Source organism: Chitinophaga polysaccharea (assembly GCF_007829335.1).
In the GTDB taxonomy this organism is placed as follows: Bacteria; Bacteroidota; Bacteroidia; order Chitinophagales; family Chitinophagaceae; genus Chitinophaga; species Chitinophaga polysaccharea_B.
In genome coordinates this window covers 346,030-461,372 of record NZ_VIWO01000007.1, presented here as the reverse complement: position 1 = coordinate 461,372, position 115,343 = coordinate 346,030, and the positions used below count along the sequence as shown (strand labels likewise).

Here is a 115,343-nt window from a genome sequence, read left to right as displayed (position 1 = left end):
GTTGGTAGTACCACCGTTGAAGAAACCCCTGCCCGCCTTATTAATACGCGCAACGTTACTTCCGGCGCTTTGGAAAACGGCCAGATTTCCATTGGCGCCAGTGTGGTTTATCAGCATGGCATTACCGGTTCCCGCATTGGTTATCTGTACGGTGTTCTGACCGTTGCTGGTATTAAAATTGGCAAATCTGGCAGCTCTGCCGGTTCCAAAGGTCGGGGTCCAGGCATAGATCGCATTGCCGGCTCCATCACAGCTAGTTTCTACCCCGTTACCATTTCCACCGGCATTGGCTTTAACGCCCTCCCCATTTCCTTCAGATAACGCCAGTATCGCGGGGCCGTTACCAGCAGGGTTGGAGGAGTAGAATAAGCCACCATACCCCCCGGTACCAGAAGATAAGCCATATACGCCGGCGGTGCCGAAATTGGCAAACATGGAATTTACCTCTCCTTTAATAGCTGGAGAAGTACCGGTAGTCCTGTCTACCTTAAAGTTGCCGGCAGTGCCGTTACCTACTGTTTTGACAGTAATAACATCGCTGTTGTTGCTCTCATTGAAAATTTCGAACCTGCCGGCCCTGCCTGTGGCAAAGGAGGGAACCCAGGCGTACAGCGCATTACCTGCACCATCTATATTTGTTTCCACACCATTTCCGTCTTTGCTGGCATTAGCAGTGATAGCATTGCCATTCCCATCTTGAATGGCAACTAATGCGGGACCATTACCTGCTGGATTAGATGAATGGAATAACCCTGCAAAACCTCCGGTACCAGAGGAAATGCCGAATACACCAGCTGCACCAAAGTTGCCAAACATGGTATTTACCTCTGCTCGTACAGCAGCACCTACACTGTTGGTATTATCCAATTTAAAAGAGGCAGCATTACCCAACGTATTATCCGGGATATTACCCCTACCATTGGAGGCTACTTCCAATACGTTAGCGCCGGTATTGTCGGCATTGAAATTTTCAAAACGCCCAGCCCGTCCGGTACTATTGTTTACACCCACCTGCCCATATACGCCGATGCCGGTATTGCTGGTATTAGTGGCGATAAAGCCTCTCACACCATAGCCGCCACCATCGTTGCGACCCACCACTGCGCCAGCAATGTCAGAAGTGGTACGGCCTACTACAGCTTCTCCTCCTCCGTTGTTATCTCCAACAACGCCCGCCGACGTTTGAGCACTGGTAATCCCCTGCACCCCAAAGCCGGCGCCTGTAGAACTTATAACGCCCGTACCATTACCAGTAGTCGTAACGTTAATAACTGTACCGTTTCCAACTGTACTGGCATTTAATACATTGTTGTTGTTAGCATTATTAAAAATAGATACGCTGGCAGGTATGCCGTTATTGCTGGTAGCGGTTAAACCAGTACCAGTATTACTGTTGGCATATACGCCAGTGCCATTTGCGCTTGCATTTCCATAAACGCCAAGGCCATTTGGCGTAACACCATATACACCCCATCCACTTCCATTTTGAGACCCCCATACACCTATCCCTAAACCACCGGTACCATTGTTAATGCCGCGTACTGCAGCGGAAAAACCTCCGGGAGCAGTAGAATTGATAATTCCCCTTACGGCAGCGATGCTGGAAGTGGTGGTATTATTTGCTCCTTCAATGGAGGTACCATCACCATCATTGGTAATGCTGAATAGCGTAGAGGCATTATTTTCCACGGTTATGAATGGTAAGGAAAAGCCGCCCCCGGCAGCACTTGCTGCCCATTGGGCGCCGTCATATCTTAGAATTTGTCCTGCTAACGGAGCGGTAGTGCTAACAGGTTTTCCCTGTAATGCTTTTACTGTCGGATTTGGATAGGTACCACTGAGATCTCCTCCTGCCGCAACGCCATTGATATCGCCAGCTGGTCCTTGTGGCCCGACAGGCCCGACAGGTCCAACTGGTCCTGCTGGTCCAACGGGGCCGGCTACACCCGGATCTCCCTGGATACCCTGCGGCCCAATAGCTCCTGCCGGTCCTATAGGTCCCACTGGCCCCACAGGTCCGGCTATGCCTGGATCTCCTTTGGCACCTTGTGGCCCTGTGGCGCCTGCCGGTCCTATAGGTCCCACAGGTCCGGCTACGCCTGGATCTCCTTTAGCACCTTGTGGCCCTGTGGCTCCAGCCGGTCCTATAGGTCCCACAGGTCCGGCTATGCCTGGATCTCCTTTAGCACCTTGTGGCCCTGTGGCTCCAGCCGGTCCTATAGGCCCCACAGGTCCGGCTACGCCTGGATCTCCTTTAGCACCTTGTGGTCCTGCGGCTCCTGCCGGTCCTATCGGTCCTATCGGTCCAATTGGTCCGGTAGGGCCTATTGGACCCGGATCACCTTTGGCACCTTGTGGCCCTGCTGGACCAGGCGTGCTGTTAGCCGCAAAAAGAGCATAGGGTACACTCATTAACTGAGAAGTGCCTAACTCGCTAAAATTGGCGCCGTTCATAGATACTTCCACTTTTAAATATTGGTTGGCATCAGCCCAGGGAACAGTACTATAGGTGCCTGTGAGTGGCGTGCCTTTACCGATTTGTAAAGTGAACAAACCTACATTATTGGTGGTGGTAGTATGGGTTTCCTGGTATTGTACCGGTCCGGCTGCGGAGCCGCCCAGGATAGAAAAACGTACTGTCAATGATTGATTGCTAAGTACGGAGCCGTTCACATTGCGGGCTACAGCCTGGTAGTTGGTACCTGTAAGTCCACTCTGAGCCGAAACAAGCTGAAAGGATGCTATTAACAGTACAAGAGTCAGGTAACATATCTTTTTCATAATAATGATTTTGTAGTAGTGACAGTACGTTTAGTGTTTTTTTAAAGGAGTTACTCTTACGGGATTCGTGGTCTCCCTGGCGTCTCCCTGGCTGGGGATAGCTGCTTTAGCTGGTTGAACCGGATTGGTTTGTTTCACCCGGTCGGCCGATTCTTTTGAAGAGGCTTCCGAAGGCAATGCAGCCGCTTTTTTGAGAACGGTAGGAGTAGCATTGGGCCGGGCCACAACAGGTTGATAATTGGTAAATAACCGCTTTTTGGCGGGAGTGGATATTACCGTACGGTCTGGCGTAGAAGTACCAGATCTGGCATTCATATCGCTAATATCTTTTCGCAGTGTAGGAAACAGTACATCAATAGATCTTCCGGTATGGCCACCGGTGTGCTCTGGTTTCTCTTGTGCATGCACATATGGTAGTAAGCCCGCGGTAAGTAGAATAGAAAGTACGATAAGTGATTTCATATATGGATGTGTTATAAATATTGAAAAAGTGAATTACTACAGTTTATTGCTCAGCGGTCTCATGCCGGGAGCTGCCAATATTGTATACCAGCGAAAACTTCAGGGTTCTTTTTTGTACCAGGCTTTCTCCCACAGGCATCAGGTAAGCAATATCAAGTTCCAGGTTGGAAACCCGCAAACCCAGGCCTGAAGAGAAATGCTGTCGGTAGCCTTTATTAGGATGTTCGTAGAAATATCCGGCACGTACAAAAAAGGCCTGCCGGTAAGCATATTCGATACCTGACCCAATGGTGAATTCCCTTAGTTCTTCATGAAATCCGCCAGGCGCGTCACCAAATGAGGAAAACATGGCATCCACCACTCCCCGGTTAGGATCTTTACCTTTTAAAATCTGGCCGGTTTCTATACCGTTGGAATCCAGCGCATAGAGTGGGGGAGTAGGCACCAGTAACTTATTGATATCTACCGACACAGTAAATTCATGATCCTGGGTATGCACAAACGTATAGCCGCCACCGATACGCAGGTTCATCGGCAGAAAGCTCTTACGGTTGTTATCATCAGAGTACTGGAGCTTGGTACCGATATTGGTAATACTCACGCCAAAGGAGTACCGGTTGCCAAAGTCCAGTTTATCCACACTGTTCTGGTAATAATAGCTGATATCGCCAGCCACACCGGATGCGGGCTTCTGCTGTATGCTGTTGTAGGTGCCCTGGCCCAGCTGACTCCTGATATACCGTATACCCAGTGCCAGCGACATATGTTGCCCCAGCTTCCGTGCATAGGCGGCGTCAATGGCAAATTCTTTTGGGTTGTAATCCTGCAGTACAGTACCGTTATCATCCCGGAAGGTCACCGATCCATAGTTGAAGTATTTCATGGATACGCCCAATCCTTCAGTGCCATTGAAGGTCTTATAACCCGATACATAGGCCATATTAGACCGGTTATTGTTCAGCTCCCACATCCAGGGTGAATAGGAGGCGCTGACTCCCCAATCTCCTGCAAACATGATTTTGGCGGCATTGGAAAACAGCGAATTGGCGTCTGGGGTTAACCCTGTACAGGCATCGCCCACACCGCCACTTCTGGCATCCGGGTTCACCAACAGGAAACTGGCGCCTACATTGGGCGGCCTTTGGGTAGCTTTTTGTGCTGATAAACGGATACCAGTTGCCAGTATACTTGTGAAAAGCATAATTGTATAACTGTATTTCATAACAACATTGGTTAAGTAGTGATGGAGTGCAACGCAGTAACCTATTGCACAATGAGTTTTTCAAATGAAACTTGCCCGCTTACGTTTATTACCACGGTATAAATACCGGCAGCAAAGTGGTTTACAGGCAATACCACTGTATTCCTGCCTCCTCCTAGTTCCAGGTATTGATGGTAAATGGTTTGACCCGCTGGATTAATCAGTTCAAGCGTAATGTTTGCATTTGAAAGCAGGTCGAACTGGATCTTGGTATTGGTGACAGCAGGGTTGGGAAACAGGATATAACTCTTCAGCGGGTTAGTACCTGGCGGCAGCTTTGGAAAGTCTTCCGGTTGCTGGAACCCCTGTGTCAATAATAATTTCCCGTTGGTAATCGGTTGCACGGCAACCTCTCCAACCGTGTAGGAAATCATCATTTTCGGCGTAGTGCCAAACGTACCGCCGGTGGCTACCACGTGCCGGTGCAGGATAATCTGGGCTTTGGTCGACAAGCAAAGGCATGCCACTAAAAACAACGCGATAGCGCATCTGAGTGCAGGTGTTCTCATATAAGGTTGTTAAGCAATAAACAAGGGGTGGAAATTTGGCTACAATGCAGGGGTAATCATCTTATATGGATATCTTCATGCACAGTAGTAAAGTTTTTCTCATGACTAGTATGATTTAAGACAAGGTTGAATGTATTTTGTCCGATTTGATGCTATATGGTTCTTCTCAATGTAGGGGGCTCAGCTAATATAATCACCGCTAAATTGAACGAATTATGACAGTTGGAAAATGATGATTTAAATTTTGGTTGTATTTGAAAAAAAAATGGTAGATAAAGACTTAAAACTGGTTTTGGGGAAACTACTCATTTTTAATAATCTTAATGTGTTTTGACGCCTGTGATCGCCAAAAAGAAATAACAATTTGGAAAAACTCCGCGTTTTATTTATTGTTAAAAATAAATTACCTTTGCCCCCCAAATTGCATTATTTAGTCACTTTAATATTATGGCAGACTTAAAATTTCAAAGGAACTTTGGTATTGCGGCGCACATTGATGCGGGTAAAACCACTACCACAGAACGTATCCTGTATTATACAGGTAAATCCCACAAAATTGGAGAGGTGCACGAGGGTGCTGCTACAATGGACTGGATGGCACAGGAGCAGGAAAGAGGTATTACCATCACATCTGCGGCAACCACTTGTTTTTGGAATTTTCCAACCTTACAAGGTAAAGCCTTACCTGATACCAAACAATATAAATTCAATATCATCGATACTCCAGGTCACGTGGACTTTACCGTAGAGGTAGAGCGTTCTCTGCGTGTACTGGACGGTCTGGTGGCATTGTTCTGCGCTGTATCTGGTGTTGAACCTCAGTCTGAAACCGTTTGGCGCCAGGCTAACCGCTACCGCGTACCCCGTATCGGTTTCGTTAATAAAATGGACCGTTCCGGTGCTGACTTCCTGAACGTGGTAAAACAGGTGAAAGAAATGCTGGGTGCTAACCCCGTTCCTTTAACCCTGCCTATCGGTGCGGAAGATTCCTTCAAAGGTGTAGTTGACCTGATTACCATGAAAGGTATCATCTGGGACGAAGAAGGTAAAGGTGCTACCTACCAGGAAATTCCTATTCCTGAAGATATGGTGGCAGAAGCGGAAGAATGGAGAGCTAAACTCGTAGAAGCAGTGGCTGAATACGATGACACCCTGATGGAGAAATTCTTCGAAGATCCTAACTCTATCTCCGAAGCTGAAATCCACGAAGCGATCCGTAAAGCTACCATCGATATCGCTATCATTCCTATGATGTGCGGTTCCTCTTTCAAAAACAAAGGTGTACAGAAGATGCTGGATGCGGTTTGCCGCTACCTGCCTTCTCCAATGGATGTGGAAGCAGTAAAAGGTACTGATCCGGATAGCGGTGAAGAAATCGAGCGTAAACCAGATGCGAAAGAACCACTGTCTGCCCTGGCGTTCAAAATCGCAACCGATCCTTTCGTAGGTCGTCTGGCGTTCTTCCGGGTTTATTCCGGTCACCTGGATGCAGGTTCTTATGTTCTGAACACCCGTACCGGTAAAAACGAACGTATCAGCCGTATCATGCAGATGCACGCTAACAAGCAGAATCCTATCGATTTCATCGAAGCTGGTGACATTGGTGCGGCTGTTGGTTTTAAAGATATCAAAACCGGAGATACCCTGTGTGATGAAAAAGCACCAATTATCCTGGAATCTATGACCTTCCCAGAACCAGTTATCAGCATCGCAATCGAGCCTAAAACTCAGGCAGACGTTGATAAAATGGGTATGGCCCTTGCTAAACTGGTAGAAGAAGATCCTACCCTGAAAGCTAAAACTGACGAAGAAACCGGCCAAACCGTATTGAGCGGTATGGGTGAGCTCCACCTGGAAATCATCGTTGACCGTATGCGTCGCGAGTTCAAGGTAGAAGTTAACCAGGGTGCTCCTCAAGTAGCTTACAAAGAAGCCCTGACTACTAAAGTTGAACACCGTGAGGTATTCAAGAAACAAACCGGTGGTCGTGGTAAATTTGCTGATATCCAGATTGAAATCGGACCTGCTGATGCGGAATGGCTGAAAGAAAACGAAGGCAAATCCTTACAGTTCATCAATGATATCTTTGGTGGTGCGATCCCTAAAGAGTTCATCCCTGCAGTACAAAAAGGCTTCGAACAATCTCTTAACCAGGGTGTTCTCGCTAACTTCCCGCTGACAAGCTTAAGAGTTCGTCTGTTTGACGGTTCTTTCCACCAGGTGGATTCTGATGCAATGTCATTCGAATTGTGCGCTAAACAAGCTTTCCGTGAAGCTGCCCGCAAAGCTAAACCAGTATTGCTGGAGCCAATCATGAAAGTGGAAGTTCAAACTCCAGACCAATACATGGGTGATGTTACAGGTGACCTGAACCGTCGTCGTGGTATGCTGGAAGGTATGGACTCCAAAAACGGTGTTCAGGTAATCAAAGCTAAAGTGCCACTGAGCGAAATGTTCGGTTACGTAACTCAGCTGCGTTCCCTGTCTTCCGGTCGCGCAAGCTCTATCATGGAGTTCTCTCACTATGCTCCAGCTCCAAATAACGTAGCTGAAGAAGTGATCGCTAAAGTAAAAGGTAAAGTAAACGCTTAATCTTAGCTTTTTATATCTAAAAGGTTGTTCCGTACCAACGGAACAACCTTTTTTTTGCCTGGAACTGACATGAACATGCTATTGTCAGGAAAAGAATATTCGATATTTTCGGTGGTAATAATAACCTACAACTGAAATTTACTTTTTGCCAGCTGCCATGGGGTCCTGTTCTACGGGACCTTTTTTTATGTAAAGTCGATAACCTGATAGAGGGGAACCGATTTTTTTACGTCAATATTTGTAGACATAAACTAGCTAAGCCTTTATTTTACTGATAGCCAACTGATAACAGGCTTAACAACCTGAATTATTAGAAAATACCTCCTGCAACTGTTTAAAAAGAACTGGGATACCCTGGTTCGGGGCCTGGATGAGATACTGCCCCGCCGAAGTCCGATCAGGAAGTCTTGGGGCAGTATCAACGGTCAGTTCACGCTGTAGTAACTAACACAAACTAAGGGTATTAGGCAAGCTGGCTATCGAATGATGATTTACGAAATACCTGTAATTGTATTTATTGATATGTGTAATGGTATAGTTGTCAATAAAATATAATAGGATAGAGATTTAATAAGCTGAGATTTTATGAATTTTTTGTTTGCGGAGTTCAAGGGTTCTAAAAAATGGAGCATTTCACTACCTGTACTGCTGTGGTTTGCACTGGCATTTATTGCCGGCCTGGCAGAATATCTGCACCAATCATTCAATAATTATCTCATTTTTAAACAGGTTTTCTGGCATACTCTCGAACAGAAAAACCTGTATCTCGGATATCCATCCGAATATTTTGATGTCAACCACTACGGTCCGGTATTTAGCCTTATCATCGCTCCCTTTGCCCTTTTACCGGATGCCCTGGGGGTAATATGCTGGACGCTGGCCAACGCCGCGGTGTTATGGCTGGCTATTAAAAAGCTGCCACTCAGCCAGCAAAATTTCTTGATCATATTACTCATCAGTGTGGTAGATATGATGACAGCCAGTCATAATGTTCAGTTTAACACGATGACTGCCGCCTTTGTAATTTTTGCATTTGTATTGGTAGAAGAGGAAAGGGATATCTGGGCCACCTTTTTCATTGCCCTGGGGTTCCTGACAAAATTATATGGCATCGCAGCTATCGTTTTTTTCCTGTTTTCAAAGCACCAGGTAAAATTCGTTGGATATCTTATCATGTGGATGATCCTATTGTTCTGTCTGCCAATGGTAATCTCCTCGCCAGCATTTATTATTCAATCCTACGCTGACTGGTATCAAGCACTCAGCGACAAAGTGGTACAGAACACAAGCGGACTCAGTGCCAGCAACATGCAGGATATCTCCGTCATGGGAATGATCAGGCGCACTTTTCAGACCACCACCTTTAAAGATATATATGTGCTGATACCGGCTGTAGCCATTTTTGGACTGCCTTTATTACGCACATCGCAGTATAAAAGTTTATGCTATCGCATGCGCTACCTGGCGTTGGTGCTGATTGCCGTCGTAATATTCAGCAACTCAGCAGAATCAGCTACCTACGTAATTGCGATGGTGGGAGTAGGTATCTGGTATGTTTTACAGGAGAAAAAGACAGCGTGGGTAAATGCAGTCCTGGTATTAACCATCGTTCTTACCAGCCTGTCAACAACGGATCTTTTTCCCCAGTATGTGAAAGTACATTTAATACGGGCATATGCTTTGAAAGCATTGCCCTGCCTGATAGTATGGCTGTTGCTGATTAAAGAAGCAGCAGCCGGTAAATTCGACGATCATAAAATTTGTGCATAAGATGAAAAAGCTAGTTTCCATCGTTGTACCAGTTTATAACGAGCAAGAGAATGTAATACGCCTCAATGATGCACTACAGCGGGTATTTGAGCCATTGCCGTATAATTTTAATGTCATATTCGTAGACGACGGTAGCAGCGATGCTACCCTGGATAACCTGAAAAGGCTTTCCCTCGTGTATGACAACATCCGTTTTATTTCATTCTCCAGGAATTTCGGTCACCAGGCAGCCCTCAAGGCAGGACTGGATATGGCCGATGGCGACTGTGTGATCAGCATGGATGGAGATATGCAACACCCACCGGCACTCATTCCGCTTCTAATCGAAAAATGGGAAGCTGGTTACGAGGTCGTTTATACCATCAGGAAGGAAGATCCTACACAACCTTACATGAAGCGGAAAACTTCCAACCTGTTCTATTCCCTGATGAACCGGGTGTCTGATATTAAAATAGAAAAAGGAGCGGCCGATTTTCGTTTACTCGACAGGGTAGTAGTAAACGTACTGCGTAACATGCAGGAAAATGACCTTTTCTTCCGGGGATTGGTGAAATGGACCGGCTATAAGCAATTAGGCATAGAATACGTGCCCGAGCAACGCTCTTCCGGGGAATCTAAATATACCTATAAAAAAATGATTGGGCTGGCAGTGCGCGGCTTTACTTCCTTTAGTACACGCCCCCTGTATGCCGCCACCTATCTTGGATTTGCGTTTGCATTGCTTTCTTCCTTATACGTACCTTATGTCATTTTTAGCCTGGTATTCGAACATCCTATTTCCGGCTGGGCATCGATTATCGTTACCATCGCTTTCTTTGGAGGAGTGCAGTTAATGATATTGGGCATTATAGGGCTATATCTCGGTAAATTGTTTTCTCAAAGTAAACAGCGCCCGGTTTACCTCGTAAGGGAAAGTAACGTGATGAAAGATGGCAGCCTGTTGAGAGAAAATTATCTGATCGAACAAAACAGCATTGTAAAGGAAAGATATATTATAAAAGACAACAAACTGGTTAGGGAGAAAGTATTGTAAAGGAAAGGATATGAGCATGGAACGTTTTGTATTATTGAGCTTTGACGTAGAAGAATTTGATATGCCCCTGGAATACCAACAGCCTATCGAAATGGCCGATCAAATGCGTGTCGGACATGAAGGGTTGGTAGTTACCATGGACATTGTGAATAATGCCAGGGCGACCAGTACTTTTTTTACCACTGCCAATTTCGCGCAAACATTTCCTGCAGACATCAAGGAGATAGCTGCCAAACACGAAATAGCCTCCCATACTTTTTATCATTCTTCCTTTGCTGTACCCGATTTGCTTGAAAGTAAACGTTGCCTGGAGCATATCTCCCAACAACCGGTATATGGCCTGCGTATGCCCCGCATGCGCCATGTCGAAATGAGCGACGTGAAAGCGGCCGGTTATCTGTACGATTCGTCCATCAATCCCACCTGGATTCCCGGACGATATAACTATCGCTCAAAGCCCCGTACTGTTTACACGGAAAACGATATGTTGCGGGTACCTGCCGCTGTGAGTCCTAACCTGAGAATTCCTTTGTTCTGGCTGGCATTTAAGAATTACCCCTACGCACTATTTAAACGTCTTGCTATCCAAACCCTGAAGAAGGATGGCTATTTATGTCTCTATTTCCATCCCTGGGAATTTGTTGATCTGAAAGATTATAATATCCCTGCCTATACAAAAAGACACGCCGGGCCTGTATTGCAGGACAGATTAAGTAAGTTGCTGAAAGATCTCTCCGCTGAAGGATCGTTTATTACTATGCACAACTACCTGGAAAGAAAGAATTTTTACTAGCACCGCCTAATATTTGGATGGATGACAGATCAACAGAAAAAGATATTGATCAGTGTGGAGGTGGAAGAATTTGATATTCCAGAGGAATTCGGCCAGCAGGTAACCCTGCAGGAGAAACTTGAAATTTCCAGGAGTGGCTTGCAGGCGACCTTAGCCTTATTGGATAAATATGAGGTGAGCGCTACTTTTTTCATAACCGCATATTGGGCGCAGCACTACCCGGAATTGGTCCGTAAAATAGCCACCAGGCATGAAATAGCCTCACATGCTTACTATCATAATACTTTTACCGAAGCCGACCTGGAAGGCTCCCGGCTGGCCCTGCAGGAAATCAGTGGGCAACCAGTACGGGGTTTCCGCATGCCCCTGCGGCATAAAGTAGATATTTCCGCCCTGAAAAATGCAGGTTATCTCTACGATGCCTCTCTTAATCCGACCTGGCTCCCCGGAAGATTTAATAACTGGCGCCAACCCAGGGCCGTTTTCAGGGAAAACGATACCTGGATCATCCCATCATCTGTATCTCCACATATCAGGTTTCCTTTGTTCTGGCTTAGCGTTAAAAACATTCCTCTGTGGATTACCAAACATTTTAGCAGGAGAGCGCTCCAAAAAGATAACTATCTCTCTTTTTACTTCCATCCCTGGGAACTGGCTAACATAGACGCATATGCCCTGCCCGCTTATGTTAAAAGGGTATCCGGAAAGAAAATGGAGAAGAAATTGGATGGATTCCTACGTTTCTTACAAAAACAGGGTGCTTTTTGTACCCACGCCGGCTTGCTGGAAACCCATATAGTAACAGCATTACAGGCATGACGCTGCATCCGCGCCGGAAATCCCCGCTATCTTACTGCAACAAGATATAGAGACGAAATGTTATAGTAATAATGAATAAGGTAAAGTGCTCATGTTGCAGAAAATTTCAACAAGTATCATATCACTTTTTTGAGGTTTTTTTTGAAGATTGAATGTTTACTATATTCATTTTCAGTACTTTTGTCGTAGCAAGAATGCTATCCGGAAAATTATTCCCCATTATCCCCCTGCCTCTTATTGTATTAATAGCTGTCTGTAGATAGCTGTGGTTGCAAATGCAAAACGTTTGCCGGTATGTTTTATTCATTCAACGTGTAAAATTGTTAAAACTAAAAATCAGACTATGAAAAGAATTCGTCTTTTAACCCTTGCGCTTGCAGCTGTATTGTTTGGCTCCGCCGCTAATGCCCAGATTCAGAAAGGAAATATTATGGTAGGTGCTGATCTCACCAACATGAACGTGGTTTTTCAAAAAGAGAGTACCGCCTTCAGTTTTAATCTTTCTCCTAAAGTGGGTTGGTTTATCAAAGATGGGTTGGCTATTGGAGGTTATGTTGATTTTGGTGCAAATACCACCAAAAATAAAACAACAGATACCAGGGCTTCAAATACGAATTATGGCATAGGAGCTTTTGCCCGTTATTTTGTAGAGGATAAGAATGTCCGGAAACTGGAGTTTTCAAAGAGAGTAAGGTTCTTCGCGGAAGCGAATGCCGGGTTTGCTGGGCAGAACCCTGCCAGTGGGGCTTCTACAAATGGTTTTAATGTCGGTATCGGGCCTGGTATTTCTTATTTTATTACGCCCAATGTTGGCCTGGAAGGCTTGTTTAAGTATGATCTGACGATAGGAGGCGGAAATTCCACTACAGCCAACCGCCTCAGCCTTGGCATAGGTTTCCAGATTTACCTGCCATCTGCGAAAGCAAAAGCTATTTACAGAGAGGAAAGAGGTAAATAATATTATTAATATAACAGTTAATGGTTGCAGCAGTCGTCATAGGACTGTTTGCAACCATTTTTCTATTAGGTATCCTCATCTGTTAGGGGCTACTGAATAAAATGAATAAGCCCTGTGTAGAATGAATTAATTGAACGAATGCTTTTAGACAAGAACCCATTATTTTAGTAACCTGTCTGCAAAGTTGTGGGCAAGGGGATTGCCGAAAACCCTGGAAAGAGTAGGCATTAAACGAATAAACTATCCGGTATGCTGAGCTCAATACTCGCCGCAGTACTCAAATTCGTTGCTATCGTTGCTGGTGCAGCGCTGTAATTTTCATTGTTACGCAATGATTTTCCAGATGGGATTGCCGAAAACCAATAACAGAGTAGGCATAAATGAAAACGCTCAATGATGATTCTCGATGCCTTGAACACCTTCCTGAAAGGGCTCATTGCCCTACTCACATCTACGTTGGGAGGCCTCTGACTTTATTGGTGCTATGCACCGGGATGATGATATGCTGCTCAACTCACACCAGGATGCTGATACAATGGTGTGACAATACAGATAGACGCACTCTTGTCTTTCAATTTCCCCGGTTGGGTATGGTAGCATTCGTAAAATATCCCGCCTATCTTTTTAATTAAAAGCTCCGGTAGTTACCGGAGCTTTTTTAATTAATGCGTTTTTATGCTGACCTATGCAAATCATATAGTAGTATAAAGAAATGAACAATGAAAGATCAGGATGCCGAACTGAACAAAATGAATGAACAGAATTCACACAATACGTTTTAATTTCGGTCTGCACCAAAAGCAGGTGCACATTGGGATTGCCGAAAACCAAAGTAACAGAGTAGGTGTAACCCGAAGTAAAAACTATCTTATGGCTTTACTGAATCAACTGCTGGCAACTATCGTTGCACTGCTGCAATCTCTGCTGGGAGGTCTGTAAGATTTTCCCCGGTAAGGGATGATTCCGCATGAATGTGATGCTATTTCCCTTACAAACATCATCCTGGAAGCTGTTCTGAAAAGAACAGCTTTTTTTATGTCTGGAATATTCCCTCAAATTAGCTATGGTAGCGTAATGAACAGCATTGACAAAAGCGGTTGGAATGAATAAAATGAACGTATGTTTATTGCATGATTGACTTTAATTTAGTTCCTGTTAACTGAATAACAACTGGGAATAGCCGAAAACCAGGTAATAGAGTAGGCAATATCTTATAAAAACCTTTTTCCATGGATTTACTGAATCAACTGCTGGCATTAATCTTAGGATTAGTAAAATCATTGTTAGGTGGCATCGGTGGCGGTTTACCGCTGTAATCAGTGGGGGCTTGACCACTGCGCTCATTGAGCCACTTTAATTATTACAAGAGGGTATTCCGGAAAGCGGAATACCCTCTTGTAGTTTTGGACCGGCAAGTGGTAGGAGGCAGGCCTTCATTCGCTTACCTTTGGTAAGTGTTATGAATCTTTCGAAAAGCGGGCCAGGCTGTTCTGGAAACCCGGGACGGTACTTCCGGGAGCCGTTGCCCCCTTTTTTATTGGTCTACCGGAAAAAAACAGAAAGAAATTTTTCTCTTTTTTGGTTTTGAAATTTGTTTTCCTATATTTGTCAAAACGAGCATGTGAAGTTACCATAAGGCTTAACACACACACAATGAATGTTTTCTGAAGCCTTATTGCCCAAATGCCCACACTTCATCTACCTTCCAACTGCTGCCGGAGCTAGCCTTTCGCCCGGTGTCTTTCATTTTTTTCTGAGAATTATTTGCCAAATAGAAAAAACGGGTTACCTTTGCCCTCCCAAATTGTATTGGGAAAAAACTTAGAAGAAGTTCATTGCATATGTCTCAGAGAATAAGAATCAAGCTGAAGTCCTACGATCATAACCTGGTAGACAAGTCTGCTGAGAAGATCGTTAAAACCGTGCGTAACACGGGTGCCGTGGTAACAGGTCCAATTCCTTTACCTACCGAGAAGAAAATATTTACAGTATTGCGTTCTCCGCACGTTAACAAGAAAGCGCGCGAGCAGTTCCAGCTGTGTACTCACAAACGTTTACTGGATATTTACACGTCTTCTTCCAGAACTGTAGACGCGCTGAGCAAGCTCGATTTACCTTCCGGAGTAGAAGTTGAAATTAAAGCATAGGACAACAGCAAGGCGGGCAAAAGGCCGGCCTTTAATTGATTTATGGTTATACTGTTGATTTTCAACAGTATAACAATTTTAACAAACAAACATAGGTCGCGCCTTCTGGGCGACCACCCAATAAATGTATTTAAACCGCCTATCCTGGGGATAGCTAGAAATCCCCCAGGCGCTGGGTAAAATCATATAAAAATGAAAGGTATTATTGGCAAAAAGATTGGTATGACCAGTATCTTCGAAGCTAATGGTAAACAAACTGCTGTTACCATTATCGAAGCAGGTCCCAACGTTGTAACCCAGGTAAAAACCCTGGAATCAGATGGTTACAATGCAATTCAGGTTTCTTTCGGTGAAAAGAAAGAAAAGCACACCACTAAAGCAGAAAGCAATCACTTCGCGAAAGCAAGCACTTCTCCCAAACGTTACGTTAAAGAACTCCGTAATCCGGACGTACAGAAAGCCCTCGGTGAATCTATCACCTGCGAAATCTTCGCAGAAGGCGAAACAATCGACGTAGTAGGCACTTCCAAAGGTAAAGGTTTCCAGGGTGTTGTAAAACGCCACGGATTCAGCGGTGTGGGTGAAGCTACCCACGGCCAGCACGACAGAAGCAGAGCTCCCGGTTCTGTTGGTGGATCGTCTTATCCTTCCCGCGTATTTAAAGGTATGCGTATGGCCGGCCAGACAGGTAATGAAAGAGTGAAAGTGAAAGGTCTGAAGATCGTGAAAATATTCCCTGAAAAGAATTATATCCTGGTAAGTGGTTCCGTTCCCGGCCACAATGGTTCAATCGTTTTAATCCAGAAGTAACATGCAAGTAGATATTTTAAATATACAAGGAAAGAAAACCGGAAGATCCATTGAGCTTCCTGAGGAGATCTTTGGTGTTGAACCTAACAACCACGTTATCTACCTGGCTGTTAAACAATACCTCGCTGCTCAGCGTCAGGGTACCCACAAGGTAAAAACCAGAGCTGAAGTACAAGGTGCTTCCCGCAAATTACACAAACAAAAAGGTACCGGTGGCGCCCGTAAAGGTAATATCCGTAACCCACTGTATAAAGGTGGTGGTACCATCTTCGGACCAAAACCTCATGGTTGGGGCTTCAAACTGAACAGAAAAGTGAAAGATCTCGCTAAGATCTCCGCCCTGTCAGTAAAAGCTAAGGAAAACAGCATCATCATCGTTGAAGATCTGCAACTGGAAGCACCAAAAACCAAACAGTTCGTTGGTTTCCTGAAGAACCTGAACATCAACGTTGAAGGCAGAAAGACTATGTTCATCACGCCTGAATACAACGACAATGTTTACCTGTCTTTAAGAAACATCCCAACTGTAGACGGTACCGTTCTGAGTGATATCAACACTTATGACATCATGAACAGCAATTACATCGTGTTTACTGAAAGCGCTGCTAAAATCTTCACAGAAGAGCCGGCAGAAGCGTAAGGTGTCAAAAACAATTAACAAAACAAGCTAAGAGCTGAACGCTAATAGCTAAAAGCTAATAAAGAAATGAAACTTTCTGACGTTTTAATCAAACCGGTGGTATCCGAAAAGGTTAACAAAGCAACCGATAAATTCAACCGCTATTACTTCATCGTTGACAAAAAAGCCAACAAACTGGAGATCAAAAAAGCAGTGGAAGAATTTTACGGCGTAACCGTAGCAGATGTAAATACTGCTGTAATGCCAGGTAAAGCTAAATTCCGCTTTACTAAAGCCGGTTTCATCGCAGGTAAAAAACCGTCTTACAAAAAGGCGATTATTACCATTGCAGCTGGTGAAACTATAGATCTGTATGCTAACATGTAGTGCCTTTCCGGCCTGAATAGCCGGGATGTGGATGTATATACAGATCACGATTTATATTTTAATAACATTTAACTTTTTAGGAAGTAATGGCACTGAAGAAGTTCAAACCAATGACGGCCGGTACCCGCTGGAAAATAGGCAACGCTTATGCTGAGCTGACCACGGATACCCCGGAAAAAAGCCTGCTGGAACCCATTAAGAGAACCGGCGGTAGAAACGCACAGGGTAGAATGTCCATGCGTTACATCGGTGGTGGTCACAAGAAACAATACCGTGTAATTGATTTCAAACGTGATAAGGAAAATATTCCTGCTACCGTAAAAACTATCGAATACGATCCAAACCGTAGCGCATTCATCGCACTGGTGAACTATGCAGATGGTGAAAAACGTTACATCATTGCTCCTCAGGGCTTACAGGTAGGTGGTACCGTTATCAGCGGCGCCGATGTAGCTCCTGAAGTAGGTAACGCTTTACCGCTGAAGAACATGCCGCTGGGTACTGTTGTACACAACATCGAGCTGCAACCTGGTAAAGGTGGCGCTATCGCAAGAAGCGCCGGCGCTTATGCTCAGCTGTCCAACAAGGAAGAAAAATATGCTGTACTGAAAATGCCTTCCGGTGAGCTGCGCAAAGTTTTGAATACTTGTAAAGCTACTGTAGGTACTGTTTCTAACTCCGATCACGCCCTGCAATCCATCGGTAAAGCTGGTGCGAATCGCTGGAGAGGTATCCGTCCTCGCAACCGTGGTGTGGCGATGAACCCTGTAGATCACCCAATGGGTGGTGGTGAAGGTAAATCTTCCGGAGGCCATCCAAGATCCAGAACTGGTAAATATGCGAAAGGTCTGAAAACCAGAAAACCGCATAAGAGTTCTGATAAGCTGATCATTAGCAGAAAAAACGGTAAAAAATTATAATTTCTGAATCCGGGCTCCGGTAGTAATACCAGATCCCGGGTTTGAAAAATCATAAATCAGTAAGACATGGCTCGTTCCATAAAAAAAGGTCCTTACGTAGACCAGAAATTAGAAACTAAGGTTGAAAAAATGAATACCGGCACCAAACGTACTGTTATCAAGACATGGAGCCGTCGTTCTACTATCACACCTGATTTCGTTGGTCACACTTTCGCAGTTCACAATGGCAACAAATTCATTCCTGTTTATGTAACAGAATTTATGGTTGGTCATAAACTGGGCGAATTTGCACCTACACGTAACTTCAGAGGACACGTTAACAAGAAAATGTAAATTATAGTCTGAGGTTTGAGGTTTGAAGTATCGGTTTCAAACCAATAGATCAAACAGCAGACATCAGACACCTAATAATAAAAGAAATTAATAACAATGGAAGCAGTAGCTAAGCTGAATAATAATCCTACATCTCCCCGCAAAATGCGTTTGCTGGCAGACTTAATTCGTGGTCTGGATGTAGAAAAGGCTTTGAATATTTTGAAATTCCATCCTAAGCACCCAAGCGTACCTTTAGAAAAACTGCTGGTATCCGCGATCGCTAACTGGAAAGTGAAGAATGAAGGTGCAAGGGTAGAAGATGCTAACCTGATCGTTAAAACTATTTTTGTTGATGGCGGCCGCACACTGAAAAGAATGCGCCCAGCTCCACAGGGAAGAGGTTACAGAATCCGCAAGAGAAGTAACCACGTAACAATTGTAGTGGACAGCAAAGCACAATAATTAGTGCGGAAACGAGATAGAAACAAAACTATTAAACTAATAGACAAATAACCAGAACATGGGTCAGAAAACAAATCCTATTGGTAACAGGTTAGGTATCATCAGAGGATGGGACTCTAATTGGTATGGCAGCAAAAAAGATTTTGCGACCAAACTGATCGAAGATAATAAGATCAGAACTTATCTGAATGCACGTATCAACAAAGGCGGCATTTCAAGAGTTGTGATCGAAAGAACTTTAGGTAAGTTAATCATCACTGTTCATACATCTAAGCCTGGTATCATCATTGGTAAAGGCGGTAACGAAGTTGATCGCATCAAGGAAGAACTGAAAAAGCTGACAGGTAAGGAAGATGTACAGATCAACATCCTGGAGATCCGTCGTCCTGAAATGGATGCTAACATCGTTGCTGAAACAATCGCAAAACAAATTGAAAGCCGTATCAACTACAAACGTGCGATCAAAATGGCGATTGCTACCGCACTGAGAATGGGCGCAGAAGGTATCAAGGTTAAAATCAGCGGCCGTTTAGGTGGTGCTGAAATTGCCCGCTCCGAAGAAATGAAACAAGGTCGTACGCCATTACATACTTTCCGTATGGACATCGATTACGCTTCCTTGTTCGCTTTAACCGTATACGGTAAAATCGGTATCAAAGTATGGATCTGTAAAGGTGAAGTACTGGGTAAACGCGACCTGAACCCGAACGTTTTAACCGGTAAAGAAGGTGATAACCGTGGCACTGGTCATGGTGGTGAAAGAAGAGAACATCACGGCGAACGCAGAGACAACCGTGGTGGTGACAGAAGAGGCGGTGGAGATAACCGTGGCGGTGGCCGCAGATAGTATCTGGCGGTAGAACAGACATTAACAATTACTATTAACATTAACAACATAGACGATGTTACAGCCAAAAAGAACGAAACACAGGAAGATGCACAAAGGCCGCATCAAAGGGAACGCTAAAAGAGGCGCTACCCTCTCCTTTGGTACTTTCGGTCTTAAAGCATTAGAACCTAAATGGATCACCGACAGGCAGATCGAAGCCGCCCGCGTTGCGCTGACAAGGCACATGAAACGTGAAGGTAACGTATGGATCCGCATATTCCCTGACAAACCTATCACTGCTAAGCCTTTGGAAGTGAGGATGGGTAAAGGTAAAGGTGCTCCTGACCATTGGGCAGCAGTAGTAAAACCAGGTAGAATTTTATTTGAAGCCGATGGCGTTCCTTTACAGGTAGCTAAAGAAGCAATGGAACTCGCAGCACAAAAACTGCCCATTAAAGTAAAATTTGTAACCAGCCGCGACTACGTAGCTTAATTACAGGTATCAATATCTAAAAATCCGGTAACCTGCCCCGGCAGCTAACCGAATCAAATTCAATACAATGGCAAAAGAAAAGCTGGAACTGAAAGGCCTGAGCGAGCAAGATCTGAAAGAGAAAATCTCTGCAGAAAAACTCCGCTTGAAAAAAATGACCTTTGGTCACGCAATTACGCCAATCGAAAATCCAATGAGCATCCGCGCTGTAAGACGCGATATCGCTCGGATGAGTACCGAACTGCGTAAAAGACAACTGGGCTTCTAAATCTTCAGTCCCGGTAACACCCGGGGCTGCTGAATAGCATTAGTATAACAAAATAGGACCTCTTTACGGAGGGTTAAATACTTTCAACAATGACGACCGAAAGAAAATTAAGAAAAACCAGGATTGGTGTGGTTGCCAGCAACAAAATGGATAAAACCATTACCGTTAAGGTGGAGCGTAAGGTAAAGCACCCGATCTATGGTAAGTTCGTGAAAAAAACTACCAAGTTCATGGCGCACGACGATAAAAACGAGTGCAGCATCGGCGATACCGTGAAAATCGCGGAAACCCGCCCTCTGAGCAAAAACAAATGCTGGAGACTGGTAGAAGTAATCGCTAAAGTAAAATAATTATTTATTTGTTTCAAGCTGCATCCGGCTACCCCGGTTACAGCCGCTGACTAAACAATATCAAATCTCATTTCGATGATACAACAAGAATCAAGACTGAGTGTAGCCGATAACAGCGGTGCTAAAGAAGTACTTTGCATCCGCGTATTGGGTAACTCCGGTCAGGACTACGCTGGCGTAGGCGATAAGATTGTAGTAACCGTTAAGGACGCAATGCCTGGTGGTGGTGTGAAGAAAGGTATGGTTACTAAAGCTGTAATCGTAAGAACTAAAAACAAATTACGTCGTAAAGACGGTTCTTATATCCGCTTCGACGATAACGCAGTTGTACTGCTCAATAACTCAGACGAACCTCGCGGTACCCGTATTTTCGGTCCGGTTGCCCGTGAGCTGAGAGACAAGGGGTATATGAAAATTATCTCCCTCGCTCCTGAGGTATTATAATATTATTGTCGATGGAGGGATTCTGGAAATTTTCTTAAAATTTCCAGAATCCCAAAATTCATAAATATTTCTTATCTTTGCAGCCCGTTTGCAGAACGAGAAAAAACATTAATCAAGCGAAACAACTGTTTCGCTTGGCGTTTATAAATAAATCAAAGTAATGAAAACTAGATTTAAGCCTAAATTCAACATTAAGAAGGGCGACCTGGTTGCGGTAATTGCCGGTGATGACAAGGACAGAACCAAAGCTCGCAAAGTGCTGGAAGTTCAGCCCGACAAAGCCCGCATTCTTGTAGAAGGCGTTAACATTATTACCAAGCACACTAAGCCTACTGCTCAGAATACCAAAGGTGGTATTGTTAAGCAGGAAGCGCCAATTGCGATCTCTAACGTAATGCTGTGGGATGCCAAAGCTGGTAAACCTACTAAAGTAAGCCGTAAGAGAGAAAACGGTAAATTAATTCGTATCGCTAAAAAATCAGGGGAGGAAATTAAATAATGTCAAACACAAAATATACTCCGAGACTGCAGAAGAAATACCAAGAGGAAGTTAAATCTGCACTGATGAAGAAATTCAACTACAAAAGTGTAATGCAGGTTCCTCGCCTGGTAAAAATTTGCCTGAACCAGGGTATTAACGGTGCAGTAGGTGATAAGAAACTGGTAGACATCGCAGTAGACGAAATGACCCGTATCTCTGGTCAGAAAGCTATCGCTACCATGTCTAAAAAGGATATTTCCAACTTCAAACTCAGAAAGAACATGCCTATCGGTGCACGTGTAACTTTACGCAGCACTATCATGTATGACTTCCTGGATCGTTTGATCTCTGTATCTCTCCCTCGTGTACGTGACTTCAAAGGCGTTAACGAAAAAGCTTTTGACGGTCGTGGTAACTACACTATGGGTATCACAGAACAAATCATTTTCCCTGAGATCGATATCGATAAAGTAACTAAAATGTCCGGTATGGATATCACTTTCGTTACTACTGCAAACACCAACGAAGAAGCTTACGAGCTCCTGAAGGAAATGGGTATGCCGTTCAAGGGGATGAAAAAAGATAATCAGTAAATCGAAACGATAATATAATTATGGCAAAAGAATCCGTAAAAGCCAGACAAAGGAAAAGAGAAGCTATGGTAGCAAAATTCGCAGAAAAGCGTGCTGCCCTGAAAGCTGCCGGTGACTACGCTGCACTGGATCAACTTCCAAAAAATGCTTCTCCTGTTCGTCTGAAAAACAGATGCCAACTGAGCGGTCGTCCTAAAGGATACATGCGCCACTTTGGTCTCTGTAGGAACATGTTCCGTGACCTGGCACTCGCAGGTAAAATCCCTGGCGTAAGAAAAGCCAGCTGGTAATTGAATGATCTGAGTAACCGGCTCATTCCGGATCCCTCATATCACCGAATGAAAGTTATTTGATTCCCATCTTATTACGATTGGATATCGCATTGTAAACATTATCAAACTATTTCAACAATGGTTACTGATCCAATAGCAGACTTCCTGACACGTATCCGGAACGCGCAAATGGCCACCCACAGGATCGTGGAAATTCCGGCTTCCAAGCTGAAAAAACGTATTACAGAAATTCTGTACGATAAAGGTTATATCCTGAAGTACAAATTCGAAGAGGACAACAAACAAGGCGTTATCAAAATCGCTTTGAAGTATGATCCTATCTCCAAAGAGCCCGCTATCAAAGAATTACAACGCATCAGCCGTCCAGGTCTGCGTCAGTACGCTAAACCAGAAGAGTTTAAGCGCGTGAAGAACGGTTTAGGTGTGGCGATCATCTCTACTTCTAAAGGTGTAATGACCGATAAAGAAGCAAAAGCTCAAAACGTAGGTGGCGAAGTAGTTTGCTACATCTATTAATATATTGATTGACTGGTTGTTGCTCAACCAGTCAATCACTTAAGTTATCTGACAATTAAGCTCTCTATACGGCGCTGAACACGGATAACGGGTACATCAATATCAAACAACTTTAAACTAAAGTTATGTCTCGTATAGGTAGAAGTCCTATTAAATTGGCCAGCGGCGTTACAGTAACTGTTTCTCCTGCCAATGAAGTAACTGTAAAAGGCCCAAAAGGTGAACTGAAAAAGAGCATCGACCGGGAAATGAAAATCGAAGTAGCGGACGGTATCTTAACCGTTGTTCGCCCAACTGACCAGATCCGTCACAAAGCACTGCATGGTTTATACCGCGCACTGCTGGCGAACATGGTTCAGGGTGTTACTGAAGGATTTAAAAAGCAACTGGAACTGGTGGGTGTGGGTTATAAAGCCGCCAACAGTGGTCAGTTACTGGATCTGTCTTTAGGTTACTCTCACAATATCATCTTCGAAATTCCTCAGGAACTGAAGGTTGCTACCCTCACTGAAAAAGGTCAGAACCCTAAGATCATGCTGGAAGGTATCGATAAACAATTACTGGGTCAGGTAGCGGCTAAAATCCGTAGCCTGCGTAAACCAGAGCCTTACAAAGGTAAAGGTGTTCGCTACAGTGATGAAGTGGTACGTAAGAAAGCTGGTAAATCAGCTGGTAAATAAAATTTTTAATTGGCTAATCAGCTGGTTCAGCTGGTTAGCCAGTTTTAACAAAATCCCGGCAGCATCGGGATTATAAAATAAAACTCAAAATGAGCACAAAAGTTAACAGGAGACAGAAAATCCGCTACCGCATCCGTAAGAAAATCTCCGGTACTGCACAAGCACCAAGATTATCTGTATTTCGCAGCAATAGCGATATCTACGTGCAATTGATAGATGATACCAATGGCACTACCCTGGCTTCAGCTTCATCCCGTGATAAGGACATCAAAGCTCAGCAAGGCACTAAATCCGAGAAGTCTGTACTGGTTGGTAAAGCACTGGCTGCTAAAGCGGTTGCAGTGGGTATCACCACCTGCGTATTCGATAGAAGCGGTTATTTATATCATGGCCGCGTGAAAAGCGTAGCTGACGGAGCAAGAGAAGGTGGTCTTCAGTTTTAATCACGAAGTCCGAATCTTATAATTCTGAACAAGTAATTCTTATAAAATAAAATGGCAAAGAATTCATTCAATAAAGTAAAGGCTGGTGATCTGGAGCTGAAAGAAAAAGTAGTGGCGATCAACCGTGTTACTAAAACCACTAAAGGCGGTCGTACTTTTAGTTTCTCCGCACTGGTTGTTGTTGGTAACGAAAACGGCGTGGTAGGTCACGGTCTTGGTAAAGCTAAAGAAGTACAGCAGGCGATCACTAAAGGTATAGACGATGCTAAGAAAAACCTGATCAAGGTTCCTGTTATGCACGGTACTATTCCTCATGATCAGTTTGCTAAAGAAGGTGCTGCCAAAGTACTGATTAAACCAGCTGCCCATGGTACTGGTGTGATCGCCGGAGGTTCTATGCGCGCAGTGCTGGAAAGCGCTGGTGTAACAGACGTTCTGGCTAAATCTTTAGGTTCCGCTAACCCACACAACGTGGTGAAAGCTACTTTCAAAGCACTGGGTTTATTACGCGAACCAATCGGTATCGCTAAAACCAGAGGCGTTTCCCTGAAGAAAGTTTTCAACGGATAAGTAATGTTCCTCACACAGAGGACCTTATTTTTTCATTGAGAAATTTTGAAAATAATTCATTAACAATTAAATTACTCCGCCTTTAAGCGGATAGGGGTTTATGGCAAAGATTAAGATCACTCAAGTGAAAAGTGGTATAGACCGTCCTGAAAGGCAGAAACTGACCTTGAAGGCACTGGGCCTGACTAAGATGCACGCTACTGTAGAAGTAGAAGCAACTCCTCAAGTCCTCGGAATGGTCCGTAAAGTTAATCACCTTGTATCGGTAGAAACAGTGAACGCTTAATTAAAGTAACACTGCTGTGGGATTGTCTGTTGATAATCTTACCTTTACATTTGTAACTTTACCATTTTTATTTTAGAATATGCGAGCGGTTAATTTCCGCGCAAGTAAAAACAATTAATTTTATGAATCTGCATTCATTACAGCCTGCACAAGGCGCTGTACATAAAGAAAAACGTCTTGGACGTGGTGAGGCTTCCGGTAAAGGTGGTACCTCTACAAAAGGTAACAAGGGTATCCAGCAACGTGCTGGTTACGCTAGCAAGAAAGGCTTCGAAGGTGGCCAGATGCCAATCCAACGCCGTATGCCAAAACGCGGTTTCAAAAATAATAACCGTGAAGAATACACAATCTTCAACCTGGGTCAGCTGGATCATTTAGTTGAGAAATATGGCCTCCAGGAGTTTAATCTGGAAAACCTGTTCATGAACGGCCTGATTAACAGAACAGCTAAAGTTAAAATTCTCGCTAACGGAGAACTCAAAGCTAAAGTGACTGTTAAAGTAAACGCAATCAGCGAAAAAGCTAAGCAGGCCATCGAAGCAGCAGGTGGATCAGTAGAACTGGTATAAGACTTTACGACTGAGGAGACGCCTACGGAGTAGTGCGTCTTTTCATATTTAATAGCGCTATTAAACCTTTATCTTCCTGTGAAGAAATTTATCGAAACGATTAAGAATATCTGGAGTATTGAGGATTTGCGTAACCGCATCCTGACCACCCTGCTCCTGGTCCTCATCTACAGATTAGGATCCTATATCGCTTTGCCTGGCATTGATGCAAACGCACTGACCAACTTTGAGAAAAATTCTAATCAGGGTATCCTGGGACTGGTGAACATGTTTGCGGGTGGATCATTTTCAAGGGCTTCGATCTTTGCATTGGGTATTATGCCCTACATCTCTGCTTCAATTGCTATCCAGTTACTGACGATAGCAGTTCCTTACTTCCAGAAGCTGCAGAAAGAGGGGGAAAGTGGCCGCAAAAAAATTAACCAGTTTACACGTTATCTCACCGTAATCGTAACAGGCTTCCAGGCCAGCGCTTATGTAGCCTACCTGCGTAATCAATCCGGTGGCGCTATTATCGCTGAATATGGCACCTTCTTCTTCTGGCTCTCTACTACCGTTGTACTTACTGCAGGTACCCTGTTCGTAATGTGGCTCGGTGAAAAGATCACAGATAAAGGTATTGGTAATGGTACTTCCATCATCATCATGATGGGTATCCTTGCTCGTTTGCCACAGGCCCTGGTCGCTGAATTTTCCAGTAAGGTGGCAGGTGAAGCGGGTGGACCGATCCTGTTCCTCATTGAAATTGCTATCTTTATCCTGATCACCGTAGGTCTGATCCTCCTGGTACAGGGTACAAGAAAAATACCGGTAAACTATGCTAAACGTATTGTAGGTAACAAACAATATGGTGGCGTACGTCAGTTCATCCCACTGAAAGTGAATGCAGCTGGTGTAATGCCTATCATCTTCGCCCAGGCGATTATGTTTATTCCGGCTACCGCGATAGGCTTTGCCACTTCTTCTGAAAGTGCTTCCGGCTTTATCCGCATCTTTAGTGACCACACTAATGGCTGGTATAACCTGATTTATGCCGTTTTGGTGATTGTATTTACTTACTTCTATACTGCGTTGATTTTCAACCCCACTCAAATGGCGGATGAAATGAAACGTAACAACGGCTTCATTCCGGGTATTAAACCTGGTAAAGCTACTGCCGATTATATCGGTGCAGTAATGGACCGTATCACTTTGCCTGGAGCATTTTTCCTGGCACTGGTGGGTATCATGCCTGGTATCGCTGCTGCCTTCAAGGTCAACAGTAACTTTGCTACCTTCTTCGGGGGTACTTCCCTGCTGATCATGGTGGGTGTTATCCTGGACACACTGCAACAGATTGAAAGCCAGCTCCTCATGCGTCATTATGACGGGTTGATGAGCACCGGCCGTATCAAAGGCAGAACGGCCCCGGCTAATGCATAAGTAATTGAACGCTAAATCGTTACAATAACAATAAAATAGCCACAGAAGCTTTTTACGCTTTAGTGGCTATATTATTTTAGAAGCCGTTAGCTGTTAGCTTTTAGCATTTACCTAACAGCTGATAGCCAACAGCTAAAAGCTGAAAGTATGATTCATTATAAGACGAAGGAAGAAATAGAGTTGATGCGCAAAAGTGCTTTGCTCCTGAGTGCAGCCCTGGCTGAAGTAGCCCGGAACCTGAAACCAGGTATGAGCACACTGGAAGTGGATGCTATTGCCGATAAGTTTATTGTTGAAAATGGTGCTACTCCTTCTTTTAAAAATTATAAGGGATTCCCCAACGCCTGCTGTATTTCAGTGAATGAGGAGGTGGTGCACGGGATTCCCAATCAATATGTGCTGAAGGACGGTGATATTGTGACGGTAGATGTAGGTGTGTATATGAATGGTTACCACTCCGACAGCGCTTATACCTTTGCTATTGGTAATGTGGCTGAGAATGTACTCCGGCTGATGACTGCTACCAAAGCGGCCCTGTACAAAGGGATTGAAAAAGCGGTGATAGGTAACCGGATCGGAGATATCTCCTACGCTATACAGGAATATACAGAAAAAGAGCGTGGTTATGGTGTGGTAAGAGAATTGGTAGGCCATGGTCTGGGTCGTCATTTGCATGAAGATCCCCAGGTGCCTAACTACGGCAAGCGCGGTAGCGGCCCCGTAATGAAGGAAGGCCTGGTAATTGCCATTGAACCCATGATTAATCTCCGCTCCAAGGACGTAGAATACCTGGAAGATGGTTGGACTGTTGCCACCCGCGATGGCAGCCCATCTGTTCACTTTGAGCACACGGTGGCGGTAGGAAAAGGGAAAGCAGATGTATTATCTACCTATGTGGATATAGAAAGAGAAGAGAAAAATAACCCGGAATTGAATTCAAATTACTAATTCGTCATTTGGATTTTTCTAATACAAATGGGTTTTATTGATAAATAAGGTAGGGTTTAACTGGAAAATCGGCAATAATAATAATAATCGAGGTAAATTTTTCTATTTCAAAAGATAAATGCTATCTTTGCAGTCCTAAAAATTTTTATGGCAAAACAGGCACTCATTAAACAGGATGGAATTATATTGGAAGCCTTGTCGAACGCTATGTTCCGTGTAAAGTTGGAAAATGGGCATGAGATCCTGGCCACCATTTCTGGAAAAATGAGAATGCACTATATACGCATTCTACCAGGAGATAAGGTTGGCGTAGAGATGAGCCCATACGATTTGTCAAGAGGCCGTATAATTTTCAGATACAAATAAGACGGAAAGGGTAGAGGCGACTGGATTTTTAATTTAATAAATATCATAACCTTTTATAAAGTAATAATCATGAAGGTAAGAGCTGCAATCAAAAAAAGAAGTGCGGATTGTAAAATAGTTCGTAGAAAGGGTGTTTTGTTGGTGATCAACAAAAAGAATCCTCGTTTCAAACAACGCCAGGGTTAATCGGTTCCCAACGGAATTTGATTTTTTAATCAGAATCATAAAATCAAAATAGAAATATGGCACGTATAGCCGGTATAGATCTTCCTAAAAATAAAAGAGGAGAAATTGGCCTCACCTATATCTTTGGTATAGGCCGTTCTACCGCCCAATATATCCTGAACAAGGCGGAAATTGATGTAAATAAAAAGGTGCGGGAATGGAATGATGATGAACAAGCTGCCATCCGTAACATTATCAACGGAGAGTTCAAGGTAGAGGGTCAGCTGCGTTCTGAAGTACAAATGAATATCAAGCGTTTGCTGGATATCGCTTGTTACCGCGGTCTGCGTCACAGGAAAGGCTTACCGGTAAGAGGTCAGCGTACACGTACCAACAGCCGTACCCGTAAAGGTAAGCGTAAGACAGTGGCTGGTAAGAAAAAAGCAACTAAGAAATAATAAATAAAATCCCAGGTTGAAATCCCAATTCCGAATCAGAGGGGTTTCAATGGCCGTGAGTCGTGTAAATTTGGGATCTGGAATTTCATATTTGGAATTTAAATCATTATGGCAAAAGCAAATAATACAAAAACTGCTGCTAATAAGAAAAGAGTAGTAAAAGTTGATAACTACGGAGATGTTCATATCTCTGCCAGCTTTAACAACATCATCGTGAGCATTACCAACAAGCACGGTCAGGTTATTTCCTGGTCTTCTGCTGGTAAAATGGGCTTCAGAGGTTCTAAAAAGAACACTCCATATGCAGCTCAGCTGGCTGCACAGGATGCTGCTAAAGTAGCTATGGACTCAGGTCTGAAAAGAGCAGATGTTTTTGTTAAAGGACCAGGAGCTGGCCGCGAAAGCGCTATCCGTGCAATCGCCAACTCAGGTATCGAAGTGAACATGATTAAAGACGTTACGCCTTTACCTCACAACGGTTGCCGTCCTCCCAAGAAAAGAAGAGTATAGGAATATATATTCACTGCATCCAGATACCAGGTTTCATTCGAAATTTGGTATCTGGACTTTGTAGTTTAATATTTGACAATGGGTGCATGATCAGGTTTTCAGATTTTTTGAAGAGCATGCATCATTAACTAAAAAATCTAAAGTATATTTAAATCATGGCAAGGTACACAGGACCAAAGACCAAAATTTCCAGAATTTTTGGTGAACCCATTCTCGGTAATGGTAAGTATTTAAGCAAAAACAGCAACCCTCCGGGTCAGCATGGTGCTAACCGTAAACGCAAACAATTGGGCGAATACGCACTGCAGCTGAGAGAAAAACAAAAAGCTAAGTATACCTATGGTTTGCTGGAACGCCAGTTCCGTAACCTGTTCGACGAAGCTACCCGTAGAAAAGGTGTTGCCGGTGAGGTATTGATCAAACTGCTGGAAGCCCGTCTGGATAACACTGTTTTCCGTCTGGGTATCGCTCCTAGCCGCCCTGCTGCCCGTCAGCTGGTTTCTCACAAACACGTTACTGTTAATGGTATCGTAGTAAACACTCCTTCATTCCAACTGAAACCAGGAGATGTTATCAGCCTGAAAAATAAAACAGCAAACAATTCTGCTCTGACCAGCGTTATTCGTGGAAAAAATCCAAAATTCAGCTGGCTGGATTGGAATGAGAAAGAAATGAAAGGTGTATTCATTGCTTATCCTGAGAGAGAGAGCGTTCCTGAAAATATCAAGGAACAACTGATCGTAGAATTGTACTCTAAGTAATAAATAATTAGTCCATGGCCCCAGGTCATGGACTAACCTCATATTTAACAAATAAATCAATCATATCAATGGCAATTTTAAATTTCCAGAAACCTGATAAGATCGTATTGCAGAAGTCTACCGACTTTGAAGCTCAATTCGAGTTCCGTCCATTAGAACCAGGTTATGCTGTGACTGTCGGTAATGCGTTGCGTCGCGTACTGTTGTCTTCTTTGGAGGGCTATGCCATTGTGGGGATTAAAATTGAAGGAGCAGATCACGAGTTCGCTACGCTGAAAGGTGTTACGGAAGACGTTACTGAGATTATCCTGAACCTGAAACAGGTTCGCTTCAAGAGAATCTCTGAGAGTGATGTAACGAACGAAAAGATCACGCTGTCGATCAAGGGTAAAACAGAATTTCGTGCGGATATGATTGAAAAAGCCACCAGTGCTTTCCAGATCATGAACCCTGAGCTGTTAATCTGCACCCTGGATCCTTCTGCCAAGCTGGATATTGAACTGACTATCGGTAAAGGACGTGGTTATGTTCCGGCTGAGGAAAACAAACCCAAAGATGCAGTATTTGGCTACATCGCGATTGACTCAATCTTTACGCCCATCAAAAACGTAAAGTACAGCATAGAAAATACCCGTGTGGAACAAAAAACCGACTATGAGAAACTCGTTATGGAGGTGATCACCGACGGTACTATCCACCCAGAAGAAGCAGTGAAACAGGCATCCCGCATCCTCATTCAACACCTGATGATCATTACTGATGAAAATATCAGCTTTGATACCAAGGATACTGAAAAAGAAGATGTAGTAGACGAACAAACACTGCAACTGCGTAAGATACTGAAAACACCACTGGAAGATCTCGATCTGAGCGTACGTGCATTCAACTGTCTGAAAGCAGCTAAAATCAACTCCCTCAGCGAACTGGTTCAATACGAACAGGAAGAACTGATGAAGTTCAGAAACTTCGGTCAGAAATCCCTCAGCGAAATTGAACAGGTATTAGGAGAAAGAGGTCTGCACTTCGGTATGGATCTGTCTAAACTGAAGCTCGAAGAAGAATAGTAAATTTTTGTGTTAAGCCAAAGCTTTGCAACCTGCAGATGCTTTGGCTTAACCGCTTTATATCAACAATACCTTGCAATTCCTGACACGGTGTAAGGTCTAAAACAAAATGTCATGCGTCACGGAGTTAAATTAAACAAATTAAGCAGAACTGCTTCTCACCGTAAAGCCCTGATGTCTAATCTGGCTTGCGAACTGATCAGCCACAAACGTATCACCACTACACTGGCAAAGGCAAAAGCCCTCCGCGTGTATGTTGAACCACTGCTGACAAGAGGCAAAAGCGATTCTACCCACAACCGTAGAATTGTGTTCAGCTACCTGCAGGATAAAGAAGCTATCAAAGAACTGTTCGGTACGATCAGTGAAAAAATAGCTACCCGTCCTGGTGGTTACACCCGTATCATTAAATTAGGCAAACGTGTGGGCGATAACGCAGAAGTTGCACTGATTGAACTGGTAGATTTCAACGAAATCTATGGTAAAACAGAAGAAAAAGCTGCTGCTAAGAAAACCCGTCGCGCTGGTGGTGCTAAGAAGAAAGCTGCAGAAGATGCAACTGAAACTAAAGCTGCTGATACTGCAACAGAAGAAAAATCTGCTGAGTAATCTTATATCAACGATACGAGAAAAAGGACAAAGCCTGGCTTTGTCCTTTTTTATGCCTTTATAAATGTATATATTTCGTAATATTACAGTAGATAATGAAAGACCTATGAAATACCTGCGTTGCGACAGCTGTGGACACGCCAACCCGCTGAAATCCGAATACCTGACCTTTTGTGACGCCTGCGGCAAAAAGTTGCCGAACATCTATGCAGATTGGCGGAAACATCATCCCATGGCTTCCTTCCCTGAATACGTCCGGGAAGTGGGTATCTCTCCCGAAAAGGAAAAAACAAACATTTTCACCTGGGCCCGGCGGCAATGGGAACCCGCTAACCGGAGAAAGGTGCTTTTATTTATGGGCATTTTCGTGGCATTACTGGCGGTAACCGGCACGTTATTCGGAAAAAGAGCAGTATTTACGTTTATTTATCCCAAGGTACCCTCCAGTAGTTTATATAACAACTGGCAAACGGCTACAATTGGCCGGCAGGCCCTGGAAATCAGTACCCCGGTAAAGTTATGGGTGCACGACCAGCCACTGGAAGGAGAGGACGCAAAAGTGATTGAATATGCCAAAAGTTACCGGAATGAAGAAGGCGGTGGCATCCGTATCGCAGTGAATATGTACAGTTATCTCAGCAAAGTGACCAATACCCTGGAAGAAGCCATTGCCGACTCCCATAATAGCATGCAGTTAAAAGAAAACGCCTCCGATGTTCAGTGTAAGTCAGTGCCAGTACTGATTTCCGGCACTCAAGGTATCCTGGAAGAGGGAAATTATATGTATAAAGGAGGTATCCGGTTGGCATTTTGTAACCTGGTAATGATTAAAGGTAGCAACCGCTGGCAAATACAGATCAACTATCGCGACGATGATGAAATCGGGCGCCAGGTGGCACAGAGAGTATTAAAATCTGTAAAAATTAAGTAACATATTAATTTCCGGGAAAAAAAATCTGTAATTAACTGTTGCATTTCATACCTTTGCACGGTTTTTTATCCGAACCTTCAGGGCTTTTTGTACCCTTGAAGGTTTTTTTTAAAATATAAAACAAGACAGATACCAGAAATGCCTCAGACAAGAACCATCCAACCTGCCATACTGCTGTTAGACGACGGTACGGTTTTTCAGGGAAAAGCTTTTGGAAAAATTGGCACTGCAGCCGGTGAATTAGCTTTCAATACCGGTATGACGGGTTACCAGGAAGTGTTTACAGACCCTTCTTATAAAGGACAGGTACTTATAATGAACAACTGTTACATCGGAAACTATGGTACCAAGAAAGACGATGTAGAGAGCGGCAGTGTAAAGATCAATGGTTTGATCGCCAAGAATATCGCGTACAACTATTCCAGGAAAATGGCAGACGCTTCCCTGGAAACGTTCCTGACCGATAATAACCTGGTGGCTATTTACGATGTAGATACCCGTGCCCTCGTATCCCACATTCGCAGTAAAGGCGCCATGAACTGCATTATCTCTTCAGCTATCCTCGATGTAGAGCAACTGAAAGCAGAACTGGCAAAAGTACCTTCCATGGAAGGATTGGCCCTGTGTAAAGATGTAACTACTACTGAGGTGTATAATGTTGGAGATCCTAATGCCGACATCCGCATTGCAGTACTGGACAACGGGGTGAAAAGAAATATGCTGAAATGCCTCTCGGATAAAGGTGCTTACCTGCAGGTATTCCCTACAGACACTGCCTTTGAAGCTTGCGAAGAGTTTAAGCCACATGCCTATTTCATCTCTAATGGCCCTGGCGATCCCGCTCCCCTTACCTACGCAGTGGATACAGTGAAAAAGATCCTGGCAGCAGAAAGACCTATGTTTGGTATTTGCCTGGGACATCAGCTGTTGGCCCTGGCTAATGGCATCCCTACTTATAAAATGCACCATGGTCACCGCGGGCTGAATCACCCGGTTAAAAACCTGAAAACAGGCCTTTGCGAAATTACTACCCAGAACCATGGTTTCGCGGTAGATCCTAAAGCAGTGGCAGCGAGCGAAAATGTGGAAGTAACCCACATTAACCTCAACGACAATTCTGTGGAAGGTATCCGTATCAAAAACAAGCCTGCGTTCAGTGTACAATATCACCCGGAATCAACTCCAGGTCCATTTGACAGTCGTTACCTGTTTGATGATTTCTTTGAAATGATCAAAGCCCATAAAGCATAAGTCATTTTTCAGACTATCTGAAGCATTCATATTACTACCGAGCGAAGAACAATGCCTGATCGCATTTGTCTTCGCTCTTTTTTTAGGCTATGTTTTCAAAAAAACGAAACGGTCCCGAAGAATCGGGACCGTTGCATTTTAAAATTCCACGTTATGAAAACAAACGAAATTACTACAACATGAGGTGTAGGTTTTCTCGCCCGTTTTATTACATAACAATATTATAGAAAAAAGGCCAACGAAATGGGGAATATTTTTGGAATAGTGGCGTGAAATGGAAGTTTTTGACGTTTTTAAGGAGAAAATGGGAATATTGGGCAAAAAAATACGGCTCTGTGATCAGAGCCGTTTGCCTTTATAAATTCCACGTTATGAAAAACTGATACAAAAATACGATATTTTGCTAAAACGTTTTAGTTATTCTTTGAGTTTTACAGAAGATTGATAAATCTTTCTTGTAATGACTAGTCAAAGGTCGGACCAAATAAACGTTATAAGAAATAAAGCAGGTTAAATTTTTCTTAAACAAGTTTAGATTTCGTCCGATATCGTATCTGTAAATATTTTTATAATTTGATATTTTTTGTCGTTGTTGTTATTTACATATCAAATATACGAAACAAAACATGAAAATTCCAAGCGTCTGATGTTAAATAATTGCTTTTTTGTTCTAAAAAATTCATATTAATTTATTTATAATATGTTTTTAGTTTCTTTTATGAACGCTTATGCCTGGTTTTACGATAAAAATTATTTGGTAGTTCTGCCAGGATATATTTCCAGTGCTTTCTCGAGGCAGACCATTGCATGACGAATGTCTGTGGTATTAAGCACATAGGCTAACCGCACTTCATTTTTACCTAATCCCGGGGTAGCATAAAAGCCGGTAGCCGGCGCCATCATTACGGTCTGGCCTTCATGGGAGAAAGATTCCAGCATCCATTGGCAGAATTTGTCTGTATCGTCGATAGGAAGACGGGCAATGGCATAAAAAGCACCTCCCGGGTTAGGACAGTATACGCCTGGAATGTCATTAAGCATTTTTACCAATATATCCCGGCGGCTCATGTATTCCGCTTTGATACCATCAAAATAGTCGGCTGGCAGATCTACTGCTGCCTCACCTGCGATCTGTGCAAAGGAAGGGGGACTCAAACGGGCCTGGGCAAATTTCATGGCTGCATCCAACACCGTTTGATTTTTGGTAACAAAGGCACCTATTCGTCCACCGCAGGCACTGTACCTTTTGGAAATCGTATCCATCAGGATGACGTTGTCTTCCATTCCTTCCAGGTTCATCGCGGAGAAATGCGTACCGGTATAGCAAAATTCGCGGTAGGCCTCATCAGAAAAGAGGAACAGGTTATGTTTCAAACACAACTGTTTCAGTACTTCCATCTCTTCTTTGCTATAAAGATACCCGGTAGGGTTATTAGGATTACAGATGAGAATAGCTTTAGTGCGTGGCGTGATAGCTTTCTCAAAATCGGCCATAGCTGGCAACGCAAAGCCGGTTTCAATACTGGCGGTGATCGTTTTAATCTTCACTTCAGCTTCTACTGCAAAACCATTGTAGTTGGCATAAAAAGGTTCGGGCACAATGATTTCATCTCCAGGATCGAGGCAGGCCATGAATGCAAATACAATGGCTTCAGAACCACCGGTAGTAACAATGATCTGGTTGTGGTGGAGAGAGATGTTGAATCTTTCATAGTAGCTTACCAGTTTACGGCGATAGCTTTCATTGCCCGCGCTGTGACTATATTCCAGGATTTTGAAATCGGAATGGCGCACCGCATCCAGTATTGGTTTGGGTGTTTCAATGTCCGGCTGACCGATGTTCAGGTGGTATACTTTAACCCCTCTTTTCTTGGCTGCTTCAGCAAATGGGACAAGTTTTCTGATGGGAGAAGCGGGCATTTGCTCTCCTCTCTGACTAATGGTAGGCATAAAATTGTTTTGATCTTTTGCGGTACAAATATAGGGGTATAGGGGATACTATAGGCAACAAAAAAACCTTACAGCATTGTGCTGTAAGGTTTTGATATCTTATGGGAGACGTTTATTTGTTGGCGGCGCTTACTGTACCAGTCAGGTGCAGTTCTTTATCCTGGTCAACACCTCTGAATTTCACCCAGATGGTTTTGTTCTGTTGGCCTAAGCTGTTAGCGCTGTAAGTAGCAGTAACTTTACCTTTTTTACCAGGCAGAATAGGCTCCTGTGTCCATTTCGGAGTGGTGCAACCGCAGCTTGCGCGGGCAGCTTCGATCAGTACAGGTTCTTTGGAAATGTTGGTGAATTCGAAATCAGCGGTCACTGGTTTGTTGAAGTCAGTTTTGCCAAAATCGACAGTTTCTTTGGCGAACTTTACTTTGGTGTCAGTCGGATTTTGAGCTGGTGCAGATTGAGCCCAGAGTGCTGTTGTCAGCAGCATGCTCGCAAACAGGGATAAGATAAATTTTTTCATTTTCATATGATGGTTTTAATGCGACCTTTAAAAAATATTGATATCTTTCTTGGTATGAACAAATTTACGGCCAAAAAGTATTATAAACCTTACAATTTATTAAAATCTTATTAAAAAAAATCAGATTATTTTAAATGGTGGAATCGTCCCGTTTTTCTACTGTATAATTAACCTTACTTTTGTACTTTAACCATGAGGCATGATAGAAAATAACGAACTAGCTATGAATTTAGAAAGCCGGTTGTCATTCGAAGAGTTCCGCAAGGAAGTGCTAAATGATTACAGGTTGGCCTGTGATAGCAGGGAAATAAGTCTGCTGGCCCGTAAGGAAGTGCTTACAGGTAAAGCAAAGTTTGGCATTTTTGGTGACGGTAAGGAAGTGGCGCAGATAGCAATGTCCAAATACTTTCAGCCAGGCGATTTTCGTTCCGGTTATTACCGCGATCAAACCGTTGCATTTGCCACTGGTATTGCCACTCCAGAACAATTCTTTTCGCAGTTATATGCAGATCCCGACCTGAAAAATGAACCCTTTTCAGGCGGTCGCCAGATGAACTCCCATTTTGCCACGCCTAATCTTGATAAAGACGGCAACTGGCTTAACCTGGCAGATATGAAGAATTCTGCTGCTGATATGGCGCCTACAGCCGGACAAATGCCACGTGCATTGGGACTGGCTTATGCCTCTAAAGTATTCAGAGAAGTAGAAGCATTACATACCTACACAGGGCTTTCCCATAATGGTAATGAAATTTGTTTTGCTACTATTGGCGACGCCTCCACATCGGAAGGCCATTTCTGGGAAACCATGAATGCTGCCGGTGTATTACAGGTACCCCTGGCGGTATTTGTTTGGGATGATGGCTACGGCATTTCTGTTCCCCGCAAATACCAAACTACTAAAAACTCTATCAGTGCCGCACTGGAAGGCTTCCGTAAAACAGAAGATTCCAACGGATTTGATATCTATAATGTGAAAGGCTGGGATTATGCCGGTATGTGCGAAGTGTTTGAGGCGGCTATCCGCAAAATCCGGGAAACACATATACCTGCCCTGTTTCACGTAGAAGAAATAACACAGCCACAAGGCCACTCTACCAGCGGTTCGCACGAGCGTTACAAAAGCAAAGAACGTCTTTCCTGGGAACGGGAATTTGACTGTAACGCAAAAATGCGCTCCTGGATTATTGAGAATGCCATCAGCGATGAGGTAACCCTGCAGGCAATTGAAGCAGAAGCCAAGGTAAAAGCACAGGAAGCCCGCAAATCTGCCTGGGAGAAATATATAGCGCCCATCAAAGCGCATGTACAATCATTTATAGCCCTGGCTACACCAGTGGCGGCAGTTGCCGGCGCCGATGCTGATATGGTTAATGTAGCGATCCGCGATCTGCAACATAACCGTGAACCTTTACGCCGCGATATCCTTAAAGCTACAGCCACTATCTTGCTGAAACATGCGTCGCTGAAGGCTGATCCGGCCATACAGGCATTACAGCAATTTTACGACAGCTATTTACAGGAACAGAAAGACACCTATAATGCTGATTTATATGCCAGCGGCGTTAACTCGGCGTTGAATGTACCGGTGATACCAGCTGAGTATGATGCGGAAGGCATTACCATCAATGGATACGAAGTACTTAACAGGTATTTTGATCAGCTGTTCACCAACAACCCCAAAGTATTTGCCTTTGGCGAAGATGTGGGTAAGATCGGAGACGTGAACCAGGGCTTTGCCGGGTTACAGCAAAAACATGGAAAAGATCGTATAGCCGATACCGGTATACGTGAACTGACCATCATGGGACAAGGCATTGGCCTGGCACTGAGAGGTCTTCGTCCTATTGCAGAAATACAATACCTTGATTACCTGTTGTATGGTTTGCAGCCACTGAGCGATGATGTGGCATCGTTGCAATACCGTACCAAAGGAATTATGCATTGCCCACTGATAGTCCGTACCCGTGGCCATCGCCTGGAAGGTATCTGGCACAGCGGTTCTCCCATGGGAATGATTATTAATTCCCTGAGAGGTATGCATGTATGCGTGCCCCGTAACATGGTGCAGGCAGCAGGTATGTATAATACATTATTGAAAGCTAATGAACCAGCGTTGGTGATTGAATCATTGAATGGTTATCGCTTAAAGGAGAAATTACCGGCTAACCTGGAATCCTTTACCGTGCCATTGGGTATTCCGGAAGTACTGCAGGCAGGAACAGATGTAACCATTGTTACATACGGTTCTATGACCCGTATTATAGAGGAAGCGATGGTAACGTTAAGCGAGATTGGTATTTCCTGCGAACTGATAGATGTACAGACTTTGCTGCCGTTTGATATTCATCACAGCATCGTGGAATCATTAAAGAAAACCAATCGTATTCTCTTTGTTGATGAAGATGTACCCGGTGGCGGCACTGGATATATGTTCCAGCAGGTGATAGAAGTACAGGGAGGTTACCGTTGGCTGGATGTAGCGCCCCGCACCCTGAGTGCGCAGGCACACCGTCCGGCTTATGGTTCTGACGGAGATTACTTCTCCAAGCCCAATACGGAAGATGTGATCAGGATAGTTACAGAAATGATGCAGGAATAGTATTGCTCTAAATAATACCGGCGCCGGTTTCCTCTTCGGGAACCGGCGTTTTTTCTTTAGTATGTTCTCAATTGGCGGAGCCATCATATTAGCATATTATCTGCTAAAGTGATGGCTCCTTTAAAATTAAGCAGTTGAAAGGCTTAGTAATATTTTGCTATTATGGCGCAGCAAAGGTGTGTGCTTTTTGGAGATGAACAATACGCCCGTAGCGGAGTTAATGATTATTTCATATCAGCACACGAGGTGGTGGATGGCTTGAAATATATATGGATACTGCCTTTAAGCTGATGTGGGAGATATTTTCCCATTGATAACCGGGAGGATTATTGCTTTATGTTGTAATGTGCTATATCATTGTAACAGTGAATACGTTCAAATAACCTTCAAATATTAAAGGATGAAAAATATAGTAGTACTGGATGGCTATACCCTGAATCCCGGTGATCTTGACTGGGGCGCTTTGGAAGTATTGGGAAACGTAAAGATGTATGACCGTACGTCGGAGGCGGAAGTATTGACCAGGGCCCAGGATGCACATATCCTGCTGACCAACAAAGCCATTGTAAATGCAGATACTATCCGTCGGTTGCCGCAACTGGAGTATATCGGGGTTACTGCCACCGGATATAATGTAGTAGATATTGCGGCCGCGCGTGGCCGGCAAATACCAGTTAGCAATGTGCCGGCTTATAGCACTGCTTCCGTAGCACAGCTCACTTTTGCGCTCTTATTGGAGCTATGCCATCATACAGGGCTACATGCGGAAAGTGTGCGTGCAGGTGAATGGGGCAGGAGTAATGATTTCAGTTACTGGAAAACCCCGTTAACAGAATTGGCCGGCGGTACACTGGGGATTGTGGGGCTGGGGCAGATAGGGCAGGCTGTAGCGCGGATTGGGCTGGCTTTCGGGATGAAGGTGATCGCTTATCATAAGCATCCTGACCGGGATAAAATGGAAGACGTCACTTTTGTGGACCTGGCTACGTGTTTCCGGGAAGCTGATGTAGTATCGTTACATTGTCCATTGAATGCAGCCAATAAAGCATTTGTAAATGCTGGATTATTATCTACCATGAAAAAAACGGCTTTCCTGGTTAATACCAGCCGTGGGCCACTGATCCAGGAGGCAGACCTGGCGAGGGCTTTAGCAGAGGGCGTTATTGCCGGCGCGGCCCTGGACGTATTGTCGGTAGAGCCGCCTTTGGCCGACAATCCGCTGGTGACTGCGCCTCATACCATTATTACCCCGCATATTGCCTGGGCTACACAGGCTGCACGAAAACGATTGATGCATACGGCTGTAGAGAATGTGAAAGCATTTTTGGGAGGGGCACCACAAAATATTATTAATTAGTATTCCCCGTGAAGCAGGTAAATATGTTTTTATGTTGTAAGCGAGCACTAAACCGCAAATCATAACCACCGGGGGATATTTCTGAAAGGAATGGTTGAAATGAATATTCCTGTAAGAAGTGAATAGGGATGGATGGACAAGGTTATAGATATGTTATTTATTTTTGAATAAACGTATCGGATACACTCATTAAGAGCAACAACTAAAATCTAATATTTACCCGCTTAAAACCAACGTACATGCAACCAAGCATTCTTTTGGCAGAGGACGATATTTTTTTTGCTAAAATAGTTAAGAGACAACTCGAACGCGCCGGTTATAATGTTACTTTTTGTGAAAATGGACAGGAAGCCTGGGAGAAATTTCAGAAACATGTTTTTGATCTTTGCCTGCTTGATGTAGTAATGCCGAAGAAGGATGGCTTTGCATTGGCACAGGATATCCGGTCAACCGACGTAAACGTTCCCATTTTATTTACTTCATCCCGGTATATGGAGCAAGACCGCTTGCAAGGTTTTGAGTCCGGTGCAGATGACTACATTGTAAAACCTTTCAACATCCAGGAATTGCTTTGCCGGGTAGATGTATACCTGAAGCGGAGCAGGCTGTTAAAGAGCGAAAGGCGCATAGTTTACACCATCAGCAACCTCGTTTTTGATTATTCTCAATATAATATTCGGCATAAAAATGCAGATTCCCATGTTCGTATGGCCCCAAAAGAAGCGGAGTTGCTTCGCTTTCTATGCGAGAATTCAAACAAAAAGCTAAAAAAAGATGATATCCTGACTTGTATCTGGGGGCAGGATGATTTCTTCTCATCACGTGTTATGGACGTTTACCTGACCAGGCTTCGTAAGCACATTGCACAGGATCCTGCTGTAAAACTCGAAACCTACCATGGCAAGGGACTGATGTTTATCGCGGATGACCTGGATCGTTCACACACCATCTTTAAGATTTAGCTGTTTTTGGTTTGGTTAACTCCATCCAATGGAAAACGTCCGCTGTAATGGCGGACGTTTTCTTTTTATATGTTGATAAACAACTATTTCAGATTGTAGAAAACCTGCTGCACGTCTTCATCCTGTTCCAGGCGGTCTACCAGTTCCAGCACTTCTTTTGCCTGTTCGTCATTCAATTCAACGGTAGTAGTAGGAATGCGTTTCAGCTCAGAGCTGATTACTTCCAGGCCTTTATCATCGAGGGCCTTGGCCATATTGCCAAATTCGGTAAATGCCGCGCGGATAATGATATTGCCTTCGCTATCTTCCCCTATTTCTTCCAGACCAAAATCTATCAGTTCCAGTTCCAGGTCTTCCAGGTTTTGTCCGGCATTTTTTACTTTGAATTCACCTACACGGTTAAACAGGAAGCCCACTGAGCCGCTGTTACCCAGGCTGCCTCCACCTTTGGTGAAGTGCATACGGAGGTTGGCCACCGTACGGGTGGTATTGTCGGTAGCGGTATCAATCATTACTGCCACACCATGAGGAGCATAGCCTTCATATACCACCTCTTCGTAATCAGTTTTGTCTTTACCCATGGCACGCTTGATAGCAGCGTCTACACGGTCTTTAGGCATGTTAACACTCTTGGCATTGAGAATGCAGCGGCGGAGTGCAGGGTTATTATCCGGATCAGGGCCGGAAGCTTTTACAGCTATGGCTATTTCTTTTCCGATTCTTGAAAATGCTTTCGCCATCTTGTCCCAGCGGGCAAACATGGTCGACTTTCTTACTTCAAATATTCTTCCCATTGGAGTGGTATATAATTAGTACTTGTAAAAACAGAACGCAAAAATAAGGATTTTCAAATTCAGGAGTAGGCTGATTTAGGGATTTAACTTAAAAGCGGCGAACAAAACGACCCTAATGATTCGTTTTGTTCGCCGCTTTTAGCTATTTTTTGTCACCCCAGGGGCTATTTTTGATCCATCATTTTACGAGCTTTACTGTGCTTCACACTATATCCAAAGTAGATCAGGAAGCCGATACCCAGCCATACGAAGAGGCGGGCCCAGTTTTCCAGTCCAAGGCTGATAATCATAGTGAGACAGAAAATTGCTCCCAGTGCAGGGATAAACGGTACCAACGGTGTTTTGAAGGCACGCGGTGCATTAGGATTATTCTTACGCATTACAATTACTCCGATACAAACCAGCACAAAGGCGAAGAGGGTACCAATGCTGGTCATATCGCCCACTACGTTATCCGGTACAAATGCGGCAAACAGGCTTACAAAGACAAAGAACATCCATTGTGAGCGGTAAGGCGTATGATATTTAGGATGCAGGCGGGCAAAAATGGGCGGTACCAGTCCATCGTTACTCATAGAGTAGAATACCCTTGTCTGGCCCAGCAACATTACCAGGATTACGGAGGAGAAACCTGCGAGGATTGCTACAGTAATGAAGGTAGACAACCAGCCGTAACCAGTCATATAAGTGTCGATCACGTAAGCAACAGAAGCTTCACCACCTGCTTTCAGGAAGTCCTGGAACGGTGCGATACCTGTAAGTACAAACGAAAACAAGATATATAATACAGTACAGATGGCCAAAGACACCAGGATACCGATAGGCATGTTTTTCTTAGGGTTCTTGGTTTCCTGCGCAGCAGTAGATACGGCGTCGAAACCAATGAAAGCAAAGAATACTACTCCGGCACCTCTTAGTACCCCGCCCCAGCCATGGTTCCAGAAGTTGGAGTAATCAACGATCTGGCCATTGTGCATTTTAACGGTTCCGGCGGTAGCTGGAATGGTGAATGCAGCATGGTTAGCAGGGTTGATAAACTGCCATCCAAGTACGATGAACATCAGTACAATGGATACTTTGGTAATAACGATGATGTTATTAACAATAGCAGATCCCTGGGTACCTCTGATCAGCAGGAGCGTGAGCGCTAGCAAAATAAAGAGGGAAGGGACGTTCATGATACCGTGTACACCTGCGTCGGATACCTCGAAAGGGCTATGGCTCCATTCATAGGGAATGGTGACATGGAAAACGTTGCTGAGTAGTTTATTCAGGTATTGTGACCAGCCAATGGCTACAGTGGCTCCTGCCAGCGCATATTCCAGCACCAGGTCCCAGCCAATGATCCAGGCAATAAATTCTCCTAAAGTAGCATAAGAATAAGTGTAGGCGCTTCCGGCAATAGGTATCATGGAAGCAAATTCGGCGTAACAGAGGCCTGCAAGGGCGCAGCCAATAGCAGCAATAATAAAGGAGATAGTAACAGCGGGTCCGGCATGTTGCCCGGCGGCAGCAGCTGTTCTAACAAACAGACCAGCCCCGATGATAGCACCTATTCCAAGGGCTATCAATGAACCCGCGCCAAGCGTCCTTTTCAGTCCCTTGTCGGATTCTCCGGCTTCGGCCGTTAAAACAGAGAGCTGTTTTTTTACGAATAGTTTGCTCATACGCAATCTTATTGTGGTTGATGTTTTAAGGTAGTTTAGTTCTTGTTGTTTTGTTGTTGGTCGCCAAATATAATATCTAAAATCAAAAAGAGATACTTTTATTTTAGCCACTAACGCGCATCTTTAGTCGCCAAACCTTATTTTTGGGAAATTTTCCGGTTACAACTTTTAATTATTTCAAGTAAAAATTCTTGCTCCGCATGAAGAAATCGTCGAATCTGCTTACCCTGTACATTTTCATTGCCATGATCATCGGGATAGGTACCGGTTATTCGGTATTCCTGGCTTATGGCAATGCTGCCACGCCGGCAGGTACCAAAGACACACCGCAGATCTTCGCTGATAACATTTCTATACTGACAGACATCTTCCTGCGCCTGGTAAAGATGATCATTGCCCCGCTGGTATTTTCTACCCTGGTGGTAGGAGTAGCCAAGCTGGGAGATATAAAAGCGGTTGGACGTATTGGTGGAAAGACAATGCTGTGGTTTATCAGTGCAACCTTTGTATCATTGTTTCTGGGTTTGGTGCTCGTGAATATTATGAAACCGGGGATATCGCTGCAATTACCCCTGCCGGATGAACATGCCTCTTCCGGTATTGCCAAGGCAGATATGACCCTGCGGGGATTTTTTCATCACGTGGTGCCAGACAGTGTGATAGATGCGATGGGCAGGAACGAAATATTACAGATTGTAGTATTTGCTGTTTTCTTCGGGGTGGCAGCTGCTGCCATTGGTGAAAAGGCAATGCCGGTAGTAAAGTTGCTGGATAGTGTTGCCCATATTATGCTGAAAGTGACGGGTTTTGTGATGAATTTTGCTCCGTTTGCGGTATTTGGCGCTATGGCGGGCATCATTGCGGTGAAGGGGCCTATCGTGCTGGTTACCTACGGCAAGTTTATTATCCAGTTTTATATAGGCTTGCTGAGTTTGTGGGCAGTTATTGCCTTTGTGGGGTGGTTAATTTTAGGCAAGCCGGTATTCAGGCTGCTGGGTATGATTAAAGATCCCTTGTTGCTGGCATTTGGTACTGCGAGTAGTGAAGCTGCCTATCCCCGTACTATGGAGGAACTGGAAAAATTTGGTTGTGACAACCGGATTGTGAGCTTTGTGTTACCGTTGGGCTATTCCTTTAACCTGGACGGTTCCATGATGTATATGACCTTTGCCAGCCTGTTTATTGCGCAGGCATATAATATGCACCTCTCTATAGATCAACAGATTACCATGTTACTGGTGTTAATGATTACCAGTAAAGGGATTGCCGGCGTGCCACGTGCTTCCCTGGTAGTAATTGCGGGTACTTTATCGATGTTTCATATCCCGGAGGCGGGGCTTCTTTTATTGCTGGGAGTAGATCACCTGTTGGACATGGGCCGCTCTGCTACCAACGTTATTGGCAATGCCATGGCTACCGCTGTAGTTTCCAAGTGGGAGAACAAACTTAGCACCGGAGATGCGCCTAAGGCCTAACTTAACAAATGCGTAACACATTAATGGTTATTTTACCGATTCAGAACAAGAAATAGCGTATTTAGCATGGACCAGATTTTTGAGTTTTTTAAACACCTCATTAATCCCTCGTGGATTATTGAACATGGTGGCCTCTACCTGTTGCTGGCAATTATTTTTGCAGAAACGGGTCTTTTTATTGGTTTCTTCCTGCCGGGCGATTCCCTGCTTTTTGTGGCGGGTATCTACAGCAAAGATCTTTGCCACAGCTTCTTTGATCTGCCTTTTGCGGTGATCATGTTGTTGATTGCCATTGCCGGTGTGTTGGGAAACATGGTAGGCTTCTGGTTTGGTAGAAAATCCGGTCCTGTGTTATTTAAGAAAAAGGATACTTTCTTCTTTAAAAAGAAGCACCTGATCCAAGCCCACGAATTTTTCGGTAAATATGGTGGCGGCGCTATTTTCTTCGCGCGGTTCCTGCCTATCATCCGTACGTTTGCACCAATTGTAGCGGGTATTGCGGAAATGGATGCCAAAAAATTCATGTTGTTTAATATTGTAGGTTCTTTTGCCTGGGTATTTTCCATGATGCTGGCCGGCCATTACCTGGATAAGGCTTTCCCGAATTTGAAAGAGCACCTGGAGCTGATCATCCTGGTGATTATATTAATTACCACCTTGCCGGTACTGATCAAGGTGATATTTGGCAAAACAAAACACTCGCCCACTGCCCCTCACCAGGAACCCGCAGAAAAAACAGATTCTTCATTATAATTTTTTATATCTTTAAAAGGGCCTTTTTAAAAGGCCCTTTTTTATTAATTCCCGTTATAATTATTGTCAACCAAACTAACAATGAAGACCGATAATCGTTCTGTTTCTATTTTCAATATAGCCGTTATAGTTGCTTCACTAGGCTATTTCGTGGATATTTATGATCTTTTACTGTTTACCATCGTGAGGGTACCAAGTTTAAAGTCGCTGGGACTTCCGCAGAGCGAAATTGATGCGGGGGCAGGCATGCTTTTAATCAATATTCAAATGGTGGGGCTGTTGATTGGTGGAATTTTCTGGGGTATTATAGGAGATAAAAAAGGCCGGCTGAGCGTATTATTCGGTTCTATTCTCATTTATTCTATTGCCAATATTGCCAACGGTTTTGTACATGGCATCAACGGCTATATATTATGGCGTTTTGTGGCGGGCTTTGGGCTGGCCGGTGAGCTGGGAGCAGGTATTACGCTGGTATCTGAGATACTACCCAAGGAGAAGAGGGGATATGGTACTATGATTGTGGCCACTGTTGGGGTATCGGGCGCCGTGGCAGCCAACCTGATAGCTAAGCTGGTGGGCGATTGGCGTATCTGTTATTTTATAGGTGGAGGATTGGGGCTGGCGTTGCTGGTGCTGCGGGTAAGTGTAATGGAGTCGCATTTATTTAATGCGGTGAAGGAATCTACGGCGTCGAGAGGAAGTTTGGTGGCCTTATTTAACAACCGGGAACGGTTTATGAAGTACCTGAAATGTATGTTGCTGGGCACTCCTACCTGGTTTGTGGTAGGTATCCTCATTGCATTTTCGAATAAGTTTGCGACTGTCATGAACGTACAGGGGGCCATTAATCCTGGTGATGCAGTAGCTTTTTGTTATGCGGGCCTGGTGCTGGGTGATTTTACAACCGGGTTATTGAGCCAGGTATGGCAAAGCCGGAGAAAGGTGATGTTGTTGTTCCTGTTGCTGACTGGTGTGATGGTAGCCGTTTACCTGAATTTACATGGGGCTGCTACCTGGGTATTTTATACTGTTTGCTTTATACTGGGCTTCAGCGTTGGGTTCTGGGCTATTTTTGTAACCATTGCAGCAGAGAGTTTTGGCACTAATTTACGCGCTACCGTGGCTACTACGGTGCCTAACTTTGCGCGGGGTATGCTGCCGTTGATATCACTATTATTTATAAACGTGCAAAAACACTTTACTTTCCTGCAAAGCGGTGCTATCGTAGCGGTAGTATGTATAGGGATTGCTTTAATTACTGCCTGGAACGTGGAGGAAACATTTGGTAAGGACCTGAATTACCTGGAAGAAATTTAGTGATAGCTTTCCAGCATCTTATCTAGTAATTTGTTCAGCTGTATTATTTCTTTTTCATTGAGTGACTGGAGGGTATTGTCCAGTTGACCGATTTCAGTATCTATTTGTTTTAGCAGTTGCAGGCCTTTGTCGTTGATGCGAACATCGACGGCGCGCCTGTCCATTTCGCTGTTTTTGCGTTCTATCAGGTCGGCTTTGCGAAGGCGTTCCACCAGTCGGGATACATCACTCATTTTGTCGAGCATTCTGTCTTTCAGCACGTTGATGCTGGCAGCTTTGGGATGTTGTCCGCGAAGGATGCGCAGTATATTAAACTGCTGCATGGTGATGCCGTATTGTTTAAAGAATTGCTGGTGCCGGGCGGTAACCCAGTTACCTATAAAAATCAGGCTGACGAGGCCGCGCTGATTTTCGCTTTCAAAAGATTTTTGTGTTATCAGTTTTTCCAGGTTAGACATACGTTGAGAGTTAAACCAAATTTGGTGAAACGGATTTAGAAGTGTTTCATTTATACTGCTTTAGTCATCTTTTCAGGATGGGGTAAAATTACGAATAAAAAAAGAATTGCAGGTTTTGTCTTGTGGTTGATAAGGCAGAAGATCCTGATTTTATCGTGGCAGTGGGGAAATGATGAGCGGAGATAGAAGGGATGTTTTCCACATCTATCTCCGCTGTATGCGTTGGTAGGCTATTATGCAGTAGCAGACTGCATTTTATCCAATACGTCCATTACTTCTTTTACATGTTGGGCAGAGGTATTGAGTGATTCTTTTTCAGCCTCATTGAGTTGAAGCTCTATGATTTTTTCGATACCGTTTTTGCCTAAAACTACGGGAACGCCCAGGTAGATATCTTTCAGGCCATATTGGCCGGTAAGCCAGGCGCACACCGGGAAAATACGTTTTTCGTTTTTTACGATGGCTTCCACCATTTGGGCTGCGGCGGCGCCGGGAGCGTACCAGGCGGAAGTACCCAGGAGGTTTACTATCTCACCACCCCCAACTTTCGTGCGCTGGATAATAGCTTCCAGTTTGTCGGCTGTTACCAGTTCTGTTACGGGAATACCGCTTACAGTGGTATAGCGGGGAAGGGGTACCATGGTATCGCCATGTCCGCCCATGAGGATCGCTTGTATATCTTTGGGAGAGCAGCCTATTTCATCGGCCAGGAAAGCGCGGTAGCGGGCAGTATCCAGGATACCAGCCATACCGAATACTTTGCTGCTGTCTTTTTTAGCCGTGAGATAGCTGCAGTAGGTCATTACATCCAGCGGGTTGCTCACAATGATAATGATCGCGTCCGGAGAATGTTTGGTAATATTTTCAGTCACCGATTTCACAATGTTGGCATTGGTAGAAATCAGATCGTCTCTGCTCATACCTGGTTTACGGGGAAGCCCTGACGTAATCACCACCACATCACTATTGGCAGTTTTAGTGTAGTCGTTGGTCACCCCTGTAATTTTGGTGCTGTAATAATCAATGGGAGCCTGTTGCCATGTATCCAGCGCCTTACCTTCAGCCGTTCCTTCTTTGATATCCAATAAAACCACCTCCTGTAGAAAATCTCTGTGGGCCAGTACGTTAGCGCATGTGGCACCTACATTTCCGGCTCCTACTACTGTAACTTTCATCTTGTCTATAGCTTTAAAAGTGAAGAATGAATGTGATTAAACAAATGTAATGATTCGGCATTACAATAACCGGCCGGGCATGCACATTTTAACAAGGTTTATTTGTGCAGGTAATACAGCAGGGAATCTATCTTAGCTGTTCCTTCAAAACCTTTTACAAACTGTTGTTTCTTATTATATATGTATAAACCAGGGAAATAATGGAGATCATAGAAGTACATGATCTGCCGGGTAGGTTCGCTGGCCATGGTGATTGTCGGATAATTTTTGATTTTGTATTGGTCGTAATATTCCTTCATTTGTTCCACTTTGAAGGGGGTGACCATCAGGATCTGTGTTTTCTGGAATTTGTCGATATTCTTCAGGAGATCTTCTGTCAGGTGTTTACAATGGTCGCAATCAACGCTGAATATGAATAACATGGTTTTTTCCCCTTTACGCAGGTCGTTTTTGGTGATGGTATGGCCATCTACCAGGGTGAGGGGAAAAGCCGGGATGATCGGATATTGTAAATAAGCTGGTTTGGTAGGGGGAGTAGCAGTTTGAGCCTTCAAAAACACGGGTAAACAGCTTAAAATTGCGAAAAACACGTAGCGCATACGAATAAAAGTTTCTTGATTTGAGTTTAAATTTACCGGATAAATGTCATTTATTGCATAAAAAAGACGAAAATTGGGCCGAAAAGGAACGAATCTATCTAATTTTGGGAATTAGATGCTTGTTCATATGCGAAAATTTTTACTTTTGCAATCCGTATAAATTTTTAACTTAAAATCAGTAACCTAAATTTATGGCTACCACCGCAGATATCAGAACAGGATTAATTATCAAACTGGATAACAGTTTGTATTCTGTTGTAGAGTTTGGTCAGAATAAAACCGCCCGTGCAGCCGCAAAGGTTTGGGCTAAATTGAAGGGCGTTGACAATAGCCGTTCTATAGAGCATACATGGAACTCCGGAGATACTATTTTCCCTATCCGTATTGAAAAGAAAGCTTTCCAGTTTTTATATAAAGACGATACCGGCTACAATTTCATGGATAATGAAACTTTTGAACAGATTGCTATGCCGGAGAATGCGATCGATGCGCCTCAATTCCTGAAAGAAGGCCAGGAAGTGAGCGTACAAATCAACACAGAAACAGAACAGTACATGGCGGTAGAATTACCGGATAAGATTGTAGTACTGGTAACTTATTCTGAGCCAGGTGTAAAGGGTGATACGGCTACACGTACCCTGAAACCAGCTACTGTTGAAACAGGTGCGACTGTAATGGTGCCACTGTTTGTGGAAGAAGGGGAAATGATCCGTGTGAACACCAAGAATGGTGAATATATCGAAAGAGTAAAAGGGTAATAGCATTTTTTTTAATTTTTGATTGACTGACAGGAATGTTGTTTCCAGGAGGATTTCCTGTGGAACAGGGTTCCTGAACGTGTGAATCGAATTTTCATATTCTATATTTCTAAACCAAAAACTGTCTACATGGACTTTAAACAGATTCAGGAACTGGTAAAAATGATCAATAAATCAAATATCAGTGAACTGAGCATTGAACAGGACAAGTTTAAGATTACAATAAAACAAAAGGATAACGAAGTACAACAGGTAATCACTGTTCCTGCCGCCGTGGCAACTGCCGCCGTACAGCCTGTAGCCCCTGTTGCTCCTGCAACAGCTCCTGCCGCCTCTGCAGCTCCCGCTGCTGCTCCTGCAGCACCTGCAAAGGCCGACAACCTGGTAACGATCAAATCTCCTATGATCGGAACCTTTTACCGCAGTGCCGGACCAGACAAAGCTCCATTCGTAAATGTGGGTGATGAGGTATCTTCCGGTAAAGTGGTGTGCATCATCGAGGCAATGAAGTTATTCAACGAGATAGAGAGTGAAGTGAGTGGAAAAATCGTGAAAGTACTGGTAGATGATGCATCTCCTGTAGAATACGACCAACCTTTATTTTTAGTTGAACCATAATAATAGCCTTTACCGTTAGCCTTTGGCATTCAGTATTATATACAATACTGACCGCTGAAGGCTAATCGCTAAAAGCTAACTGCTATTATTAACTTATAAGGAAAACAATGTTCAAAAAAATATTGATTGCCAATCGTGGTGAAATTGCCCTTCGGATTATCCGTACCTGTAAGGAAATGGGTATCAAAACGGTGGCAGTTTATTCTACTGCAGATAAAGACAGTTTGCATGTGAAATTTGCCGATGAAGCGGTATGCATAGGTAAACCACAGAGTACAGAGTCTTATCTGAATATCCCTCACCTGATGGCAGCTGCTGAAATTACCAATGCAGATGCTATTCACCCAGGGTATGGCTTCCTGGCCGAAAATGCCCGTTTTGCCGAAATCTGCGGCGAGCATGGCATCAAATTCATAGGTCCCACACCGGAGATGATCCGTAAAATGGGGGATAAGATGACGGCGAAAGAAACCATGATTGCTGCGGGTGTACCTGTTATTCCGGGTTCTGATGGTTTGTTACAGAGCGTGGACGAAGCAAAGGCGCTGGCAAAAAGCATGGGGCTGCCGGTTATCCTGAAAGCCACTGCTGGTGGTGGTGGTAAAGGTATGCGTGTAGTATGGGAAGAAAGTGAGTTGGAAAATGCCTACAACATGGCCAAGAACGAGGCCCGCGCGGCTTTCAGTAATGACGGTATCTACATGGAGAAATTCGTGGAAGAACCCCGTCACATTGAAATTCAGGTAGCGGGTGATCAATATGGTAAGGTATGTCACCTGAGCGAAAGGGATTGCTCTATCCAGCGTCGTCACCAGAAACTGGTAGAAGAATCTCCTTCTCCGTTTATGACGCCTGAGCTGCGTGAAAAAATGGGAGAAGCGGCTATCAAGGCAGCCAGTGCAATCAACTACGAAAGTGTTGGTACCATTGAGTTCCTGGTAGACAAACACCGTAATTTCTACTTCATGGAAATGAATACACGTATCCAGGTAGAGCATGGTGTAACGGAGGAAGTGATCAATTTTGACCTGGTAAAAGAACAGATCAAGATTGCGGCAGGTATTCCTATCTCCGGAAAAAATTATACGCCACAGATGCATGCCATCGAGTGCCGTATCAATGCGGAAGATCCTTACAATGATTTCCGTCCTTCTCCGGGAAAAATTACTACCCTGCATATTCCGGGTGGTCACGGAGTGCGTGTGGATTCACATATCTATGCTGGTTATGTTATTCCTCCGTATTATGATTCTATGGTGGCAAAAATCATCACCATGGCGCAAACCCGGGAAGAGGCGATCAATACTATGGAGCGTGCCCTGAGCGAATTTGTGATCGAAGGAGTAAAAACAACGATTCCATTCCATCAGCAGTTAATGCGTGATGAAAATTTCCGTAAGGGTAACTTTACCACTAAGTTTACAGAAACGTTTAAGCTGGTATAACGGTAACGGTTATATTATTTAGAGAAAGTCCTCCTGATCAGGAGGACTTTTTTTGTACATTTTATTTCCGATATGTTATTTCCAGGTTTACAAAATTAAACAATAGGAAATTGAGTTCTCCGTTTTTGGGGTCGCTGGCCATATTGATCTGTAGAGGTAGTCCGTAATTATTATAGTTATCGGCCACAAAGGCGTTGTTTTTACTGTAATCCACATCTATAAGCTGCCATACCGGATGCAACTGATGTGGATTTACTTTATTGTCATAAACAGGAAATACATCTTGGGAGCTGGTGACATTGTTCTGTCCTACCACGGTGGTATTGATCTTATAAGCATTACCAGCTGAATTGTAAAAAAAGGTTGTGGTTACTACATCGGCATACGTAGTTCCCAGGTATCGATAGTTGATAACCTGTGTAATCCGGTCTTGATTATCATATAGATATTTTTTAACAGAAAAAGAGTAGAGAGAGCTGATGATAGTAAGTGTACTTCTGTCGTAAGTACCAAAGTTAAAGGTGCTGTCTGTCGTTACTCTTTTTTTGTTATCCAATAGATATTTATGGGCTATCTCAAAATTGGGGTTTCCATCATAGTAGGCGCCAATAATTATTCTCAGTCTGTCTTGTGGATCGTAGCCGATCAGGAATTGTGGATAACCGGTCTGTACCTTTGATCCAATTAGGCTCACGGGGTTGTTTTTTTTGTTGTAACTGATGTTGATAGAGTCTTCAAAGAGCTGTGAGGTAAGTCCTTTTAACCGGGTGATTTCAAAAAAGGGAACGTTGGGAATGATAATAGGCGGCTTCAGGCAGCTGTTGTTGAAAAGGAGCAGGGAAGCGGCGAGCGCATAAAGCACCGGATAAATTTGTTTTTTCATACAAATTTGTTTTTTAATGAAGAATTGAGGTTAATAAAGGGGCTATCCGGAAATAGGAGATGTATTAGAAACAGGTTTAGAAAGTGAATGTGAAGTTAACAATAAAAAAGCGAAGCCCCGGATGAAAATCCGGGGCTAATCATACACCAAAACAATCTTACGGTTTTATCGCAAGAAAAGCAGCTCTCTGTATTTAGGCAGTGCCCATTTTTTGTCGTCCACCAGGAACTCCAGTTTATCGGAGTGGTAGCGGATAACATCAAAGTACGGCTTAATCTTTTCACAATAGTCTATCGCTTTTTGGCGGCTGTCGGTGAGCTTGTTGGCTACCTTACGTGCCTCAATCATAGCCTGTACATTTTCACTAATTACATTGATATGTTCAGCTATTTTAGCGGCAATTTGTTTCTGTGCTTTTACGCTGTCGTCGCCTAAGCCAATTGTTTTCAGGCCATTGATGTTGGCTACCAGTTCATTTAAGTAGCTAATAGCAGATGGCAAGATAGTGTTGGTTGCGAGGTCGCCGATAACGCGGGCTTCGATCTGCACTTTCTTCACATAATCTTCCAGCAGTATTTCGTGGCGTGCGTGCAGTTCTTTTTCGTTGTAAACGCCGGTTTCTGTGTAAAGTTGGGTGGCTTTAGGCGTGATCATTGCATCCAGCGCCTTAGGAGTGGTTTTTACGTTAGCCAAACCTCTTTTTTCCGCTTCTTTTTCCCACTCTTCACTGTATCCGTCGCCTTCGAACAGTATTTTTTCCGAATCTACAATATATTTCCGAAGAGTTTGCATAATGGCAATCTCTTTTTTCTCGCCTTTCTCGATCAGACCGTCTACTTCTGTTTTGAAATCTGTCAGGGTTTTAGCCATGATGGTGTTCAGTACAGTCATAGCAGAAGCACAGTTGGCAGAAGAACCTACCGCGCGGAACTCAAACTTGTTACCGGTGAAAGCAAAAGGAGAGGTACGGTTACGGTCGGTGTTATCCAGCATCAGTTCAGGAATATGACGGTGCAGGTCCATTTTCAGGATCGCTTCGTCTTGTTCGTCGAACTTGTTGTTTACACGGTTTTTAACTTCCTGGAGTACATCGAACAGGTATTTACCGGTAAATACAGAGATGATAGCAGGAGGAGCTTCGTTAGCACCCAGACGGAAGTCGTTGCTTGGAGAAGCGATAGCAGCTCTCATCAGGTCGGCGTAGTCATGTACCGCTTTGATGGTATTCACAAAGAAAGTGAGGAACATCAGGTTGGTTTTCGGAGTTTTACCGGGAGCCAGCAGGTTAACGCCGGTGTCGGTAGACATGCTCCAGTTGTTATGTTTACCAGAACCGTTGATGCCTGCAAAAGGTTTCTCGTGCAGTAACACTTTCAGTTTGTGACGTTTGGCCACTTTATTCATTACATCCATCAGCAGTGAGTTGTGGTCTACTGCGATGTTGATTTCTTCAAATATAGGAGCACATTCGAACTGAGAAGGAGCTACCTCGTTGTGACGGGTTCTTAAAGGAATACCCAGTTTGTAAGCTTCTACTTCGAAATCGCGCATGTAAGCGTATGCACGCTCAGGGATAGCACCGAAGTAGTGGTCTTCCAGCTGTTGACCTTTGGAAGGAGCATGACCTACCACGGTACGGCCGGTCATGATCAGGTCAGGACGGGCATTTGCCATTCCTTCGTCTACCAGGAAGTATTCCTGTTCCCAACCCAGGGTACCGGTTACTTTGGTAACGTTTTTATCGAAATAGTTACATACGTCTACTGCAGCTTTGTCCATAGCAGCCAGGGCTTTCAGCAGTGGTGCCTTGTAATCCAGCGATTCGCCGGTGTAGGAAACAAAGATAGTAGGAATGCAGAGTGTTTTACCGTAAGCCTGTTCCAGGATAAATGCAGGAGAAGAAGGATCCCATGCAGTATAACCACGTGCTTCGAAAGTAGCTCTCAAGCCGCCGTTAGGGAAGCTGGAAGCATCTGGTTCCTGTTGTACCAGTGCATCGCCATCAAAAGTTTCCAGCGCAGTACCATCACCTTTCAGGGTGAAGAAAGAGTCATGCTTTTCAGCAGTGGTACCTGTTAATGGTTGGAACCAGTGTGTGTAGTGGGTTACACCTTTCTTCATGGCCCATGCCTTCATGCCGGAAGCAATTTGCTCGGACATCTTACGTTCCAGCTTGGTGCCATTTTTAACAGAGTTCATCAGGCTTTTATAAGCCTCATCGCTCAGGTATTCCCGAACAACTTTACCGGTGAATACATTGCTGCCAAATACTTCGGTAATTTTACCGTTATGTTCGGTGAGAGTGGAGTCTACGCCAGCTAATCCTTCCAGCGCTTTGAAACGTAACGATTGCATGCTGTAAAATATTTTATACAAAAGAACGCATACCTTGCCTTAAATACAAATAAATTGTTCATTTTAATTTAAAATTTACGTTTCGGGTCTTTAAAAGACGCTTTTTTTGCTATTTGATCAAATATTTGAATGATGGGTACTGTAAAACTGATAAATTTAAAATTTATTAATATGATAGCGCTTTGCTAAAAAAGCAGTTTTCGCTCCCGAGTTCCCCTATTGTCATTTGCAGGAAAATCATGTACTTTTGCGACTTCTTTTAAATTACTCGTTTTTTATACTTAAATACATGCAAACCACCGTAGAAATTGCTGAACAGCTAGGACTTACCGCTGACGAGTTTGAACGAATTAAATCTATTTTAGGCCGTGTCCCCAATTTTACAGAACTCAGTATGTATTCTGTAATGTGGAGCGAACACTGCTCTTACAAAAATTCAATCGTTTGGCTGAAATCCCTGCCCCGCGAAGGTGACAGACTGCTGGTAAAAGCAGGCGAGGAAAATGCCGGTCTGGTAGATATCGGTGATGGCTACGCGGTAGTATTTAAAATAGAGTCGCATAATCACCCTTCCGCCATCGAACCCTTCCAGGGTGCCGCTACCGGCGTAGGAGGTATTCACCGCGATATCTTTACGATGGGTGCACGCCCCATTGCCGCACTTAACTCTCTCCGCTTCGGCAATATCAATGATAAGAAAACACAACACCTGGTTAAAGGTATTGTACACGGTATAGGACATTATGGCAACTGCTTCGGTGTACCAACCGTAGGTGGTGAAGCATATTTTGAAGACTGCTATGGTACCAACCCGCTGGTAAACGCTATGAGCGTGGGTATCGTAAAAGTTGGACAAACTGTTTCTGCTACTTCCCATGGTGAAGGCAACCCTGTTTTCATCGTAGGATCTGCTACCGGTAAAGATGGTATCGGCGGTGCTTCTTTCGCATCTGCCAACATCACGGAAGATAGCGTAGAAGATTTGCCAGCCGTTCAGGTAGGTGACCCTTTCCAGGAAAAGAAATTGCTGGAAGCTTGCCTGGAAATCATCAAAACTAATGCTATCATAGGTATGCAGGATATGGGCGCTGCCGGTATCACTTGCTCTACTGCTGAAATGAGCGCCAAAGGCGAACATGGCATGAACATCTGGTTAGATAAAGTACCTACCCGCCAGAAAGATATGAAAGCATGGGAAATGCTACTGAGCGAAAGCCAGGAACGCATGCTCATTGTTGTGAAGAAAGGACAGGAAAAAGAAATCCTCGATATCTTCGAAAAGTGGGACCTGCACTGCGTACAAATCGGTGAAGTGACCAAAGATAAAAACCTGAAGTTCTATATGAACGGCGAACTGGAGGCAGATGTTCCTGCTGAAAGTATGGTACTGGGTGGCGGCGCTCCTCAATACCACCGCGCTTATACCGAACCAGCTTACTTCGCTAAAGTAAAAGCATTCGATATTCAGAATATCCCCGATACAGAACACCCCCGTTTTGTAGCGGAAAGAATGGTGGCATTACCGAACATCGCTTCCAAGCGCTGGATCTACAATCAGTACGACAGCATGGTGGGTACCGCTAACGCCAGCACCAACGCACCAAGCGACGCTTCGATTGTATTGGTAAAACCAACTAAGAAAGCCCTGGCAGTAACTACCGACTGTAATGGTCGCTACGTATTTGCCGATCCTCATAAAGGCGGGCAAATTGCCGTAGCAGAGGCAGCACGTAATATTGTGTGCTCTGGTGGCGAGCCTGTAGCGATTACCAACTGCTTAAATTTCGGTAACCCTTACGATCCGGAAGTATACTATCAGTTTGTACACGCTGTACAAGGTATGGGTGAAGCCTGCCGTAAATTTAATACACCTGTTACCGGTGGTAACGTTAGCTTCTATAACCAGTCGCCCGATGGTCCTGTATACCCTACTCCAACCATTGGTATGGTAGGCGTACTGGATAGCATGGATCAACGTATCACTCTGGACTTTAAAGAAGAAGGTAACCTGTTATACCTGGTAGGCCGTAGCCGCAACGATATCAGCAGCTCTGAATACCTGCACAAAATTATTGGTATCGAATACAGCCCTGCACCGCATTTCAACCTCGATGAAGAACTGCACCTGCAACAGGCGATCACCAAACTGAATAAGGCCGGCCTGATTGAATCAGCACACGACGTAAGCGATGGTGGCTTATTTATTACCCTGCTGGAAAGTGCCATGCCACGTGGACTGGGCTTTGAACTGACGCTCAACAATAAATTCCGTAAAGATGCTTACCTCTTCGGGGAAAGCCAGAGCCGTGTAGTTATCTCTGTTAAACCGGAAAATAAAGAGAAGTTTGAAGCGCTCATGCACAGCCTGGTAGATGCTTCTGACGTATCGGTGCGTCATGAGAAACTGGGTGTGGTGACCGGCGAAGGTATCAAAGTAAACGGGGAAGACTGGGGCACTGTAAGTACCTGGAAACAAACCTACGATACCGCGATTGAAGAACATCTGAAGAAAGCATAAGCATTAGCTGAAGCATAAAAAGAAAGCGGCGATTGATCATATCAATCGCCGCTTTCTTTTTATGCCGGTATTTGTCTAGAAACCATATTTAAACCCAATATTCATTCGGGCGCCACTGCCTTTTATATACGAATCAGTACGTACTCTCGCCTGCGACATCACCGGATAATAGTCAGCATTCAGGAGGTTATCCACGCCCAGGCGAACAGACATGTTTTTATTAAAACGGTAGCCCGTATAAAAATTCACCAGGTAAAAATCACTTACAGGGCCATTCCCCAGGTCATATTCTTTGGTGTTAGGATTAGGATCGAAGCGTTTGCGTATGCCGGAGTAAATGTAGTATACGCCCAGGTCCCAGCTTTTTAGTGGGGAATAGCTCACATTTACCGTCAGTTTATCCGGGGATATACGGGTGGTGGGTAAGTAGGTATGTATGCCATTCACATCTTTCTTTCCTTCCACGTGAGCGTAAGCGGTGTTGGCAGAAAGATTTGGGAGGAACTGGTAACCGGCGGTCAGTTCAAAACCTTCTACACGTTCAGGTGCACGTTCCGGCACCGCTACGCCATTCACATCTTTCAAGCTGGTGCCCAGGGAGGAAGTACTGATGAAATAGGAGCCGGAAGCATTGAATTTGCCGATGCTGCTATTAAAGCCAGCTTCATAATTGTTGGTAATAATGGCTTTTGTTTCGATGGTGTTGATGCTGGTGGTGCCGTTGCTGACTGCTTTTGCCAGCCGCAGCGTACGGCCCAGGTCGTAGAGTGAAAAGCTCTGTGAGTAACTGACGAATGGATTAAATGCCGGGAATTTGGTATAACGCAGGCCGGCATTGAATACCAGGGCTTCGTAAGGGAGGTTGCCACCTTTTACGAAAACACCGCCGGCATAGTTGCCAAATTTGATTGTCGTATAATCAGGGATGTGTAAGGAGATATTTTCGTACCGTACACCTGCTTTCAACAGGAAGTCTTTAAAGAGATAAGTTTTTAGCTGTGCATAAGGCGCATAGTTCTTCATATTCATCTCCGGTACAAAAGAACGGCCATCCGTAAGCGGTTGAGAGGTTTTATCGTTAAGGATATCCACTCCCCAGGTAACGTCGCCAAAGAGGTTGGGATGGAAGTTGAATATGGTATTGAAATTCACCCGGGCGCCCATTTTACGGGAGCTGATAGCAGAGTTGCCAGGAGGCGCATAGAAATCGGAATATTCAAATACTGTGTAGAAATCCTGGTAGTAAAGGTTTACGCCCAACGAGGTGTTTTTGAAAATGTTTTTATTAGTGTAGTTCAGAGCGGCATTGTGGTTATACGGAGTACCCTGCCTGTCGCCGGGACTGGTACCGGGTATACCGATAATGGGACTAACGCCGAATTTACCACCGTTATTTACATAGGTGCTGTATTGCATGCTGCGGTAATAGTTATACATCACTTCAACGCGGTTGTCGGTATTGATATCATAACCCAGTTTTGCGAAGGCGTTCACATTTTTATTCTGGCTGAGCGACTGGAAAGGGGCAATCACTTCTCCATTGGCATCTTTATTCACGCCGGTTTTTTCGTAAGTGCCGCTTACCACGTAGTCGAATTTGTTGATTTTCCCGGTAAAGTTTTGGGAGATGCGACCGCCAAGGCTACCCGATGGATGGGTTAATGAACCGTTGCCGCTGATATCGGTGCTTCCGCTGAAACGTTGATTGGTATTGGCTTTGATGGTAATGAAATTGATAATGCCGCCATCGGCGCCATTACCATAAATAGCAGTCGATCCTTTAATTACTTCCACTCTTTCTATGACGGATACATCGATGCTGCGTATATCTTTATCGCCATTGCGTAGCGGAGTAGATTGGGGAATACCGTCGATCATGATGAGCATGCCGCGTCCACGCAGGGTTTGACCCTTATTGGTGGAGGTGTTGGTACCGAGGGTGAGACCGGGTACATTCATACTCAACAGTTGATTGATGTCGGTCGTGATGGTACTTTGTTCCCTGAGTTGCTTCCCTGAAATGATGGTAATGGAAGAAGGAACGGTGCCCAATGTTTCTTTATTACGGCTGGCGGTTACCACTACTTCGTTGAGGCCAACATCTGAGGGCTGTATGGTGAGATGTAGCGTGGTAATGCTATCCTGTATGGTAATGTTTTGTTCCAGCGTTTTATAGCCCGTACCGGTGGCCAGTAGTTGATAAGTGCCTGGTTTTACGTCGTTTAATGTAAAGCTGCCGTTAGTATTGGTGAGCGCGTGTTTTTGTGTGCCGGCCAGGTAAATCCTGAGCATAGGAATGGCAGTTTGTGCCGTATCTTTTACGGTACCTTGTATTTTTTGTGCGGCCAGCTGTAAAGTGGCCATGATAGCTGTTATTCCCAGGAACAAAATCTTCTTCGTCATCTGTAGCGGTATTATATCCGGTGTGTTTTAATAATGAACTTTCTGCGGTACCAGATCAGGAAGCCTGAAATGGACAATATGCCAGGGGTTAAGGCAAGGAATGAGTAAAGTATTTTCAGGAATATGCCGCCATAGTTGCCAAAGTGAAGTGGCGCGATGCTGGCATTGAAGCGGTCGCCCAGGGAGGCTTTGCTGAAGTCGACCGTTTTTTTGATATGGCCGTCGGCGGTCAGAAATACCGACGAGGCATATTCTCCAAAGAAGGTGGATTCATGTGCATGGCCAAGGAACCGGGCCGGATCGCCTGCTTTTTTCGGTGGACGGATACCAACAACCTGGAAGCCGGGTATAGCCGATTGCGCGATGGGGAGGAGCTGGTCATAGTTGCCGTTGAAGGGAACGCTGGTATACCCGTTTACCGTACTTTTCCGGGCATCCAGCACTTTCTGTTCCATCATGAAGCCTGTGAAAGATATTACGGCATTGAACAGAAGCGCCCATACGCCCAGGATGCGGTGCAGGTTACGCCAGCGCCTGGTACGATTATGCCATTCCAGTTTGAGCCGGAAGGTGAGTACTTTCCCCATGGCATGGCGGTAAACAAAAATCCCGGTGAGTACGGATAAGAATAGCGCTATTCCGGTGATTAAGACGATTGTAGCCCCTGTTTTGCCGCTTAGCAGGGTAAAGTGCAGGTATAGTATATAGCCTGTTAAATGGTCTGTATTCGCATATTGTTGTAATATTTTGCCGGTAAAAGGATCCAGGAAGACATATACCTTGTGGTCCGCCGTATAGTCGGCTCTGAGTATTGCGCTTTCGTTCGGCGCGTGGGGAATTTTGACGAAAAAGAGATAAGGATTTCCCGGAAGCGTGTGCCGGGTATTTTCCAGCAGTTGTTGCAGGGGCAGGCGGTTTGCCTGGGCAGTAACGTGGTAGGCATGCTGATTGGATGCATGTTCTATTTCATCGCTGAATACCAGCAGGCTGCCGGTAATGCTCATCAACAGCAGTATGGATCCTGCTACCAGGCCCAATATGCGGTGCAGGCGAAAAAATTGTTTAGTCCATTGCATCTTCACGGCAATCGTTTTATGTCCCTTATCAGTTTGACCTTACATCTCTGTGTCCACGAAAGTGGTATAGGTGGTACTATGAACGCGGTTTTAACCTTTCTAAATAGTTAAATGACTGAGTATGTATTGATTCCGCCGCAAAATTACAGCATCTTGATCCGGGAGGACTTACGCAAAAGGGAAAAATATTGATCAGATTGGGAAAAAAGAAGGCGTTTTAAGGTGTTAGTGATTTATTGTTGCAGTCTGAACCTTTAACAAGCTATTAACAAAATGGCACCTTTGTGTGATAGTTTTTGCTGAAAACTGACCTACTTTTGGTAAGCATCGATGATGATGCAGAAATGAATTAGAAATAACTTATCCCTATAAAATATTTGGAATCACTTGGTTATTCCAATTTCTATGAAAACCATTTGTTCTCTACCATGTCCTGATGAAATCTAATGAAAAATTACACCTAGTGAAAGAACGATTTGAAGTGAGGGCTGAGTAACATCAGCCCTTTTGTATTTTGGTAGCTGTACCTGACCTCCCTGTTGCTATAACCCCTCTGGCCTTTTCCCGTTTTTTAATAGAAAAGCCTTCCCGAATAAGCAGGAAGGCTTTTTATATTTTATGCGTGACAGCAATTATACCATTGGAATTTCTGCTACCTCATACACTTTCTCATCCAGTTTAGCTTTGGTTTCGCTAAATGCTTTGAGGGTCAGTTCAATATCCTCATCGCTGTGGGCAGCGGTAGGGATCAGGCGATAAATAATCTGGCCTTTAGGAATTACCGGGTATACCACGATGGAGCAGAAAATATTGTAGTTTTCGCGCAGATCGAGGCACATAGCGGTTGCTTCTGGAATATCGCCCTGCAGGTAGATAGGCGTAACCGGCGAATTGGTTCTGCCGATATTGAATCCACGTGCTTTCAGGCCATTCTGCAGTTTATTTACATTATCCCACAGTTTGGCTTTCATTTCCGGGTGCTCACGCATCAATTGTACACGTTTCAGGTGTCCAATCACGATGGGTAAGGGAATAGATTTAGCAAAGATCTGGGAACGCATGTTGTAGCGCAGGTAATTGATGATGGCTTTTTCGCCGCTGATGAATGCGCCGATAGAAGCGCCAGACTTTGCGAAGGTATTGAACAGCAGGTCAATTTTGTCCTGAACACCTTGTTCTTCGCCAGTACCAGCACCGGTTTTACCCATAGTACCAAATCCGTGAGCATCATCTACCAACAGGCGGAACTCATATTTATCTTTGAAAGCGGCAATTTCTTTCAGTTTACCCTGGTCGCCGGCCATGCCAAATACGCCTTCAGTTACCACGAGTATACCACCACCCTGGTTTTTAGCCAGTTCAGTTGCACGTTTCATTTGTTTGTCGAAATCTTCCATATCGTTATGCTTGAACACATAACGTTTTCCGGGGTGCAGACGCAAACCATCCAGGATACTCGCGTGGCACTCTGCGTCATATACGATTACGTCTCTACGGCCCACAATAGCGTCAATGGCACTCATGATACCCTGGTAGCCATAGTTCAGTAAAGTAGTGGCTTCTTTGCCCATGTAATCGGACAGTTCATTTTCCAGCTGCTCGTGGTAGTTGGTATTGCCGCTCATCATACGCGCTCCCATTGGAGACGCCATCCCAAAGTCTGCGGCAGCCTGGGCGTCAGTGGCACGCACTTCCGGGTGGTTGGCCAGGCCCAGGTAGTTGTTCAGGCTCCAGACAATCTTTTCATTGCCACGGAATTTCATGCGGGGGCCTATTTCTCCTTCCAGTTTAGGAAATGCAAAATAGCCATGGGCTCTGTCTGAATGCTCCCCGATAGGGCCCAAATGTTTCAGCAGTTTCTCGAAAATATCCATACGATATATTATGTAATGGTTAATTCATTCCATTTAAAATGGACACAAAGGTATTAAAATAATAGTTTTTGTAAACTTGATCCGCATTTGAGGTACCCTTCCATGTGGAAAATACCGTCTTATGTAATTGTTTTACAGTGACTTTTAAATACACAAAATCAGATGAAATTTACACATTTCCTGGCTGCTGCCCTGTTGTTTCCTATCATGACTATACAGGCGCAGAAAGCAACCTCCCCCAAACCATTTAACCATCGGACCACCGCCACCGGCAACAAAAAAGCGGAGAAACCCAGGTTGGTAGTGGGTGTAGTTGTAGATCAAATGCGCTGGGACTACCTGTACCGCTATAGTAACCGGTACACAACAGGAGGATTTAAAAGGTTGTTGCGGGAAGGTTTCTCCTGTGAAAATACCCTGATTAATTATACTCCCACCATTACCGCATGTGGCCATACTTGTGTGTATACCGGCTCTGTTCCGGCCATCCATGGTATTATCGGCAATACCTGGTACAGCCCCGAACTGGGTCGTACAGTATACTGTGCGGAAGATACCACGGTGAATACCATCGGCAGCAGCTCTGCTGCAGGGAAAATGAGTCCCCGTAACATGCTGGTGACTACGATCGGCGATGAGCTGAAAGTATCCAACAACTTCCAGAGCAAAGTAGTAGGCGTTGCCATCAAAGACCGTGGGGCTATTTTGCCTGCCGGACATAGCGCCAATGCGGCTTTCTGGTACGATGCCAGTACCGGCAACTGGGTAAGCAGCACCTACTATATGAATGAATTACCGGGCTGGGCGCAGGAATTTAATAACCAGCACTACCCGCAGCAATATCTTAATAAGCCGTGGACTACCTTGTACCCGGTATCTACCTATACCCTCAGTACAGCAGATGAAAAAGCTTATGAGGGCAAGTTTAAAAATGCCACTAGCACTTCTTTCCCCCATGCTTTGGGTGATATGGCCAACAGCGCCATCGCTGCTTCTCCATTTGGCAATACGATGACGCTGGAATTTGCAAAGAAAGCCATCGAAGCATATGATATGGGGAAAGGTAATGTAACAGATTTCCTGGCGGTAAGCCTTTCTTCTACCGATTATGTAGGTCACCAGTTTGGTCCCAATTCCGTAGAAATAGAAGATACGTACTTGCGGCTGGACCAAGACCTGGCTACTCTATTCAACTACCTGGATGCCAAAGTGGGCAAAGGCCAGTACCTGTTTTTCATTACTGCCGACCATGGCGTAGCACATGTACCTGGCTTTATGGCCGAAAACAAACTGCCCGGAGGCACCTGGGATGATAAGGCAGCCTTGAAAGACCTGAATACACAGGTGGCTGGCAGGTTTGGGGTGGAAGGTGCGGTAAAGGCGACCGACAATTACCAGTTCTGGCTAAATCATGATGCTATTGCCAGGGGCAATAAAAACGAAGAAGAAATCAAGCAGTTTATTATTGCGCAGTTGTTGCGTTCGCCGGCCATAGCCAAGGCTTTTGCGATTGATCGCCTGATGACTACCACCTTGCCGGAGCCTATGCGTACCATGTTATCCAATGGCTTTAACACCAAACGCAGCGGTGATATACAAGTGGTGCTGTCGCCCGGTTATATCGATGGTGGTAATACCGGTACCACGCATGGTTTATGGTATCCTTACGACGCGCATATCCCATTGGTATGGATGGGTTGGGGTATACAGCCTGGTAAAACCAATCGTACCGTAGGTATGACGGATATTACGCCTACATTGGCTGCGTTGTTGCACATACAGATGCCCAGTGGTAATGTAGGACAGGTAATACAAGAGATTACCCATTAAATTTTTTTTGCTTAGATTGCCATAGACAAGGTTATTTTTAATTCTTTGTTTATGGCTTTTTCTTTTTTACAATATACCGTGAGTGACCGGGTAGCCACCATTGCCCTGAATCGTCCGGAGAAGCGTAATGCGCTGAATGGCTTACTGGTAGCGGAGCTTAGGGAGGCATTCCGGGTTGCTGCCGCCGATGATGCCGTTAAAGTGGTGGTATTGAAGGGAAATGGGGAAGCTTTTTGTGCAGGAGCTGACCTGGAATATTTGCAGCAACTGCAGCAAAATACCTATGATGAAAATCTCACCGATTCCCGGGAGCTGATGCAGCTATTCCGGGAGATTTACGAACTTGATAAGATAGTGATAGCCCAGGTAGAAGGGCATGCCGTAGCCGGCGGCTGCGGACTGGTAACGCTGTGCGACCTGAGTTATGCCGTACCATCGGCGCTGCTGGGATATACCGAAGTGAAAATAGGTTTCATTCCTGCATTGGTGGCGGTTTTCCTGGTAAGAAAAATAGGAGAGGGGCGCTCGAGGGAGCTATTATTGACCGGGAAGTTGGTAACGGCCGAAAAAGCGGCTACCGACGGCTTAATTACAGGGGTAATACCAGCTGGTGAAATAGCGGCCCATGTGGCCAAAGTGGCTGCCAGTCTATGTACAGAAGCATCTGCCAATTCCCTGAAAGTCACCAAAAAATTGATTGGCACAGTGTTGGACTTACCATTACAAGACGGGCTGTTGCATGCAGCAGAATTGAACGCTGCTACCCGTGGACATGAAGATTGTAAACGCGGAATAGCCGCTTTTTTGAATAAGGAAAAGCTTATCTGGTAGCTGGTTTTATAGACCATGGCCAGCTGTCACTGAATAAACACACCACACTATGTCATACCGGTTGTTATTAACTGTTGTTTTCCTGTACCTCTCAGGTACATTGATGGCGCAACGTACTGTTTCGGATGCTAAGATTGTTTATAAAATGGAGTTGCCTCCTGAGCAGCTGCAAATGGATGCCATGTTGGAGGGTAGCACTTTTACACAGTACATGCGCGGGCCTATGAGCAGGATAGATATGAACTTCAATATTGTTCATTATACTTACCTGATCAACAGTCGAACAGAAACCATGACCACCCTGATAGACCAGCATGGTAACAAATACCTGATCCGCGCCAGTAAAGATCAGTATGAAAAGGATCTGAAACAGTATGAGAATGTGCAATTTAAAGACCAGGCTGAAACCAAGCAGATAGCGGGATATGCGTGCAGACGGGCCATAGGAACTATGCCGGATGGGCAAACTTTCGAGGTATATTATGCCGTGGATCTGATACCCGAAAACAGGCAATATAACCGTCGTTTTGTAAACCTGAAGGGTATTCCGCTGGAGTTTGAGATTGTGACCAAAACGGGAGCTAAAACCCGCGTTATTGCTACAAAAATAGAGTTATATCCCATTCCCGCTTCTTATTTTGACGTGCCGAAAACGGGGTATAAAGAGGTTAGCCAGGAAGAACTGAAAAAGATGTAAAGAAAAGGGCCGGTTAAAAAGTTGTGAAACTTTTCAACCGGCCCATATTGTAATTGAAGAAACGTAAAATTTATTACCCTTTCTTAAGTGGCAGTATAATCTGCAACTTCTGAAAATTCATATTTCCAGGTGGCTGAGACTGTACCTGCACATTAGAAGGAACTACGTAGGTAACATTTCCTCTTGTATAGGTAGTTACCGCTTTTAAGTTGATCAAACTATTGTAGTTGCTATTGCTGGGAGTAGTAAACTTAAAGTCTGAGCTGAAGGTACCGGAATACCGGTAAGCTGCGTCCAGGCCGAGGTTGGTTTTAGGCATGGCAGTATTCAACACAAAGTGTTGATTGTCTGCTGCTTTTTTCGTTTTGTCCTTATTATTGTCAGAAGGCAAAAAATTACTGTTTGCCAACACGCTGAGCGAAAAGAACGCCAGCGCGCCTGCTAACAAGCAAGACAACGAAAAAGTCCGTGATATGTATTTTTTCGTTTTCATTGTATAACAAATGTACAAACTTCTGAATATATCCGATAACATATTCTTAACGCAAGATACGAAGAAATCACAAAGAATTGTTAAAAAATATTTAAAAAGCTTGTTTTTGCTCGATATTTTGTCATAGATAAAAGTACTATATTTACACCAATGAGTAAAGACTTTTCATTTTTAAACGAGGATTTTGATGATCTGAGAGACTTGTTGCAGCAGTTTGAAAACCTCCGGGCGGGTAAGTCTCATTCTTTTTTGGACGAAGATTCATTTGAGCAGATCATAGACTATTATGACGAGCATGACGAAATGCCGATCGCATTGCAGGCCGCAGAAATAGCCATCGAACAGTTTCCTTATTCCTCTACACTACTACTAAAGAAGGCCAACTTACTGATAGAAACCAAGAAGTACAAAGAAGCATTGGATTTATTGGACAAAGCAGAAGTACTGGACCGCACTGATATCAATCTATACATTTTACAGACAGACGTTTACCTGGCGCTAAATCAGCACCAGAAAGCAGCTGCCGTGCTGGAAGAACAGATAGAGCAGTTTTCCGGGGATGACAGAACAGAGTTGTTGCTCGAACTGGCAGATGTATATGATGACTGGGAGGAATTCGAGAAAGTGTTTGATTGCCTGAAAATGGCGTTGGAGTATGATCCCAACAACGAGGAAGCCCTTCACAAGATTTGTTTCTGGACAGAGTTTACCGGCCGAAACGAGGAAAGTATCCGTTTACATACCGCTATCATAGACGAACATCCTTTTAACCAGCTGGCCTGGTTCAACCTGGGTACGGCTTTCCAGGGATTAAAGCTATATGAGAAGGCTATCGACGCTTACCAGTATGCTGTGGCGATCGATGAAAAATTTGATTATGCTTATCGCAATATGGGCGACGCCTATATCCGTTTGCGTAAGTATGCTGATGCCATCGAGGTATTGCAGAAACACCTGGAAATAGCGAAGCCGGAAGACGTGATCTATGAGGCCATCGGGCATTGTTATGAACGGCAGCGCAAATTTACCCAAGCCCGTTACTATTACCGGAAAGCCTCGCATCTGAGCCCCAATGATGATAAGCTGTATTATAAGATTGCGGTGGCTTATATGATGGAGTCTAACTGGGACAATGCTGCCAAATCGTTGCTGAGTGCCTTGAAAATAAATAAAACCAACGCTGAATACAATATGAGCCTGGGTGAATGCTACCTGGAGCTGGGAAAGAATAAAGATGCCCTGGTTCATTTCATGAACGCAGTGCGTACCCGGCCCAAGAGTGCTGTTACCTGGCAAACACTCCTGAAAGGCTTGTATGTATCCGGATTTATGGAGGAGGCCCTGATACAACTCTCTATTGCAGAGGAAAAGGCCGGACGTAAACCCATATTCATGTATTACCGGGCTGCTATCCTGATAGCCATGGGGAAAACCAAAGAAGGATTGCTGCACCTGGAAACGGCGCTGCAACAGGCCCCAAAAATTGTGAAAAAGTTGGTAGAACTTGATCCTGCTGTGTTACAACATGTTAGTGTGGTGGATTTGATCGCACAATACCGCCGTAAACGTTAACCAATGTTATTTACTTTAATAAAATAAAGTATACTTCTTATTTTTGCGCCGGCTTTTAATTGTCATGAATAAAAGTCAACAGTATTTCCGGTTACTAAAATTGCATCTACGCTATCCCGAAGTGCCTGGCGAATATTAGCATGTGTTTTACTGACCAATAAGAAGATAAAAATATTTCAAATGAATTTTAATCTGACACAAATCCCGGAAAGGACACAGAAGCCCCGTACGCATGGATTAACCATGGTAATGGACAAGGGGCTGAGTTTGGAAGAAGCACGAAATTTTTTATCTGCTGCAGGCCCTCATATCGATATCCTTAAACTTGGCTTTGGCACTGCTTTCGTTACGCCCAACCTGCGCGCAAAAATTGAATTGTATCAATCGGCCAACATTCCTGTATACTTTGGCGGAACCCTGTTTGAAGCCTTTGTAATCCGCAACCAGTTTGAGGAATATATCAATGTGGTGAAAGATTATGGTATCAGCTACATGGAAGTTTCAGACGGTTCTATCATTATTCCCCATGCCGAAAAATGCGGGTATATTGAAAAGCTGTCGAAAGTAGGACTGGTATTGAGTGAAGTAGGGTCAAAAGATGCAGAACACATCATCCCCCCTTATAAATGGATTGAACTGATGAGTGCTGAACTGTCGGCCGGTGCTACCTATGTAATTGCAGAAGCCCGCGAAAGTGGCAACGTTGGTATTTATCGTGGTAGTGGGGAAGTGCGGGAAGGATTGGTCCAGGAAATCCTGACCAAGATACCTGCCGAAAAAATTATCTGGGAAGCACCGCAGAAAGCACAACAGCTCTATTTCCTGGAGCTGGTAGGCTGCAATGCCAACCTCGGTAACCTGGCTCCCAATGAGGTGATTTCACTGGAAGCCATGCGTGTAGGACTGAGAGGAGATACGTTTAACCTGTTTCTCGACAGAGAATAACCTGCCATAACAAGTGATTCAGCAAGATCCTGGGGAACGAAGATTATTGTCCGCAATAATTTCAGGCTCTCCAGGATCTTCCTACTTATAATAAGGTATTGTCCGTAGTATTTATAATTATAGTTTCATGAAGATGTATGGACTTATTGGCTATCCGCTTAGCCATTCTTTTTCAAAGGGATTTTTTAAGGAGAAGTTTGAAAAGGAAAACATCACTGGCTGCCAGTATGAAAATTATCCTATACCCGGCATTACGGAGTTTATCACCTTGCTGGAAGCGCATCCGCAGCTACAGGGTTTGAATGTAACCATTCCCTATAAAGAAGTAGTGATTCCTTTCCTGGACGAGCTGAGCGATGCGGCTGCCCGTATTGGCGCCGTAAACTGCATTCATTTTAACGGAGGAAAGAAAACAGGATATAATACCGACGTGATCGGGTTTACGAAATCGTTGCAACCGTTGCTGCGGCCACATCATACCCGGGCTTTGGTGCTGGGTACCGGCGGCGCCGCTAAGGCTATCATGTATGCACTGGAGCAACTGGGCATCACCTATACCGTAGTAAGCCGCCGGCCGGAAAACGGCGCCATTGCCTATGAAGCGCTGGATCAGGCTACCATGGAGGCGCACACCCTGATGGTGAATACTACGCCGCTGGGCATGTATCCCAAAGTAGATACCTTCCCCGAAATACCTTATCAATACCTTAGTTCCAGGCACCTGCTGTACGACCTGGTATACAACCCCGCAGAAACGGCTTTCCTGCAAAAGGGGGCAGCGCAGGGAGCTACCATTAAAAATGGGCATGAAATGCTGATACTACAGGCGGAGGCATCCTGGGAAATATGGAATAAAGCATAAGGCTGAAAGCTTAAAGCAAAAAGCTATTGTGGAGAATGATTAAAGCGAATTTTAAATACTCGCTAAGTTCTTCTCCACAATAGCATTTTTACTTAATGCCCGTCTATATTGGTTTAATCATATAATATACGCAGGTAGTGACAAAATTCCTGAAGAAAGGAATGGCCGCAATGGGCTTCCACTGCACTCTTGCGCTGACGCCGAATTTGTATTTATAAATAGGATTAATCAGGTAGAATCTGCGTTGTGTAATTTTGTATTGCTGACGTTTTACAATACGCTCAAACCGTTCAATGGAAATGCCGGTAGATTTTACATCCATCAGATCTATTACCACATCATCTCCTTCTCCGAATAACCTTAACACTCCTTTATATAGAGGTCTTGGCAACAGGTGGATATAAGGCACCATGCTGAGGAATTTGTTAGCGCAAATCTGCTGATGTCCTCCGTGGGGCATATACCAGGGGGGAAAACCAAAATACACTTGTCCGCGGGGTGTGAGTAATTGTTTCAGGTGGCCAATGATTTTTTCCTGGTCAGGAATATGTTCAATGGCATCTTTCAGAATAATTACATCAAAAGAGTGGCGGAATTCTCCCAGGAAATCGAGGTCATAGATGTTTTTGGCAATTAGTTTTAATTGTCCGCCCTCCAGGTATTTATGGAGGAAGCTTTTGGCCAATTCTATCCGGTCGGGTGCGAGGTCTACGCCTACGCAGTGGCAGCCTTTTTCCAGGAAGGGAGTCAATACTCCGCCCTCGCCACATCCTACCTCCATTACCCGGAGGCCTTCCAATTGTGGAAACTCCAGTTGTATGAATGGCAGTACGTAGTCGCGCGAATTGTCTACCTGTTGCTGATGCCGTAGCGTTGCGTCTTTGTGATGTTCTAATGCCATGAATCTGAAAATTCCGTGAATTTAGTAAAAAGAGACTAGTTTTCTGCTTTTAGATATTAGCTTTTCATCATTTGTAAGAGCCTGTGAGGTCGTAAAACATGGCTATAACAGCATTACAGGTGGCTGAAAGCTAATGGTGATTAGCTATCTTTGCGCCATGCAAACAAACGAAAAAGTTAATTACCAGGAAGGAGCGGTTATATTGATTAATAAGCCTTTGACATGGACTTCCTTTGATGTAGTACGTAAGATCAGGAACCTCACCAAAGCTAAGATCGGACATGCGGGAACATTGGATCCCCTGGCTACGGGCCTGCTGATTTGCTGTACCGGAAAAATGACTAAAAAAATCAATGAATACCAGGCGCAGGAAAAGGAATATACCGGCACGTTTACGCTAGGTGCTACCACGCCTACCTTTGACAAAGAATCTGAACCAGAGAATTTTAAAGATATTGCTTACCTCGATGAAGGGGCCATCATAGCGGGTACCCAGCCATTTATCGGTGAAATTATGCAGTTGCCACCTATCCATTCTGCTATTAAACAAAACGGTAAACCTATTTACCTGTTAGCCCGTAAGGGAGTGGATGTAAAAGTGGAACCCCGTAAGTTAACGATTTCCGCGTTTGAGATCACTAAAATTGAACTGCCGGAAGTACACTTCAGGGTGGTTTGCAGCACGGGTACGTATATACGCTCACTAGCCAATGATTATGGCGCCGCGCTCGGCTGTGGTGCTTACCTGAGCAGCTTGTGCAGAACCCGTATCGGTGATTTTAAGCTTACAGATGCTACTGACATGGAAGATTTTATTGTGGCTAATACCGTCCCTAAAACGGATAACCAATAGCAATATTCCAGATAATGTTTTCCCGGCGCCAGCGGCCGCTCTTCAGATCCCATTCACTCAGGTACCAGCCGTTTTTGTTGCCGGTAAAGTAAGGCACCTTCAGGGGAATACCCCAATCGAGGCGCACCAGGAAATACGAAAAGTCCAAACGCAGACCGGCTCCAGTACCCATGGCCAGATCATGGTACAACTGACTTAACTGGAATTCGGAGCCGGGTCTGGACGGATCTTTCCGGATCATCCAGATATTACCCATATCCAGGAAGGTAGCGCCTTTCAGGTTTATGCTGCCTCCAAACATTCTCAACAAGTCGAAACGGTATTCTATATTCCCTTCCAGCTTCATATCGCCGGTTTGATCAGGGAAGGTCTGCGCGTTGGCGGAAGAGTTTTTGAAGGATCCCGGTCCTAATGTACGCAAGCGCCAGGCGCGGATGCTATTGGGGCCACCGGAAGTAAACTGTCTTATATAAGGTAATACCTGTGAATAACTATACGGGATACCTACACCCGCATAAGTCCTGGTAGCTAATCCGCTGTGAATGCCCAGCTTCCAGTAGTGACGGTAATCCGCTTCCAGCTTCACAAAATTGGAAATATTAACGCCTGTAGCTGTTTCCAGGTTGGTGTTCTTTCCCGAGATGCCATTTACCAGGCTGTTGATACCGCTCAACCATCCGCCCGATTCTTCTACATTTACACGGAAATAGCTATAGTGGCGCGGATGCAGCAGGTCCTGGTTGCTATAAATAAACGAAACACTTTCCCCGCCAATTAACGCCGGCTCGAAGCTGCGTTTCAGGTAAGGGTTGGCATTGACCACGGAGTCGCGGAATGTTGGATTAAGGGATACGCCTACATAGTTGATCGTGATAGGCCGTACAATCCAGCGTTTATAGAGCGTTTCGTTCCAGTCGTATCCATAGGAGGCATTGAAGCTGGTGACATCAAATTTTTCTATGCGCGACAGGTAATTGGCGCCCAGGGTAAGCCTGGTTTTAGCATTTGATCTGTTGGATTGTTTGATATGAAAAGGCAGTGCAAAACGTGGCCAGGTAAGGCTAACCTCTCCTCCAAACTGTTTGGACTGTAATGTCCAGCCCGTTTCCTGTTTCACCAGTTCGATACCCGTATTAATGCTCATACCCAACTGGGTAGCTGTCTTATTCAGATTGATATGACGGTAATTCAGGGTAATGCCTGAACCCAGCGTATAGTCGGAGCTGTTACTTACCTCGAAGCTGACGCCCAGCTCCTGTTTGCGGCGGGGTGTCAGGAAGAGGTAGGCATCCAGTGTATTTACGGAGTCTTTGGGCTCTTTATATTGGAGGGTCACAAATTGCCAGATACTTAAATCGTATAATTTATTAACAGTGTTGTTGTACTGTTGCAGGGAATAGGTTTCTCCCGGCCTGAGCAAAATAGACCTCGACAGTATTTTGGGTCGCAATATCTCCTGGTGGTAGCGGATGTTGATATATTTCCGGTCGTCCTTTTTTAGCGAGCTATCGGCGGGGTTGCCATTCAGCGAAAAATCGGGATACACATAAATTTTACCAATGTGGTGGGGCTGCCAGCTGGAAATGCTGTCTTCCGGATTTTTGATGCGTATTTCCACATCCATGGTTAATTTATCTCTCCCTCTATTTTCATTGAAAATATTTACCAGCCCCTCGAAGGGGTTGAGGCTATTTCGGAAGAGGGCTTTATTGAGGGTATCTACGCTGTATTCTATGGCATCGCGGTTAAATTTATAATAGCCTGCATCTTTGATCAGGCGGGTGAGCCTTTCCCGTTCGCTTCCCAGCGTAGCCGATTTGAACGCCATTCCTTTCTGTATAAGCGATAATTTCTCGTTGGCTTTAACGAGGCGAAGAATGGCAGTATCAGGTATGGCGTAGGTGATTTTATCTATCACAAAATTTCTCCCGGTATTGACCTCATAGGTAACGCTGGTTTTCCTGCGTTTGGTTTTCTCGCTGTATTGAACGGTGGCATAAAAGAATCCCTGGTTGTGGAGATAGCTGGTCATACGGTCCACTGATTCTTTGGCTTTCGTTGAATCGTATACCACGGGCTCTTCCAGGTTTCTTTTGGAGAGGACGAGGTTCCAGAACCAGTTGGATTTTTTCTCATTATACTTCTGGTTATAGAGCCATACTTTGATACGGGAGTTGAGTAATTTCTTATTGGGCTGCTGTGTCATCAGCGATTTGGAGGAAAGGGAGCTGCGGATATCCTGTTTTTCGGAATTGAGGATATCGCCTTTTACCACCACTTTGCTGCTGGTGTACAGCGATTGACTGGATGAAAGATATTTGGTATTGGAGCACGCTGCCAACGTGAATACCACAGCCAATAGCAGCAATTGTTTCAGCAGTAAGAATCTGGAATTTGGAGGCAGCAGCATCACGGGTGAAAACGTTATTAATCATTTAAAAAGCCAACAGGGAGTAAGCCGTTATCACGCCTCTTCTTGGCTGATTAAAAGAAATCGTGTAGGTTTGGCCCCATGTTGTCAAAGGCGCAAATTAAATATATTCAATCATTACAGCACAAAAAAAACAGGCAAAAATCCAGCCAGTATGTGGCAGAAGGAGATAAGATTGTGCAGGAGCTGCTACAGGCGGGCATGCCCGTAAAAGGAGTGTTTGCTACTGTCGAATGGCTGGAGCAGCATCAGGCGCTGTTAAACAATTTGCCTGCAGGCGCCGTCGTGGCTGTTGAATCGACTGTACTTAAACAATTATCTTCCCTGACTACGCCCAACAGGGCTATGGCCTTGTTGGATATGCCGGCGCCGGTAGATCCGATGCCGGATCCGGGGAGCGTTGTTTTGGCGCTGGAAGCCATACAAGACCCGGGGAATATGGGTACGCTGATCCGTATTGCCGACTGGTTTGGTATTTCCAGGATTATTTGTTCACCTGATTGTGTAGATGTATATAATCCTAAAACAATACAGGCCACCATGGGTAGCATGGTGAGGGTACGTATAGCCGAATACGATATCCCGGAATTATTGCGCAAAACTACCCTGCCTTCTTATGCCGCTACCTTACATGGTAAGAACATAGCCGATTTCCCGGTAATAAAGGAAGGTATTATCCTGATTGGCAATGAAGGAAGAGGATTAACGGAAGAAGTAACCGCCCTGGCTACCCATCAGATCACCATTCCCCGTCTCGGTGGCGCCGAATCGCTGAATGCGGCCGTCGCTGCAGGTATTATTTGTGGCCGATTACTTATTTAACCTGTCATGATACCCCGAATCATACTTATTGGCCTGTTGCTTGGCTGTATCTCCTGTCACCAACGGATGCAGCGAAAGGTAACACCGGCATTTTACTACTGGAAGCAAACCTGGACCGGCAATAGCCAGGAGAGGCAATATGCGGAGCAATTACCTGCAAAGCGACTTTATATTAAGTTGTTTGATGTTGACATCGACGAGGTGACCAAAGCTCCTGTGCCTGTTGCCATTTTTAAACAGGCGGCCCCATTCCCGGCTAATACAGATATTGTACCGGTAGTATTCCTGATGAATGAAGTATGGGCTCACCCCGATCCACAGCTGGCCGCCAAGGTGAGTAAACTCATGGCGCAACTGTGTGATAGCCTGCCAGCGGGACGGATTCCCGAAGTGCAGCTCGACTGTGACTGGACACAAACCAGCCGGGAGGCTTATTTTTCCTTTATCAAACAAATCAGGCAAACACCTTTTTTCCAGCATCGCCGGGTATCTGCCACTATCCGGATGTACCAGGTAAAATATAAAGTACGCGCCGGTATACCGCCTGTAGACAGGGGGCTGCTGATGTGTTATAATATGGGAGATCTGCGCAAGCCCGGTTCCCATAATTCTATCCTGGACCTGGAGACGATGGCGTCTTACCTCGGTGAACAACGGGTTGCCAACTATCCCTTACCTTTGGATGTTGCTTTACCCCTTTTTTCCTGGAGCGTGTTGTTTCGTAATGATACCGGCTATGTGGGCATTTTGAGAAGCGTGGGAGAAAGAGAGCTACAAAACACCCGGCTTTTTGCCCCAGGAAAAAAACATTTATATATCGTGCAGCAGGATACCTTACTAAACGGCTATCCACTCCGGAAAGGAAATGTTATCCGGCGTGAAAACGTTGATAAGTCGAGCCTGGAAGGCGCTGCCAGGATGGTAGCAGGGCAGCTGACCACCAGCGATCCGGCTGTTATATTTTATCATTTAGATTCTGTGACACTTAAAAATTATCCATTGGATGAACTACAAAAAATCACTCGTATTTTTAATTAGCTTTTGCATTGTTTTTTTCGGAAATATCATTTATACCCTTTCCTGTGGGGGAGATGAAGATCCCTATGATTACTACGTTTCCTTTTTTAACCCCACCATAAAGGGAGATGGATATGAACCATTTTACTACACCTCGCTGACCACTTTTTATGGCGATCCGACTCCTTCTGAAGAAACCGCCAATGTGGCCGACTGGCAGGGATATACCGGTGGCAAGGTAACGGCAAAGGATATACGGGAATGTATTTACACCTATAGCACCGAGCAGTTATCTATCATTGCCAACGGCAGTAACCTGCTGCCAGATAGCGTAAAGCAAAACACTTTTACCCAGTTTTTACTGAAAGAGAAAAACAGGGAAGCTGCCCGCTACCTGCTATTCGCCAAAACCTGTGAACCTGCGGTGATCAATGCAGATCCCTGGTCTGTTCCCGAACGGAATAATGTATTGCTGGGAAATTTGTATAAAGAAGGAGCAGAATTATATAATAAAACAAGGGACAAAGATATCCGCGACCGATATGCATTCCAGTTAATAAGGTTACAGCACTACAGCAAAGAATACGCGGCAGCAGCGGCATCTTTTGACAAGCTGTTTGGTGGAAAAGAAGCTTCCACGTTGGTGTATTATAAAGCCCTGGCGCTAAAAGCCGGCGCCCTCCTACGCATGAAGGATTCGGTGCAGGGTGCCTACCTGTTTTCCCGCGTATTTGAAAAAGCACCTTCCCTGCGTATTCCCAGCTTTACAGGTTTGATGTGGGCAAATACCACTGCCAGGGATGTATATCCCCTGTGTAAAGACAACCATGAAAAAGGCACCGTAGCTGCCGTTTATGGGTTGGCGAATGCGGACTTCAGTCTTACCGGTTTACGGGAAGTATATGCTTTTGATCCTGCTTCTCCGGCAATGACCATTTTATTGGGTAGAGAATTGAATAAACTGGAGCAGGGCTATTTAAGTCCTTACCTGGAGCAAATAGCATCAAATGGTATGGTGAGTATGCGGGATTATGCCGTAGAAGAAAGAGGAAAAATGCTCGTGCAGTTAAAAGCATTGCAGCAGGTGGTGGATAGCCTGGTAGATAAAGGTAAGCTCCGGGACATGGACCTGTGGCGGATTTCATCGGCCTATTTATCTTATATGGGCAAAGATTATGCTGGCGCCAAAGCCCGGCTCGATGTGGTGAAAGCAAAGGATGCAGATATCAGGGATCAGTGGGAGATCATTAACCTGCTGGTGAATATCAACCAACAGAAAACCATCGACAGCACTTTTGAATCCAAACTGCTGGCTTCTTTCAAGTGGCTGGATACCAAAACACCGGAAAGTACCTCTACCGATAGCTGGTGGGGCAATACTGACAAGCCCGCCTTTTTCAGGAAAACATACCGCAACCTGTTGTTTGCTGTATTGGCGCCCCGTTACCACCAGCAGGGCGACCTGGTAAAGGAGGCGCTGATCCGGGGCCGTTGCGATTCGCTGCATAATGGCTATGGCGTTTCAGGGGAAACGGCGATAGCCCAGATCACCGACGATATGAATACAGCGGCGCTGATCCGGTTGAATGATTTTCTGCGCCAACCGGTTAAAACGCCTTATGAAAGCTACCTGGTACGTTTCTTCCCGAAGGAGATCAATATGAGTGAACGGATAGGTATCAGCTATATGCGGGTGCATGATTTCGGTCATGCGCGCGACTGGTTTAAGAAAACGCCCGCATCTGCTATGGCAGCTTCTTTTCAGGTATTCCGCGAACAGTTGCAGGACTTTGGAGAGGATACCGCTATCCGTACCTATAATAAGCCGATCAACCAGTTGCAGTTTTGTGAACGCATGGTGCAGTTGGAGGAAAAAATGAAAACTACGCCGGTACCACCTTCCGTATACTACGATTATGCGTCGGCGTTATTCAGCATTTCTTATTATGGAAAGACGTGGTTTTTTGTAAAAGACTACCGGCCATCCACCGACTGGTATACCAGTGCTGATGATAAAGATCCGTTCACGAAACAGTATTTTGGCTGCTATACAGCAGAAAGTTATTACCTGAAAGCCGCCCAGGCCAGTACCGACCGAGAGTTCAGGGCCAGGTGTGCTTTTATGGCAGCACGTTGTTCGCAGAAACATACTGCGGAAAATAACGACAGCGATAAGTATTTATCCGCGTTGATACGTAACCGTTATTTCCCTTTGTTAGCCACCAATTTTGCAGATACAAAGTTCTACCAGCAGGCATATGGGCAATGCAGTTACCTGCGTGACTATGTAAAAGTGACTAAGAAGAAATAGCTATTTAAACTGAATAGCTTTTACCGGGGTTATCCGGCGGATAATCCTGGCAGGTATCAGCAGTATGATAGTACAAATGAAAAATGTGCCGGCATTGATCAGTAGTACATCTATCCAACGTACATCTACTGCTGCTACCGACATGTAGTAAGATTCTTCCGGTAATTTAAATATGCCGGTACTTTGTTGGAGGAAGGCGATGCCCAGTCCGAATACGTCGCCAATGAATATTCCCAGCAGGATAATATACGCAGCCTGGTATACAAATATTTTCTGAATGCTCCAGTTACGCATCCCCAGCGCTTTGGCGATGCCTATCATATTGGTACGTTCCAATATGAGTATCAGGATAGCCGTAATCATGTTAATGACGGCTACAATGGTCATGATGATGATAATGATGAGTTCATTCTGGTTCTGTAGTTGTAACCAGTCGAAAATATTGGGGTAAATGTCCCGGATGGTGCGGGTAAACAACTGGTCGGGCAGCAGGTTATTGTCGATATACCGGGCGGTAGAGTCCATGTTATGGTAGCCGGTAAGCATTATTTCATAACCACCAACAGCATCGGGGGCCCAGTCGTTAAGCTTGCGTACCAAGTTGAGGTCGCCAATCACATAGGTTTTATCGTATTCTTCGATCCCCGTTTTATATATGCCCGTTACCGTTAGTTTGCGGGCGCGTGGCGGTAGTCCGCCGCCTTGTATGAAATAGATAATCGCTTTATCGTTGATCTTCAGTTTTAATTCTCTGGCGGTATATTCCGAAATCATTATTTCCGGTGCATAGGATGAGTCGTTGAACTGCAGGAGGGTACCTGCCTGGAGGAAGCGTTTTAACTGTGTCCAGTTATAGCTTTTGTCAACGCCTTTGAAGATGATGCCGTCTATCTCTTTATCAGATTTAATGATAGCTGATTTGGTAGCGTAGTTGCTGATAGTTCTAATACCCGGAGCCAATTTAATGCTGTCTATCAGGCTGGTTCTGCTGGTAAAGGGAATTTCTTCTGTAAGAGGGCCGGCATTAGGTTGGTATTGATTAATGTGCAGGTGTCCCCAGAAGCTGAAGATCTTTTCCTGGATAACTTCCTGGAAGCCGTTTACCAATGCAGTTGCCAGTATCATTACCGCCACGCTCACCGCAGTAGCAGCTACGGCGATATTGATGATGAATTTTGAAAAAGAGGAACCTTTATTAAAGGCAATCCGTCTGGCGATAAAAAATGATAAACGCATGGGCAAATATAGGGAAAAGCCGAAAGCATATGTATGCTTTCGGCTTTTAGTCGTATCTTAAGCCATCAATTACCTCGTATGCGTACAGCAGCTTTTTTTTTAATAGCCCTTGCTTCCTGCCTGTTCAGCAACAGTATAGTAGCGCAGGTGAATGCTATTACTCCGGACCACGTTTTCTACAATAATATTAAGTCTGTAAAGTTCAGCCAGGCCGGCGATCCGCTTAGTATGCCCATGTATACCATTGGCTCTGGGGATAAGTTGGAACTGTCTTTTGATGATATGGACAATGATGTGAAGAATTACTATTACTCCTTTGTATTATGTAATGCCGATTGGACACCGGCCCCTGTAAATCAGTTCGACTATATGCGGGGCTTTTCGGAAACGAGGATATTGAACTATAAATTATCCAGTGTTTCGCTGGCAAGGTATACCCATTACAGTGTGCAGCTGCCGGGAACCAATAGTTACCCGGTGAAATCGGGCAACTACCTGCTAAAAGTATACCTGGATAGTGATACTTCTCAATTGGCATTTACCCGCCGGATATTTGTAATAGAAAATAAGGCAGGCATATCTGGCTTTATACAACAGCCTATTGCGCCAAAATTATTCCGCACATTTCAGAAGATCAATTTTGAGGTGAATACCGGCGCGCTGAATATCCAGAATCCGTTTGACCAGATAAAAATAGTGATACTGCAGAATTACCGTTGGGATAATGCGCTCACCGGTCTTAAGCCACAGTTTATTAACGGGAATATATTAAAATACAATGCGGAACAGGATTGTATTATGCCGGGAGGAAAGGAATACCGGTGGATCGACTTACGCAGCTTCCGCCTGCAAACGGAAAGGGTGAAGCACTCGGAATATCATAACACCAGCACCGATATTTATGCAGTAACGGATAAAGAGCGGTCTGACATGATATACCAGTTTATCAAGGATATTAATGGTCGGTATTACCTGGCCACACTGGATGATTATGACCCTAATTTCGAAGGCGATTATGCATCCGTACACTTTTCTTTTGCTGCGCCGGAGCCTTATGCAGGATATGATATGTACCTGTATGGAGAGTTGACCAATTACGAATGCAACGATAAGAACAAACTTACTTACAACGGTGAAACCCGTGCCTATGAGGGAACCCTGTTTTTGAAGCAGGGATATTATAACTACGTCTATGGTTTGGTGGATAAGAGAAAGGCTAACCCAAGGTTAGATACGGAGTTAACAGAGGGCAACTGGTGGGAAACGGAGAATAACTACACCATTCTCCTGTATTATAGGGCGTTGGGAGGAAGGTCTGATGAACTGGTATCTTCTATTACCTTAAATTCTATTCTAAACAGGAAGTAATCGATATTTATAAATAAAGCAGGGAGATGAAAAAAATTCATCTCCCTGCTTTATTATCAGCCATTGACGCTTTGTCTTAGTTTCACAATGTTGGCTGCTCCCCGTTTTATGATAATGCGGGTACCACGTTCGTAGGTAAAGTAGCGGTAAAACCAGTTGATAAATACCACCAATTTGTTTCTGAATCCGAGTAAGCTCATGAGGTGTACCACCATCCAAACAATCCAGGCGAAGTAGCCACTGAGGCGCATACCGGCAAATTCGGCAACAGCCCGGTTTCTTCCGATGGTGGCCATGCTGCCAAGATCTTTATAGGTAAAGCCCCTCATCGGTTTATTTTCCAGGAAAAGGCGGATGTTATGGGCTACATTTTTTCCCTGTTGTATCGCTACCTGGGCTACCATGGGATAACCTTTGGGGAAGCGGGAATCGTTGGTCATCTGGGCAATGTCGCCTATGGCATATATATTCGTATAGCCTTTTACCTGATTCAGTTCGTTTACAAGAATGCGCCCGTTGGGAAGTACAATATCTGCCGGAATTCCTTTTACCGGGATGCCTTTCACGCCGGCAGACCAGAGGAGTGACTGGGTATGAATTTGCTCGCCGGTGCTAAGGGTTACTGTTTTGCCATCATATTCCTTTACGCCGGTGTTGGTCATTACACGGACGCCAATATGTTGCAGGGCTTCCAGGGTTCTTTGAGATGTTTTTTCACTGAAGGAGGCCAGTAGTTTTGGACCGGCTTCAATGAGGTATACATTCATCAGATCCTGGGGAAGAGATGGATAATCTTTTGGCATGATGTATTTGCGTAATTCAGCAAAGGCCCCGGCCAGTTCCACGCCGGTAGGGCCGCCGCCCACCATCACGAAATTGAGTTTAGATTTTATTTCCTCCGTGTCTTTCAGTAAGAGGCTTTCTTCAAACTGTTTTACAACGTAGTTCCTAATCTGTACCGCTTCAATCAGCGATTTCATGCCAATGGCATTATCTTCAATATTTTTATTTCCAAAGAAGTTGGTATTGCTACCGGTAGCGAAAACCAGGTAGTCGTAATGTATTTCGCCAATACCGGTTTCCAGAATATTTTCGGTATTTCTTACGCCGGTAACTTCCGCCATGCGAAATACCAGGTTCTTCTGTTTTCTGAATATGCCGCGAAGGGGGAAGGCGATGCTATCGGGCTCCAGGCCTGCGGTAGATACCTGGTACAGCAGTGGCTGAAACAGGTGATAGTTATTCCTGTCTAATAATACTACCTGCACGGGGGCGTTTCTAAGTTGTTTGGCCAGGTTTACGCCACCGAATCCGCCGCCTACTATAACGATTCGCGGTTGAGTTGTGTCTGGGATGTTGGGCTGAATCATAATTCGTCTTTTTATATTTTGCAGCAATGCAATAATGTTCTATTCCGGGCTTCATTTAACACATTTCATTGTACAGCGTCCGACAAACGCTATACCAGTGCTAAATATTCTCAAAGTTACAAAACTTTCAGAAAAAAATGAAAGTTTGTTTAGATAGAGAGGCATAAAAAAGCAAAGACGCAAAGAATATATATCCCTTGCGTCTTTGCTTCTTACACCTTTTGTGTGTATCTATTGCAGGCAGTATTTGTATAGAAAGGCAGCGGCAGCTGCCCCGGCGAGTGGTCCCAGGATGGGAATCCATGCGTAACCCCAATCGCTGTCGCGTTTCCCCGGAATGGGGAGGAGAAAGTGCATCAACCGCGGACCGAAATCTCTTGCCGGGTTGATGGCATAGCCGGTGGGGCCGCCGAGCGACATGCCGATGGCCAGCACCAACAGCGCTACGGGTAAGGCATCCAGGGAACCCAGGCCCACTGTGGGCCCGGTAATAAAGCAGATGGCCAGAATAAATACCAGGGTAGCCAGGAATTCTGTGAGGAAATTGTATTTGCTGTTGCGGATGGCAGGGATGGTGCAAAATACGCCCAGCTTGGTGTTTGCATCGGTGGTGGCGTCAAAATGCTGTTTGTAGCAAAACCATACCAGCAGCGCACCCAGCATAGCGCCGGCTACCTGTGCTGCTATATATCCTGGTACTTGCTCCCAGGGAAATTTTCCCTGCAGTGCTTGCGAAAAAGTAACCGCCGGATTCAGGTGGGCCCCACTGTATTTGGCAGTGGCATATACGCCTACAAATACCGCCATGGCCCATCCCAGCGTGATTACAATCCATCCGCCCTGGTTGCCTTTTGATTTGTTAAGTATGACACTTGCTACCACTCCATCTCCTAAAACGATTAAAAATGCCGTGCCTATAATTTCTGCTAAGTAAGGTGACATATGTTGTAAAAAGGTGTTTATAAACGTGGAAAATAATTATTCTTCTGTCCATGCCTGGGCGGCGCGAATGGCTCGTTTCCATTCTCCGCACAGGCGCTTGCTTTCTGCCGCTTCCATAGTGGCGTTGAAGGTGGCATCGATCTTCCATTGTTTGGCAATGGTTTCAATGCTGTCCCAATAGCCAACGGCCAAACCCGCCAGGTAAGCCGCGCCCAGTGCAGTAGTTTCAGTAATAGTGGGACGTACCACGCGCACATGCACGATATCTGCCTGAAATTGCATGAGGAGATTATTTTTTGTAGCGCCGCCATCCACCCGGATTTCCGTGATGGGCATGCCTGCATCCGCTTCCATGGCCCTCAATACATCCATGGTTTGAAAGGCGATGCTGTCGAGCGCGGCGCGGGCAATATGTGCAGCTGTAGAGCCACGCGTAAGTCCCACCATGGTACCTCTCGCATATTGGTTCCAGTAAGGAGCTCCCAATCCTGCAAAGGCCGGTACCAGGTAAACGCCATCGCTGTGAGGTACTGTAGCGGCAAGGTTTTCCACATCGGCAGAGTGCCGGATGATGCCCAATCCATCGCGGAGCCATTGTACTACAGCGCCCCCGATGAAGATACTTCCTTCCAGGGCATAGCTGGTTTTACCATTAATTTGCCAGGCAACGGTAGTGAGGAGATTATTCTTAGAAGGAATAGGCTGGTCGCCAGTGTTTAACACCATAAAACAGCCTGTGCCGTAAGTGTTTTTAATCATACCGGGTTTTGTACAGAGCTGTCCGAACAGGGCGGCCTGCTGATCGCCGGCAATGCCGGCAATAGGAATGCGGTAGGGGGTAAGCGTAGCTTCAGAATAGCCATATATCTCGCTGGATTGTTTTACTTCCGGAAGCATAGCGGCAGGAATATCAAAGAGGGCTAATAGTGCTGCATCCCATTTCATATCGTGGATGTTGAACAAAAGTGTACGGGAGGCATTGCTTACGTCAGTGATGTGTAATTTGCCATTGGAGAAATTCCATACCAGCCAGCTATCCACTGTACCAAATGCCAGTTCACCGTTTTCTGCTTTCTGGCGGGCATTGGGCACATTGTCGAGTATCCATTTTATTTTGGTGCCGGAAAAATAGGCATCCAGGCGAAGTCCCGTTTTGTCTTTTATCAGCTGTTCTTTGCCTTCTTTTATAAGCGCGTCGCAGTAGTCGGCGGTACGACGATCCTGCCATACAATGGCGTTATGAATGGGTTTGCCGGTTTTGCGGTCCCATACAATGGTGGTTTCCCGCTGGTTGGTGATGCCTATGGCCGCAATGTTTTCGCCGGTTAACCGGGCTTTCAGAATTACTTCGGCAGCAACGCTGGCCTGGGTAGTCCATATTTCCATCGCATCGTGTTCTACCCAGCCGGGCTGGGGAAATATTTGTTTGAACTCTTTCTGGGCAACGGCTTTGATACTGCCATCGTGGTCAAAAATAATGGCGCGGGAGCTGGTGGTTCCCTGGTCGAGCGAAAGGATATATTTTCCCATAAGGCTTTCTGTTGTATATGCTTGTACGTGGATATATTATTTGCTGAATTTAAAAAATATATTTAAAAATTTTAAGTAAAAAAATCCCCGGTACAATTACTGCACCGGGGATACACCATCTAAAAAATATTGTGAAGATTACATTTTCTTGGCATCTTCCAGGAACTTAGCCAGCCCGATATCGGTTAACGGGTGTTTCAGCAAGCCCAGGATGGAGTCTAACGGACAGGTACAAACGTCTGCACCTACTTCTGCACATTTCACAATGTGGAGCGCGCTACGGATAGAAGCGGCGAGGATTTCTGTTTTGTAACCCTGTAAGCTGTAGATCTGAGCAATCTGAGCGATCAGTTCTACGCCGTCCCAGTTAGTATCGTCAATACGACCAATGAAAGGAGATACATAAGCAGCACCCGCTTTAGCCGCCAGGATAGCCTGGCCGGCAGAGAATACCAGGGTACAGTTAGTTCTGATTCCGTTGTCGGTAAACCATTTGATAGCTTTTACACCATCTTTTATCATAGGCACTTTCACTACGATATTGGGGTGAATAGCAGCCAGTTTTTTACCTTCTTCAATAATTGACTGAAAATCTGTAGAAAATACTTCGGCACTTACATCACCATCTACGATCTCGCAGATATCTTCGTAATGTTTGATAATAGCAGCTTCGCCTTTGATGCCTTCTTTAGCCATCAGAGACGGGTTGGTGGTTACACCATCCAGAACGCCAAGATCGTGGGCTTCCTTTATTTGCGCCAGGTTAGCCGTATCGATAAAGAATTTCATACTATGATAAATTAATTGTCAGGAAATGAACCTTTTGCGGAGTATGCTGTCATTAGTGAAGGAAGTGGAGAAAATAGCAACCAGATACTATTGACGAGCAACTAATGACAATAAAAAAAGAAAAAAAAGGCAAGTTACTTATATCGCACCGCTACAACCACCTACCCTTGCTACATTCCTGTCCTGGGGGAGTTCAGTAGGAGCTGGTCGTATAAGACTTGCCGGTTGCAAAGGTAATATAATGTGTTGAATCTCCAAATATTAGCCAGTAGAAAGTTTAATTTTTTTTTAAAAGGGTGTATTCGCTATTTCTTTTCTTGTTAAATCCGTTTTATTTATTAATTTAAGTTTTATACCATATAAGTAGCAAACGAGCCCCTGATTCAATACTTTTTAATCCTAAAAACAATAAACATTTTATGGAAACTACGTATGAAAGTCAAAATGCATTCGGAGCAATTTTCGGTGGCGCTTTTCTCATGTTCTGGCTGATAGTCAGTGTATTCATGATTGTCTGTCTGTGGAAAATCTTTACTAAAGCCGGGCAGGAAGGATGGAAAGCAATTATCCCGATTTACAATATCTATGTCTGGATCCAGATTGTTGGGAAACCAGGTTGGTGGCTGCTTCTGTTCCTCATTCCTGGTGTAAACTTTGTGATTGCTATCTGGCTAACCAACCTGCTTAGTAAGAGCTTTGGGAAATCGGAAGGGTTTACCATTGGCCTGATCTTTTTGGGCATTGTTTTCTACCCCATCCTGGCATTCGATCGCACCATCACCTATAAAGGGCCCGCTGGTGATCCCACCCGTAGTATAACAGGCGACCTCAGCTCCATTGGGCAAAAGCTGCAATAAGTAGTACTATTAATAAGAAAGCGAATGATGTTAGTCATTCGCTTTCTTATTAATGTTCCTTTGTTGTATAATAGTTATAGTCGTTTAGTACCGTTTCCAGGAAATGAGTATCGGAGAGTCCTGTTTCTATATGTAATACCTCCTTTACCCGGTGGGCTACCCTGGAGGCCAGCACTTCATCGTTCGCTTTCAATGCACGATCCAGCAGATCCTTCACTTTGTTCATATCCCGGTCGCTCAGTTTCATAATCTGCGGAAACTGCGGTTGATAGTCTGTATTTGACATGTCCCGGAAAATAGTGTCCTCAATGCTGCCTTTTCTCTTAGTACTAATCACAATGGTACCCGCTACAATATCTCCCAGCCGCTGATTGTAAGGGGTACGCACAATGGCTACAGTAGGCACAATCACAGGTACCAACGCAAAAGCGCCCAGGGGCGATTCTACCAACCGGAATATCCACCTGATCAGGTGCTGGCTTACGCTGGGGGGATTGCCCATCATGCTGACCACCTGTAACTGGGTGATCCTTTTTCCGGGTGTTTTCCCATGCATGCTGATTTCCATAATAGGAAAATAGAGTACTACCGGGAATAACACCAGGAGGAAAAACAGCACGTCAAAGCCGGACCAGTTGGGGCGGAAAGACAACAATGCCATGTATACTACCAGTATATAACCGGCGCGTATGGCAAAATCGATCAGCCAGGCTAAAAACCTTTTCATGATGTCTGCCGACTCAAATTCAAGGTCTATATTAAAGGAAGTTGGTATTTTTATATCGGCCATATTCAAATTTACATATTTGTTTATATTTTGTTGAACGATTTAGTATGTTTGCCGGTATTCCCCATTAGTAGCCCATTACTGTAGGTAATATCTGTATTTAAAGTGAAGAAAACTCATTATGAGAGAATCGCTGTTTATCAAAAAAAATTTGTCCCGGTGGAAACAATACCAGGAGGAACCCACAGATGACCCTGATGAAATGGCGGAGAGATTTGTGTCTGTATTGGATGATCTGTCTTACGCCAAGACTTTTTATAGCTTCAGTAAAGTAACCCGTTATATCAATGGGCTGGCAGCAGCTATTTACCAGGGTATTTACCGCCATCGCCGTGAAGATGTAGGCCGATTCCAATTATTCTTTAAATATGAGCTGCCGTTATTATTTCGCCGGCATCATCGCTTATTATTATTCACCTTATGCTTCTTTGTACTTTTTGCGGCCATAGGCGCTTTTTCATCGGCGCATGATGAAACCTTTGTCCGTGGGGTGTTGGGAGATGAATATGTAAATATGACAGAGCGGAATATTGCGAACAACGACCCATTTGGCGTATATAAAGACAACAACCCGGTAGTAATGTTTCTCAGTATTGCCTTTAATAACATTTACGTAGCCTTTTCCTGTTTTGTTGGGGGCATTTTTTTAGGCGTATATACTTTATACCTGCTGCTGACAAATGGGGTTATGCTGGGTGTTTTTCAGTACCTGTTTTTTGCACATGGCCTTGGCTGGAAGTCAGTGTTGGTAATATGGATTCACGGCACGCTGGAAATATCGAGTATCGTAATTGCCGGTTGCGCCGGATTGATCCTCGCAAAAAGTATATTATTCCCTGGTACGAGAAAAAGATTGGATTCCTTACGAAAAGGAGCAAAAGATGGTATAAAAACCATGGTAACATTAGTGCCTGTATTTATTGTGGCTGCATTCCTGGAAAGCTTTGTAACCCGCCATACTTCTATGCCTTTGACGTTAAGTCTTTCTATCCTCACAGGCTCGCTGGCTTTTATATTGGGCTATTTTATTTTTTACCCTATATATCTGCATAAACAAGGGTATCGCTTAAGTGCAGAAGGAAAAGTAATCCCGCCGGTATTATGAGTAAGCATTTCCTGATTAAAAGCTGTTTACTGTTCCTGCTTTGTTTACCATTGCAGGGCAAGGCACAATATGATAGTACTGTTAACGCGGCGCGTGCAGCGGTGCCAGATACCATCGATCCTTCTATCATGAGTGATACAACCGTGGGGCAGTATGTAGATGAACCGTTTGTTTATCAGCGGAGACAAGTAACGGCATCTTCTGTCAACAAATTAAAGACGGATGAATGGCTCCAATACCGTGACCCCCAGGCAGCACCTCCCAAGACAGCTCCCTGGTTTATACAAATATTGGAAACGCTGTTTCGCGTTATAGCTGCAGGCCGATATATTATTATGGGTTTATTGTTATTGGGACTGGCCTACCTTATTTTTCGCTTTATGCAGAGCAATGGCCTGAGTATATTTCGAAAGCCTGCATCTAAAGGTGGCTTACCGGATGTTGCCGATGAGTCGTTGCAGGATGCCGCTGAATATGAAGGGAAAATAAAGGCTGCCATTGCCGCCGGCGATAACAGGCAGGCTATACGCTGGTGGTATCTCTATACTTTATTTCAGCTGTCGGAAAAACAATTACTGGTGCTGCTACGCGATAAAACAAACAACGATTACCTGCGCGAGATGAGAAACTCTGCGCATTACAAAAAGTTTGCGGCGCTCACACTCGACTATGAGTATATCTGGTATGGTGGCTTTAATGTAAGTGAAGCAAATTTCAGGAGCATGAACCAGGAGTTCAGGGATTTTAATAACGCAATTGGAAAAAGCTGGTGAAGAATAAACCTATTTATATTATCGTTGGCATAGTGGTGCTGCTGGCTGCAGTACTGCTGTTTGCCGGCGGAAACCGCAGAAAGCGGTCGGTGGAACAATCGACTGATATGAGCTGGTCTTCTTTTTCCAGCAAGGACAAAAAAGCCGGTGGTGCTTATGCGGCATTTAAGCTATTACCACAGTTATTTGCCTACCATTCCGTACAGGTAGTTACCAAATCTTTTGCACGTACTTATAGCAAAGAAAAGGAACTGGCACATGCGGGTAATGTGTATATCCTGGTGTCGGATAACATGTTTACCACGGAAAAAGACATCGATGCTATGTTGCAATATGTGGCACCTGGTAATGAGTTATTTATAGCAGTCAATAATCCGGACCCGGTCCTGGCCCAGCAATTGAAATTTGCGGTAACGGAAAGTAGTAGTTTCCAGCAACAGCACGTAGGATGGGTACAGCGTTATACAGACGTATCCATTCCTGTGGATACCAGTTTTTCTTATAATGGGATGGTGGCCGGTAATTATTTTTCGGCCATCGATAGCACTACTACTACAGTACTGGGCACCAACTATAAAAACAAACCTAACTTTATACGTGTTGCCTACAGTCGTGGTTATATTTACCTGTTACTCAACCCGTATACTTTTACCAATTATTTTTTACTGCATCAGCAGAATGTAAGCGCATTGGAAACGCAGTTGTCTTACCTGAAAGACTACGCCGACAATGTTTACTGGGACGACTTTTATAGCCATCAGCGTAGTGCACAATCGGGCGATTTCAGCGAATGGCAGGTGCTGATGCGTTATCCGACTATGCGCTGGGCATTATGGCTCAGCATCCTGTTACTGCTGCTGTATGTAGTATTTGAGAGCAAACGCCGGCAAAGGATCATTCCTGATAAACCAGTGCTGAACAATACTTCGTTAGAATTTGTAGATGCCATTGGCCAGCTGTATTATCAGCGGCACGACAACTATAACCTGGCGCATAAGATGATTGTTCACCTGTTAGAGTATATCCGTTCCCGTTACTACATGGATACCAACGTGCTGAACGAGGAGTTTATAACAACCTTGTCGAAAAAGTCGGCTGTTGCTGAATCGGATATCCGGCTGTTGTTGCAGATGATCAGTCACATACAACTGGAACAGCACGTAAGCGATGAATACCTGCAGGAATTTTATAAACGCATTCAACTGTTTTATTTAAATACAAAATAATGGACATCAATACATTCCAACCCAGGACTGATTTTTCTGCCTTACATGAAGGTGTGGCGGCTATCCGGGAGCAAATAGGAAAAGTAATAGTAGGACAGCATCAAATGGTGGATCTGCTGATTGCAGGATTGCTTACACAGGGACATGTGTTGATAGAAGGTGTTCCGGGCGTGGCTAAAACCATGACGGCCAAACTACTGGCACAGTGCGTAGATGCTAACTTCAGCCGTATTCAGTTTACACCGGATCTGATGCCGGCAGATGTGTTGGGGACATCCGTATTTAATCCGCAAACCCGTGAGTTCGAATATAAGAAAGGTCCCATATTCGGTAACCTCGTTTTGATCGATGAAATCAACCGGGCCCCGGCTAAAACGCAGTCGGCCTTGTTTGAAGTGATGGAAGAAAGACAAATTACCAACGATGGCGCTACCTGGGCATTGGACCGGCCATTTATGGTAATAGCTACCCAAAACCCCATTGAGCAGGAAGGGACTTACCGCCTGCCGGAAGCTCAGCTGGATCGTTTTCTTTTCAAAATAGAAGTAAAGTATCCCAACCTGGAAGAAGAGGTAGCGGTGTTGCGTAGCATGCATCAGTTCAATGGTGAAACAGATCTTACTAAAATTATCGGCAAGGTAGTTACTACCACCCAGGTTATCGAATATCAAAATATGGTGAGACAGGTGATGGTAGATGATAAGCTGTTTCATTATATCGCCGCTATTATCAATGAAACCCGTATGAATTCCTCCCTGTACCTGGGGGCTTCTCCACGTGCATCCATTGCCGTTATGAACTGTGCAAAAGCTTCAGCAGCAATGAAAAACAGGGATTTTGTCATTCCTGATGATGTGGTGGAAATGGTACCGCACGTATTGCGTCACCGTATCATATTAACGCCGGAAAAGGAGATGGAAGGCATAAAAACAGATGATGTCATTGCGCAGATATTGAAGATGATAGAAATACCCAGATAAGCCAAACGTTAAAGATAAATATGTCAGCAACCGTAAAAAATAATTTATACCAGGTACTTTTTTTTACTAACCGGTTATACCTGTTGTTGGGAGGAAATATCCTGTTATTTATCATTGCGTTTTTTATTCCGCAGTTGTACAATATTGCCATTGAGGCTGTTATTGTACTGGCGGGATTACTTTTGTTGGACATGATCTTACTGGTGTTTCGGCCTGCCGATATCATTTCTCTGGAACGTATTGCCAGTGCGCGTTTCAGCAATGGCGACGACAATGAAGTGTTATTGGAATTCCATAACCGGTATCCCTACCCGGTATTTGTATCGGTGATTGAAGAGCTGCCTTTCCAGTTCCAGGACCGTAACTTCCTGCAAAAGGCGAAGGTAAGCGCGGGCGAACACTATACTTTCCGGTATGTACTAAGGCCGGTGGAAAGAGGCGTGTATAATTTCGGGTATACCAATGTATTTATCAGGAGTGCATTGGGGATGGTAAACAGGCGATTTGTTTTTAATAATGAACAGGCGATACGCGTGTATCCCAGTTTCCACCAGTTGCGGCATTTTGAATTGTATGGTTATATGAACCGGTTGAATGAGCTGGGTGTCCATAAAAGGCGGGTAATAGGGCATAGTATGGAGTTTGACCATATTAAGCCTTATACCAAGGGCGATGATGTGCGGATGCTTAACTGGAAGGCATCTGCCCGCAGTGGTAACCTGATGGTGAATAATTATGTAGAAGAGAGATCCCAACAAGTGTATTCCGTTATTGACAAAGGGCGTATCATGAAGATGCCTTTTAATGGCTTATCCCTGTTGGATTATGCCATTAACGCTTCCCTGGTATTCAGCAATGTAGCGATTAATAAAGGAGACCGGGCCGGGGTGATCACCTTTACAGAAAATAAGGTAGAAACATTGGCCGCCAGTAATAAAAGGGTGCAGGTAAATAAGATCCTCGAAACGCTCTATTCCCAGGAAACACATTGGCAGGAGAGCGATTACGAGGCATTAAGCGTACAGCTGCGGAGTAATTTATCTACCCGTTCTCTATTAATGCTGTATACCAACTTTGAATCTATGTCGAGCCTGCAACGGCAGTTACCATACCTTCGCCGGCTGGCGCGTTATCATCTTTTGCTGGTAGTTTTTTTTGAGAATACCGAGATAAAAAAAGTGACAGAGATGCAGGCGCATGATATGGAAGATATTTATAAGCAGACCATTGCCCAGAAATTTGCCTATGATAAGAAGCTCATCGTAAAAGAGCTGGCGAAGTATGGCATTATGTCGTTATTAAGTACACCGGAACATTTAACCCTGAACGTAGTCAATAAATACCTGGAACTGAAATCCCGTACGTTGATTTAACTACTGCCTTTTCCTCTTTCGGTTATTATTTAATTCCGGCAGGCTTTTGATAATTCCGGCATCATTGTCTGGCGCCTGTTTAACGGGAATAACCGATCGCAGGTACATTTGATTGTTGTGTTTATACCAGGCTTCTACCGTAACGGTTTTAGCAGAATCATTTTTTTCGAGTAACAGATCCTGCCCGATGATAGTACCTGTGGAGGCTGCAAACCTGACGGCGGATGTATCCAGTGGCAGCACTTTGCCACTGCTGAACTTTCCTTCTACATTGAGATAGAAACGGATATCGCGTTTAACACTGTCGGCATAATGGTTAAAGCGTATCCCGACGATATGCGGTAATGTAAGGGTGGTTTGGAGGGTTGAATGATCGTCGGTACTAACGGTGAGGGTAATACGATAATTATCCTTTATCAGCTGGGGTCTGCTAAAGTATAACACGCCATTGCGGATGCTGCCGTTGCTGCTGCTAATATTCAGCTTATTCCAGCGGTAGTTGCCCTGCAGGTAGCCGGCGGTTTGCCGGCTACTGCTATCGCTCATAAAAAATTGGATACCAATGGGCGTAACGTTATAGAGTTCTGTTACTGCGTTAGGATCGTAGCTGCCTGTAATTCGCACTACCGGGGCCTGTTGGGCGTTTGCCAACAGGGGTAGGGTACATACAAAGCAGAGCAGGAAAGATTTTAGCATTCTGCTGTCGGCTTTTGTGTTTGAATCAGTATAACGGATCCTGTAAAAGGACGGGCATTAGTTTCTTACGGCTAACTGCCTGGCAACATATTTTCCAAGAATATCAAATTCCAGGTTTACCAGGTGTCCGGGTTTTATTTTAGATACGTTGGTATGTTCGTAAGTGTATGGAATAATGGCTACGGAAAACTCATCGTTTGATACATCAAAAACGGTGAGGCTGATGCCATTCATGCAGATACTCCCTTTGTCTACGATGAGGGCGGCAAATTCCTTTGGGTAACGAAAGCGATAGAGCCAGCTGCCATCCTGTTCGTTTACGGATAGGCATTCACCTACACTGTCCACATGGCCTTGTACCAGGTGTCCGTCGATGCGGCCGTTAAATACCATGGCTCTTTCCAGGTTAACGAACTGGGTAGGTGCGAGTTGCCCGAGATTGGTTTTTTGCAGGGTTTCGGCTACTGCTACCGTTTCGTAGGTATTGCCCTGTATGCCGGTGATAGTCAGGCAAACGCCGTTGTGAGCTACACTCTGGTCTATTTTCAATTCCCCTGCCAGCGGTGTTTGTATGGTGATTAAGAGATTTCCACCTTCTTTTTTGGTGGATACCACTTCTGCTAGTGTTTCTATAATTCCTGTAAACATGAAGCGAATTTAAGGATTTTTCTATACCCGGGGTTTCCAGGGAATTTCATCTACGCCCAGTCTGAATCCTACCCATCTGGCGAGTACGAAAAGGTAGTCACTGAGGCGGTTGATATATTTCAATACCAGGGGCTCTATGAACATATCATGTTCCTGCATACCTACACAGAGTCGTTCGGTGCGACGGCAAACGCAGCGGGCAATATGGCAGGTAGAAACCGCCACATGGCCTCCGGGCAGGATAAATGATTTCATGATGGGCAGTTCCTCGTTCATCTGGTCGATACTTTTTTCCAGCAGGGTAATATCGGCCTCGTGCAGGTCTGGTATTTTCAGTTTGGTTTCTTTGTCGGGGTCGCAGGCCAGGGCGGAGCCAATAGTAAAGAGGCGGTCTTGTATTTCGCGGAGCAAATTTTTAGTATCAGGATCTGCGATATAGTCATTTACCAGCCCGATATAGGAGTTGAGTTCATCCACTGTACCGTAAGCATCGATGCGTACGTCGCTTTTGGGTACTTTGGTGCCACCTATGAGTGATGTTTTCCCCTTGTCGCCTGTTTTCGTATATATTTTGAAGGACATGTCTGATGGGCATTGTTGTCCTGCAAATTACGAATTATGGCATTATCGGGGGCGATAGCGGAAAGATTAGAGTACGGCTACTTTTTCATTGATGCGGTCGGATTCTATTACCCCGTCGCGGAGGCGGATCACACGGCGTGCGTGTTCTGCAATATCTTCTTCGTGGGTAACCAGCACCACGGTATTACCAGAGGCGTGTATATGGCCGAAGATTTCCATGATTTCCACGGAAGTTTTTGAGTCGAGGTTACCAGTAGGTTCATCCGCAAGGATGAGCGAGGGATTATTGACCAGCGCCCGGGCGATGGCCACACGCTGGCATTGACCGCCGGAAAGCTCGTTGGGTTTGTGTTTATAACGTTCTCCCAATCCTACTTTTTTCAACATGGTAATGGCCCGTTCTTCTCTTTCTTTTTTGCCCACGCCGGCATACACCAGTGGGATGGCTACATTTTCGAGGGCGGTAAGCCTGGGCATGAGGTTAAACTGTTGAAACACAAAGCCTATTTCCTTGCCACGTACGGTGGCGAGGTCGTTGTCTTCCATTTTACTCACATCATGTCCGCTGAGTACGTACTTTCCATCGGTGGGCGTATCGAGGCATCCGAGTATATTCATCAGGGTAGACTTCCCGGAGCCGGAAGGCCCCATCAGTGCTACGTATTCATTCTTGTAAATGTCTAATGACACTCCTTTGAGTACAGGGAGTTCATTTTTCCCGAGAAAATAACTTTTCCTGATTCCTTCCAAATGGATGACGGACTTTTGCATGTGGGTTATTTCTTTATGATTTTCGGTACTTTGAAGTATGCTTCAGTAGCCGCAGGCGCGTTCTGCAGGGCTTCTTCACGGGTAACAGACGGAATGACCCTGTCTTCCCGGAAAACATTATAATCATCAGTCAGATGAAGCAGGGGCTTCACATGAGTGGTATCCAGTTCGTTCAGCTTTTCCACGAAAGTGATCATCCGCTGCAGTTCTCCACGGATTTCCACTTTTTCCTGGTCGTTAAATTCAAGTCTTGCCAAATCAGCCAGTTGTTGTACCAGCACTTCATTCACTTCCATAATCAAATTAAATCAAAAGATAATAAATTATTGCGCCCAAAAAGGATAGCGTTTCAAAATTAATGATAAACGGCCAGAAAAAGCGGAAAGCTTAAAGCAGAAAGCAAAAAGGGGGTGTAATGCAGGGCTTTATTGTCAAATTATCCGCTACGATTCTGCTTTAAGCTTTAAGCTTTTTCCTTAAATTGCGCCCTGTTATGGCTACAGAAAAAGAAATTGTGGTAAGCGGCATACGCCCTACCGGTTATTTGCATTTAGGCAACTATTTTGGTGCGATCCGTAATTATATCCGGATGCAGGAAGATTTTAACTGTTACTTCTTTGTAGCAGACTGGCATTCGCTGACTACCCATCCCAACCCTAAAGATTTACCGGGCAATGTAATGCGGGTGCTGGCAGAAAATATTGCCTCCGGCCTTGATCCGGAAAAGGTAACGTTATATGCGCAGAGCGACGTCCCTGAAATTGCTGAGCTGTACCTCCTCATGAATATGCTGGCCTATGTAGGGGAACTGGAAAAAGTGCCCACTTTCAAGGACAAGGTTCGTTTACAGCCACAGAACGTAAACGCCGGGCTGCTTACTTATCCGGTGTTGATGAGCGTAGATATCTTAATTCAGCGTGCGGTAAAAGTGCCGGTGGGTAAGGACCAGGGACAGCACCTGGAAATGGCCCGTAATTTTGCACAGCGCTTCAATCACCGTTATGATACTGACTTGTTCCCTGAGCCGGAAGCCTTCAACTATGGCGATAGCCTGGTGCGTATTCCCAGCCTGGACGGTTCCGGTAAAATGAGTAAGAGTGAAAATGAAATGGCTACCCTTTACCTGGCAGATGATGATGATAAAATCCGCAACAAGATAAAGAAAGCAAAAACGGATAGCGCAGCGGTAACACCTGGTACGCCTATGCCCGAATCTGTACAGAACCTGGTCGATCTCATGAAATTAGTGTCTGCCCCCGATGTAGTACAGTTTTATGAGGCAGCGTGGGATAATCAAACCATCCGTTTTGGTGATATGAAAAAACAGCTGGGTGAAGATATGGTGAACTTTATTGCCCCTATCCGCGAAAAGGCGAAAGACCTGCAACAGGACACCGACTACTTAAGAAAAATTATGAAAGCCGGTGCAGAAAAGGCCAGAGCGAATGCGGCACAAACTTTGCAACAGGCGAGAAAACTTATTGGTTTAAATTATTATTGAAAAAGTCGCCAACTGTAGCTATTTTCAATATTAACCACCTATCATCGCATGGCAAAACAAAACAGGATTAAACATATCGCCATAGCCGGTAATATCGGCGCTGGTAAGACTACACTCACGGAAATGCTTTGCAGGCATTACAAGTGGCATCCACAGTATGAAGACGTAGAGCACAACCCATACCTGAACGATTTTTATGAAGATATGCCCCGCTGGTCTTTCAACCTGCAGGTATATTTCCTGAACGGCAGATTGAAGCAATTGCTGGAAATACAGAATGGTAAGGAAACGGTGATACAGGACAGAACCATCTATGAAGATGCGCACATTTTTGCGCCCAATCTTTATGAAATGGGACTGATGACCAAGCGCGATTTTGATAACTATTTCAACTTCTTCGAAACGCTGAAGAGCATGGTGAAACCACCGGATTTGCTGATATATCTGCAGGCATCGGTGCCCACACTTGTGGCCCAGATACAGAAGAGAGGAAGAGAGTATGAGGAAAATATACGCCTCGACTACCTGAAACGCCTGAACGAATACTATAATAACTGGATCGAAAAATATAAAGAAGGCCCTTTGTTGATTATAGATATCGATAAAAATAAATTCCCTGAGAGTGATGAAGACCTGGGAGAAATTATTTCCAAGATCGATTCACAGCTGTACGGTTTGTTTTAACCGGCGCAGGATATGGTTATAAAGAGATGGGAGATAAAAGCCACGCTTTTATCTCCCATTTTATTTTACGTTGTTCAGATTTCATTAACACTTTTACCTCAGGTAGGATCTACCTTTATGATACGCGACAGCATTGGTTAACCCCATCATATCGCTGTTGACGAACTGTTTGTTAAACCCGTTTCCGTATGAAACAACTGATGTTGACCCTTTTATTTATGGGGTGGATAGGATGGCTATCTGCGCAACCTGACCTTATGCCCATTGGTAAGAATACACGTATGGGCGCTTACAGCCGCCATTTCCAACAGATCATTACCGCCTGGTCCGATCCCGCGGCATTGTCATGTATACAGCGCCTGGCGGCCGGTATTTACTCAGAAAACCGTTTCCTGGTAAAGGAGGCATCCCTGTATGCGGCAATGATTGCTATTCCTGTATATGCAGGTGCTTTCGGAGGCAGTATTACCCGTTTGGGTAGTACTGCTTATCATCAGCAGCAACTGAGCGGAGGATATGGCCGGCATATCGGGCGCCGGGTGGGACTGGGGCTACAGTTTAACTATGAAACCACTACTGTACAAGGGATGGGAACTACCAGCCAATTGACGGTAGCGGGCGGCCTGGTATGGCATATCAGTGAACAATGGCATACTGGGCTGCAGGTACAACAATGGAGGAATGGAGACTGGCTATATATCGGAGGTGCAGGATTTGAAGCATCGGGCGATTTTCTGTTGTCGGCTGAAGTGTTACATGCAGGTAAGGACACTGGGATGAAGGCAGCCGCTTATTACCGTATTGCTCGCGCGTTGGCACTGGAAATGGGCATTGCTTCCCGGCCAGCTTATCATACTGCGGCCTGCATTCTTTACCTGCGTTCCCTGCGAATCGATATTGGCGCTGGCTTTCATCCCCGGCTGGGAATCACTCCTTCAACTGCATTGATATGGCAACCATCCGCAGAATAATAGGAAGCCTGGCGCTGGCGGGTATCCACGTTGTTGCCTATGGCCAGCAACAGGAGGACGTAATGCCGGCCGCCGTGGAAAATAACCTGGAGCACCAGGCGGCAGGCACGGAAACAGTGTCGGAAGACGATGAACAATGGCAGCAGTTGAATGCGTGGCGCCGGCACCAGCTGCAACTAAATACAGCCGACGAGGCCAGCCTCCAGGCACTTGGGCTTCTAACCCCTTTGCAGATCAGTAATTTCCTGCAATATCGCTCGCTCCTGGGCGACCTGTTAAGCATTTATGAACTACAGGCAATACCAGGGTTTGAGCCGGAAATTATCCGGCGTATCCTGCCTTATGTGGAGGTAGGTAACGACTTATCGCCGCATTACAAAATGAAAGATTACCTGCGGAAGGGCGATCATGCTTTGCTGATGCGCTATGGACGTACGTTAGAAAAAGCCAGGGGATACCTGCATACCGATAGTACCCCTGCTGCATACAGGGGGAGCCCGGACAAACTGCTGCTACGCTATCGGTACAATTTCCCCCGGTATCTCAGCTGGGGAATGGTGATGGAGAAAGATGCCGGCGAAGCATTTTTTAAAGGTGCGCAGCAGCAGGGTTTTGATTTTTACAGCGTTCATTTCTTTCTTCGCAATTACCGCGGGATAAAAGCACTGGCGCTGGGTGATTATACGGTAAACCTCGGCCAGGGATTGCTCAATTGGCAATCGCAGGCTTTTGGTAAAGGGGCGGCTGTGGTGCAGATAAAAAGGGAAGGTGAGGTGATCAGGCCTTATGCTTCGCCCGGAGAGTTTTATTTCTTCAGGGGAGCTGCTATCACCTTGCAGCGGCGCCGATGGGAAGTAACTGCTTTTGCTTCGCACCGAAAGCTCGATGCCAGTCCCGGTCCCGGTGCTGATTCCAGCCAGGAAGAAATGGCCGTTGCCAGCCTGGTAAGTAGTGGTTATCATCGCACTATCACTGAAACAGAGAAACGGGGACAGGCACAGTTAATAAGCGCTGGAGGTAATATCCGGTATAACAGCCACCGGTGGAAGGTTGGTGGCAACTTGCTCCTGCATCGTTTTACACCCGCCTGGCAAAAAGAGCGCAAGCCTTACAATCAATTCGATTTTAGTGGTAAACAGTTATCTGCCGCCAGTATTGATTATGCAGGCAGCTGGAAAAATGTGCATGTGTTTGGAGAGGTGGCAACTGCTGGCAATGGCCAGCCAGCCTTTATGCAGGGCTTACTCACGAGTGTGGCGCCTTCAGTAGATATAGCCCTTGTTTACCGGTACTATGATAAGGCATACCAGTCGCTGTTTGCCAATGGTTTTGGAGATGGTTATCGCACGGTAAATGAGCAGGGTTTGTATACAGCCACCACAGTAAAAGTTAGTTCCCGGTTTAAGCTGGATGCTTACGCGGACATCTTCCGTTTTCCCTGGCTGAAATACCGGTCCAGCGGGCCGTCGGGAGGAAAGGAGTTTTTTCTGCAGGGAACTTATATGCTGGGCAGGCAAATAACAATGCTGCTGCGATACAACTACCGGCGGGCAGAAGAGAATATCCCCGAAACAGCTAATCCCGTCCCGGTATTAACGGATATAACGTCAAGGAATATACGTTTACAGTCAGTCATACAACAGGGGCGGCGTTTGAGCTTCCGCACAAGGATAGAATACAGCAGTTATCAGGCCGCAGCAGTTGCCGGAATGCAGCGGGGATGGATGATATACCAGGATTGCAGTTACCGGTTACTGCGCATACCTGTTACGGTGAGTGGGCGTTTGGCCCGTTTTAAAACTAGTAGTTATGATACCCGCATTTATGCAACGGAAAACAGTGTGTTGTATGAAAACGCGGTTTCTCAGCTCTATGGCCGGGGCTGGCAGTATTATCTGAATATGAAGTGGAAGGTAAACGCGCGTTGTTCCTGCTGGGGGCGTTTCCATCAAACCATTTACCAGGGCGCACAGCAGGTGGGTAGCGGCAATGATATGATTGCCGGTAACAAAAAAACAATGGTTCAATTCCAGCTGCAATATTTGATAAACGGCAAGTGATGAAAAATTTTTTAAAATATTTTTCATCTCAGTATGCTGATTTACAAATAGTTATGCGACTATTTTTATCTGCTGTTAAAATAATGTTAACTGGATGTAGTACTGAATTCTTTTTTTTTCTAAATTGTGGACGTCAACCAAAATCTAAATTCTAATTTGCTTTATGAGAGAATTTGTATCTACGAGTTAATTTGCTTGTGGTTGTGACAGGAAAGGTTACACTGAAAATACTGTTACAATTGACTTCTACCAATAATTGAGAACTAAAACTAACACAATACTAAACCAAGCGGCTGGACTTGACCCGATATCATTTGCACACAATAAAATAACAATCTAACTGAAGGAGTGCCAACTCAGATGAGGATGTTTTGCTATGATATATAAACAATAGAATGTAATTGCGGAATAAGTGTTAATAATACAACCAAAATCTGATATCAATGAAAAACACTGTTTCCATTGTTACATAGCGTGACGCTATGAAGCTTAAGAACGATCATACTGCTTTCAATAGATCGAAGATCAGTACGTTTTTATCATTGTTTTAATCGTGTAGATAGTATATACGGTATGGGGAATGCTATGCCATATATTTTACGAATAATATTTACAGTAGCGCAGTTAAAGCAAGTAATTGAGCCAATAATAAACTAAGTTTTTTCTTTTTCAACCAAAATTTGAATCTTTTATGAAAAGGACATCATTCCTTTTTGCCATGCCGCTGGCGGTTGTAAGGGTGGTCACTGCCGAGCGCACTGACACATTTCAACCAGGTATTTCTGAACCCTATACTGCAAACGATACTTCCGGCGACAGGGCGTTGCTGGGATATACGTCCCTGCGTACATTATTTTAAAGATCAGGATACTTGACATCCAACCAAATCGAACCGTTTAAAATTACCCGGCGCATTCATTCAAAATAACAGCTAAGGTTTATACTGACATCATTGTCGCCCGATGCCCCTACCCATGTAGGAGCATCCGGTATTCAACCAAAATCGGATACAGACAATGTTGGTTTGCTTTCAGAAGAAATCCGTCGCTATATCTGCCGGGATCAGTCAATTAAATAACATAAAACAAAACAGCCCGCATATGAGAAAATCATTTTTATTAACAACGATGTTGGTGCTATACATAGCTACTGTCATCGGACAAGCCAAGCTTATTACAGGTAAAATCACCGATGCAACCGGCGAACCTGTGCTTGGTGTTACCATTCAATTTAAAGGACAGGCAAAAGGTACTGTATCCGATCCGAATGGTGCTTTTAAACTGGAAGCCGAAAAGGGCCAGGTACTGGTGATTTCCGGCCTCGGTTACGAAACAAAAGAAGTTACAGTAAATGGTAATACACTGAATGTTGTGCTGGCAAAATCAGACAGAACAATCAATGAAGTAGTGGTAACCGCATTGGGTATTAAGAGAGAAAAGAAAGCGCTGGGTTATGCAGTACAAGAAGTAAAGGGAACTGAACTTACCCAGACAAATGAAACGAATGTTTTAAACTCATTGTCTGGTAGAGCGGCTGGCGTACAAATCAATAACAACGGTGGTGCCGTGGGATCCAGTACCAGTATCGTATTGCGTGGATACAACTCTTTCACCGCCAATACGCCGCTGATTGTGGTAGATGGTATTCCTATCAATAACCCACAGTCAGTGGTAATACCAGGAGCCCTTACACCTGGCGCAACAGACCAGCAATCCGCCGTGGATTATGGTAACGGTATGAATGACATCGACCCGGAAAATATCGCTTCCGTTTCTATCCTGAAAGGCGCCAATGCGGCCGCTTTGTATGGTTACAGGGCCGGTAACGGGGTAATCCTGATCACCACCAAAAATGGGAAATCCGCTTTCAAAGGTATAGGGGTTTCTTACACCGGTGGTGCTTCGTTCGAAAAACAATACATACTGCCTAAATACCAGAATAAATACGGACAGGGTTCCACCAGCAGCGAATACTGGTACAACCTGTATAAAGCGCAAACTCCTAATAACCCATTGTCGTACCAGGACTGGGCATTACAAAATGGATTTGCCTATGTTGATGGACAAGGAGGTGGTGTAAATGATGGCGTGGATGAAAGCTGGGGTCCAAGAATGGATATAGGACTGAAATTACCTCAGTATAATAGTCCGCTGGATGCCAATGGAAACAGAACTGCTACTCCCTGGGTGTCACATCCCAACAACGTGAAGAATTTCTTCAAAACAGGATTTTCACTCAATAACAACGTATCATTAACCAGTAACACCGCCAAGGGCAGCACCAGGCTTTCCCTGAGCCATCAACGTCAGATGGGTACCGTTCCCAATACCGACCAAACCAGGTATTCGGCGATGTTGAGCACTAGCCAGAACCTGACAGATAAGTTGAAAGTAGAAGCCGCGGCTAACTACGTACAAACGCTCAACGACAACCTCGTAGGGCAGGGTTATAATGAATTCAACCCTATGCAGTCAATAGGTAGCTGGTTCGGACGTCAGATAGATATGAATGACCTGAAAAATAACTGGGACAAAATGATGCCTAATCCGGCATTCCCTGCTACAGGTGTCCCATACAACTGGAACCTGAACTATCATGATAACCCATACTTGAGCTTGTATAGAAACTTAAATGGACGTACCAAGAACCGGTTATTCGGTTATGCCACTGTTTCTTACGAATTTGACAAATGGTTTACCCTGATGGGCCGCGTTGGTACCGATTGGTATTCTGAAAGCAGAAAACAAAATACTTCTTCTCTCGCCGCTGCTAACTTTTTATACGGCGTAGGCGGTCAATTTACAGACTGGAGTATTTATGGAAGTGAAACGAACGCCGACCTGATTGCAACTGGTAGTGGAAAACTGGGTAAAGATTTCTCTCTGTCGTATACCGCTGGCGGAAACTACCGGGACGCAAAAACTAAAAATGTTTCTGCCACCGCGAACGATCTGACTGTTCCTGATTTGTATACCATCGGTAATGCAAAAGGGCAGGTATCTAATACGATGTTCGTTTCCCAACTCCGCTCTAATAGCGTATTCGCGCAGGCTTCCCTGGGATTCCGCAACTGGTTGTACCTGGATCTGACAGGAAGGAATGACTGGAACTCTAGCTTGCCGGCCAACAATCGTTCTTACTTTTACCCATCCGCGAGCTTAAGCTGGATTTTCAGCGACGCATTGAAAATTAGCAATTCATCTGCCTTTACCTACGGTAAATTACGCGTGAGCTATGCAGAGGTGGGTAATGGAACAGGTGCTTATATGCTCGCAAGATCCTTTGTACCACAAGCAAGTACATTCAATGGGGTAACCCTCTATCACGAGGCATATCGGCTGTCACCGCAGGACCTGAAGCCCGAACGTGCCAAGAGTGCTGAAATCGGTGCGGAGCTTCATTTCCTTGATAATAGGCTGAACCTGGATGCGACTTATTATGACAAGAAAACTATTAACCAGATTATGCCTATATCAATCTCTGCTGCATCGGGAGCTACTACGGCCTTCATCAATGCGGGTGAAATCCGGAGTAAGGGTGTTGAGCTGCAATTGAACTTAGGTATTCTACGTAGCGATAATGGTTTTAACTGGGATATGACCGTTAACTGGGCAAAAAATAGTAGTAAGGTAACCACACTGTATACCGATCCAAGAACTGGCCAACAACTGACATGGTTCCAGCTGGGACGTAACTGGGGAACTACCATCGGTGCTATCCCAGGTGAAGCCTACGGTATCATCAGGGGAGCAGATTATGTAACAGATCCTAAATCAGGCGCTATCGTAGTGGGAGCTAACGGATTACCTTCCTTCAAGAAAGACCAGGTGATCGGTAATATTATGCCAGACTGGATTGGCGGTGTAAATAATTCCTTCAGATACCGCAACTTTAATCTCAGCTTCCTGATCGATATGAAAAAAGGCGGCGATATATTTAGTGTAACGCATATGTTTGGCGCCAATACCGGTGTATTGGATTTTACTGCAGCCGGCAACATTCGTGAAACTGGTGTGGTATTGGGTAAAGATATCCTGACCGACCATAAATTTGTAGATGCAAGCGGCAACCCAAACACCAAAGTGGTAGCAGCCGACAATGCCTTTAAATACCTCTCTTATGATGGTGCTTCCTCCGGTACGAAATTCGATATCATCGACGGTACTTACATAAAACTCCGCACCATACAATTTGGTTATACCATTCCGGCCAATTTAATCAGCAGATGGGGATGGTTGAAGAGCGCCGGTGTATCTGTATTTGCACAGAACGTAGCGCTCCTGTATACAGATAAAAGCAATAAAGCGCATATTGACCCGGAAACCGGATTTGGAAACGATGTTGCCCAACTAGGTTTTGAAGAATACCAAATTCCTTCAAATAGAAGTATCGGTTTGAAGTTGAATCTGAATTTCTAACCTAATGCAGAAGCAGATTAATGATTTAATTAAAATTAGTATTATGAAACTGTATAATAGAAGACTATCAAAATATTTTCTGGTCGGGGCGTTGATAATGATGACTGGAGGGAGTTGCACCAAAAACTTTGATAAAATAAATACGGATCCTAATAGACCATTGAAGGTGCCAGGTAATAATACATTGGCATATTCCATTGTCTATTACGCACAAAACCTTTTTGATGCGACCGCTGACATGAATGAACCTGAATGTTTCGGGGGGCACCTGGGTAAAATACAATACATTGATGAAGCGCGTAATGTATTCAGACCAGCAGCTATTGAGAATTTCTGGGCTTATCACTACAGTGTGTTGAATAACCTCCAGATCACTATCAATGATGCTATCGCCAATAATAAGATAAACCAACAGGCGGTTGCGCTTACTTTCAAGTGCTATGTAGCACAAATAGCCACTGATACCTGGGGTGACATTCCTTACTCCGATGCTATAAAAGGTAATAGTGGTGTAATTACACCTAAGTATGATAGCCAAAAGGATATTTATGCAGCTATATTGGCAGATCTGAAAACTGCTAATGATCTCTTTGCAAAGAACAGTGCCGATGTACTGGGCGACGGGGATGTGCTGTTTCAAACAGATGTAACCAAATGGCGTCAGTTCTGCAACTCCCTGCGGTTAAGAGTAGCTATCCGTTTAAGCAAGAAAGACCAGGCAACTGCCAAAGCAAATATCGAGGAAATTACAGGCAACCCAGCAAAATTCCCTGTGATGACAGGAAACGCTGATAATGCGTTCCTGAACTGGCCAGGCGGTAAACCTAATAACGAACCCTGGTCTTCCAACAAGTACGACGATGGTCGCGACGACCATGCTGTCAGCGATGTCCTGGTTAATAAACTCCTCGAGTTAAATGATCCCCGTCTCCCTGTCTATGCTAAACCTGCTACAGGTGATGGTAAATACCGCGGTGTGGGCATTGGCATCAAGGATAGCGAAAAACTGCCTTCTATTGCCTTGTATTCCAGGATCGGCGCCCGTTTCAGGGATAATAGAACCGGATTTACTCCATTTATGCGTGCCGCAGAAGTGAAATTCATCCTGGCAGAAGCTGCTGTTAATGGCTGGAATGTAGGCGTAAGCGCAAAAGACGCCTACGAAGCTGGTATTGATCTTTCACTGGAAGAAAACGGCGTATCCAATGCGGCATATAAAGCAAGTGCCGGCGTAAAATGGGATGGCGACGTGAAAAAGATATATATCCAGAAATGGCTTGCCCTGTTTAAAGACGGTCATGAAGCATGGGCTGAAACTAGAAGAACAGATGTGCCTTTATTGCCAGCTGCCTCAGGATCTCCTTATCCGGGCCATACCCGTACATCTTTCCGCCTGCCTTATCCTAACAGTGAAACTACCCTGAACGGCGCCAACAGCGGTGCAGCGGTGGGTTCTATAAAAGATAACTACTGGGGTGCACAAATGTACTGGGACACCCGCACAGGCGTTAATTGATGCCGGCAGCAAGCATATTGCATAGCAAATTTGACGAAGAGGACTATTATTAGTGGTCAATATACTAGTCAATAAAAAAAAGAGGGCTTATTTGAGCCCTCTTTTTCTATTTTTGTACGGCAAAATCTTACAATATGGAAAATCAGCACGAAGAACAGAATCAGCTTAATATTGAGTTGAATGAAGAAATAGCCGAAGGGCAATATGCGAATCTCGCTATTATTACCCATTCCAACGCCGAGTTCGTAGTGGACTTTGTCAATGTAATGCCCGGTTTACCCAAGGCAAAAGTGAAATCCCGTATCATCCTCACCCCTCAGCATGCCAAGCGCTTTATGAAGGCCATGCTGGATAATATTAAGAAATACGAATCTATACATGGGCCTATCCAGGACCAGGAGCAGGTATCTGTACCTTTAAATTTTGGTGGACCTACTGCTCAGGCATAATTCGTAAGTCAGATGGAACATATTTTTTCTTATCATCATTTGAGGGAATTCACCCGCGAGGTATTTATCCACATGGGTTGTAGCCTGGAACATGCTACGTTGGCCAGCGAAGTGCTGGTGTCGGCCGATCTGAGAGGCATCGATTCTCATGGCATAGCACGCCTGTCGGGCTATGTGCGTTTATGGGAGGCGAAACGGATCAATCCCCGTCCCCATATCCGTATTGTACACGAAACCCCCAGCACCGCCGTGGTGGATGGCGATGCCGGCTTAGGCCTGGTAGTGGCGCCATATGCCATGGAAATAGCCATGCAAAAAGCAGCAGCGGTTGGTACCGGCTGGGTGAGCGTTAAAAACTCCAATCACTTCGGTATTGCCGGTTACCATGCTATGATGGCATTGGAACAGGATATGATCGGCATGGCAATGACGAATGCCAGTCCCCTCGTAGCGCCCACCTTTTCCACGGAACGTATGCTGGGCACCAACCCCATTGCCGTGGCCATTCCTGCAAAAGAGCAACCGGCTTTTGTGGCCGATTTTGCCACCACCACCGCTGCCAATGGTAAACTGGAAATCCTGCAACGTAAAAATGAAGAGGCGCCTTATGGCTGGATACAGGATAAAAACGGTCACCCCAGCAAAAATCCGCATGAACTCAAGGATGGCGGGGCTTTGCTGCCCCTCGGCGGCGACCGGGAACACGGAAGCCATAAAGGGTATTGTTTGGGAGCAATTGTTGACATATTTTCGGCCGTTCTTTCAGGAGCCAACTATGGGCCCTGGGCGCCGCCATTTGTAAGTTTTCTGCCGCTGTCGCCCAACCCGGTAGGGGAAGGCCTGGGACATTTCTTCGGCGCCATGCGGGTAGATGCCTTCCGGCCGGCCGATGAGTTTAAATCCAATATGGATACCTGGATCAGCCGCTTCCGCAATGCTGAAGCGATCCCCGGTAAAAAAGTACTGATACCTGGCGATCCTGAAAGAGAAATGCACCACGAACGACTGGAAAATGGTATTCCCGTAATAGCGCCCGTGGTAAAGGATATGAAGGACGTAGCGGCAAAATTTAATTTGAATTTTTAAATCACCATCATTCATAAAAAACACCCGGAATAAAGCCCGTGCTGGATTTCAGGTTGCTAAAGCAAAAACAAAACATTCAGATGAAAGTGTTAAAATTTGGTGGAACCTCCGTGGGAAAACCAGAGCGTATGCAGTCGGTATCACAACTGATCACAGCAGATAAAGATCAGAAAATTGTGGTCCTTTCCGCACTGTCAGGCACCACAAACTCTCTTGTGGAAATCAGCCAGTCATTGTCAGGAGGTAAAAAGGAACTGGCCAAGCAGCAGATTGATAAGCTGGAAAGCCACTACCGTACTTTTTGCAATGATTTAGTGAAACAGGACGCCGGCCGCGCTAAAGCCAAGGCGATCGTTGATGAACACTTCGAATTTCTGAATATCATCCTGAAGATATCTTTCAATGAGGCACTGAATAAAGATATTCTCGCCCAGGGCGAATTATTATCTACCCGTCTCTTCTGTGTATATCTCGAAGAAGCCGGCATCCAGGCGGTATTGCTGCCTGCGCTCGACTTCATGAGTATCGATGAATATGAAGAGCCGGAAATTCCGAAAATAAAAAATAAACTGGCCGACCTGATCCGTCAACATAAAGATCAAACCATCTTTGTTACCCAGGGATATATCTGTCGCAATGCCAGGGGAGAGGTAGACAACCTGAAACGCGGAGGCAGCGATTATTCCGCTTCCCTGATCGGCGCCGCTATCCAGGCAGATGAAGTGCAGATATGGACAGACATCGATGGTATGCACAACAACGATCCCCGCGTAGTGAAGAAAACCTTTCCGATCGAACAACTCTCTTTTGATGAAGCGGCGGAACTGGCCTACTTTGGCGCTAAAATCCTCCACCCGGCTTCTATCTGGCCTGCACAGCATTTCAACATCCCGGTGAAATTGCTGAACACCATGCAGCCGGAAGCAAAAGGTACTATCATCACCGAATTACCTAATGGTAACGGTGCTAAAGCGATTGCCGCCAAAGATGGTATCATCGCCATCAAGATCAAATCCAGCCGCATGCTGCTGGCGTACGGCTTCCTACGCAAGATCTTCGAAATTTTCGAAAAATATCGCACGCCCATCGATATGATCACCACTTCTGAAGTGGCAGTATCTATCACCATCGATAGCGATCAGTATCTCGATCAGATACTGAAAGAACTGCAGCCATTTGGTACAGTAGAACTGGATTATCACCAAACCATCGTATCTATTGTAGGCAACGAGGTAGCTGCCACGCCGTCTATTATCACTAAATTGTTTGATGCCATGGAAGAAATTCCGTTGCGCATGATCTCTTACGGTGGTAGCAGGCACAATATCTCTATCCTGATCAATGGTCAGTATAAAGAGAGAACATTACAAGTGCTGAATAAAGGATTGTTTGGTCTGGAATAAAAGACCATGCTATTTTTCCATAAAAGCAGTGGAGCATGTCTTCACTGCTTTTTTATTTTTTTAGCCGCTGGTCAAACACAAAAGGTTGGGTATCCACAATGCTGATGCTCGCGGCATCGGGATGCAGGGGATTTAACAGGTAATTATATTCATCTGCAATCACCACAGAGGGAATTCTCAATACGGCGTACCGGGCGGTATCTATCCATTCGTCCCCGATCTGCTGTAGCGCCGGGAAAGGAGCCAGCGACTGCCAACCCGAAGGTAAATCATGCTTGGTCAGCACTTTGATGGCAACGTTATCCGGGATATGAATGGTGGCAATACAGAAATCCTGTACAATGGTTTTAAGCGGAATGTGTACCAACACTTCCAGCGCCGACAAAGCCCTGCTGCCAGCTGTGTACATCACGGCATGTCCTGGACTATTCCATCTTCCACCGTATAAACGTGCACCCGTTCCACTCAGGTCGTTAATGTAAGCGCATTTACTGATCCTGTATACTTCCATGCTGTTGTTTCATTGATTTACGCGAAGATGCCATGCTCAATACGCCCCAGCTCATCCTGGATGAGTTGAAAACCGAAAGTGGTGTCTAACAAAGAAATAGGGGACTGATAATTGAAGGCGGGTAGCGGCGTACGCATCCACTCCTTGAAGTTTTCCAGGTGACCAAATACTTCGGTGCCCCGTTGATAAAGCTGCGAAAGCAGGATGGCCCGTTCGGACGTATCGGCCGACAATTTCGCGTCGTCGGCATAACGTTGCAGCGTTCTCTCTGAAATATGTACTACCTGTGCCAGCTCAGACAAAGAAAATGAAATCTGCCTGCTCAGGTTTAATAATGCCCGCTTGATAATCCCGCTGCGGGAAAGCTGTATAAAATCAAAATAGCCACTGCTGGCCACATAAGCAGCCCCCGGCTGTTCTACGATCAGCAACGCATTCTCCTGCACCTGGTATCCTTTAATATGTTTCATAATACCCGACATTTGTCACAAAAATACAACAATTTGTCGTTATTTCAATTGTTTGTCTTCAAAATAGCCGATCTTCCACATCTTATTGATTTCCAGGGTAATCACATCATGCTCCTTTACCACCTTGCCCTTCAGCACATAAAAACCACCCTTCTGAAAAGGATATTGCCGCAAACTATCCGGAAAATGAACAGTATCCACGAAGGCTCCTTCTTTATCCAGGAAAGTACCAAAACACATAGGCTCGCCTTTGGCACTGCGTAAATTCTTGGTGGTAACCAGGTAGCCTAATGTTGTTACAGGTAATCCCACATGCTGGTCAAACTCACGGGCAGGCATATACGATTGTTGAGCATGCTGCAGTACCTGGAAAGGTGATTGCAGGGGAAAGCCCAGCAGATCTATTTCATCAAAGGCGTCTTCATGGGCATGATACACCAGCGTGGGTAACTCACAACTTACCGTCATAGCGCTGAACAAAGGCAGCGCATGGGTATGGCTGTTATCTCTCCTGCTCACCAACAGGCTACTTTTCCACAATAATTCTTTTTTCGTATAACCGGTGAAATGGAAACAACCAATACGGATCAGTATTTCCAGCTGTTCTTCTCCCGGCATAATACGGTTGGTAAAATCTTCCAGGTGAGAAAAAGGGCCGTATTCCCGGCGATCTGCCAGTATACGTTCCGCGAGTTGCTGCTCCAGGCCCTCCACATGAATGAACCCCACATACACCTGCCGGCCTTTGATATTCGTATAGTAGTCACTGTTATTAATGCAGGGTGGATGCAGGTCTACCCCGGTTTTCTGCAGTTCCCGGAAATAAAGTTCCCGGTTATAGAAGCCGCCAAAGTTATTGATCACCGCTACCATAAACTCAGCTGGAAAATATGTTTTCAGGTACAGGCTCTGGTAGCTTTCTACTGCAAAGCTGGCCGAATGGGCTTTAGAAAAAGAAAAATTAGCGAAGCTGGCGATCTGTCGCCATACTTCGGCTGTTACAGCAGGGGGATGCCCACGCTGGGCACAGTTAGCAAAAAAACGATGTTCAATGTTTTTAAACTCATTCGATTCCCGGTACTTCCCGCCCATGGCCCGGCGTAGGGTATCTGCATCGGCTAACTCCAGCCCTGCAAAATGATGCGCTACTTTAATGACATCTTCCTGGTACACCATGATACCAAAAGTTTCTTTCAGCAGCTCTTCAATTACCGGGTGTAAATAGGTGACTTTCTCCGGATGGCGATAGCGTTCTACATAGGCCTTCATCATGCCCGACTGTGCCACGCCAGGACGGATAATAGAGCTGGCGGCCACCAGGGCGAGATAATTATCGCATTGTAGTTTCTGTAGCAGCTGACGCATCCCCGGTGATTCGATATAAAAGCACCCAATCGTATTAACCGTTTTAAGATTATTTTTTACACCGGGATCCTGTTGAAATGCTTTCACATCGTGGATATCAATTTCTACCTGCCTGTTTTCCCGGATAATATCAATAGCATCCCGGATATGACCAAGCCCACGCTGGCTGAGGATATCGAACTTATGCAAGCCAATACGTTCAGCCTGCCACATGTCTAATTGAGCCGTTACAAAACCTTTCGGCGGTAAATAAGTAGTGCAGTAGTGATGTATGGGCGCTTCACTGATCAATATACCGCCTGCATGAATACTCAGGTGATTGGGGAACGCCGGCGTAGTATTCATCAACTCACAATAGCGGGCAATTTGCCGGTGAATATGATCATTTTCCAACTGAAGCTGAAAACCATTTTCCAGTATTTTATCGATTTCTTTTTTCGGCAATCCATACACTTTTCCCAGTTCCCGGATAATGGCATTCGTCTGGAAGGTAGTCACCGTGCCTAATAGCGCAGTATGTTCCGGTCCATAGGTATCAAAAATATAACGGATCACCTGGTCGCGGTCGCGCCAGGAAAAGTCGATATCAAAGTCGGGTGGCGATTTACGGTAAGGATTCAGGAATCGTTCAAAGTAAAGATCCAGCTCAATAGGATCTACATCGGTAATTTGAATACAATAGGCAATAATGGAATTGGCGCCGCTACCGCGACCTACATAGAAAAATCCTTGTTCCCGGGCATACCGGATAATATCCCAGGTAATGAGGAAATAGGCTTCAAAGTTTTGCTGGGCAATGATGTCCAGTTCTTTTTCTATGCGTGCTAATGCCACCGTATGATCTTCGCCATACCGCTGGTCCATGCCGGCTATGGCCAATTCCCGCAGCTTTTTCCGGTCGCCCGCTACGCTGCCAGTAAAATGTTTTTTATTGCCGGGTGTGTTCATGGTCATCTCCACCTGGCAGGCATCCATTACTTCCAGGGTATTTTGCACAATATCCGGATAAGCAGAGAAGTGATCAACCAGTTGTGCCGGAGGTGTTAATTGTTCGGCCGGATGCCCCGTCATAGCGGGTGTGAGCTGGGTGATCAGCATGTTCTGATCTATGGCGCGAAGCAGGCGATGTAATTCATAGTGTTCATTGTCCTGGAAGGTAACGGGTTGTAAAACCACCAGCTTCTTTTTCCAGGCAAGCGTATCGGTTCTGAAAAGTTTATTGCGTTCCCACGGCCGGATGCCTATCAGTTCATGGGCATCCAGGTTGTCGGGCGACCGGCTGCCCCAGGGATAGATGACAAACGTATGTGGTAACTGGGGGGCAATATCCGGAAAAGGAATCTCCTGTTGCAGGTAGTCAGACAACAAGTGGTTGATATGATACCAGCCTTCCTGGTTACGGGCCAGTAACAGGTATTTAAAATCATTCCCATTCCTGCATTCCAATCCCAGTATAGGTTTGATCAGGTATTGCCGGCAAAGGTCTACAAACTCCCAGGCATCGGCGGTCATGTTGATATTGGTAAGTGTTAGGCTGACAATACCCAGTTCATGCGCTTTTTTAACCAGCATTGCGGCCGACATGGTGCCATAGCGGAGACTAAAGAATGTTTTGCAGTTGAGATACATACCAATAAACCGGGGTTAAGCTTTGAAATAGGGCATGATGTCCTTGGGTGGCCTTGTCGGGTCTCGCTTCCCGGGGGCGCTTACATTGGTGCCTTTCATCAGGTATTCCCATCCAAAGCGGTTTTTAATCTGGTCTATGGCCTGGTAGAGGGCAATCATTTCCTGTTTGTCATCGAACAGGCTGATCTGGTAATTCCCATGTACCAGGTGACTAAAACGTACGCCTATCAGACGTACCAGCAGGCGGCGGTCATATAGTTTTTTAAACAGGTCTTTTACTTTTTCCAGCAGTACATGATCAGCGCAGGAATAGGGGATACTCATCTGTTTGGTCACCGTTTCAAAATCAGCATAGCGGATTTTCAGGGTAATACAACCGGTAAGTTTTTGTTGTTGACGGAGTTCGAATGCAATTTTTTCTGTCATCCTCACCAGTTCCGCGTGCAGGAATTCCAGGTCGATAGTATCTGCAGGGAACGTACTTTCCGTAGAGATAGATTTCTGTTCATAGAAAGGCACTACCGGCGATTCATCGATCCCATTGGCTTTTTTCCAGAGGGCTATCCCGTTTTTCCCCATCCATGCTTCAAGCAGGGAGATGGGCACTTCGCTCAGTGTTTTCACGGTTTCTACGCCACGGCGCCTGAGCAGGGCGCCGGTTTCACGGCCTACCATCGGGATCTTTTCCACCGCCAGCGGTGCCAGAAAACTTTTTTCTTCACCAAACAGTATTTCCAGCTGACCATTTGGTTTTGCTTCATCTGTGGCTACTTTAGACACCAGCTTGTTAGATGCCAGCCCGAAGGAGATAGGAAGCCCTGATTCCTTCATGATGCTCTTCCGTAGTGCCGTGGTCCATTTCAGGGATCCGAAAAATTTATCCATCCCTGAAATATCCAGGTAAAATTCATCGATAGATGATTTCTCATAAAGCGGCGCTTTCTCTGCAATCATCTCCGTGATTTCCCTCGATTTAGCGCTGTACAGTTCCATGTCCCCGCTGCGTATAATGGCATGCGGACATAGCCGCAGCGCGGTTTTCATGGGCATGGCAGAATGAATACCATAGCGCCGGGCTTCATAGCTGCAAGCGGCTACTACGGCCCGGTCACTACTGCCGCCCACCAGTAACGGCTGCCCGCTTAACCGGCGGTCCCGCTGGCATTCGACGGATACAAAGAAACAATC

At 44.9% G+C, this 115,343-nt stretch carries 109 protein-coding genes and 1 other RNA gene (2 of these 110 only partly in view); 75 read left to right on the top strand and 35 right to left on the bottom strand.

Features of this window, described 5'->3' with window-relative positions:
* The 4 genes in view from FHW36_RS23510 to FHW36_RS23495 are tightly spaced (at most 43 nt apart) and all read right to left on the bottom strand, a layout consistent with a single transcriptional unit that may run on beyond the window.
* Positions 1 to 2,781, bottom strand: the 5' portion of a protein-coding gene (locus tag FHW36_RS23510) for a collagen-like domain-containing protein (protein ID WP_145672694.1). It extends 420 nt beyond the left edge of the window; the window shows 2,781 of its 3,201 coding nt (coding positions 1-2,781); the start codon lies at positions 2,779 to 2,781; its stop codon lies beyond the left edge, outside the window.
* Positions 2,782 to 2,811: 30 nt separating this feature from the next.
* Positions 2,812 to 3,243 (bottom strand): hypothetical protein, encoded by a 432-nt coding sequence (locus tag FHW36_RS23505; RefSeq protein ID WP_145672692.1) that lies wholly within the window; start codon positions 3,241 to 3,243, stop codon positions 2,812 to 2,814.
* Between the two features lie 43 nt (positions 3,244 to 3,286).
* Positions 3,287 to 4,465 (bottom strand): type IX secretion system outer membrane channel protein PorV, encoded by a 1,179-nt coding sequence (gene porV, locus FHW36_RS23500; protein ID WP_145672690.1) that lies wholly within the window; start codon positions 4,463 to 4,465, stop codon positions 3,287 to 3,289.
* 41 nt (positions 4,466 to 4,506) lie between these two features.
* Positions 4,507 to 5,013 carry a T9SS type A sorting domain-containing protein gene (locus FHW36_RS23495; protein WP_145672688.1) on the bottom strand — a complete coding sequence of 169 codons (507 nt, stop codon included), beginning with the start codon at positions 5,011 to 5,013 and terminating at the stop codon, positions 4,507 to 4,509.
* Positions 5,014 to 5,460: 447 nt separating this feature from the next.
* Here FHW36_RS23495 and fusA point away from each other — a divergent pair, with 447 nt between their 5' ends.
* The 38 genes from fusA (at position 5,461) to carA (ending at position 33,938) form a co-directional block, all read left to right on the top strand.
* Positions 5,461 to 7,605: an elongation factor G gene (fusA, locus tag FHW36_RS23490; RefSeq protein WP_222429155.1), complete on the top strand. Its 2,145-nt coding sequence runs from the start codon at positions 5,461 to 5,463 to the stop codon at positions 7,603 to 7,605.
* A 585-nt stretch (positions 7,606 to 8,190) separates the two neighbouring features.
* On the top strand, positions 8,191 to 9,375 hold the full coding sequence (locus FHW36_RS23485; RefSeq protein WP_145672683.1) for a glycosyltransferase family 87 protein: 1,185 nt from the start codon (positions 8,191 to 8,193) through the stop codon (positions 9,373 to 9,375).
* 1 nt (position 9,376) lies between these two features.
* A complete protein-coding gene (locus tag FHW36_RS23480) occupies positions 9,377 to 10,408 on the top strand; it encodes a glycosyltransferase family 2 protein (protein WP_145672681.1) in 1,032 nt (343 codons plus the stop codon).
* Positions 10,409 to 10,418: 10 nt separating this feature from the next.
* Positions 10,419 to 11,201, top strand: a complete 783-nt coding sequence (locus FHW36_RS23475; RefSeq protein ID WP_222429154.1) for a DUF3473 domain-containing protein — start codon at positions 10,419 to 10,421, stop codon at positions 11,199 to 11,201.
* A 21-nt stretch (positions 11,202 to 11,222) separates the two neighbouring features.
* Positions 11,223 to 12,020: a polysaccharide deacetylase family protein gene (locus FHW36_RS23470; protein WP_145672679.1), complete on the top strand. Its 798-nt coding sequence runs from the start codon at positions 11,223 to 11,225 to the stop codon at positions 12,018 to 12,020.
* A 343-nt stretch (positions 12,021 to 12,363) separates the two neighbouring features.
* Complete coding sequence (locus FHW36_RS23465; RefSeq protein WP_145672677.1) at positions 12,364 to 12,978, top strand: outer membrane beta-barrel protein; 615 nt, start codon at positions 12,364 to 12,366, stop codon at positions 12,976 to 12,978.
* Positions 12,979 to 14,819: 1,841 nt separating this feature from the next.
* Entirely contained in the window at positions 14,820 to 15,125 is a 306-nt protein-coding gene (gene rpsJ, locus FHW36_RS23460) for a 30S ribosomal protein S10 (protein WP_012789286.1), read from the top strand.
* A gap of 192 nt (positions 15,126 to 15,317) precedes the next feature.
* Positions 15,318 to 15,935 carry a 50S ribosomal protein L3 gene (rplC, locus tag FHW36_RS23455; protein ID WP_145672675.1) on the top strand — a complete coding sequence of 206 codons (618 nt, stop codon included), beginning with the start codon at positions 15,318 to 15,320 and terminating at the stop codon, positions 15,933 to 15,935.
* Between the two features lies 1 nt (position 15,936).
* Positions 15,937 to 16,575 (top strand): 50S ribosomal protein L4, encoded by a 639-nt coding sequence (gene rplD, locus FHW36_RS23450; protein WP_145672673.1) that lies wholly within the window; start codon positions 15,937 to 15,939, stop codon positions 16,573 to 16,575.
* Positions 16,576 to 16,641: 66 nt separating this feature from the next.
* The gene (gene rplW / locus FHW36_RS23445; protein WP_145672670.1) at positions 16,642 to 16,941 is read left to right on the top strand and encodes a 50S ribosomal protein L23; all 300 of its coding nucleotides are present in this window, start codon (positions 16,642 to 16,644) and stop codon (positions 16,939 to 16,941) included.
* A gap of 86 nt (positions 16,942 to 17,027) precedes the next feature.
* Positions 17,028 to 17,861 carry a 50S ribosomal protein L2 gene (gene rplB / locus FHW36_RS23440; protein ID WP_145672668.1) on the top strand — a complete coding sequence of 278 codons (834 nt, stop codon included), beginning with the start codon at positions 17,028 to 17,030 and terminating at the stop codon, positions 17,859 to 17,861.
* A 66-nt stretch (positions 17,862 to 17,927) separates the two neighbouring features.
* Positions 17,928 to 18,194: a 30S ribosomal protein S19 gene (gene rpsS / locus FHW36_RS23435; protein ID WP_145672666.1), complete on the top strand. Its 267-nt coding sequence runs from the start codon at positions 17,928 to 17,930 to the stop codon at positions 18,192 to 18,194.
* 96 nt (positions 18,195 to 18,290) lie between these two features.
* Entirely contained in the window at positions 18,291 to 18,638 is a 348-nt protein-coding gene (rplV, locus tag FHW36_RS23430; protein ID WP_089760310.1) for a 50S ribosomal protein L22, read from the top strand.
* Between the two features lie 58 nt (positions 18,639 to 18,696).
* On the top strand, positions 18,697 to 19,485 hold the full coding sequence (gene rpsC, locus FHW36_RS23425; protein ID WP_145672663.1) for a 30S ribosomal protein S3: 789 nt from the start codon (positions 18,697 to 18,699) through the stop codon (positions 19,483 to 19,485).
* A gap of 55 nt (positions 19,486 to 19,540) precedes the next feature.
* Positions 19,541 to 19,960: a 50S ribosomal protein L16 gene (rplP, locus tag FHW36_RS23420; protein WP_142685977.1), complete on the top strand. Its 420-nt coding sequence runs from the start codon at positions 19,541 to 19,543 to the stop codon at positions 19,958 to 19,960.
* A gap of 67 nt (positions 19,961 to 20,027) precedes the next feature.
* Positions 20,028 to 20,228 (top strand): 50S ribosomal protein L29, encoded by a 201-nt coding sequence (rpmC, locus tag FHW36_RS23415; RefSeq protein WP_145672661.1) that lies wholly within the window; start codon positions 20,028 to 20,030, stop codon positions 20,226 to 20,228.
* Between the two features lie 89 nt (positions 20,229 to 20,317).
* Positions 20,318 to 20,578 (top strand): 30S ribosomal protein S17, encoded by a 261-nt coding sequence (gene rpsQ, locus FHW36_RS23410; RefSeq protein ID WP_079470766.1) that lies wholly within the window; start codon positions 20,318 to 20,320, stop codon positions 20,576 to 20,578.
* Between the two features lie 75 nt (positions 20,579 to 20,653).
* Positions 20,654 to 21,022, top strand: a complete 369-nt coding sequence (gene rplN, locus FHW36_RS23405) for a 50S ribosomal protein L14 (RefSeq protein WP_079470765.1) — start codon at positions 20,654 to 20,656, stop codon at positions 21,020 to 21,022.
* A gap of 160 nt (positions 21,023 to 21,182) precedes the next feature.
* Positions 21,183 to 21,521: a 50S ribosomal protein L24 gene (gene rplX / locus FHW36_RS23400; protein WP_145672659.1), complete on the top strand. Its 339-nt coding sequence runs from the start codon at positions 21,183 to 21,185 to the stop codon at positions 21,519 to 21,521.
* Complete coding sequence (gene rplE, locus FHW36_RS23395; protein WP_145672657.1) at positions 21,521 to 22,096, top strand: 50S ribosomal protein L5; 576 nt, start codon at positions 21,521 to 21,523, stop codon at positions 22,094 to 22,096. Before rplX ends, rplE begins: the two co-directional genes overlap by 1 nt.
* A 20-nt stretch (positions 22,097 to 22,116) precedes the next feature.
* Positions 22,117 to 22,386, top strand: a complete 270-nt coding sequence (gene rpsN, locus FHW36_RS23390) for a 30S ribosomal protein S14 (RefSeq protein WP_145672653.1) — start codon at positions 22,117 to 22,119, stop codon at positions 22,384 to 22,386.
* 120 nt (positions 22,387 to 22,506) lie between these two features.
* Positions 22,507 to 22,905 carry a 30S ribosomal protein S8 gene (gene rpsH / locus FHW36_RS23385; protein ID WP_145672649.1) on the top strand — a complete coding sequence of 133 codons (399 nt, stop codon included), beginning with the start codon at positions 22,507 to 22,509 and terminating at the stop codon, positions 22,903 to 22,905.
* 125 nt (positions 22,906 to 23,030) lie between these two features.
* Positions 23,031 to 23,585 carry a 50S ribosomal protein L6 gene (gene rplF / locus FHW36_RS23380; RefSeq protein ID WP_145672643.1) on the top strand — a complete coding sequence of 185 codons (555 nt, stop codon included), beginning with the start codon at positions 23,031 to 23,033 and terminating at the stop codon, positions 23,583 to 23,585.
* Between the two features lie 89 nt (positions 23,586 to 23,674).
* On the top strand, positions 23,675 to 24,028 hold the full coding sequence (rplR, locus tag FHW36_RS23375) for a 50S ribosomal protein L18 (RefSeq protein WP_145672637.1): 354 nt from the start codon (positions 23,675 to 23,677) through the stop codon (positions 24,026 to 24,028).
* A gap of 51 nt (positions 24,029 to 24,079) precedes the next feature.
* Positions 24,080 to 24,598 carry a 30S ribosomal protein S5 gene (gene rpsE, locus FHW36_RS23370; RefSeq protein ID WP_145672631.1) on the top strand — a complete coding sequence of 173 codons (519 nt, stop codon included), beginning with the start codon at positions 24,080 to 24,082 and terminating at the stop codon, positions 24,596 to 24,598.
* A gap of 100 nt (positions 24,599 to 24,698) precedes the next feature.
* Positions 24,699 to 24,884, top strand: coding sequence for a 50S ribosomal protein L30 (rpmD, locus tag FHW36_RS23365; protein ID WP_145672625.1), 186 nt, complete (start codon positions 24,699 to 24,701; stop codon positions 24,882 to 24,884).
* A 122-nt stretch (positions 24,885 to 25,006) separates the two neighbouring features.
* Positions 25,007 to 25,453 (top strand): 50S ribosomal protein L15, encoded by a 447-nt coding sequence (gene rplO / locus FHW36_RS23360; RefSeq protein ID WP_145672623.1) that lies wholly within the window; start codon positions 25,007 to 25,009, stop codon positions 25,451 to 25,453.
* Between the two features lie 78 nt (positions 25,454 to 25,531).
* A complete protein-coding gene (gene secY, locus FHW36_RS23355) occupies positions 25,532 to 26,875 on the top strand; it encodes a preprotein translocase subunit SecY (protein WP_145672620.1) in 1,344 nt (447 codons plus the stop codon).
* A 147-nt stretch (positions 26,876 to 27,022) separates the two neighbouring features.
* The gene (map, locus tag FHW36_RS23350) at positions 27,023 to 27,823 is read left to right on the top strand and encodes a type I methionyl aminopeptidase (protein WP_145672618.1); all 801 of its coding nucleotides are present in this window, start codon (positions 27,023 to 27,025) and stop codon (positions 27,821 to 27,823) included.
* 147 nt (positions 27,824 to 27,970) lie between these two features.
* Positions 27,971 to 28,189 carry a translation initiation factor IF-1 gene (gene infA, locus FHW36_RS23345; protein ID WP_012789309.1) on the top strand — a complete coding sequence of 73 codons (219 nt, stop codon included), beginning with the start codon at positions 27,971 to 27,973 and terminating at the stop codon, positions 28,187 to 28,189.
* A 69-nt stretch (positions 28,190 to 28,258) separates the two neighbouring features.
* The gene (gene rpmJ / locus FHW36_RS23340; protein ID WP_073083232.1) at positions 28,259 to 28,375 is read left to right on the top strand and encodes a 50S ribosomal protein L36; all 117 of its coding nucleotides are present in this window, start codon (positions 28,259 to 28,261) and stop codon (positions 28,373 to 28,375) included.
* A 56-nt stretch (positions 28,376 to 28,431) separates the two neighbouring features.
* A complete protein-coding gene (gene rpsM, locus FHW36_RS23335; RefSeq protein ID WP_079470753.1) occupies positions 28,432 to 28,812 on the top strand; it encodes a 30S ribosomal protein S13 in 381 nt (126 codons plus the stop codon).
* A 108-nt stretch (positions 28,813 to 28,920) separates the two neighbouring features.
* A complete protein-coding gene (gene rpsK / locus FHW36_RS23330; RefSeq protein ID WP_079470752.1) occupies positions 28,921 to 29,322 on the top strand; it encodes a 30S ribosomal protein S11 in 402 nt (133 codons plus the stop codon).
* Between the two features lie 155 nt (positions 29,323 to 29,477).
* Positions 29,478 to 30,083 carry a 30S ribosomal protein S4 gene (gene rpsD, locus FHW36_RS23325; RefSeq protein ID WP_079470751.1) on the top strand — a complete coding sequence of 202 codons (606 nt, stop codon included), beginning with the start codon at positions 29,478 to 29,480 and terminating at the stop codon, positions 30,081 to 30,083.
* Between the two features lie 68 nt (positions 30,084 to 30,151).
* Positions 30,152 to 31,147, top strand: coding sequence for a DNA-directed RNA polymerase subunit alpha (locus FHW36_RS23320; RefSeq protein ID WP_079470750.1), 996 nt, complete (start codon positions 30,152 to 30,154; stop codon positions 31,145 to 31,147).
* Between the two features lie 114 nt (positions 31,148 to 31,261).
* Positions 31,262 to 31,756, top strand: a complete 495-nt coding sequence (rplQ, locus tag FHW36_RS23315; RefSeq protein ID WP_145672615.1) for a 50S ribosomal protein L17 — start codon at positions 31,262 to 31,264, stop codon at positions 31,754 to 31,756.
* 106 nt (positions 31,757 to 31,862) lie between these two features.
* Positions 31,863 to 32,687, top strand: a complete 825-nt coding sequence (locus FHW36_RS23310) for a hypothetical protein (RefSeq protein WP_145672613.1) — start codon at positions 31,863 to 31,865, stop codon at positions 32,685 to 32,687.
* A 138-nt stretch (positions 32,688 to 32,825) separates the two neighbouring features.
* Positions 32,826 to 33,938 (top strand): glutamine-hydrolyzing carbamoyl-phosphate synthase small subunit, encoded by a 1,113-nt coding sequence (carA, locus tag FHW36_RS23305; protein ID WP_145672611.1) that lies wholly within the window; start codon positions 32,826 to 32,828, stop codon positions 33,936 to 33,938.
* 750 nt (positions 33,939 to 34,688) lie between these two features.
* Here the strand turns inward: carA and FHW36_RS23300 are convergent.
* Complete coding sequence (locus tag FHW36_RS23300; RefSeq protein ID WP_145672609.1) at positions 34,689 to 35,888, bottom strand: pyridoxal phosphate-dependent aminotransferase; 1,200 nt, start codon at positions 35,886 to 35,888, stop codon at positions 34,689 to 34,691.
* A 112-nt stretch (positions 35,889 to 36,000) separates the two neighbouring features.
* Positions 36,001 to 36,405, bottom strand: a complete 405-nt coding sequence (locus FHW36_RS23295) for a DUF1573 domain-containing protein (RefSeq protein WP_145672606.1) — start codon at positions 36,403 to 36,405, stop codon at positions 36,001 to 36,003.
* A gap of 223 nt (positions 36,406 to 36,628) precedes the next feature.
* On the opposite strand from FHW36_RS23295, the gene FHW36_RS23290 reads away from it, so the two are divergent.
* From FHW36_RS23290 to FHW36_RS23280, 3 genes are all read left to right on the top strand, one after another.
* Complete coding sequence (locus FHW36_RS23290) at positions 36,629 to 39,007, top strand: alpha-ketoacid dehydrogenase subunit alpha/beta (protein ID WP_246121219.1); 2,379 nt, start codon at positions 36,629 to 36,631, stop codon at positions 39,005 to 39,007.
* Positions 39,008 to 39,407: 400 nt separating this feature from the next.
* Positions 39,408 to 40,364: a D-2-hydroxyacid dehydrogenase gene (locus FHW36_RS23285; RefSeq protein ID WP_145672594.1), complete on the top strand. Its 957-nt coding sequence runs from the start codon at positions 39,408 to 39,410 to the stop codon at positions 40,362 to 40,364.
* Positions 40,365 to 40,603: 239 nt separating this feature from the next.
* The gene (locus FHW36_RS23280; RefSeq protein WP_145672590.1) at positions 40,604 to 41,326 is read left to right on the top strand and encodes a response regulator transcription factor; all 723 of its coding nucleotides are present in this window, start codon (positions 40,604 to 40,606) and stop codon (positions 41,324 to 41,326) included.
* Between the two features lie 83 nt (positions 41,327 to 41,409).
* Here the strand turns inward: FHW36_RS23280 and FHW36_RS23275 are convergent, their stop codons facing one another.
* On the bottom strand, positions 41,410 to 42,120 hold the full coding sequence (locus FHW36_RS23275; RefSeq protein WP_145672586.1) for a YebC/PmpR family DNA-binding transcriptional regulator: 711 nt from the start codon (positions 42,118 to 42,120) through the stop codon (positions 41,410 to 41,412).
* A 164-nt stretch (positions 42,121 to 42,284) separates the two neighbouring features.
* Positions 42,285 to 43,787, bottom strand: a complete 1,503-nt coding sequence (locus FHW36_RS23270) for an amino acid permease (protein ID WP_145672585.1) — start codon at positions 43,785 to 43,787, stop codon at positions 42,285 to 42,287.
* 200 nt (positions 43,788 to 43,987) lie between these two features.
* Between FHW36_RS23270 and FHW36_RS23265 the strand changes: the two genes are divergently transcribed.
* The 3 genes from FHW36_RS23265 to FHW36_RS23255 all read left to right on the top strand — a co-directional run bounded on the left by FHW36_RS23265 (position 43,988) and on the right by FHW36_RS23255 (position 47,332).
* Positions 43,988 to 45,262: a dicarboxylate/amino acid:cation symporter gene (locus FHW36_RS23265; RefSeq protein WP_145672583.1), complete on the top strand. Its 1,275-nt coding sequence runs from the start codon at positions 43,988 to 43,990 to the stop codon at positions 45,260 to 45,262.
* Positions 45,263 to 45,328: 66 nt separating this feature from the next.
* Positions 45,329 to 46,015, top strand: coding sequence for a DedA family protein (locus tag FHW36_RS23260; protein WP_145672581.1), 687 nt, complete (start codon positions 45,329 to 45,331; stop codon positions 46,013 to 46,015).
* Positions 46,016 to 46,096: 81 nt separating this feature from the next.
* Positions 46,097 to 47,332 (top strand): MFS transporter, encoded by a 1,236-nt coding sequence (locus FHW36_RS23255; protein ID WP_145672579.1) that lies wholly within the window; start codon positions 46,097 to 46,099, stop codon positions 47,330 to 47,332.
* Here the strand turns inward: FHW36_RS23255 and FHW36_RS23250 are convergent.
* The 3 genes from FHW36_RS23250 to FHW36_RS23240 form a co-directional block, all read right to left on the bottom strand.
* The gene (locus FHW36_RS23250; protein WP_145672572.1) at positions 47,329 to 47,790 is read right to left on the bottom strand and encodes a MarR family winged helix-turn-helix transcriptional regulator; all 462 of its coding nucleotides are present in this window, start codon (positions 47,788 to 47,790) and stop codon (positions 47,329 to 47,331) included. The genes FHW36_RS23255 and FHW36_RS23250 overlap by 4 nt on opposite strands.
* Before the next feature lie 233 nt (positions 47,791 to 48,023).
* Entirely contained in the window at positions 48,024 to 48,965 is a 942-nt protein-coding gene (gene mdh / locus FHW36_RS23245) for a malate dehydrogenase (protein ID WP_145672567.1), read from the bottom strand.
* 98 nt (positions 48,966 to 49,063) lie between these two features.
* The gene (locus FHW36_RS23240; RefSeq protein ID WP_186452569.1) at positions 49,064 to 49,519 is read right to left on the bottom strand and encodes a peroxiredoxin family protein; all 456 of its coding nucleotides are present in this window, start codon (positions 49,517 to 49,519) and stop codon (positions 49,064 to 49,066) included.
* A 236-nt stretch (positions 49,520 to 49,755) separates the two neighbouring features.
* Here FHW36_RS23240 and efp point away from each other — a divergent pair, with 236 nt between their 5' ends.
* From efp to accC, 3 genes are all read left to right on the top strand, one after another.
* Positions 49,756 to 50,322: an elongation factor P gene (efp, locus tag FHW36_RS23235; RefSeq protein WP_145672563.1), complete on the top strand. Its 567-nt coding sequence runs from the start codon at positions 49,756 to 49,758 to the stop codon at positions 50,320 to 50,322.
* A 129-nt stretch (positions 50,323 to 50,451) separates the two neighbouring features.
* Positions 50,452 to 50,940 carry an acetyl-CoA carboxylase biotin carboxyl carrier protein gene (accB, locus tag FHW36_RS23230; protein WP_145672562.1) on the top strand — a complete coding sequence of 163 codons (489 nt, stop codon included), beginning with the start codon at positions 50,452 to 50,454 and terminating at the stop codon, positions 50,938 to 50,940.
* 107 nt (positions 50,941 to 51,047) lie between these two features.
* Complete coding sequence (accC, locus tag FHW36_RS23225) at positions 51,048 to 52,385, top strand: acetyl-CoA carboxylase biotin carboxylase subunit (protein WP_145672560.1); 1,338 nt, start codon at positions 51,048 to 51,050, stop codon at positions 52,383 to 52,385.
* 61 nt (positions 52,386 to 52,446) lie between these two features.
* Here the strand turns inward: accC and FHW36_RS23220 are convergent, their stop codons facing one another.
* Both FHW36_RS23220 and FHW36_RS23215 read right to left on the bottom strand, forming a co-directional pair.
* Complete coding sequence (locus FHW36_RS23220) at positions 52,447 to 53,268, bottom strand: hypothetical protein (RefSeq protein WP_145672558.1); 822 nt, start codon at positions 53,266 to 53,268, stop codon at positions 52,447 to 52,449.
* Between the two features lie 165 nt (positions 53,269 to 53,433).
* Positions 53,434 to 55,623: a glutamine synthetase III family protein gene (locus tag FHW36_RS23215; RefSeq protein ID WP_145672556.1), complete on the bottom strand. Its 2,190-nt coding sequence runs from the start codon at positions 55,621 to 55,623 to the stop codon at positions 53,434 to 53,436.
* Positions 55,624 to 55,912: 289 nt separating this feature from the next.
* On the opposite strand from FHW36_RS23215, the gene purL reads away from it, so the two are divergent.
* Positions 55,913 to 58,141 carry a phosphoribosylformylglycinamidine synthase subunit PurL gene (gene purL, locus FHW36_RS23210; RefSeq protein WP_145672554.1) on the top strand — a complete coding sequence of 743 codons (2,229 nt, stop codon included), beginning with the start codon at positions 55,913 to 55,915 and terminating at the stop codon, positions 58,139 to 58,141.
* A gap of 75 nt (positions 58,142 to 58,216) precedes the next feature.
* On the opposite strand, the gene FHW36_RS23205 is transcribed toward purL, so the two are convergent.
* The 3 genes from FHW36_RS23205 to FHW36_RS23195 form a co-directional block, all read right to left on the bottom strand.
* Positions 58,217 to 60,544, bottom strand: coding sequence for a TonB-dependent receptor (locus FHW36_RS23205; RefSeq protein ID WP_145672552.1), 2,328 nt, complete (start codon positions 60,542 to 60,544; stop codon positions 58,217 to 58,219).
* Positions 60,545 to 60,555: 11 nt separating this feature from the next.
* Positions 60,556 to 61,620, bottom strand: a complete 1,065-nt coding sequence (locus FHW36_RS23200; RefSeq protein ID WP_145672550.1) for a PepSY-associated TM helix domain-containing protein — start codon at positions 61,618 to 61,620, stop codon at positions 60,556 to 60,558.
* A 632-nt stretch (positions 61,621 to 62,252) separates the two neighbouring features.
* Positions 62,253 to 63,494: an aminotransferase class I/II-fold pyridoxal phosphate-dependent enzyme gene (locus tag FHW36_RS23195; protein WP_145672547.1), complete on the bottom strand. Its 1,242-nt coding sequence runs from the start codon at positions 63,492 to 63,494 to the stop codon at positions 62,253 to 62,255.
* Between the two features lie 162 nt (positions 63,495 to 63,656).
* Between FHW36_RS23195 and pafA the strand changes: the two genes are divergently transcribed.
* Genes pafA through FHW36_RS23180 form a run of 3 tightly spaced genes read left to right on the top strand, consistent with a single transcriptional unit; the run spans position 63,657 to position 66,852 of the window.
* A complete protein-coding gene (pafA, locus tag FHW36_RS23190) occupies positions 63,657 to 65,324 on the top strand; it encodes an alkaline phosphatase PafA (protein ID WP_145672545.1) in 1,668 nt (555 codons plus the stop codon).
* A gap of 51 nt (positions 65,325 to 65,375) precedes the next feature.
* Positions 65,376 to 66,155 (top strand): enoyl-CoA hydratase/isomerase family protein, encoded by a 780-nt coding sequence (locus FHW36_RS23185; RefSeq protein ID WP_145672544.1) that lies wholly within the window; start codon positions 65,376 to 65,378, stop codon positions 66,153 to 66,155.
* A gap of 49 nt (positions 66,156 to 66,204) precedes the next feature.
* Positions 66,205 to 66,852 (top strand): hypothetical protein, encoded by a 648-nt coding sequence (locus tag FHW36_RS23180; RefSeq protein WP_145672542.1) that lies wholly within the window; start codon positions 66,205 to 66,207, stop codon positions 66,850 to 66,852.
* 73 nt (positions 66,853 to 66,925) lie between these two features.
* Here FHW36_RS23180 and FHW36_RS23175 read toward each other — a convergent pair whose 3' ends face one another.
* Positions 66,926 to 67,345, bottom strand: coding sequence for a hypothetical protein (locus FHW36_RS23175; RefSeq protein WP_145672540.1), 420 nt, complete (start codon positions 67,343 to 67,345; stop codon positions 66,926 to 66,928).
* Positions 67,346 to 67,495: 150 nt separating this feature from the next.
* On the opposite strand from FHW36_RS23175, the gene FHW36_RS23170 reads away from it, so the two are divergent.
* From FHW36_RS23170 to FHW36_RS23160, 3 genes are all read left to right on the top strand, one after another.
* Entirely contained in the window at positions 67,496 to 68,917 is a 1,422-nt protein-coding gene (locus FHW36_RS23170) for a tetratricopeptide repeat protein (RefSeq protein WP_145672539.1), read from the top strand.
* 180 nt (positions 68,918 to 69,097) lie between these two features.
* The gene (locus FHW36_RS23165) at positions 69,098 to 69,862 is read left to right on the top strand and encodes a phosphosulfolactate synthase (RefSeq protein WP_145672534.1); all 765 of its coding nucleotides are present in this window, start codon (positions 69,098 to 69,100) and stop codon (positions 69,860 to 69,862) included.
* Positions 69,863 to 69,989: 127 nt separating this feature from the next.
* Complete coding sequence (locus FHW36_RS23160; protein ID WP_145672529.1) at positions 69,990 to 70,724, top strand: shikimate dehydrogenase family protein; 735 nt, start codon at positions 69,990 to 69,992, stop codon at positions 70,722 to 70,724.
* Positions 70,725 to 70,827: 103 nt separating this feature from the next.
* Here the strand turns inward: FHW36_RS23160 and FHW36_RS23155 are convergent, their stop codons facing one another.
* Positions 70,828 to 71,625, bottom strand: a complete 798-nt coding sequence (locus FHW36_RS23155; RefSeq protein ID WP_145672524.1) for a class I SAM-dependent methyltransferase — start codon at positions 71,623 to 71,625, stop codon at positions 70,828 to 70,830.
* A 157-nt stretch (positions 71,626 to 71,782) separates the two neighbouring features.
* On the opposite strand from FHW36_RS23155, the gene truB reads away from it, so the two are divergent.
* Positions 71,783 to 72,478: a tRNA pseudouridine(55) synthase TruB gene (truB, locus tag FHW36_RS23150; RefSeq protein WP_145672519.1), complete on the top strand. Its 696-nt coding sequence runs from the start codon at positions 71,783 to 71,785 to the stop codon at positions 72,476 to 72,478.
* Here truB and tamL read toward each other — a convergent pair.
* The gene (gene tamL / locus FHW36_RS23145; protein WP_145672514.1) at positions 72,459 to 74,888 is read right to left on the bottom strand and encodes a translocation and assembly module lipoprotein TamL; all 2,430 of its coding nucleotides are present in this window, start codon (positions 74,886 to 74,888) and stop codon (positions 72,459 to 72,461) included. The genes truB and tamL overlap by 20 nt on opposite strands.
* Before the next feature lie 102 nt (positions 74,889 to 74,990).
* Here tamL and FHW36_RS23140 point away from each other — a divergent pair, with 102 nt between their 5' ends.
* The 3 genes from FHW36_RS23140 to FHW36_RS23130 are packed head-to-tail and all read left to right on the top strand — an operon-like array spanning position 74,991 to position 79,059.
* Complete coding sequence (locus FHW36_RS23140; RefSeq protein ID WP_145672509.1) at positions 74,991 to 75,731, top strand: TrmH family RNA methyltransferase; 741 nt, start codon at positions 74,991 to 74,993, stop codon at positions 75,729 to 75,731.
* 6 nt (positions 75,732 to 75,737) lie between these two features.
* Entirely contained in the window at positions 75,738 to 76,769 is a 1,032-nt protein-coding gene (locus FHW36_RS23135; protein WP_145672504.1) for a hypothetical protein, read from the top strand.
* Positions 76,735 to 79,059 (top strand): hypothetical protein, encoded by a 2,325-nt coding sequence (locus FHW36_RS23130; protein WP_145672500.1) that lies wholly within the window; start codon positions 76,735 to 76,737, stop codon positions 79,057 to 79,059. Before FHW36_RS23135 ends, FHW36_RS23130 begins: the two co-directional genes overlap by 35 nt.
* On the opposite strand, the gene FHW36_RS23125 is transcribed toward FHW36_RS23130, so the two are convergent.
* A complete protein-coding gene (locus tag FHW36_RS23125) occupies positions 79,060 to 80,295 on the bottom strand; it encodes an ABC transporter permease (RefSeq protein ID WP_145672496.1) in 1,236 nt (411 codons plus the stop codon). It lies immediately after the preceding gene.
* Between the two features lie 78 nt (positions 80,296 to 80,373).
* Between FHW36_RS23125 and FHW36_RS23120 the strand changes: the two genes are divergently transcribed.
* Complete coding sequence (locus FHW36_RS23120; RefSeq protein WP_145672491.1) at positions 80,374 to 81,663, top strand: type IX secretion system plug protein; 1,290 nt, start codon at positions 80,374 to 80,376, stop codon at positions 81,661 to 81,663.
* A gap of 56 nt (positions 81,664 to 81,719) precedes the next feature.
* On the opposite strand, the gene FHW36_RS23115 is transcribed toward FHW36_RS23120, so the two are convergent.
* The 5 genes from FHW36_RS23115 to ffs form a co-directional block, all read right to left on the bottom strand.
* Entirely contained in the window at positions 81,720 to 83,033 is a 1,314-nt protein-coding gene (locus tag FHW36_RS23115) for an NAD(P)/FAD-dependent oxidoreductase (RefSeq protein WP_145672488.1), read from the bottom strand.
* 231 nt (positions 83,034 to 83,264) lie between these two features.
* Positions 83,265 to 83,975 (bottom strand): MIP/aquaporin family protein, encoded by a 711-nt coding sequence (locus FHW36_RS23110; protein WP_145672484.1) that lies wholly within the window; start codon positions 83,973 to 83,975, stop codon positions 83,265 to 83,267.
* A gap of 36 nt (positions 83,976 to 84,011) precedes the next feature.
* On the bottom strand, positions 84,012 to 85,505 hold the full coding sequence (gene glpK / locus FHW36_RS23105) for a glycerol kinase GlpK (protein WP_145672479.1): 1,494 nt from the start codon (positions 85,503 to 85,505) through the stop codon (positions 84,012 to 84,014).
* Positions 85,506 to 85,643: 138 nt separating this feature from the next.
* Complete coding sequence (gene fsa / locus FHW36_RS23100; protein ID WP_145672475.1) at positions 85,644 to 86,294, bottom strand: fructose-6-phosphate aldolase; 651 nt, start codon at positions 86,292 to 86,294, stop codon at positions 85,644 to 85,646.
* 124 nt (positions 86,295 to 86,418) lie between these two features.
* An RNA gene (gene ffs / locus FHW36_RS23095) (signal recognition particle sRNA small type) lies at positions 86,419 to 86,518 on the bottom strand.
* A gap of 195 nt (positions 86,519 to 86,713) precedes the next feature.
* Between ffs and FHW36_RS23090 the strand changes: the two genes are divergently transcribed.
* Positions 86,714 to 87,151, top strand: a complete 438-nt coding sequence (locus tag FHW36_RS23090) for a DUF5684 domain-containing protein (protein WP_246121218.1) — start codon at positions 86,714 to 86,716, stop codon at positions 87,149 to 87,151.
* Between the two features lie 49 nt (positions 87,152 to 87,200).
* Here the strand turns inward: FHW36_RS23090 and FHW36_RS23085 are convergent, their stop codons facing one another.
* A complete protein-coding gene (locus tag FHW36_RS23085) occupies positions 87,201 to 87,941 on the bottom strand; it encodes an RDD family protein (RefSeq protein WP_145672472.1) in 741 nt (246 codons plus the stop codon).
* Between the two features lie 118 nt (positions 87,942 to 88,059).
* Here FHW36_RS23085 and FHW36_RS23080 point away from each other — a divergent pair, with 118 nt between their 5' ends.
* The 5 genes from FHW36_RS23080 to FHW36_RS23060 are packed head-to-tail and all read left to right on the top strand — an operon-like array spanning position 88,060 to position 93,395.
* Positions 88,060 to 89,043: a stage II sporulation protein M gene (locus FHW36_RS23080; protein ID WP_145672470.1), complete on the top strand. Its 984-nt coding sequence runs from the start codon at positions 88,060 to 88,062 to the stop codon at positions 89,041 to 89,043.
* Positions 89,040 to 89,816 (top strand): DUF4129 domain-containing protein, encoded by a 777-nt coding sequence (locus FHW36_RS23075; RefSeq protein ID WP_145672468.1) that lies wholly within the window; start codon positions 89,040 to 89,042, stop codon positions 89,814 to 89,816. The genes FHW36_RS23080 and FHW36_RS23075 overlap by 4 nt, the downstream gene beginning before the upstream one ends.
* On the top strand, positions 89,813 to 91,042 hold the full coding sequence (locus FHW36_RS23070; RefSeq protein WP_145672466.1) for a DUF4350 domain-containing protein: 1,230 nt from the start codon (positions 89,813 to 89,815) through the stop codon (positions 91,040 to 91,042). The genes FHW36_RS23075 and FHW36_RS23070 overlap by 4 nt, the downstream gene beginning before the upstream one ends.
* Positions 91,042 to 92,022 carry an AAA family ATPase gene (locus tag FHW36_RS23065; RefSeq protein WP_145672464.1) on the top strand — a complete coding sequence of 327 codons (981 nt, stop codon included), beginning with the start codon at positions 91,042 to 91,044 and terminating at the stop codon, positions 92,020 to 92,022. The genes FHW36_RS23070 and FHW36_RS23065 overlap by 1 nt, the downstream gene beginning before the upstream one ends.
* Positions 92,023 to 92,042: 20 nt before the next feature.
* Positions 92,043 to 93,395, top strand: coding sequence for a DUF58 domain-containing protein (locus FHW36_RS23060; RefSeq protein WP_145672463.1), 1,353 nt, complete (start codon positions 92,043 to 92,045; stop codon positions 93,393 to 93,395).
* Here the strand turns inward: FHW36_RS23060 and FHW36_RS23055 are convergent, their stop codons facing one another.
* The 5 genes from FHW36_RS23055 to gatC all read right to left on the bottom strand — a co-directional run bounded on the left by FHW36_RS23055 (position 93,396) and on the right by gatC (position 96,388).
* Positions 93,396 to 94,091: a hypothetical protein gene (locus FHW36_RS23055; protein ID WP_145672461.1), complete on the bottom strand. Its 696-nt coding sequence runs from the start codon at positions 94,089 to 94,091 to the stop codon at positions 93,396 to 93,398.
* Positions 94,092 to 94,148: 57 nt separating this feature from the next.
* On the bottom strand, positions 94,149 to 94,739 hold the full coding sequence (locus FHW36_RS23050) for a riboflavin synthase (protein ID WP_145672460.1): 591 nt from the start codon (positions 94,737 to 94,739) through the stop codon (positions 94,149 to 94,151).
* 21 nt (positions 94,740 to 94,760) lie between these two features.
* The gene (locus tag FHW36_RS23045; protein ID WP_145672458.1) at positions 94,761 to 95,321 is read right to left on the bottom strand and encodes a cob(I)yrinic acid a,c-diamide adenosyltransferase; all 561 of its coding nucleotides are present in this window, start codon (positions 95,319 to 95,321) and stop codon (positions 94,761 to 94,763) included.
* Between the two features lie 66 nt (positions 95,322 to 95,387).
* On the bottom strand, positions 95,388 to 96,092 hold the full coding sequence (locus FHW36_RS23040; protein ID WP_145672456.1) for an ABC transporter ATP-binding protein: 705 nt from the start codon (positions 96,090 to 96,092) through the stop codon (positions 95,388 to 95,390).
* Between the two features lie 5 nt (positions 96,093 to 96,097).
* The gene (gatC, locus tag FHW36_RS23035) at positions 96,098 to 96,388 is read right to left on the bottom strand and encodes an Asp-tRNA(Asn)/Glu-tRNA(Gln) amidotransferase subunit GatC (protein WP_145672450.1); all 291 of its coding nucleotides are present in this window, start codon (positions 96,386 to 96,388) and stop codon (positions 96,098 to 96,100) included.
* A 197-nt stretch (positions 96,389 to 96,585) separates the two neighbouring features.
* On the opposite strand from gatC, the gene trpS reads away from it, so the two are divergent.
* The 10 genes from trpS (at position 96,586) to FHW36_RS22990 (ending at position 110,180) form a co-directional block, all read left to right on the top strand.
* Positions 96,586 to 97,593 carry a tryptophan--tRNA ligase gene (trpS, locus tag FHW36_RS23030; protein WP_145672447.1) on the top strand — a complete coding sequence of 336 codons (1,008 nt, stop codon included), beginning with the start codon at positions 96,586 to 96,588 and terminating at the stop codon, positions 97,591 to 97,593.
* Between the two features lie 48 nt (positions 97,594 to 97,641).
* Entirely contained in the window at positions 97,642 to 98,277 is a 636-nt protein-coding gene (locus FHW36_RS23025; protein ID WP_145672445.1) for a deoxynucleoside kinase, read from the top strand.
* Between the two features lie 188 nt (positions 98,278 to 98,465).
* Positions 98,466 to 99,248: a hypothetical protein gene (locus FHW36_RS23020; RefSeq protein ID WP_145672443.1), complete on the top strand. Its 783-nt coding sequence runs from the start codon at positions 98,466 to 98,468 to the stop codon at positions 99,246 to 99,248.
* Positions 99,227 to 101,308, top strand: a complete 2,082-nt coding sequence (locus FHW36_RS23015; protein ID WP_145672442.1) for a ComEA family DNA-binding protein — start codon at positions 99,227 to 99,229, stop codon at positions 101,306 to 101,308. Before FHW36_RS23020 ends, FHW36_RS23015 begins: the two co-directional genes overlap by 22 nt.
* 691 nt (positions 101,309 to 101,999) lie before the next feature.
* Positions 102,000 to 102,167: a hypothetical protein gene (locus FHW36_RS30600; protein ID WP_186452567.1), complete on the top strand. Its 168-nt coding sequence runs from the start codon at positions 102,000 to 102,002 to the stop codon at positions 102,165 to 102,167.
* Between the two features lie 241 nt (positions 102,168 to 102,408).
* On the top strand, positions 102,409 to 105,726 hold the full coding sequence (locus FHW36_RS23010; RefSeq protein ID WP_186452566.1) for a SusC/RagA family TonB-linked outer membrane protein: 3,318 nt from the start codon (positions 102,409 to 102,411) through the stop codon (positions 105,724 to 105,726).
* 43 nt (positions 105,727 to 105,769) lie between these two features.
* A complete protein-coding gene (locus FHW36_RS23005) occupies positions 105,770 to 107,242 on the top strand; it encodes a SusD/RagB family nutrient-binding outer membrane lipoprotein (protein WP_186452565.1) in 1,473 nt (490 codons plus the stop codon).
* A gap of 134 nt (positions 107,243 to 107,376) precedes the next feature.
* Positions 107,377 to 107,691 (top strand): DUF3467 domain-containing protein, encoded by a 315-nt coding sequence (locus tag FHW36_RS23000; protein ID WP_145672432.1) that lies wholly within the window; start codon positions 107,377 to 107,379, stop codon positions 107,689 to 107,691.
* 12 nt (positions 107,692 to 107,703) lie between these two features.
* A complete protein-coding gene (locus FHW36_RS22995) occupies positions 107,704 to 108,777 on the top strand; it encodes an Ldh family oxidoreductase (protein WP_145672430.1) in 1,074 nt (357 codons plus the stop codon).
* An 80-nt stretch (positions 108,778 to 108,857) separates the two neighbouring features.
* Complete coding sequence (locus FHW36_RS22990; protein WP_145672428.1) at positions 108,858 to 110,180, top strand: aspartate kinase; 1,323 nt, start codon at positions 108,858 to 108,860, stop codon at positions 110,178 to 110,180.
* A gap of 52 nt (positions 110,181 to 110,232) precedes the next feature.
* Here FHW36_RS22990 and FHW36_RS22985 read toward each other — a convergent pair whose 3' ends face one another.
* The 4 genes in view from FHW36_RS22985 to dinB are tightly spaced (at most 39 nt apart) and all read right to left on the bottom strand, a layout consistent with a single transcriptional unit that may run on beyond the window.
* Positions 110,233 to 110,691, bottom strand: a complete 459-nt coding sequence (locus FHW36_RS22985) for an RES family NAD+ phosphorylase (RefSeq protein ID WP_145672427.1) — start codon at positions 110,689 to 110,691, stop codon at positions 110,233 to 110,235.
* A 17-nt stretch (positions 110,692 to 110,708) separates the two neighbouring features.
* Positions 110,709 to 111,161: a type II RES/Xre toxin-antitoxin system antitoxin gene (parS, locus tag FHW36_RS22980; protein ID WP_168765904.1), complete on the bottom strand. Its 453-nt coding sequence runs from the start codon at positions 111,159 to 111,161 to the stop codon at positions 110,709 to 110,711.
* A gap of 39 nt (positions 111,162 to 111,200) precedes the next feature.
* A complete protein-coding gene (locus FHW36_RS22975) occupies positions 111,201 to 114,155 on the bottom strand; it encodes a DNA polymerase III subunit alpha (protein ID WP_145672424.1) in 2,955 nt (984 codons plus the stop codon).
* Positions 114,156 to 114,170: 15 nt separating this feature from the next.
* A protein-coding gene (gene dinB / locus FHW36_RS22970) for a DNA polymerase IV (protein WP_145672423.1) crosses the window boundary here: on the bottom strand, positions 114,171 to 115,343 show its 3' portion. It continues 42 nt past the right edge of the window; only the last 1,173 of its 1,215 coding nucleotides appear in the window; its start codon lies off the right edge, out of view — the gene reads right to left on this strand; the stop codon is at positions 114,171 to 114,173.

Excerpts from the sequence above, each read along its gene's own strand:
- FHW36_RS23505 (WP_145672692.1), bottom strand. The coding sequence starts at position 3,243 with ATGAAATCACTTATCGTACTTTCTATTCTACTTACCGCGGGCTTACTA.
- porV (WP_145672690.1), bottom strand. The coding sequence starts at position 4,465 with ATGAAATACAGTTATACAATTATGCTTTTCACAAGTATACTGGCAACT.
- FHW36_RS23495 (WP_145672688.1), bottom strand. The coding sequence starts at position 5,013 with ATGAGAACACCTGCACTCAGATGCGCTATCGCGTTGTTTTTAGTGGCA.
- fusA (WP_222429155.1), top strand. The coding sequence starts at position 5,461 with ATGGCAGACTTAAAATTTCAAAGGAACTTTGGTATTGCGGCGCACATT.
- FHW36_RS23485 (WP_145672683.1), top strand. The coding sequence starts at position 8,191 with ATGAATTTTTTGTTTGCGGAGTTCAAGGGTTCTAAAAAATGGAGCATT.
- FHW36_RS23480 (WP_145672681.1), top strand. The coding sequence starts at position 9,377 with ATGAAAAAGCTAGTTTCCATCGTTGTACCAGTTTATAACGAGCAAGAG.
- FHW36_RS23475 (WP_222429154.1), top strand. The coding sequence starts at position 10,419 with ATGAGCATGGAACGTTTTGTATTATTGAGCTTTGACGTAGAAGAATTT.
- FHW36_RS23470 (WP_145672679.1), top strand. The coding sequence starts at position 11,223 with ATGACAGATCAACAGAAAAAGATATTGATCAGTGTGGAGGTGGAAGAA.
- FHW36_RS23465 (WP_145672677.1), top strand. The coding sequence starts at position 12,364 with ATGAAAAGAATTCGTCTTTTAACCCTTGCGCTTGCAGCTGTATTGTTT.
- rpsJ (WP_012789286.1), top strand. The coding sequence starts at position 14,820 with ATGTCTCAGAGAATAAGAATCAAGCTGAAGTCCTACGATCATAACCTG.
- rplC (WP_145672675.1), top strand. The coding sequence starts at position 15,318 with ATGAAAGGTATTATTGGCAAAAAGATTGGTATGACCAGTATCTTCGAA.
- rplD (WP_145672673.1), top strand. The coding sequence starts at position 15,937 with ATGCAAGTAGATATTTTAAATATACAAGGAAAGAAAACCGGAAGATCC.
- rplW (WP_145672670.1), top strand. The coding sequence starts at position 16,642 with ATGAAACTTTCTGACGTTTTAATCAAACCGGTGGTATCCGAAAAGGTT.
- rplB (WP_145672668.1), top strand. The coding sequence starts at position 17,028 with ATGGCACTGAAGAAGTTCAAACCAATGACGGCCGGTACCCGCTGGAAA.
- rpsS (WP_145672666.1), top strand. The coding sequence starts at position 17,928 with ATGGCTCGTTCCATAAAAAAAGGTCCTTACGTAGACCAGAAATTAGAA.
- rplV (WP_089760310.1), top strand. The coding sequence starts at position 18,291 with ATGGAAGCAGTAGCTAAGCTGAATAATAATCCTACATCTCCCCGCAAA.
- rpsC (WP_145672663.1), top strand. The coding sequence starts at position 18,697 with ATGGGTCAGAAAACAAATCCTATTGGTAACAGGTTAGGTATCATCAGA.
- rplP (WP_142685977.1), top strand. The coding sequence starts at position 19,541 with ATGTTACAGCCAAAAAGAACGAAACACAGGAAGATGCACAAAGGCCGC.
- rpmC (WP_145672661.1), top strand. The coding sequence starts at position 20,028 with ATGGCAAAAGAAAAGCTGGAACTGAAAGGCCTGAGCGAGCAAGATCTG.
- rpsQ (WP_079470766.1), top strand. The coding sequence starts at position 20,318 with ATGACGACCGAAAGAAAATTAAGAAAAACCAGGATTGGTGTGGTTGCC.
- rplN (WP_079470765.1), top strand. The coding sequence starts at position 20,654 with ATGATACAACAAGAATCAAGACTGAGTGTAGCCGATAACAGCGGTGCT.
- rplX (WP_145672659.1), top strand. The coding sequence starts at position 21,183 with ATGAAAACTAGATTTAAGCCTAAATTCAACATTAAGAAGGGCGACCTG.
- rplE (WP_145672657.1), top strand. The coding sequence starts at position 21,521 with ATGTCAAACACAAAATATACTCCGAGACTGCAGAAGAAATACCAAGAG.
- rpsN (WP_145672653.1), top strand. The coding sequence starts at position 22,117 with ATGGCAAAAGAATCCGTAAAAGCCAGACAAAGGAAAAGAGAAGCTATG.
- rpsH (WP_145672649.1), top strand. The coding sequence starts at position 22,507 with ATGGTTACTGATCCAATAGCAGACTTCCTGACACGTATCCGGAACGCG.
- rplF (WP_145672643.1), top strand. The coding sequence starts at position 23,031 with ATGTCTCGTATAGGTAGAAGTCCTATTAAATTGGCCAGCGGCGTTACA.
- rplR (WP_145672637.1), top strand. The coding sequence starts at position 23,675 with ATGAGCACAAAAGTTAACAGGAGACAGAAAATCCGCTACCGCATCCGT.
- rpsE (WP_145672631.1), top strand. The coding sequence starts at position 24,080 with ATGGCAAAGAATTCATTCAATAAAGTAAAGGCTGGTGATCTGGAGCTG.
- rpmD (WP_145672625.1), top strand. The coding sequence starts at position 24,699 with ATGGCAAAGATTAAGATCACTCAAGTGAAAAGTGGTATAGACCGTCCT.
- rplO (WP_145672623.1), top strand. The coding sequence starts at position 25,007 with ATGAATCTGCATTCATTACAGCCTGCACAAGGCGCTGTACATAAAGAA.
- map (WP_145672618.1), top strand. The coding sequence starts at position 27,023 with ATGATTCATTATAAGACGAAGGAAGAAATAGAGTTGATGCGCAAAAGT.
- infA (WP_012789309.1), top strand. The coding sequence starts at position 27,971 with ATGGCAAAACAGGCACTCATTAAACAGGATGGAATTATATTGGAAGCC.
- rpmJ (WP_073083232.1), top strand. The coding sequence starts at position 28,259 with ATGAAGGTAAGAGCTGCAATCAAAAAAAGAAGTGCGGATTGTAAAATA.
- rpsM (WP_079470753.1), top strand. The coding sequence starts at position 28,432 with ATGGCACGTATAGCCGGTATAGATCTTCCTAAAAATAAAAGAGGAGAA.
- rpsK (WP_079470752.1), top strand. The coding sequence starts at position 28,921 with ATGGCAAAAGCAAATAATACAAAAACTGCTGCTAATAAGAAAAGAGTA.
- rpsD (WP_079470751.1), top strand. The coding sequence starts at position 29,478 with ATGGCAAGGTACACAGGACCAAAGACCAAAATTTCCAGAATTTTTGGT.
- FHW36_RS23320 (WP_079470750.1), top strand. The coding sequence starts at position 30,152 with ATGGCAATTTTAAATTTCCAGAAACCTGATAAGATCGTATTGCAGAAG.
- rplQ (WP_145672615.1), top strand. The coding sequence starts at position 31,262 with ATGCGTCACGGAGTTAAATTAAACAAATTAAGCAGAACTGCTTCTCAC.
- FHW36_RS23310 (WP_145672613.1), top strand. The coding sequence starts at position 31,863 with ATGAAATACCTGCGTTGCGACAGCTGTGGACACGCCAACCCGCTGAAA.
- carA (WP_145672611.1), top strand. The coding sequence starts at position 32,826 with ATGCCTCAGACAAGAACCATCCAACCTGCCATACTGCTGTTAGACGAC.
- FHW36_RS23300 (WP_145672609.1), bottom strand. The coding sequence starts at position 35,888 with ATGCCTACCATTAGTCAGAGAGGAGAGCAAATGCCCGCTTCTCCCATC.
- FHW36_RS23295 (WP_145672606.1), bottom strand. The coding sequence starts at position 36,405 with ATGAAAAAATTTATCTTATCCCTGTTTGCGAGCATGCTGCTGACAACA.
- FHW36_RS23290 (WP_246121219.1), top strand. The coding sequence starts at position 36,629 with ATGAATTTAGAAAGCCGGTTGTCATTCGAAGAGTTCCGCAAGGAAGTG.
- FHW36_RS23285 (WP_145672594.1), top strand. The coding sequence starts at position 39,408 with ATGAAAAATATAGTAGTACTGGATGGCTATACCCTGAATCCCGGTGAT.
- FHW36_RS23280 (WP_145672590.1), top strand. The coding sequence starts at position 40,604 with ATGCAACCAAGCATTCTTTTGGCAGAGGACGATATTTTTTTTGCTAAA.
- FHW36_RS23275 (WP_145672586.1), bottom strand. The coding sequence starts at position 42,120 with ATGGGAAGAATATTTGAAGTAAGAAAGTCGACCATGTTTGCCCGCTGG.
- FHW36_RS23270 (WP_145672585.1), bottom strand. The coding sequence starts at position 43,787 with ATGAGCAAACTATTCGTAAAAAAACAGCTCTCTGTTTTAACGGCCGAA.
- FHW36_RS23265 (WP_145672583.1), top strand. The coding sequence starts at position 43,988 with ATGAAGAAATCGTCGAATCTGCTTACCCTGTACATTTTCATTGCCATG.
- FHW36_RS23260 (WP_145672581.1), top strand. The coding sequence starts at position 45,329 with ATGGACCAGATTTTTGAGTTTTTTAAACACCTCATTAATCCCTCGTGG.
- FHW36_RS23255 (WP_145672579.1), top strand. The coding sequence starts at position 46,097 with ATGAAGACCGATAATCGTTCTGTTTCTATTTTCAATATAGCCGTTATA.
- FHW36_RS23250 (WP_145672572.1), bottom strand. The coding sequence starts at position 47,790 with ATGTCTAACCTGGAAAAACTGATAACACAAAAATCTTTTGAAAGCGAA.
- mdh (WP_145672567.1), bottom strand. The coding sequence starts at position 48,965 with ATGAAAGTTACAGTAGTAGGAGCCGGAAATGTAGGTGCCACATGCGCT.
- efp (WP_145672563.1), top strand. The coding sequence starts at position 49,756 with ATGGCTACCACCGCAGATATCAGAACAGGATTAATTATCAAACTGGAT.
- accB (WP_145672562.1), top strand. The coding sequence starts at position 50,452 with ATGGACTTTAAACAGATTCAGGAACTGGTAAAAATGATCAATAAATCA.
- accC (WP_145672560.1), top strand. The coding sequence starts at position 51,048 with ATGTTCAAAAAAATATTGATTGCCAATCGTGGTGAAATTGCCCTTCGG.
- FHW36_RS23220 (WP_145672558.1), bottom strand. The coding sequence starts at position 53,268 with ATGAAAAAACAAATTTATCCGGTGCTTTATGCGCTCGCCGCTTCCCTG.
- FHW36_RS23215 (WP_145672556.1), bottom strand. The coding sequence starts at position 55,623 with ATGCAATCGTTACGTTTCAAAGCGCTGGAAGGATTAGCTGGCGTAGAC.
- purL (WP_145672554.1), top strand. The coding sequence starts at position 55,913 with ATGCAAACCACCGTAGAAATTGCTGAACAGCTAGGACTTACCGCTGAC.
- FHW36_RS23205 (WP_145672552.1), bottom strand. The coding sequence starts at position 60,544 with ATGACGAAGAAGATTTTGTTCCTGGGAATAACAGCTATCATGGCCACT.
- FHW36_RS23200 (WP_145672550.1), bottom strand. The coding sequence starts at position 61,620 with ATGCAATGGACTAAACAATTTTTTCGCCTGCACCGCATATTGGGCCTG.
- FHW36_RS23195 (WP_145672547.1), bottom strand. The coding sequence starts at position 63,494 with ATGGATATTTTCGAGAAACTGCTGAAACATTTGGGCCCTATCGGGGAG.
- pafA (WP_145672545.1), top strand. The coding sequence starts at position 63,657 with ATGAAATTTACACATTTCCTGGCTGCTGCCCTGTTGTTTCCTATCATG.
- FHW36_RS23185 (WP_145672544.1), top strand. The coding sequence starts at position 65,376 with ATGGCTTTTTCTTTTTTACAATATACCGTGAGTGACCGGGTAGCCACC.
- FHW36_RS23180 (WP_145672542.1), top strand. The coding sequence starts at position 66,205 with ATGTCATACCGGTTGTTATTAACTGTTGTTTTCCTGTACCTCTCAGGT.
- FHW36_RS23175 (WP_145672540.1), bottom strand. The coding sequence starts at position 67,345 with ATGAAAACGAAAAAATACATATCACGGACTTTTTCGTTGTCTTGCTTG.
- FHW36_RS23170 (WP_145672539.1), top strand. The coding sequence starts at position 67,496 with ATGAGTAAAGACTTTTCATTTTTAAACGAGGATTTTGATGATCTGAGA.
- FHW36_RS23165 (WP_145672534.1), top strand. The coding sequence starts at position 69,098 with ATGAATTTTAATCTGACACAAATCCCGGAAAGGACACAGAAGCCCCGT.
- FHW36_RS23160 (WP_145672529.1), top strand. The coding sequence starts at position 69,990 with ATGAAGATGTATGGACTTATTGGCTATCCGCTTAGCCATTCTTTTTCA.
- FHW36_RS23155 (WP_145672524.1), bottom strand. The coding sequence starts at position 71,625 with ATGGCATTAGAACATCACAAAGACGCAACGCTACGGCATCAGCAACAG.
- truB (WP_145672519.1), top strand. The coding sequence starts at position 71,783 with ATGCAAACAAACGAAAAAGTTAATTACCAGGAAGGAGCGGTTATATTG.
- tamL (WP_145672514.1), bottom strand. The coding sequence starts at position 74,888 with ATGCTGCTGCCTCCAAATTCCAGATTCTTACTGCTGAAACAATTGCTG.
- FHW36_RS23140 (WP_145672509.1), top strand. The coding sequence starts at position 74,991 with ATGTTGTCAAAGGCGCAAATTAAATATATTCAATCATTACAGCACAAA.
- FHW36_RS23135 (WP_145672504.1), top strand. The coding sequence starts at position 75,738 with ATGATACCCCGAATCATACTTATTGGCCTGTTGCTTGGCTGTATCTCC.
- FHW36_RS23130 (WP_145672500.1), top strand. The coding sequence starts at position 76,735 with ATGAACTACAAAAAATCACTCGTATTTTTAATTAGCTTTTGCATTGTT.
- FHW36_RS23125 (WP_145672496.1), bottom strand. The coding sequence starts at position 80,295 with ATGCGTTTATCATTTTTTATCGCCAGACGGATTGCCTTTAATAAAGGT.
- FHW36_RS23120 (WP_145672491.1), top strand. The coding sequence starts at position 80,374 with ATGCGTACAGCAGCTTTTTTTTTAATAGCCCTTGCTTCCTGCCTGTTC.
- FHW36_RS23115 (WP_145672488.1), bottom strand. The coding sequence starts at position 83,033 with ATGATTCAGCCCAACATCCCAGACACAACTCAACCGCGAATCGTTATA.
- FHW36_RS23110 (WP_145672484.1), bottom strand. The coding sequence starts at position 83,975 with ATGTCACCTTACTTAGCAGAAATTATAGGCACGGCATTTTTAATCGTT.
- glpK (WP_145672479.1), bottom strand. The coding sequence starts at position 85,505 with ATGGGAAAATATATCCTTTCGCTCGACCAGGGAACCACCAGCTCCCGC.
- fsa (WP_145672475.1), bottom strand. The coding sequence starts at position 86,294 with ATGAAATTCTTTATCGATACGGCTAACCTGGCGCAAATAAAGGAAGCC.
- FHW36_RS23090 (WP_246121218.1), top strand. The coding sequence starts at position 86,714 with ATGGAAACTACGTATGAAAGTCAAAATGCATTCGGAGCAATTTTCGGT.
- FHW36_RS23085 (WP_145672472.1), bottom strand. The coding sequence starts at position 87,941 with ATGGCCGATATAAAAATACCAACTTCCTTTAATATAGACCTTGAATTT.
- FHW36_RS23080 (WP_145672470.1), top strand. The coding sequence starts at position 88,060 with ATGAGAGAATCGCTGTTTATCAAAAAAAATTTGTCCCGGTGGAAACAA.
- FHW36_RS23075 (WP_145672468.1), top strand. The coding sequence starts at position 89,040 with ATGAGTAAGCATTTCCTGATTAAAAGCTGTTTACTGTTCCTGCTTTGT.
- FHW36_RS23065 (WP_145672464.1), top strand. The coding sequence starts at position 91,042 with ATGGACATCAATACATTCCAACCCAGGACTGATTTTTCTGCCTTACAT.
- FHW36_RS23060 (WP_145672463.1), top strand. The coding sequence starts at position 92,043 with ATGTCAGCAACCGTAAAAAATAATTTATACCAGGTACTTTTTTTTACT.
- FHW36_RS23055 (WP_145672461.1), bottom strand. The coding sequence starts at position 94,091 with ATGCTAAAATCTTTCCTGCTCTGCTTTGTATGTACCCTACCCCTGTTG.
- FHW36_RS23050 (WP_145672460.1), bottom strand. The coding sequence starts at position 94,739 with ATGTTTACAGGAATTATAGAAACACTAGCAGAAGTGGTATCCACCAAA.
- FHW36_RS23045 (WP_145672458.1), bottom strand. The coding sequence starts at position 95,321 with ATGTCCTTCAAAATATATACGAAAACAGGCGACAAGGGGAAAACATCA.
- FHW36_RS23040 (WP_145672456.1), bottom strand. The coding sequence starts at position 96,092 with ATGCAAAAGTCCGTCATCCATTTGGAAGGAATCAGGAAAAGTTATTTT.
- gatC (WP_145672450.1), bottom strand. The coding sequence starts at position 96,388 with ATGGAAGTGAATGAAGTGCTGGTACAACAACTGGCTGATTTGGCAAGA.
- trpS (WP_145672447.1), top strand. The coding sequence starts at position 96,586 with ATGGCTACAGAAAAAGAAATTGTGGTAAGCGGCATACGCCCTACCGGT.
- FHW36_RS23025 (WP_145672445.1), top strand. The coding sequence starts at position 97,642 with ATGGCAAAACAAAACAGGATTAAACATATCGCCATAGCCGGTAATATC.
- FHW36_RS23020 (WP_145672443.1), top strand. The coding sequence starts at position 98,466 with ATGAAACAACTGATGTTGACCCTTTTATTTATGGGGTGGATAGGATGG.
- FHW36_RS23015 (WP_145672442.1), top strand. The coding sequence starts at position 99,227 with ATGGCAACCATCCGCAGAATAATAGGAAGCCTGGCGCTGGCGGGTATC.
- FHW36_RS30600 (WP_186452567.1), top strand. The coding sequence starts at position 102,000 with ATGAAAAGGACATCATTCCTTTTTGCCATGCCGCTGGCGGTTGTAAGG.
- FHW36_RS23010 (WP_186452566.1), top strand. The coding sequence starts at position 102,409 with ATGAGAAAATCATTTTTATTAACAACGATGTTGGTGCTATACATAGCT.
- FHW36_RS23005 (WP_186452565.1), top strand. The coding sequence starts at position 105,770 with ATGAAACTGTATAATAGAAGACTATCAAAATATTTTCTGGTCGGGGCG.
- FHW36_RS23000 (WP_145672432.1), top strand. The coding sequence starts at position 107,377 with ATGGAAAATCAGCACGAAGAACAGAATCAGCTTAATATTGAGTTGAAT.
- FHW36_RS22995 (WP_145672430.1), top strand. The coding sequence starts at position 107,704 with ATGGAACATATTTTTTCTTATCATCATTTGAGGGAATTCACCCGCGAG.
- FHW36_RS22990 (WP_145672428.1), top strand. The coding sequence starts at position 108,858 with ATGAAAGTGTTAAAATTTGGTGGAACCTCCGTGGGAAAACCAGAGCGT.
- FHW36_RS22985 (WP_145672427.1), bottom strand. The coding sequence starts at position 110,691 with ATGGAAGTATACAGGATCAGTAAATGCGCTTACATTAACGACCTGAGT.
- parS (WP_168765904.1), bottom strand. The coding sequence starts at position 111,161 with ATGAAACATATTAAAGGATACCAGGTGCAGGAGAATGCGTTGCTGATC.
- FHW36_RS22975 (WP_145672424.1), bottom strand. The coding sequence starts at position 114,155 with ATGTATCTCAACTGCAAAACATTCTTTAGTCTCCGCTATGGCACCATG.